Consider the following 115,343-nt stretch of genomic DNA (forward strand, 5'->3'; position numbering starts at 1 on the left):
GGGTCGGCCAGCCGCAGATCCTCGGCCAACGTGCCGGCGAAGACGTGGACCTCCTGAGTCACGAGGGCCACCGCGCTCCGAGATGTCGACGGTGGCAGTTCGTTCCGGGGCACCGTCCCGATCTTCACGACGCCTTCGGTCGGTTCGTAGGTTCCCGCGATCAGCTTTGCGACTGTAGATTTTCCGGCTCCGGTAGCGCCCACCAGTGCGGTGACGGTTCCTGCCGGAATGGTGATGTCGATGTCTCGCAGAACAGGAGCGTCGCCGCTTCGGTACGAGAATGTGACGCGTTCCAAAGAAGCTGAGCTGTCGACAGGTTCCTGCGGATCGGTCGGTGCAGATGGCACGGGCGCAAGCGTGACTCCGACCAGGCGAGCCAACGCGATTGTGCCTTCCTGCAATTCGTCGAACACGCTGAGAACCGCGCCCACCGGATCGAAGAGGCGGTGGAAGAACAGGGCTGCGGCGGTGGCGGCACCGATGCTGATCTGACCGTCCTTCACCAGCCAGAAGCCGGTGATCAGCACAGCGGACAGGCCGATGAACTCCGCGATGTTGAGCCGGCCGAAGAACCTGGTGCGTAGACGCGTGGTCAACAAGCTCAGCCGGACGGCCGTCATCGATCGAGATTCGATCTGTTCGAGATGCGGCTGGGCCAGGCGAAGCGATCCGACGGTGTCGGAGTTGCTCAGCGAGTCCAGGAGCTGTTGCGCACGTGCACCTTCTGCCTCCCGCTCCTCGCGGTAGACCGGTGCCGACCTCGAGAGGTACCAGCGCAGCGCCTGGATCTGGATGGGTGCCGCGATCACCGCGGCGACGGCGAATCTCCAATCGAGGCTACCCAATCCGATCAGGGTCAACACGATGGTCAGTGCCGCGGTGGCAAAAACCGGAAGTGCTTCGGATACGGCCCGGGTCACCAACCGCACGTCGCCGGTGATGCGGGAGACGAGATCTCCGCGCCCGGCCCGTTCGACGTCGCTCTGCGGAAGGTCGAGAACCCGGACGACGACTTCTTCGCGAAGGTCGGCGACAACGCGCTCGCCGACGCCGGCGAGCAGGTAGTTGCTCACTCCGACGAGAAGGGATGAGGCAACCGCGATACCGACCAACGCGAGAGTCAGTGTGCCGATGCGAGAGACAGCGTCGCCGTCTGCGTCGGTCACGGCGTCGACCATGGCGCCGAGGACCAGCGGTGTGAGCAGACCGATCGCGGTCGCGGCGGTCAGGGTGACGACTGCTGCGATCGCGGAAATTCGGTGGGGTCCCATCAACCGAAGTGCCGCGCGCCGCGCCTGTTTCGGTGTTGCGGTGGGGAGTAGTTCGTTCACAGCTCGATCACCCGATCGCAGATATCGAGCAGCACGGGGCTGCTGGTCAGAAGTATTGTGGCGTGTGCCCCGCGTACCTCGGCGATCCCGCGAGCAATGCGCGCTTCGGTGACGGAGTCGACGGCAGTGGTGGGATCGTGCAGCACCAGGACGGGAGCTTCGCTCGCCAGTGCCCTCGCCAACGCGATGCGCTGACGCTGACCGCCGGACAAAGAATTCCCTTGCTCGGTGACTCGGGTTGCGAGGCCGAGCGGCAGTGCCGAGATCACTTGATCTGCCGCAGCAGCGGCGATGGCCTCGTCGTTGCGGCTGCCGATCGGTGCGAGGGCGTCGATGTTGTCGCCGACTGTGCCGATGAACAGTGCCGCGTCGTGCGGTGCTGCCAGAACGTGAGTGCGAAGTTCGTCGATGTGCAGCTCGTGAATGGCGTTGTCGCCGAGATGAATTGTTCCGCTCGAAGGCTCGATTCGACGCGCCAGTGCGTCGACCAACGCATCCGCCCAGGCGGCATTCTCGGTGACGATGCCGATGATCTCGCCGCGTTTGACGTCGAGATCGACTGGTGACGCTCCGGCCAACACGACGTCGCGCAGCGTCAGGAACTCGGAGTGATTCAGGGACACAGGTTCACCCGCGGGAGTCACAGCCTCGGTGGTCCCGAGAAGTGCTGCGACGCGGTTGGCGGAAGCACGCGCCCGTGCCAGACCGGCGCCGAAGTAGATGATGTCGATCAACGGACCCCGAAGGAACTGTGCCAGACCAACCACGGCAACGAATTCACCGACCGAGATGCTCCCGGACGCTGCCATCCGTCCGCCCACGTACGCGATGACGGCGAGGAAAGCGCCGGCGATCGCAACGTTGGCGGCGGAGTACATCGCTTGGTATCTCTGTGCGCGAAGGGTTGCTCCCAACGAAGTCCGGCTGGCTCCCCGATACCGCTGCGCTGCAGCATCTCCGGCGCCGATTCCGGAGAGGATTCGGAGTCCGGAGAGTAGATCCGCGGCTAGCGCGCCGGCCTTGGCGCCCTGCCACTGATCGGTTTCGGCTCGGCGTTCGAGCGGCCGACTGACCACCTGCATGAGAGCCAGCACCGGGGGAGTGCCGAGGATGACGAGCAGGCCGAGTGGCACCGAGATCACCAGTAGCGAAATCGCGGCGGTCAGCACTCCGCAGGCGGCCGCAAGTTTGGTGCTCAGCGTGTGCGTGAATCCGGCCACCGAACCCGCGTCGGATGTTGCAATCGAGTAGACCTCGCCCGGCATACGCCGCGGCGACATGCCGTGCGGATCGAGGCCTCGGCGCGCGATGTCCATCCGCAAGCGATGTGCTCCGTGCTCGGTGACGGAATCGGAGATGCGCGCCGCGAAGCGCCAACTGAGCAACAAGCCGGTGAAGAGAATTCCGAGAACGAGGATCCACTTTCCGAGTGCGGCGGCATCGCTGGTCGCCACAGCACGGTCGATGACCGCACCGATCACCACCGGCACCAACGCTTCCGCGACCTGGTGGCCGGTGAAGCCGACGGACGCGGCCGCCAGCTTGGCTCCGCGACCTTCGGAAGCGATCGCGCGTGTGATTACCTGACGCGGCGTGATCGCCGGGCTGGTTGGGGGACCGTTTGTCTCGGCCGAAAGAAGTGGTGTCGAAGGCACTGGGTCCACGCTAGGGATCGTGGGCGGTAGTCAGAAGTCACACCGGTGCCAATACTTGTCGTGAACAGGCCATACGTATTGCGTTGGCCGAATTGCGATAGTAGTTGGCCCCGTTGCAGCGGAGAAGGCATCGACTCATCGACGACACTGCAATAAATTAAGGTCTACCTTACTTAGCGCGGGTTAACTATGTCCGGAAGTCGGATAGATCCTCGTGTTCGGGTCCGGTTCATGTTCCATCGATGTTGGAGATTGTTGTGAGTCTTGTGTTCGGCGAGGTACTTCACAAGGAGTACGTGACCCCGGGAATGGTTCGTATCGTGTTCGGTGGGGAGGAGCTGACCGCCTTCGAAACCACCGGTACCGGTGACGAATACCTGCGCCTCCACTTCCCGGTCCCGGCTACAGGCAAGTTCGTTCTACCGGCGGAAGATCCGGATGCACCGCGCGGTTGGCGATACCCGGAGGGAGAGGAACCGTCCCCGTGCCAGCCGTACACCGTGCGACGGTTCGATTCCGAAACCAGCTGCATGACGATCGACTTCGTCGTTCACGAGGGTGGTATCGCCAGCGACTGGGCACAGAAGCCGAGATCGGTGACAAGTTGGCGATCGGCGAGTCTCGTGGCCTCTACGAGCCCCCGGCCGACGCACGCTGGCAGGTGTTCGTCGCCGACGCGACTGGACTCCCCGCACTCGGGCGCTTGATCGAACAGTTGCCCGCCGGGATGTCGGCCAAGGCGATCGTCGAGGTGGTGGACGAGTCTCACAAGCAGCAGATCACCTCGGACGCCGACGTCGAGTTCATCTGGCTGGTCGGCAGTGGCAACGGTGTTGCACCGTCGAAGTTGCCGGACGCGGTTCGCGCGATGAACCTGCCCACCGAACTCGGATACGTGTGGGTTGCAGGCGAGAGCACGATGCTCCGTGACATCCGCAAGTACCTTCGCCACGAACTGAAGTTGCCGGGTGAGCAGTACAAGGTCATCGGCTACTGGACGTACAAAGCCGAGGTGTGGAACGCGAAGTACGAGGCCCTCGACGAAAGTGTCCGCGCGGCACTCGATGCGGCCTGGGAATCGGACCGCGACGAGGAAGAGATCCGCGACGAGGTCGAGAAGACTCTAGAGAGCGCCGGCTTGTGACCGTTGGATTCGACAAGAGTGCTGTCGACAGCGGTGCGGCGGACAAGAGCGCAGTCGACAAACACACCGAAGAACTGATCGACGAGTCGCTGCACGAGAAGCAGAAGCAACCGGACGGGCTGGTATCGACCAACTCTCGTCGTATGGCGGGTCTTCTGGTGTGCCTGGTGGTGCTCGCCGCCGTGCTCCTTCTGAGTATCGCGGTGGGATCGAAGACCATTCCGTTCGGCACCGTGATCGACGCGCTGGTGAACTACGACGATTCCAATGATCACGTGATCATCCGTGACCTGCGACTACCGCGTACTCTGCTCGGTCTGATAGTCGGTATGGCACTGGGTGTGGCCGGTGGCCTCATCCAGGCGATGACACGAAATCCCTTGGCTGATCCCGGAATTCTCGGTGTCAATGCCGGAGCAGGCTTCGCGATGGTCGTTGCCGTCGCGGTCTTCGGCCTGACCAGCATCTGGTCGTACATCTGGTTCGCGTTCCTCGGAGCGGTGATAGCCACGGCGATCGTCTACACGCTGGGCTCGATCGGTCGAGGTGGTGCGACGCCCATTCGGCTGACGCTTGCCGGTGTTGCCATCGGCTCCGTGCTCGGCGGCATCTCGTCCGGGATCACCTTGCTCAACCCGACCGCCTTCGACCAGATGCGCCAGTGGAATGCCGGCTCACTCAGCGGGCGTTCGTTGGAAATCGTTCTGGCCGTTGCCCCATTCATTCTCATCGGGCTCTTCCTGGCGCTCGCGTTGGCGCGCCAACTCAACGCGGTGGCCCTGGGTGACGATCTGGCACGTTCGCTCGGTGCCAACATCACTCGTACTCGCATCCTCGGTGTCATCGCGGTGACATTGCTGTGCGGCGCGGCGACAGCTGCGGCCGGGCCGATCGGATTCGTCGGTTTGATGGTTCCGCACGTCGCGAGATGGTTCGTCGGACCGGATCAGCGATGGATTCTCCCGTACACGTTGGTGTGCTCGCCGATTCTTCTTCTCTTCTCCGACGTCGTCGGCCGAATCGTGCTGCGCCCGGGTGAACTTCAGGTCGGTATCGTCACGGCCTTCATCGGCGCTCCGGTGCTGATCATGCTGGTGCGTCGAAGCAAGGTGAGCGGTCTGTGAGCATCGATTTCGGGCGCGCCACCACGGTGGTGCGCTCACCCAAAGAAGGCTGGTCCGCGCGGATCGACGTCCGCACGGTCACAGTCTGCCTCGTCCTCGTTGCGCTTGCATTGGCCATCGGTGTCATCGCGCTCGGTAGTGGTGACTACCAAGTGCCGATCGGGGACGTCCTCGGTGCACTGTTCGGCGAAGCCCCCGCGCGTATCCACATGGTCGTCGTGGAATGGCGTCTGCCCCGAGTTCTGTTGGCGCTGATGCTCGGTGCGGCGCTCGGTATGAGCGGTGCGATCTTCCAATCGCTGACCAGGAACCCGTTGGGTAGCCCGGACATCATCGGCTTCAACTCCGGTGCGTACACGGGCGCTCTGGTGGTCATCCTCCTCATCGGTGGTACTTACTACGAGATCGCAGTCGGTGCTCTGGTGGGCGGAATCGCCACCGCAGCAGTTGTTTATCTCCTTGCGTACAAGCGAGGTGTGCAGGGATTCCGGTTGATCATCGTCGGTATCGCCATCAGCGCGATGTTGGGCTCGGTCAACACCTGGATGATCCTCAAGGCGAAACTTGACGACGCCATGGCTGCCGCAGTGTGGGGTGCCGGTTCGTTGAACGGCCTCGGCTGGACTCAGGTGTGGCCGGTGGTCGTCGTGCTGGCCATCCTCGTTCCGCTGATCCTGGTGTTGGGCAGGCGGATGCAGATGCTCGAGATGGGCGACGACGCCGCCAAGGCGCTCGGCGTCCGGGCCGAACCCACGCGGCTATCCCTGGTTGTTCTCGGCGTCGCCCTGACGGCCATGGTGACAGCAGCGGCCGGTCCCATCGGGTTCGTCTCGCTGGCGGCTCCGCAGTTGGTGAGGCGATTGACCGGTAGTGCCGGAGTGACCCTGCTGCCGTCGGCAGCAATGGGTGGCGCGTTGCTGATGGTCAGCGACTGGGTGGCGCAGCGAGCTTTCGCGCCGACACAGTTGCCGGTCGGCGTCGTCACCGTCTCCATCGGTGGCATCTATTTCGTATGGCTTCTCGCGCGAGAGGCACGTAAGCAGTGATCGGTGAAGGAACGAGGAACAGCGTGAACGAGACAAGTACGGCCGCCGTCGTGGTCGAAAGGACGAATCGGCTTCGCGCCGAGGACGTCACGATCGGTTACGACAAGCGCGTCATCTCGGAACACCTCGACGTCGAAATCCCCGACGGTGGCTTCACCGTCATCGTCGGTCCCAATGCCTGCGGCAAGTCGACGCTTCTGCGTGCGCTGTCCCGGTTGCTCAAGCCGACCACCGGCAAGGTCCTTCTCGACGGTAAGGCGATCACGTCGTACCCGGCAAAGGAAGTTGCGAGGCGACTCGGGCTTCTGCCGCAGACGTCGATCGCGCCGGACGGAATCAAAGTCGCCGATCTGGTTGCGCGAGGGCGTTATCCGCACCAGAAGCTGATCCGCCAGTGGTCCCGAGAGGACGAGGCCGCCGTCATCAAGGCGATGGAGGCAACCAAGGTCACGGATCTGTCGGCCAGGCCGGTCGACGAACTGTCCGGTGGTCAGCGCCAACGTGTCTGGGTAGCTATGGTTCTCGCGCAGCAGACTCCGTTGGTGCTACTGGACGAGCCGACGACGTTCCTCGACATCGCGCACCAGATCGAGCTGCTGGAACTCTGCCGCGATCTGAACGAGAACGACGGACACACGCTGGTGGCGGTGCTTCACGATCTCAATCACGCGTGCCGCTACGGAACTCACATCATCGCGATGAAGGACGGCGCGGTGGTCGCCGAGGGCCCGCCCGCGGAGATCATCACCGAAGAACTGGTGCAGGAGGTGTTCGGCATGGCGTGCCGCATCATCGACGATCCGGTTTCCCACACACCGCTGGTCATTCCGCTGGGACGCGAGCGTCAGCGAAACATCGAAGGAGCAAAGGTATGACACTCGTCCTGGATGCGCAGGTTACCGACACGGAGTGGGCTCAGATCGTCGACCGCATTTCGCGACGCCGATTCTTCGGTGGCGCAGCTGGTGTGGCTGCAGCATTGGCGCTGAGCGCCTGCGGAAGCTCCGATGGCGAATCCGACTCTGCCAGTGACACTCTCCCGTACACGTGGGCCGAGTTCAGCGGCGACGTTCCGCGCGACCCGAAGCGTGTGGTGGTGCTCGACGGCCGCGTCGACCTCGAATTCGCGATGATGATGGACTACCCGATCGTCGGATCGGGCAACTTCTGGTTCCCCGACGCCAAGGCAGGATTCCAGTTTCCCGGCCGCACCATCGAGGACGCGAGCTTCGTCAACGTCGCCGGCGACTTCTCCACCAACTTCGAGGCTCTGCTCGCTCTCGAGCCCGATCTGATCGTCATCACTGCGATCGGATACACCAGTGACTGGTACGGCACCGAGCGATTGTCTTCCATCGCGCCGCTGTTGGTCGTCGGCGACGACGTCGAACCGATTGCCGGGCACCCGGTCGACTGGCGAGGTGCTCTGATGGCGCAGGCGAGCCAGCTCGACCGGGTGACGATCGCCGAGGCTTCCATTGCGGAGTACGACGACAAGCTCGCGAGACTGCGACCGATGTTGCAGGAGAAGCTGGGCGGAAAGAAGATCGTGTTCGGCGTTCAGACGCCGACGGGCTTCCTTGTGCATCAGCGGAATCTGCGAATCAGTGTTGCACTCGATGCCGGCCTGGACGTGCTTTTCCGTGACGACGACAATGCAGAGAACTCGTTCGAGTTGTCGTTCGAGCAACTCGACACCTTGGCTCCGGCGGATGTGATCATCGCTCAAGCACGCGATCAGGAAGCGCTCGACGCGATCAAGACGCAGCCGACGTGGCAGCGGTTGCCTGCAGTTCAAGCGGGCAACGTGTTGACCAGCGACGCGCGATACAACCAAGGATTTGCGCTCACCGCGGCCATCTTCCTCGACGTTCTCGAGGAAGCGGCCGGGCGAATCACTGCTGGGCAGTAATTCAGGCGACGTTGCGGGCCTGGTCGAGTAGTTGTGCAACCTGCTCGAACCAGGCGCCGTAATTGGCGTAGGTGTTGGGACGCTTGTCGTCGAAGTCGATCACCTGGTTCGCGGTCACCGCGGGCAGCTTGACGAACACAGGTGATGCCGCGAATGCCTCTGCCGACTTCGCGAACTGGAACACGATGTCCGCCGGATAGTCCGGTACCTGTTCCCAGCTGAGATCGGCCCAGCCCTTGTCGACTCCCGGACCGGTGAACTTCACGCCCAGTTCCTTCAGGTAACCGAACTGAGCGAGCGCAGTTGTGCCTGCGTACAACTCGGAGCTGTCACCGTTCAGGGCGAGGACTTCGATGTCGTCGACCTTGGCCGCAGCAGTTCGGATGCGCTCTGCACCGGATTCGAATGCTTCCTTGCCCTCGCGTGCTGCGGCTGTGTCGGTGTTCCCGCCGAGTGCTTCGGCGAGTGAGGCGTACTCGTTCAACACGTCCGGTGTCGAGGCTCCGGAGAACTTGACGCCGACAAACGGTGCAACATTGTTGACGGTCTTGCCCATCGGCTCGTCCCACCAAGTCCATCGTGTCGGGTCGTCGCTGTTGCCGTACCCGATGACCAGGTCTGGGTCCAGCGCCGCAAGAGCTTCCGCGCTGAGTTCACCTTCACGGCCGACGACGGTCATCGTCGACTCGTCAGCGCGATCGGTGACGTCTGGATTGCCGACGCCGTAACCGAAGATGCCGACCGGCCGAATGCCGTAGTCCCACAGAGCCGCAGCGGAGTACGCGTCGACGACGATCCGCTCCGGGGCGTGGTCGAGGGTGATCGTGTTTCCGTATCCCGTTGTGTAACTCCAGGACTGGTCGGCAGACCTGGTCTCGGTAGAGGGCGCTGCGTCGCTACTTCCGCAACCGGCGAGTAGGAGCGTGGCGACGGCGGGTAGTGTGGCGAAGCCGGCGAGCCGGCGATTGATTTTCATGAGAACCTTCCGAACATGGCGAAATAAGCTAGGTAAGCCTAACCTGACATGTCATTCGGGTGTTCTCGGGGTCAGTTGCCCTGCCACATCTGAAGCCATTCGCTCCAGGACGGGGGAGTGATCGTTGGTCGAGGTGTTCCGCCACGAAGTCCGTCGAGCATGAAGTCGAGATAGCGCGTGTGTATTTCGGTGGCTCGATCACCCTCGATCGGCAGAGTCGGCCGCAGATGCACTGTCATGAGCATGACGTCAGCAGCAGTGAAGTCGGGCGGGACTTCGCGAGCGTCGATGCAGACGTCGACCATCGATTGCAGTGCGGCCTCCAATTCTTCGGCGGCACGAGTGACTTCGGCGTGTTCAGGTAACTTGCCGCCGAGGACCGGAATGAGCGGTCCCACTGATTCGGTGAGATATCGCGAGAAGAACGTCTTCAATACGGCTTCATCGGTTTTCGCGGTGCTCATGCACTCTCGGGCGAGGGTGGCGAGGTGGTCGATCGCCCAGACGCGCAGGGATTGCGCCAGTTCCTCCTTGCCTCGGTATCGGCGATAGATGCTGCCTACTCCCACTCCGGCCCGGGTGGCAATTGCCGATACCGGTGCATTCCAACCCTGTTCGGCAAAAATCTCGCGCGCTGCTCGCAGTACGGTGACGTCGTTGTCTGCGGCTTCTCGGGCGCGTCCGGGGAGGCTCGCATTCTCTTTCGCCATTCCCACAGGCTAGCAATGCATGGTTTACTCAATCGGAACGGAGTGTTCCGTTCCGATTCGATTCATGATTGGAGGAAGGTGTCGATGACAACCTTGGCGGAGGCGCCCACGCGATCCGGGAGCCGGGTGATCGCCGCGCTTGCGGGGGCGGTACTCGTCTACTCGCTCATGCAGACCATGCTGGTACCGGCGTTGCCGGTGTTGGGTGAGCATTTCGACACGTCCGTGGCGGTGACCGGCTGGATCCTGACGGCGTACCTGTTGGCGGCCGCGGTGATGGCTCCGATAGTCGGCGCGATGGGTGACCGATTCGGCGACAAGCGAGTCCTGGTGATCGTCCTGATCATCTTCGCTCTCGCGACATTTGCCGCGGCAGCCGCCCCGAATATCGGGGTGCTGCTTGTCGTTCGAGCTGTCCAGGGAGTGAGCATGGCGAGCTTCCCGCTTGCGATGGCAGTACTGCGGAGAACGGTAGTAGGTCCCGAGTTGTCTTCAGGGATAGGTTGGCTCGCTGGGACTTTGGGAATCGGTGCCGGAAGTGCACTGGTGATCGGCGGTGTCATCCTCGAGTATCTCAGTTGGCAGTGGTTGTTCGTGATCACCGGGATCTTGATCGTGCTCGCATTGGTCGCAGTGGTGGCCGTGGTTCCGGGCTCGCATCGCCGCCCGGGTATGCCGACGGACTGGGCCGGTGCCGGCGCTCTGGCGTTCGGATTGGTGAGCCTGCTATTGGCGATCACGAAAGCCTCCGACTGGGGAGTTTTGTCGCTCGGATTCTGGGGTCTGGTGGTAGTCGCGTTCGTTTCGTTCGCGACACTGATTGCCGTCGATTCCCGCCACGACGCGCCGATCGTCGACATGCGAGTTTTTCGGGACAAGCCGATGATGATCACCAGCGCACTCACCCTGGTGTTCGGGTTCGTGCCGTACATTTTCTATCTCTGTCTGCCGCGGATCCTCCAGGCGCCGGAAACGTCCACGTATGGAAGCGGATTCACCGTTGTGCAGACCGGCTTGGCGCTCTTGCCCGCCGCTGTCCTCGTCTTTCTCGGTGGCCGCTTGACGCCGGCTCTCGCGCGGCGATTCGGGCCGCGGGTGCCCGCTGTCATAGCGCTGGCCCTCATGGCGGCGGGCGCAGTCGGACTCGCGATCTGGCCGAGTTCGGTGGTTGCGATCGTGGCGTTCTTTTCCCTCGTCGGATCGGGGAACGGCGTGGGGTTCGCGGTCTGCGCTCTGTTGGTTGCCTCGATCGTCCCGCCATCGGAAATGGCAGCAGCCAGTGGAGTCAACAGTGTGATCAGAACCGTCGGTTCGGCGGTGGGCGCCCCGGTGACCACAGCGGTCCTGGCGATCGGCATTTCCGGCGACTCGTTCGCGCTGGCGTTCGTGATGGGTGCCGTCATCAGTGTTGTCGCCTGTCTGCCGGCGATTGCACTTCCAGCGACGAGGACTGCACAAAAGGCGTGACTTATTGTAGGCTCCCCTAATCGAGACAGCGTGTAACTAAAGCGGGGAGAGAAGGATGCGGCAGCAGTGGGGCCTGCGAGCAACGGCACTCGCAGCGACAGCAACGGCGCTTGTCGGTTGCTCCGTGGGCGGCGATGACGCAGACGCATCGGAAACAGGCGAGTCGTCGGCCGTACCTGCACCTCAGAAACTGCTCGCACTGGACGAGTTCGCAGCGCTCAACGCACTCACGCTCGGGGTCAAGCCCGATACGGTCTTCGCCACGCTGCAGTCGCAGGCGGCGAAGGAGATATTGCAGAGTGAGGGGATCGAGGTCGTCGACAAACCGACGTTCTTCCAATCACCAGATGTGGAGCAGATCGCGGCCGTTCATCCTGACCGAATCCTGCTCAGTGATGTCGGCTCGTTGACGTCGATCACCGTGCAGGCCAACGAGATTGCCCCGACGACGGTGCTCGCCTATGCGGCGCCGTGGCGCGAAGTTCTGAATACCGCGGCGACTGCACTGGGTCGAGAGTCCGAAGCTCGCGAAATCGTGTCGAGGCTCGAGGCCAAATTTGCCGAAGTATCCGGAACGGTCGAGGCGCAACCGCAGACACTGTCAGTGCTGGTGGGATTCTCCGGCGGCATCTACACCGTCATCCCACAGTCGCCGATGTCCTCGATCATCGAGGAAGCCGGTTTCGGGCGCCCGCAAGCCGAACTCGACGCGAAGATCGGCCCCAACACAGGTGTTGCCACGTCTTCGGTGTCCGGCGAGGAGGTCGGACAGCATGCGGCGGACGCGATGGTCGTGACCTCGGGCAACATCTACGACGGCGCTCTAGTTCACGCAAATCCACTGTTCAACGAGATCTCCGCAGTAAAGGCCGGACGCACGGCAGACGTGAGCGGTGAACTTTGGTTCGGCAGTTATCCTTTCGCGGTCTACTGGATCCTCGAAGACCTCGAGGCTCTTGCCGATCGCACTCTCACCGGCGCGGAACTCCAAGGCCGCATCGCATCCGACGCCGACGCAGTTACCCGATGGAAGGCGTTCTCGAAATGACGACGACACAGGCCACGAAAGCAGACATTTCATCTGAAGAGGCCGACGCATCACAAGGAGCGACGGCCGAAGCCTCGCAAGCCAAAGCTGAAGCGGCGGCGCACAAGAGCGCGCTTCGCGAACTCCTTGCGCCAGTTCGTACACGGACCACCATCGCGATGGTGATGCAGGTGATCGCCGCGGTCGCGGCCATCGTGCCGTACGTGGCCATCGCCGAGTTGGGTAAGACGCTGATCGTGGGCGGCGACATCGACTCGTCTCGCGTCTGGACGATCGTGTGGGTGGTCGTCTTGGGTCTGGGTATGCGTGCGTTCTTCGGAGGCGGTGCATTGATCGTGACGCACTTCGCCGATGTCAATCTTCAAGCTGTGCTTCGGCGTCGAATCGCAGCGACACTGGGTCGACTTCCACTGGGCTGGTTCACCTCCCACTCGTCCGGAACCGTGCGAAAAGCCGCGCAGAACGACATCTCCGATCTCCACTACCTGGTTGCGCACAGCGCCGTCGAGACCACCGGCGCCATCGCGGTGCCGCTCGTCGGGCTCGGCTACGTGATCTCGATCGACTGGCGTCTGGGACTGGTCGCGATTGCCACCCTCCCGATCTACATGATCGCCTACGCGATGATGACCAAGGACATGGCCGTCAAGATGAGCCGGATGAATGAGGGCATCGCGGCCATCAGCAACACCATCGTCGAGTTCGTCACCGGCATCGCAGTGGTCAAGACCTTCGGTCAGGACAAGCAGTCACATTCTCGATACCGCGACGCTGCCAAGGCGTTTGCCGTCTCGTACGAGGGCTGGGTTCGCCCGATGCTCCGGACCGAGGCGCTGGCCTCGATTGCGTTGAGCGCACCGGTTGTGCTGGTGGTCAACCTTGGCCTCGGCTCGTGGTTCGTTCACTCCGGATGGGTGTCACCCATCGATGTGCTGACCAGTTCTCTTGTCGCGATGGTGATTCCGGTGTCGGTGACGACCATCGGTTTCGGTATGCAGGCTCGCCGTGAGGCAGCCGCCGCTGCGGCGCGACTGATCGCGCTGTTCGCAACCGACGCTCTGCCGGAAACCGATCATCCGAAAAAGCCTGTGGGGAACGAAGTTCGATTCTCCGGAGTTTCCTTTGCATACGACGACGGCGCCGACGTTCTGACCGACATTGATCTGACGCTGCCGGAGGGTACGGTGACGGCGCTGGTCGGACCTTCGGGTTCGGGTAAGTCGACGCTGGCAACGCTGGTTCCGAGGTTCCACGACGTGCGTGCCGGATCCGTGGCCATCGGTGGTGTCGACGTCAGGGAAGTCGCTACCGACGAGCTGTACCGCCACGTCGGATTCGTTCTGCAGGACGTGCAGCTGGTCGAAGCGACCGTGCTCGACAACATTCGGCTTGCCCAACCGCAGGCGACTTCGGCCGAGGTGAAGGCCGCTGCCGCAGCCGCGCAGATCGACACCCGAATCGAAGCGCTCCCGAGGGGGTACGACTCGGTGGTCGGGGTCGACGCCAGATTCTCGGGTGGTGAAGCCCAAAGAGTCTCCATCGCGCGTGCGATTCTCGCGGACACTCCTGTTCTCGTGCTCGACGAGGCAACCGCGTTCGCCGACCCGGAGTCCGAAGCCGATATCCAAGAAGCGCTGTCGCGTTTGACGGTGGGGCGCACCGTGCTGGTGATCGCGCACCGGTTGGCTTCGATCGTGAGTGCCGATCAGATCGTGGTCCTCGACGCCGGACGGATCGTGGAGAAGGGCACGCACGATCAGCTTGTGGCGAGTGGTTCAACCTATGCGCGGATGTGGGCGAGTCACAGTCGGGCCGACTCGATTGAACACAGTCGGGCCGACTCGATTGAGCACAGTCGGGCCGACTCGATTGAACGCAACACCGCAGGTAAGTCTGACGCAGCAGGAAAGGCCAACTCATGATTCGCGACCTCTTCCGGATACTCGGCCCGCAGAATCAGGGCCGTTATCGCGAGTTCCTGGTGTGGGCAGTGTTGTACGGCGTGATGCAGGGTTTGGCAGTGGCGCTTCTGGTCCCTGCGGTGCAGGCACTGTTCGATCAGAGCTGGGGCAGTTTCGTTCGGTGGCTCGCCGCCATGGCCGTATGCGCTGTGATCAGTTCGATTGCGCACTACCTGCAGGCGATGAAGGGTTTCGAGTCGGCCCTCACTCTGCTGCGGACGATGCATCTGCGCCTGGGAGATCATCTCGTCACTCTGCCGCTCGGCTGGTTCGGCGCCGGCCGACTCGGGCAGGTATCGCAGGTTGCCAGCAAGGGCACCATCTCGGTGATGGGGGCCGCTGCGCACCTGATGACACCGATCATCTCCGGAATTGCCAGCCCGGCAACCATTGTCGTGTGCATGTTGTTCTTCGACTGGCGGCTCGGGCTCGCGCTGGTAATCAGCGTTCCGATTCTCTTCGCGGCAGCACGATTTGCCTCGACGATGACTGCCAAGGCCGACGATCGGGCTCATGCAGCGGCCGTCGAATCGAACAATCGAGTGCTCGAATACGCGCGTTGCCAACCGGTCCTGCGTGCTTTCGGACGCACCCACGGGGTGTACGAACCGCTCGACGACGCGATCGAAGCGCAACACACTGCCGGTCGTTCACAACTGTGGTTCGTGGTGATCGGGTCCGTGGTCAACGGGATCGCCCTGCAATTCGTGTTCTCTGCCGTGATCATCTTGGGCGCGTTCCTCGCGCTCGGCGGCGACATCGATCCGGTCACGTTGATCGCGCTACTCGGACTGACCGCACGGTTCATCCAGCCGCTGGGTGAGATCGGCGAGTTCGGCGGTGCAATCAGAATGGCACGCAATGAAATCCGGCGAATGTCCGAGATCCTCGAAGTTGAACCAATGGTCGAACCCGATACCAGCGGGACGGCGACGGGGGAGACGGCAGTGCAGTTCGACGCCGTCGACTTCGGATACGCGGACGGTGGGCAGGTTCTGCGAAACATCTCCTTCGACGTGCCACGGAAGTCGTTGACGGCGTTGGTCGGTCCGTCAGGGTCCGGCAAAACCACCGTCACCCGGTTGATCTCGCGCTTCTACGACGTCGACTCCGGTGTGGTGCGTGTCGGCGGCGTCGACGTGCGGGACCTCACGAGTGCCGACCTGATGTCGCAGCTGTCTCTGGTCTTCCAGGACGTGTACCTCTTCGACGACACGTTGATCGCGAACATCCGCCTCGGCCGCCCCGAAGCCACGGACGAAGAAGTCTTCGACGTGGCTCGGATCGCGGGCGTCGCGGAAATCGTCGAGCGGCTTCCTCGGGGTTGGGACACCCGTGTCGGTGAGGGCGGGACGGCACTGTCCGGTGGAGAGCGGCAGCGGGTCTCCATTGCACGCGCACTCCTCAAACGCGCACCTGTCGTTCTGCTCGACGAGGCGACTGCCGCGCTCGATCCCGAGAACGAGGCACACGTTCAACGTGCGATGCAAGAACTCGCCAGGGAAAGCACACTGCTCGTGATCGCTCACAAACTGTCGACCGTCGTGGCCGCAGATCAGATCATCGTGCTCGGTGACGACGGTTCGATCGTCGAAGTGGGCACCCACGAAGTCCTGCTCGCAGCCGGTGGGAACTACGCCGCGTTCTGGAATCAGCGCCACCGTGCGTCGGGATGGCGGTTGGTGGCAAGCTGAGCAGAATGCAGACCGGAAAGAAGACGGGGCGGCCGCCGACGTTGTCGACAGTGGACATCGTCGAGGCCGCCCTCGCCGGTGATCTGAGTGAACTGACCATGCCGAGCGTGGCAAAGCGGCTGGGCGTCAGTCATTCTGCACTTTATCGCTACTTCGCAGACCGCGAAGCGCTGCTGCGTGCCTGCTCGGATCATGTTGTGCGTCAGACTGTATGGCCCGATACGAATCGTCCGTGGCGCGAATTCCTGAAGGATTTCTGCGACGTTCTGTGGTCCTCGTTCGAGCGCTATCCAGGTCTGGCCCAGGTCGGTCTCGCAGTTCCGGGCACGCCGCCGGCGATAATCGAGATCGTGGAGAAACTGGTCGGTTCGTTGACTGCGCAAGGCTTCACACCCCACGATGCGATATTGGCGGTGGACTTCATCTCCGAGGTGACGATGACGCAGTTCGCAATGATGGCGGCGATGGACAAGACCGTCAGCTCCGCCGATTCACGTTCCGCGCGACAGGCGTATCAGGAAAGTTGGAATGCATCGGAGTCGTTGATCGAGGGAATCGGCGACGAATCGACGTGGCACGGGCGAGGTTGGTTGGACGAGAAGATCACGATCATGCTCGACGGCCTGGAAAAGCGTGTTATCGGCTGACATTTCTACTAGCTTTGAGAGTAATGCCCGTTTCGGCGTGATACAGGCTAATGTGCACACATAGGACGGGTGGTTGCTGCACCGGGAGGCGGGGATCATGGATCTCGAAGCGATTGTTCTCATCCAAAGACTCAAGTACCGATACGCACGCGCCTTGGACACCAAATCGTGGGTCGAATTCGCCGACACTCTGACCGTCGACGCCACCGCGATCTACGGAGAACAACTCAGTTTCGATTCCCGAGATTCGTTCGTCTCCTTCCTCGAGAACACTCTCGGATCACACATCATCACCGAACATCAGTGCGGGCAACCCGAGATCGACGTCGACGGAGACACCGCAACCGGGATCTGGTGCCTCGCGGACACAGTGGTAATCCCCGAAGACGGCATGCTGCTTCGCGGATCGGCCTTCTATCACGACAGATACACCCGCTGCAGCGACGGTGAATGGCGAATCTCCCACACGAGCTACGAGCGGACCTGGGAATCGGTGGTGGCGCTCGCCGACATGCCGAGTTTCCGATTGACGTCCAACAAGTGGGCGCTGCTGCAGCAACCGTCGTTCGGCGACTCGGTAGTTCGCAACGTCTCCTGAGGTCGCCCGCGATTAGAGTCGGCTCATGGTTGATGCAGATTTTTCGCTGCCTGACGTACGGACGTGGATTCGCGGTATCCCCGCGCTGACCGGAACTCCGCCGCCCGCGCCCGAGTGTTTTCCGGAAAAGCCGGGGGAGTTGTTCCTCGACTGGCTCCGTGCGGCCGTGGCCTTCGGCGTCGTCGAGCCACACGTGTGTGCGCTCTCGACCGTGGACGGCGACGGTATGCCTGATTCTCGCTTCCTCATCCTCAAGGACGTGACCGAGGGTGGGTTCTGGTTCTCTGGTTCAGCTGCTTCGCCGAAAGGTGTTGAGCTGAAAGAAAATCCGCGAGCATCGCTCGCCTTCTACTGGCGCGAGACGGGTCAACAGATCCGGATTCGCGGAACGGTTCGCGAGGGCGACGACGCACTTCGACGCCGAGACTTCGTCGAACGCTCCGTCACGGCGAGAGCGGTGGCGACGGCAAGTGAGCAGAGCGAGGTGCTCGAAGACTTAGGGGCGTACGACACGTCGGTGGCCGCTGCGGAAGCAAGAATCAGCGACGACCCAGGGTTCGTGTCGGAGGACTGGCGTGCGTGGTGCCTCCAGCCGGAGTCTGTCGAGTTCTGGCAGGCAGACTCCGGGCGTCGGCATCAGCGGTGGTTGTACCGGCGCGGCTCGGACCGAGCATGGACACGAGCAGTGCTGTGGCCCTAAGGGGCAGCTGGGCCCAGATCAGCTCGCGCTGATCTCCGGCGATACGAGGTTGACGACGATCGACTGTCCGCCCAGCTTGGCGTGGATTTCGGGATGTTCGAACCCCGAGGACAACAGGTAGCTGCCGAGCATCGTGAGCAACTCGTCCAGATCCGTCGTGGGATCGGAGGAATGTGCGCTCGAGGGTGAGGCCTGATTTGCGATGAGTTCGGTGTGGGTGAGTCGACCGGCCACTCGAACGGCGGCTACGCCCATCGCGTCGCGACGTACGACGGTACGACTCCGAGTTTCGAGCGTCCTCGATGATTCGCGTGTTGAAGCTGGCACTGAAAGGTCCTCTCCGCTGCTGTGTGCGGCCGTGGTTCGGGCAGGAAGCGGAAACGTGAATGCATCGGATTGCTTGGGTGCGGTCGACAGAAAATCCGCTGTGGCGGTGGCACTGCTGGAACCGTTACCCGTGGAAAGGTTGCTCCCAGAACCATTGCTTGCAGAACCATTACTTGCGGAACTATTGGCTCTCGATCCGTTGCCGGAACCGTTGGGGCCCGCTATTCCGTGAGAATTCTTGTCTTCCATTGTTTCGCTCCTGATGCCCGTAAACAGACCGCCGGTTTGCTTAATCGACGCAAACATACCAGGAGTTGGTTTACGGTCACACCCCTTGTGGAGTTCGGCGTTGAATGCGCAGCCACATTGCGAAGCCCCACAGGACGAAGAATGCATAGACCAGATAGAGGATCGCCGAAGGGTAATAGCCGGCTCGGAAAAGAAGGGGAACACCAACGGCGTCGACGCCGATCCAGATGAGCCAGAATTCGGTCCAGCCGCGCGCCATGCCGTATGTCGCGAGGATGGAGCCGGTGAAGATCCAGGCCTCTGCCCACGCTCCGTACGAGCCGAGGAGGTCGAAGATCCAGGCGAAAGCGATTGTGCCGCTGGTCATGACGGCGATCATGGCGACGCGCTCGCGAGTTGTCGCCCAATGGGGCAGGACTGCGCGACCGGAGTCGCGTGCCCCGCGTCGCCACTGAGTCCACCCGTAGACGCTGACGGTGATGAACAACAACTGACGGCCGGCCTGGCCGTAGAGATTGAGCTCTTGCGGCGTGTGGAAAAGTGCGCCCATGAACACCGTGAACAACAAGGCATTTCCGGCTATGCCGACGGGCCACGCCCATACCGAGCGTCGCGCGCCCGCGATCGCGGAGCCGATTCCGAACGCGTTTCCGATGATCTCTCGCCAGAGAATCGTGGCGCTGCCGATGTGCAGTTCGGCGTCGAACAGCGCCTCGATCAGGCTCATCAGTCCGCAGCAGCGACGAGGGGTTCGAGCGTCAGATCCGGGAGTTCCTTCTGGATGTACTGCAGGCGCCACTTGTCACTGACCAGGGCGAGCAGAACACCGTCGGAACGGGTGAAGACCTCCACACCTCGTTGACGGTTCAGTTCGACCTCGGACGCGGCGTCGGTACGGCGAGCCAATGCGTAGCCGAGCGGTTCCATCTTGGCCTCGACGTTGAACTCGGCCTTCATGCGTGCTGCGACGACCTCGAACTGCATCGGGCCGACGGCCGCCATGACGGGGGAGGCGTCGCCGCGGATGTCGTTGCGGAGAATCTGGACGACGCCCTCGGAATCGAGTTGGTCGACAGCACGGCGGAACTGCTTGTACTTGCCGGCGCTTTCGGCGCGCAGGATCGAGAAGTGTTCCGGCGCGAACGACGGGATCGGCGGGAACTCCACCTTCTTCTCGGTGTACAGCGTGTGGCCGGGTGCGAGTGCGGTGGCGTTGACGAGGCCGACGACGTCGCCGGGGAACGCGGATTCGACGGTGGAACGTTCACGTCCGAATACCGTCTGGGCGTACTTGGTCGTGAAGGGCTTGCCGGTTTGGGCGTGTGTGACAACCATGCCGCGCTCGAACACGCCGGAGACGATGCGCATGAACGCCAGACGGTCGCGGTGCGCGGTGTCCATACCGGCCTGCACCTTGAAGACGACCGCACTGAACGGATCGGTGACCTCGCGCGGCTTGCCGCTGAGGTCTTCGCGCCCACGCGGCGGCGGCGCCAATTCGACGAGGGTGTCGAGGATCTGGCGGACGCCGAAGTTGAGCATCGCGGACGCGAAGATCACCGGGGAAGTCTGACCGGCGAGGAACATCTCCTGATCGTGGTCCTGGCCGGTAGCGGAGAGCAGTTCACTCTCCTCGGCCGCGGTCTCCCACTCGGAGCCTTCCTTGGCGAGCGCCGCGTCGGCGTCCATGACCTCTTCGGGGGCGATCTTCGCGCCGCCTGCGGTACGGGTGAAGCGGACGTACTCGCGAGCCTCACCGTCTTCACCGCGCCGCAGCAGTCCGCGGAAGTCGCCGGCGATGCCGACCGGCCAGTACAGGGGGGTGGGTGTGAGGCCGATCCGTTCGCTGATCTCGTCGAGCAGTTCGAGAGGAGTCTGACCGGGACGGTCCCACTTGTTGATGACGGTGATGACCGGAATGCCGCGGTGACGACACACCTGAAACAGCTTGAGCGTCTGCGGTTCGAGGCCCTTGGCAGCGTCGATGAGCATGACCGCCGCGTCGACGGCGGTCAGGACGCGGTACGTGTCCTCGGAGAAGTCGGAGTGACCGGGGGTGTCGACGAGGTTGATGACGTTGATCTGCTCGTCCGGGGTCTCGGACGAGTGGTAGTTGAACTGCAGTGCGGTGGAACTGACGGAAATGCCGCGGGCCTTCTCCATCTCCATCCAGTCCGAGACCGTCGACTTGCGGCCTGCCTTGCCGTGGACGGCTCCTGCCTCCGAGATCTTCTTCGCGTGCAGTGCCAGCGCTTCGGTCAGCGTCGACTTTCCGGCGTCGGGATGCGAGATGACGGCGAAGGTTCGGCGACGCTCTGCCTCTGCGGACAGGCCCTTGGTCGTCGTCGTGACCGCGACCGACCCGCTCTCGGTTGAATCGGGGCCTTCGGTGTCGGACTGGACAGTCGAGTCGGAAGGGACGGTCGAGTCGGACGGGGTAGTCAACGAAGAACCTCTCGAAGTGGGCGTCGGTGCCGGCGACGTGCCGGTGCGCGGACAGGTGGAGAGTGCGGCAGCACAACAGAGAAAGGATACTCGCAGACCACGATGCGATAGCCACTGCGGCGTAACACTCGGCGAACGATCGCTGATTATCCATGTATGTGTGTGTTCGAACACACAGCCATTTGTGTCCTGCGAAGAGTTGCACTGATCGAAGAGTGACACTGACCGAGGAGTTGCGTTGAGCAAGTTCACCGAAGAGATGTATGCGACCGCCGCAGTCACCGACCGCGGCCTGGTGACGGGAGAGCCGGACAACGCTTTCCGTCAGACCTGGGGCGACATCCACCAGGAGGCTCGGCGCATGGCCGGCGGCCTGGCCGAGGTCGGTATCGATCGCGGCGTCGCGATCGGCATTCTCGCCGGACAGCCCGTCGACATCGCACCTGCCTGCCAGGCGACGTGGATGCGCGGTGCGTCGGTGACGATGCTGCATCAGCCGACCCCCCGAACGGATCTGGGCGTCTGGGCTCAGGACACCGAGACTGTGATCGACATGATCTCCGCGAAAGCCGTCATTCTGGGTGCGCCCTTCGACGCGGCCAAGCCGCTCCTCGAAGAGCGTGGCATCACCGTCGTGACGGTGGACGAGCTTCGCAGCGGAACGTCGATCGATCCCGTGGAGACGGCCGAATCGGATATCGCACTCCAGCAGTTGACGTCCGGTTCCACCGGTTCGCCCAAGGCTGTGCAGATCACGCACGAGAACTTCTACACAAATGCCTACGCCATGATCAACCGCATCAAGTTCTCCATCGAAGACGACGTGATGGTGAGCTGGCTTCCGCTCTTCCACGACATGGGCATGGTCGGTTTTCTCACGGTTCCGATGCAGGTGGGCGCAGAGGTCATCAGCATCACGCCGATGGATTTCCTGCGCACCCCGGTGCTGTGGGCCGAGCTGATGGGCAAGTACGGCGGAACTGTCACCGCCGCACCGAACTTCGCGTACTCGCTCTTGGCTCGTCGACTCGCACAGGCGGAAGACGGGGCAGTCGACCTGTCCAGCGTCCGATACATGTGGAACGGCGCCGAGCCGGTGGATCCCGACACGATGGATGCACTCGCCGAGGCCGGTGCGCGTTTCGGTTTGAACCCGACTGCGCTGGCGCCCGTGTACGGAATGGCGGAAACCACGCTCGCCGTGTCGATTCCGGATCCCGATCAAGGTCAGGTCCTCGACTACGTCGATCCAGACTTTCTCGAATCGATGTCTCGAGCGGTGCCGTCCAATCGCCCCAACGCTCGTGCCCTCGCCACACTCGGCAAGATGGTGCCTGACCTCGAGGGACGCATCGTCGACCGTGACGGTCAGGTGCTTCCGGCCCGCGGTGTCGGAATCATCGAGGTTCGCGGCAAGGCAGTCACTCCCGGGTACGTCACGGTCGACGGACACAAGCCGGCCCAGGACGACGACGGTTGGCTCGACACCGGTGACGTCGGGTACTTCACCGAGGAAGGACTGGTCGTGGTGTGCGGGCGTGTCAAGGACGTCATCATCATGGGCGGCCGGAACGTGTACCCCACAGACATCGAACGGGCGGCCGGAACCGTTGCCGGTGTGCGTCCCGGAAACGCCGTCGCGATTCGTCTCGACGCCGGCCAGAAGCGTGAGAGCTTTGCAGTCGCCGTCGAGACCAACGCTTTCGAAGATCCGGAAGAGGTCAAGCGTATCGAACGCGAAGTGGTCCACGCCGTGGTTGCCGACGTCGGTGTCCGACCTCGCGCCGTTGCGGTCCTGGGTCCCGGCAGTATCCCGAAGACGTCGTCGGGGAAGCTCCGCCGCGCGAATTCGGCTGCACTGCTGGGTAACTGACCGTCAGTGCAGGCGGTTCTGTGCGGCTTCCAACCCGAGTTCGAGCAGTAGCTCCACTGCATCCGCAGCCTCTTCGCATACGAGATCGAGTTCTTTTCGCTCCGTGGACGAGAACGGCTTGAGAACGTAGTCCGCCGGGTCCATGCGGCCCGGCGGACGACCGATCCCGACGCGCGTGCGCAGGTAGTCCTTGGTGGTCAACGAACTCGAAATGGACCGCAGGCCGTTGTGGCCGCCTTCGCCGCCGCCGAGTTTGAGTCTGATCGTCCCGAAATCGAGATCCAGTTCGTCGTGGACGACGATGATGTTCGCGGCGTCGACCGAGAAGAACCGTGCGAGACCGGCGACAGCGCCACCCGAGAGATTCATGTACGAGCGTGGTTTTCCGAGAATCACGCGCCGGCCGGCGAGGCGACCTTCGACGATTTCGGCACCACTCTTCTTGTGTACGTTGAACTTTCCGCCCATGCGCCCGGCAAGGGTGCCGGCGACCATGAAGCCGACGTTGTGCCGGGTCTTCTCGTACTGGGGGCCGGGATTACCCAGGCCGATGACGAGGGCGGTATCTGTGCTCAACGGACGCTACTTTCTGGCTTGATTTTTCCTGCTACGCACGAACGGCGCGTCACTCCGAATCGGAATGACGCGCCGCGCGCAGTGAGTTCTGTTGGAACCGAGAGGATCAGGCCTCTTCTGCAGCCTCGTCGGCGGCGGGAGCTTCTGCGCCCTCTTCGAGGTCTGCCTCGGTGGGTGCAGCAACGACGTTGACGATCAGGGTGTCGGCGTCAGCCTGCAGGGTCGAGCCCTTGGGCAGTTCGAGCTGGCTGGCCAGGATCTGGGTTCCGATCTCGAGACCCTCGACCGAAACCTCGATCTGCTCGGGGATGTGAAGCGCGTCGGCCTCGATGGAGATCGTGGATGCGTCCTGCGCGACCATCGTGCCTGCAGCAGCATCGCCGACGACGATGACGTTCACGTCGATCGTGACCTTCTCGCCCTTCTTGATGACGAGGAGGTCGGCGTGCTCGATGTAGTTGCGGATGGGGTGCACGACGACCGACTTGGTCAGTGCAACCTGCTCCGTGCCCTCGATGTCGAGGGTGAGGATGGCGTTGGTGCCGTGTGCACGGAGGATGGCGGCGAAGTCGCGAGCCGGCACATTGAGGTGGCGGGGATCTTCACCGTGGCCGTACAGAACCGTGGGGACCTGGCCGTCACGACGTGCGCGGCGAGCTGCGCCCTTGCCGAATTCGGTGCGGACGACGGCGACGAGGTTGTTTTCTTCAGACATGATGAAACGGCTCCTACAACTCACGGGGTTCGTGCTCGGTTTACTGACGTGTGGTTTTGCCTGCGGCAAGGCGGACAGGCGCGCACACGGCCAGGAGCGAAACGCTCGAGCTGAGCCGTAGCCGCGTCGATCACGGTAAACCTGCAACGTGTGGAACTGCTGCGATTCACCCTCGCCGAGACAACTTTGGATACGTTACCGGAGTTTGCTCCCGGCCGCTAATCGCAGGTGGTGGGGACCTGGCCGTGTGGACGTGGTTCGCGTCACATCGAAAGCGGTAGCCTGACGGAGTGACCATCGTGGGGAACGCTCCCGAAGGCAGTCGGCTCGGTGCCGTCGTGCCGGGTACCGACCTGTCGCAGCATGCTCGCCTACTCAGTCGGGTGCACGACGCAGTTCTCTCCGGCCAGGAACCACCGGCGCAGCCGCGGACCGTCGTGGCGCGGTCGTGGTCGAGGGTGGCCGCCGGCGGGCTCACGCCGGATCACTGCGGTGCGTCTACTGTCGCCGATTTCTCCGAGTTGGAGGCGAGGCGTTCGCGTACCGCGCTGCGAAGCGTTCTGCCCGAACTGCGAACCACGCTCACCGAGGTCGCCGAGGACGCGGGCTTCATCGTGGTCGTTGCCGACGCCGACGGTGTCCTGCTCTGGCGCGAAGGGGCGAAGACCGTCAAACGTGCGGCGGACGCTCTCGGGTTCGCGGAAGGCGCACGCTGGTCGGAGCAGTCGGTGGGGACCAACGCGATAGGTACCGCGCTGATCGAAGACTCTGCGGTGCAACTCTTCTCGGCCGAGCACTATGCGCCCACGCATCACAATTGGTCGTGTACCGGCTCGCCCGTGCACGACCCACGGACGGGCGAGATCCTGGGCGTGGTGGACATCAGTGGATCCGCAGCTTCGGTGCATCCCACCACCGTCGCGCTGGTGCGCACCGCGGTTCGCCTCGCGGAGGCGACGCTGTGGCGCGAGCACGCGGCTTCGCTCGAGCGCCTGCGCTCGCGGGCGGCACCGCTGTTCGCGGCAGGAACAGGTCCGGCATTGGTGGTCGACGAGTACGGCTGGGTGGCCGGCGCCAGCGGGATTGCCGCGCCCGACCGCGTGGCAGCACCCAGTGCGGGAAAGCCCGTCATCGTGCCAGGTCTGGGGATGTGTCTGCCTGAGCCGCTCGGAGACGGCTGGCTGTTGCGCACCGGCGTCGGCGGGCCGTTGATCGAGCTGGAGCTGGCCCTCGGCGCATCGCCGCAGGTGACGGTGCGTGGTGACGCCAACTGGACGCGCGCGCTTTCGCCGCGTCACGCCCAGATCTTGCGGGCACTGGCAGCCGTCGGTTCGGCAGGTGTGGATGCCGCAGGCCTGAGCGAAGTGCTCTTCGGTGATCGCGAGCATGTCGTGGCAGTGCGCGCCGAGGTGTCCAGACTGAGGAAACACCTCGGCGCGGTCCTGCAGACTCAGCCGTACCGCTTTGCCGAGGGCGTGCGAGTTGTGGTGATCTAGCGCGCCGCGCTGATTCCGGCACGACGTCCGAAGAAGCTGCCGTCGCCGAGACTTGTCCCGCTGGCGTAACCGCCCGCACAGACACCGGACGTGCAGCGACCCGCTGCGAAAAGTCCGGGGATCGGCGCACCCGAGACGTGCAGAACCTCGGAATCGACGGTGGTCTTCAATCCTCCCAGCGTGAATCCGCCTGTGCGGCCACGGAGATCGATTGCCGCGAACGGGCCGACGATCGGCTTCACCCACTCGGACTTCTTGCCGAGCACCGGATCCGAACCTTCAGCCGCGTGCCGGTTGTAGAGGTCGACGGTGGATTGCAGCGATCCGGCGGGCAATCCCATCTCGCCTTCGAGTTCCTCGACGGTCTCCGCCACCCAGCTCGGCTGCGCCCGCAACTGTGCACTGGACGATTCGGCATTCATGCCTTCCTCGTACGCAGCTTCGTCGATCACGAGGAATGCCTGGTTGTCCTGCTGGAACAGCGTTGCCTGGCCGACGCGGCCGGGGTAGGTGTCCTCGGGGATGTATCGCTGACCGCGGCCGTTGACAAGAATGCCGCGCACCATCAACTGCGGGTCGCAGAAGAACGCGACCTCGGTGGCGTCCATGTGTGCGGTGTCGGCGCCGAGTGCCTGACCGATCTGGATTGCGCGGCCGTCGTGCGCCTCGATGGAGGCCGCCGGGTGGCCGAAGATACGCGGTGCGTTCGAGCGCACCATCTCGTTGTTGTACGCGAAGCTGCCCATCGCCAGCACTACGCCTTTGCGGGCACGAATCGCGACATCCTTGCCGTAGCGCTTGGCGACGACGCCGACAACCCGATCGCCGTCTACCACCACAGTTTGGACGCGCAGATCGTATTCTGCTCGGACGCCGAGCTTTTCGGCCGTCTCGACGAGTGGCTTCATCAGCATGTAGCCGCCGCCCTTCTCGCCGGTGTTCTTCTCGGACATCTGCGGAACGTGTCCGCGGGGCGCGGGGTCGACGAGGGTGTTGAACGGCGCGGCGTTCTCGCCTCCCGAGTACATCAGGCCGTCGTCGTACGGCGGTTCCCAGCCGGGCTGACCCCAGAACGATTCCTTGAACGGGACCCCGGCGTCGACGAGCCAGTTGTAGTGATCGACGCTGCCCTCGCAGTACGCGTCGATCTTCGTATCGTCGGTTCCGGGGCCGAGCGCTGCCTTCATGAACGTCTTCATGTTCTCGACCGAGTCCTCGAACCCGCACGCCTTCTGCAACGGCGTTCCACCGCCCAGGTAGATGAATCCACCAGCCAGTGACGCGGCTCCGCCCCAACCGCCCGTCCGCTCCAGGACGAGCACCTCGGCGCCGGCACGAGCTGCTTCGATCGCAGCGGTGACGCCGGCGATGCCGTATCCCGCGACGACGACGTCGGCCTCGTAGTCCCAGGTGGTGATGTCGGCAGCGGAGATCGGTCTGACGGTGGGGTCGGCCATGCGAATAGTCCTCTCGGAAGGCGAAACTGCTGATCACCCCACAGTTGCAGTTTCGACTTCCGCAGATCAGGCATGGTCCCGGTCAACGGGAGGTTTGCAAACTCCTCACCGCGCCCAGAAATGTGTCCAGGTCGGCTTCGTCGACGAAGTAGTGCGGCGATGCGCGAACCACGGCGTCGAGTCCGCGGGCATCCATGTCGAGGAGGGTGGACCCGCGACCGCTGACGGTGACGGTGATGTTCTGTGCTGCAAGCTGATCCCGAACCAGGTGCTCGGAAATACCGTCGACGGTGAAGGAAACGATGCCGCTCAGATGGGTTCCTCGATCGCGGACTTCGACTCCGGAAATCGCTGCCAGACCTTCCCTCAGCGTGACTGCTCGGGATTCGATCTGCTCCCACGCCGTGTCGGTGCCGATCGAGAGCAGATAGTCGGCGGCGACGCCGAGACCCAGGCGCGCCGCGACACTCGTTTCCCAGAGTTCGAATCGTGTTGCATCCGGCGCAGGGACGAAGCTGTTCTCGCCGGTCCATTCCGCTCCGTGCAGGTCCATCGCAGCGGGTTCGAGTGCGTCGACGAGTCCGGGGCGGACGTACAGGAATCCGGTTCCGCGTGGCCCGCGGAGCCACTTGCGGCCGGTTGCGCTGAGGGCGTCGACGCCGAGTTCGGTGACGTCGATGGGCAATTGGCCGACGGACTGGCATGCGTCGAGCAGAACGAGCGAGCCGTGGGCCCTCGCGAGTTCGACGACCTCGCGAACGGGGTTGATCAGGCCGCCGTTGGTGGGGACGTGGACGACGGAGACGACGCGAACCCGATCGTCGAGCATGTTCTCGAGTGCGTCGAGGTCGATGCGTCCGTACTGATCGCTCGGGATGATCTCGACGTGGGCACCGGTCGAACGCGCCCGCCCCAGTGCAGCGATGGCGTTGCTCGCGTATTCGACTCCGCTGATGAGAATTCGATCACCGGGTCCGAGCGGAACGGCAGCGAGGAAGTCGTTCCACGCGCGGGTCGCGCTGTCCGTCAAAGCGATATCGGTTGCCTGAGCACCGATGACCCGGGCCAGCGAATGGGGAACAGCAGCGAGGGCGCCGCTCTGACGAGCAGCTGCGACGTATCCGCCGACGTCGGCTTCACGTCGCAGGTGCTCGATCATCGTGGCCGGCACCGGCTCGGGCGGGAGCGAGGATCCCGCGCTGTCGAGGAACACCTTGTCAAGGCATCCGGGAGTGTCGCGGCGGATCGTGTCGAGATCGAACATGGCACCTTCCGTTCATGTCGGTGTGGTTCAAACTACCTGTGAACGAAGCTGTCCCGATGGAGCGAAGACTGGGCACGGCCGATGCCGTGGTGATCGGCCTCGGCGCGATGATCGGCGCCGGAGTCTTCGTGGTGTTCGCGCCCGCTGCCGCAGTAGCCGGTACCGGGTTGCTTGTGGGCCTGGCGATTGCAGCGTTCATCGCATTCTGCAACGCGACGTCGTCGGCGCAGCTTGCGGCCAGATACCCCACTTCAGGTGGGACCTACGTCTACGGACGTGAGCAGCTCGGACCCTGGTGGGGGTTTGCCGCCGGCTGGTCGTTCGTGATCGGGAAGACCGCGAGCTGCGCGGCAATGGCTCTGACTTTCGCGACGTATGTTGCGCCTACGGCGTGGCGTGTCCCCGTCGCGGTATTGGTGGTGGCAGCGCTGGTTGCAGTCAACTACCGCGGAGTCACGCGGACGGCGCACATGGCCAGGGTGATCGTCGCCGTGTCGACGACGGCGCTGTGTGTAGCGCTGGTGGTTGCCGTCGTCGGTCCTGGTGCGGTGCGCGAGTTCCCGGATCTCGCATTCGGGTCGTGGTACGGCATTCTGCAATCGGCGGGACTGCTGTTCTTTGCCTTCGCCGGGTACGCCAGGATCGCGACGCTGGGGGAGGAAGTGCGTGATCCGCGTCGAACGATTCCGCGGGCGATCCTGATCGCACTCACCGTCGCCGTCATCCTCTATGCGCTGGTAGCGGTGGTGCTGTTGGTGACGCTGGGACCTGATCGGCTGGCGAATTCGGCGCGACCACTGGCAGATGCGGTGGGCGCAGTCGGGTGGAGTTGGGCCGTTCCCGTAGTGGTGATCGGTGCCGCGGCGGCGTCGGCGGGGGCGCTGCTGGCTCTGATCGCCGGCGTGAGTCGTACGGCGATGGCGATGGCCCGCGAGCGCGATCTGCCAGTGGCCCTCGCTGCAGTCCATCCACGGTTCGGGGTCCCTCACCATGCGGAACTTGTGGTCGGTGCCGTTGTGATCGCCTTGGTCTCGACAACCGATCTTCGTGGGGTGATCGGCTTTTCGTCGTTCGGAGTGCTGCTCTACTACTTCGTCGCGAACGTGAGTGCGTACAGCCAACGCGGTGTGGACCGGATGTATCCGAAGTGGCTGCAAGCGGTCGGCGCGGCTGGTTGTGTCGTTCTGGTGGTCACACTTCCGTGGATCGCGGTTGTTTCCGGCGCAGGTGTGGTTCTGGCCGGTTGTGGGTACCGGTGGATACGACTGAAGAAATTCAACGACACGTAACACCACAAAGGGTGCATCTCGGACGTTGGCGTTCTATCGTCGGTAGCGACCGCGAAGACCGCCCGAAGGGGAAGTCGAATGGTGACAGCAGCGTTGACAGCAGCACAGACCACGCAGGTGGATTCACGTCCTGCGGCCGAGGCCTACGTCGGTGGTGTGTGCTTCAAACAGGGGCCACCCCGTTTGGTCGGAGCTGAGCTCGAGTGGCTGACCAGCCAGGTTCCCGGTGGGGAGCGGCCGTCAGCAGCGACTCTGGCAAAGGCACTCGGGCGACACGCACCCACCAGTATCGACCCGGATTCACCAGCGGTTCCGCTTCCTCGTGGCAGCCTCGTCACCGTAGAACCTGGCGGACAGATCGAACTCTCGTCAGCGCCGCGGACGTCCGCCCGAGAACTGTGTGACTGTCTCGACGAAGACCGTCGTACTCTTGAAACACTCCTCGCGTCGTACTCCATCGAAATCAGTTCTGCCGCGGCCGACGTCGCCCGCCCACCTTCCCGGATTCTCCGGTTGCCACGTTATTGCGCAATGGAATCCCGCTTCGCCGGGATAGGACCGTACGGCACCTTGATGATGTGCAATACAGCAGCAGTGCAGGTCAGTGTCGATGCCGGCGGCAGCCCGGAGTCCATTGCCCAGCGTTGGCGGCTCCTCGGGGACATGGGGCCGGCGCTCATCGCTGCGTTTGCGTGTTCTCCACGCTTGCAAGGGGTTCCGAGAGGGGATTGGGCGTCCCAACGCATGCGGACGTGGCTCGAACTCGATTCCTGGCGAACGGTCGCAGTCCCGGAAGTGCAGGACTACGCCGGCTGGGCGCTCGATGTTCCGCTGATGTGTGTGCGAAACGAGGGCGACGATTGGACGGCTCCGCGGGGTGCCACTTTCGGGGACTGGATAGACGGCGCTTTGGATGCCGAGATCGGACGCCGACCCGTCTGGGCGGACTTGGACTATCACCTGTCCACGCTGTTCCCGCCGGTTCGCGCTGTCGGCCATCTGGAGGTTCGCTACATCGATGCGCAGCCGGGAGATCTGTGGCGAGTACCGGTAGCAGCGATCGACGCGTTGCTGTCCGGGCCTGCCGTGATGCGTGAGGCGAGTGATGCCGCAGCGTCGACGGCCGGGAGATGGCGGGATGCGGCAGAGTACGGTTTGGACGACGTCGAACTGCGTTCGGCGGCAACCTCTCTGATGTCGCTTGCCGCGTCGTACGCGCCGGAGCCGCAGTTTGTCCGTCTTCTCGATGCCGCAGCCGAACGGTGTTGTCGCGCAATTGTGCCCGGTGAGAGCGACACATGACGGGGGAGATCACCAAGGAAGCGGTCGAGGCCGTACTTCTGCGAGCGCGTGAACGGTCGACGCTGCTCACCGACTGCGTCGACGATACCGAATTGGTCGCTCAGCATTCTCCGTTGATGAGTCCACTCGTGTGGGACCTGGCGCATATCGGCAATCAAGAGGAACTCTGGCTGGTGCGAGATGTCGGTGGCCGCGATCCGGTGCGTAGCGACATAGACGAGCTGTACGACGCGTTCAAGCATTCGAGATCGTCGAGACCCACACTTCCCCTGCTCAACCCGGCCGAGGCGCGCGAATACGTACGTACGGTTCGCGGGAAGGTCTGGGATGTGCTCGAAGCCAGCACCTTCGGACGCACAGAACTCGACATGGACGGTTTTGCCTTCGGGATGATCGCGCAGCACGAGCAGCAACACGCCGAAACCATGCTCGCAACACACCAATTGCGTTCGGGACCCACGGCACTCGTTGCCACACCCGCTCCGCAAGCGGCCCGCATGCCGGAACTCGACGAGGTCACGATCCCCGCCGGCCCCTTCGTCATGGGGACCGACGACGAACCGTGGGCACTCGACAACGAGCGCACTGCGCATCAGGTCTATCTCACCGACTTCGCGATCGACAGATTCCCGGTCACCAATGGGCAGTTCGTCGAATTCATCGAGGACGGCGGCTATTCCCGACCGGAACTGTGGTCTCGAGACGGTTGGCGGCATCGCGTCGACGCGAAGCTCCGTGCACCACTGTTCTGGGAACGCGACAGTTCGGGTTGGTGGCACGAGACTTTCGGCGTCGAGGCTCCGGTCCCACCGGACAAGCCCGTCGTGCATGTGAGCTTCTACGAAGCCGAGGCCTACGCGTGCTGGGCAGGCAAACGGCTTCCCACCGAGGCGGAATGGGAAAAGGCCGCGCGGTGGGATCCGGAATCCGGAAGATCGCGACGATTCCCGTGGGGGGACGTGTCCGCAGACGAGAAACTTGCCAATCTCGGTCAGCGCCATCTCGGTCCCGCCGGCGTCGGCTCGTACCCGGCGGGTGCATCGGCAGCAGGTGTCGAGCAGTTGATCGGTGACGTGTGGGAGTGGACGTCTTCGGGTTTCCATCCGTATCCGGGTTTCCGGGCCTTCCCCTACCGGGAGTACTCGGAGGTGTTCTTCGGCGGCGACTACAAAGTGTTGCGAGGGGGATCGTTCGGGACCGACAGCGTTGCCTGCCGGGGGACGTTCCGCAACTGGGACCACCCGATCAGGCGCCAGATCTTCTCGGGTTTTCGCTGCGCCAGAACGATTTCGGGTAGATCCTGACATGTGTCGGCACCTCGGGTATCTCGGGCCGCCGCGTTCGGTTCGTGAACTCCTCCACGACGGCGAGAACTCACTGATGCGACAGTCGTGGGCACCTCGCGAGATGCGTGGCGGCGGGACCATCAATGCCGACGGATTCGGCGCGGTGTGGTGGAACGGTGGAAGGCAGGGACGGTACCGCAGTATCTCGCCGATCTGGTCGGACCCGACAGTCGACGAGACGTTGTCCCACATCATTTCCGGATCCGTTCTCGCCGCCGTACGTTCCGCGACGGAGGGGATGGCCGTCGAGATCGGCGCCTGCGCACCGTTCGTCGACGGAACCTACGCTTTCAGCCACAACGGAGCGGTATCCGGTTGGCCTGGCTCACTCGCCGACTTGGCAGCAGAAGTTCCGGCCGTCGAATTGCTGAAGATGCCCGCGCCGACGGATGCTGCCTTGTTGTGGACAGTGCTTCGGCATCGGTTGAAGTCGAAGCCCGCGGAAGCCGCCGTGACGAGCCTGGTTCACGATGTGGCTGCGGCGGAACCGGATTCACGATTGAACCTCCTGTTCGGCGACGGGCAGGAACTGTGGGCCACGGCGTGGGGCCACACGTTGTACACGCGGGTCGACGAGTCGCGGGCACTGATCGTTTCCGAACCGTCCGATGGTTCGCCGGACTGGGAGCAGGTGCCGGACCGGCACATCGTCTGCGCGCGTCCCGGCCATTTGATCATCACCCCGATACCGATGGGAGAACAATGAAAACCCCTACGCTCGAGGTTTATCTGACACCGGCCGAATCGGTCGACGCATTGCGAGCCGAGGCCAGGGAGGGCTTGACCGCTACGCCGAAGTGGCTCTCGCCCAAATGGTTCTACGACGCGCGTGGAAGTGAACTGTTCGAGGAGATCACGGCCTTACCCGAGTATTACCCCACCCGTACCGAACGCGGCCTGCTCGCTCGGTACGCCGACGAGATCGCGGCGTTGACCGAACCCGAGATCCTGATCGAACTGGGTTCAGGTTCCTCTGAGAAGACGCGGTTGCTCCTCGACGCGATGACGGCTCGCGGAACTCTGCGAACGTATGTACCGCAGGATGTTTCGGTGACGGCCCTCGAAGGTGCGGCGCAGCAAGTCGGTGCCGAGTTTCCCGGAATCGAGGTGGTAGGGGTGGTCAGTGACTTCACCGGTTCGCTGCATCATCTCCCAGGTGGTGGACGGCGGGCGGTCGCGTTTCTCGGTGGAACTCTCGGCAATCTCGTTCCGGCAGAACGCGCCGAGTTCCTCTCGGGCATTGCAGCGGTGCTCGATCCCGGTGAGAACCTGATCCTGGGCGTGGGATTGGTGATCGATCCCGCAGTCCTCGTGCCCGCCTACGACGACGCTGCCGGTGTGACTGCGCAGTTCAATCTCAATGTTCTCTCGGTCCTGAACAAGCAACTGGGAGCGAACTTTCCCTTGGAGGACTTCCGTCACGTCGCGCTCTGGGATGCCGAGAACGAGTGGATCGAGATGCGCCTGGAAGCACTTCGTGAAGTCTCGGTGCACATCGACGACCTGGATCTGGAGATCACCTTCGCAGCGGGCGAGCAGCTGCGCACCGAGATCTCGGCGAAGTTCACCGAGGAGGGGATTGCCGCGGAACTCGCGTCCGCGGGCTTCGGGGTACGGAAGGTGTGGACGGATCAGGATCAGCGCTTCGCGTTGTTGTGCGCGCAGCGTGCGTGAGCGTTCTCTAATCGACTCGAAACGCGGGTTTCCGCGTCTGGGAACGACTTCTGTGCGCTCGGTTCCGGCAGCGCAGACCGATTTGTCTGTTTATAGTGAGGCGCAGAACGGTTTCCGACCCGAGGAGAACGCGTGCGTCATCCGAAGCTCGCCGCATTGACCGTGGCCCTGACTGCAGTACTGGTGATGCCGGTAACGCAGAGCGTGGCTCAACCATTCCCCTTCGACCCCGGCAGTTTCGGCAACGGAAGCACCGGATCGTTGGGGAGCGACGACCCGGACATACCCATCGAGGACACCCTCCCGCAGTTGTCGGTCACCACACTGGTCGACGGACTCGACCACCCCTGGGACGTGGTGGCGGCCCCGGACGGTGCAATCCTGACCGGACAACGATCCGGCGGATTCTTCGTTCGCCGAGGCGACAACACGACAGGTCCAGTCGCTGCTGACCTTTCGGATCTCTACGCGCAGTCCGAAACCGGGCTCATGGGCATCGCGCTTGCTCGCGACTTCGCTCAGTCGCGCACCTTGTACACCTGCCAAGGATTCAGCGCTGGGGGAGTCACGGACGTTCGAGTGATCGCGTGGACCGTCGACGCCGGATGGACCGCACTCACGCGAACCGGAACTGTATTGCCAGGAATCCCGGTCTCGTCCGGGCGTCACGGGGGTTGCCGAATTCTTGCGGCGCAGGACGGAACGCTGTTCGTCGGGACGGGTGACACCGCGACGCCGAGCGTCCCCCAGGATCCGAATTCGCTGGGCGGCAAGGTCTTGCACATCAACGCCGACGGAACTCCGGCGGCGGGGAATCCGAATGCTTCCAGCCCGGTCTACACGCTCGGGCACCGCAACGTCCAAGGCTTGGCCGTGCAACCCGGAACCGGCCGGGTGTACTCGGTTGAACAGGGCACAAGTGTCGACGACGAAGTCAACCTGCTTACCCCCGGCGGAAATTACGGCTACCGCCCGGATCGGCTTCCCGGAACGTACGACGAATCCGTGCCGATGACCGACCCGGTGCGAGTGCCGGGAGCAATTGCGGCGGTGTGGCGTTCGGGTAGCTCGACGTTGGCTACCGCCAGCGCTGCCTTCACCGGTGGAGCTGCATGGGGTGCCTGGGACGGTGCGCTCGTAATGGGTGGCCTCAAGAGCAAGGAACTGATCTTCCTCCGCCTGAATGCCGACGGACGCTCGGTCGACGCGCAGACCTTCGGGTTGGAGAACCAGTTCGGTCGCTTGCGGTCGGTGACCCCGACGCCCGACGGCTCGCTCCTGGTGACCACCGACAACGGCGCCGGCGACAAGGTGCTGCGGGTGACGCCCACGCCCTGATCTTCAGTACCAGGCGATGACCCGGCACGGACCACCCGAACCACCCGCATGCGTCGGCGCTCCCACCATCACCGTGGCGCCGACGGCCGGAAGTGCGGACAGATTTGCGATGGCTTCGACTGCGTACTTTCCTGAGCCCAAAGCGCTTCGGTGAGCCCCGTGGGTGGTGCTTCGGCCCGCGTCGATGCTGAGGGTGTCCGAGCCCACGGCGACGATGTTGCGCTCGCGGACGAGAAAGTCGATCGCCTCGGGGTTGAATCCCGGTGTGTGTTGCACGCCGAGTGCATCTCGATTCGTGAAGGCGCCACCGGCACCGGCCCGGGTATCCCAACCCGAGTTCATCGCAACCAGGCTGCGGGGAGCGATGGTCCCGTGAAGGGACTCCCAATCGAGGATATCCTGGCGGGTGAGCAGTGTGTCGGGGTCGACGGAGGCTCGGGCACTGATGTCGACGACCGCAATCGGCACGACGAGGTCGGCGACGGGAATCTTCTCGACGGTGATTCCGTCCGCACTGGCGTGTGCGGGAGCGTCGATGTGAGTACCAGTGTGTTCTTCTAGGCGGAGTTCGTTGAGGTAGAAGTTTCCACCTGACTCGGCGGAGCCGAGCGAGCCCAGAGATCCGGCGGCGTCGGCGATCTTCGCCAGGTTCCTCATCTCGAACGAGCGCGCGCCCGGCCACACCGGGAACTCCGGCGTCAGTACGTGGGTCAGATCGACAATGGTCCGACCCGATGGCGTTGCCGACGCAGTGGGCTGTACAGCGCCGGCCATGACGGTCGCGCCGAGGGCACCGGTGCCCAGCGCCGCGAACATCGATCGACGGCTGATCTTCCTGCCTTCGCGTCCGATCGATTCGTAGACCTCCGACAAGACCTTCGGTGAGCACATCAGAAACTCCAGATCACTGGGATCAACACCGTTGCAACTATCAGGAACCACAACAACATCGGGAGTCCGAGCTTCCAGTAGTCGCCGAACTTGTAACCACCAGGGCCCATCACCATCATGTTCGCGGGAGTGGCTACGGGCGTCAGGAAGGAGGCCGCGGCAGCGACGGTGACCGTCATCAGAAGGGGCAGCACCGAGATGTCGAGTTCGATGGCGACCGAGATCGCGATCGGCGTGATGATCAACGCGGTTGCAGTGTTGCTGATCAGCTGGCCCAGAGTCGCCGTCACGACGAAGAGTCCAGCGACGACGACATACGGGCTTGCCCCACCGACGACGTCGACAAACGCATGCGCGAGCTTTTCGGCCGCGCCGGTCTGCTGGATTGCGGTCGACAGCGGGATCATTCCGCCGACGAGAATCAACGTGGTCCACGAGATGGACCGATGCGCCTGCTCGACGCTGATGACTCGTAGCAGCACCATCGCACATGCCGCGAGGAGTCCGGCTATCGCGGACGGCACCAATCCGAACGTCAGCATCACTACCATCGCCGCAACGACGACGAGAGCGATGACCGCGCGGGTTCCCAACGGGGCTGCCTGCTTACGGATCTGGGCAGGTGCGTCGACCACGAGGACGTTCGGATCGACGGCGGTGTGGGTGTCGAGATCGTCCCAGCTTCCTTGCAGGAGAAGCGTGTCACCGGCCGCCAACTTGACGCCCTTGGGGCCGCAGTCCTCACCGGCGCGCTGGACTGCGAGTATCACCAGATCTCCACTGTCGGTCACCATGCCCGGAAAAGCCCTGTCGCCGATCATTTCCGAGCGCGGCGGGATGATCACTTCGACCACGCCGTCGTGCTTGGTGATCAAGGGCTCTGCGGACGGCGCATCCTTTCCCATGAGCTGATACTGCTTCGCGAGGGTCTTGGCATGCCGGCTCAGGTCAGGCGACATCGACGTCCCCGCACGATGGGGGAGGACGTGAGGACCGAGAAGTACGGCGATCGCAATCGTTCCCAATACGAGCGGCGCACCGACCAAGGTGAAACTGAAGAACCCGAAAGCACCGGCCCCGGATTCCTCGGCGGCTTCGGAAACGATGATGTTGACCGGTGTTCCGGTCAAGGTGAGCATCGATCCGGCATGGGCGGCAAATGCCAACGGCAGAAGCAGTTGTGACGTCGATTTACCGAGACGTACCGCCAAGACGACCACCATCGGTACCAACGCGGCTACGGCCCCGTTGACGCTGATCAATGCGGTCAACGCGGCAACCAGCAACATGATCGCACTCACGAGACGGACTCGGGATTCGCCGACTTTAGCCAGCAGTTTCTCGCCCGCCCACGTGGTGACACCGGTGGCGTCGAGGGCTTCGCTGACGACAAAAAGCGCGGCGATGAACACCACCGTGGGATCGCCGAATCCGGCGAGCGCCTGCTCCATCGTGATCACACCGGTGGCGTACAGCGCCAGGGCAGTGCCGATCGCGATGATGCCGACCGGGATTCGGCCGATCACGAACAGCGCCACGACCAGTGCAAGCACGACGAAAGTGATGGTGATGTCATTCACGATTCGTAAAGGTACCTGCTCATACAGAACGGCCCCGTCTCGCAAGTGAGACGGGGCCGTGGGACGGACGCGAGGAGAATTAGTTGGAGGCGGCGATGCGGGCCTTCTCGAGAGCGGCCAGCGTGCGAAGAACCGTGGCCTTCTGCTTGTTCAGATCGCTCAGTCGTGCGCGAGCCGGCAACCCTTGTGCGAGTTCGGCGACCTTGATCTGCTCGTCGATCGAACCGAGCTGATCGAGAAGCCCTAGGACGCGCGTCTGGAGCGTGTCGATGTCCACGGTGTCGGTCTTGACCGGAGCGGCAACACGCGTCGCTGTGCCCGTGCTGGCGGGGCGGGAAGCGCGTGCGGGTGACGTGTCGGCGACAACCGTTGCGGCGCGGGGCCGAATTGCCTTGCGAACAGCGGCCGCATCAGGAAGGACGTCCATACGGATCTCGTTCAGGACTCGGCGGGCCTCGCGTGCGTTGACGCGGTACTCGCGCTCTTCGTCGTCGTCGGACTGCAGCGTGCCGCCGAGCGGGCGCAGACCGTACATGCCGAGGAAGCGCTTGGCGTCGTCGATGATGCCTTCGTTTTCACGGCATTTTCCGCAGCGGGGTTCGTTGCGGAACATGTCCACGGAGTTGTCGTCTCCGCACCAGACACAAGATCCTGGGCGCCACCGCCGGATCGTCGGAACTGATGAATTCAGGGAATGAGATTCGGGCCGGGATTCCAGGGTTTGCGCGTCGATCACGACGAGCCACACTAGGCGAAGATTGCGGCGCGGTGAACACCGCCCCAACATCGACCTGGGTTTCTCGACGGTAGCGTGATCAAGATCATGCCAATCGTCGCATTCGGCGGTATTCGTGTGTCCCACAGGTGGTTTCATGATGACCGGGTGGTCTGTTTCTGAGAGGTTCACGAAGACGACGACGGGCGCGTACCGGTGACCGTGAAGTCACAGGTACGCGCCCGTAGTGCGGCGCGAGACTAGGCGCTGCCGTTGAACAGCGAAGTCACAGAACCGTTCTCGAAAACTTCCTTGATGGTGCGAGCGAGCAGCGGTGCGATGGACAGCACCGTCAGCGTCGGGAACTTCTTCGACTCGTCGATCGGAAGTGTGTTGGTGACAACAACTTCCTTCGCGCCACACGTCGACAGACGCTCGGCCGCAGGGTCGGAGAGGACGCCGTGGGTTGCAGCGATGACGACGTCACCTGCACCGGCCTCCTTGAGCACCTTGACCGCGCCGGCGATGGTTCCGCCGGTGTCGATCATGTCGTCGATCAGGATACAGGTGCGACCTTCGACCTCACCGACGACGCGGTTGGACTTGACCTGGTTGGGTACCAACGGGTCGCGCGTCTTGTGAATGAATGCCAGCGGTGCTCCGCCGAGCGAGTCGGCCCACTTCTCGGCGACACGAACGCGGCCCGAGTCGGGGGACACCACCGTGATGTTCTCGAGGTTGTAGCCCGCGCGAATGTGGTTGGCCAACTGGCTGTGTGCGTGCATGTGATCGACGGGGCCGTCGAAAAAGCCCTGGATCTGATCGGTATGCAGGTCGACCGTGATGATGCGATCGGCGCCGGCGGTCTTGAGCAGGTCGGCAATCAGGCGAGCGGAGATCGGCTCGCGTCCGCGATGCTTCTTGTCCTGGCGGGCGTACGGGTAGAACGGAAGAACGGCGGTGATGCGCTTTGCCGATCCACGCTTGAGAGCGTCGATCATGATGAGCTGCTCCATCACCCACGTGTTCAGCGGTGCCGGATGACTCTGCAGGACGAACGCATCGGAGCCGCGAACCGACTCTTCGAATCGAACGAAGATCTCACCGTTCGCGAAGTCGCGCGCGGTCTGCGGGGTGACGCGGATGTCGAGTTCCTTCGCCACCTGCTCCGCCAACTCGGGATGTGCGCGACCCGAGAACAACATCAGGTTCTTCTGGTTGTCGATCCAATTCGCAGTCACTGGTTCATGCCGTCCTTTTGTACTTGCCGGTCGATCTGGTGGTGATCTGTGCTGTCTGTTGTGCAGGGCTGTCAGGTTGTTGCAGGGCCGTCAGGTTGTGCAGCTGCTGCAGCGGCATCGGCCGCGGGTGTGCCGGGACGATTCTTCTGGACCCAGCCCTCGATGTTGCGCTGCACCCCACCCGAGACGGCGAGCGCCCCAGGCGGTACGTCGTTCTTCAAGACCGTGCCCGCACCCGTGTATGCGCCGTCTCCCACGACGAGAGGGGCGACGAACATGGTGTCGGAGCCTGTTCGGACATGCGACCCCACCACAGTACGGCTCTTGTTCACCCCGTCGTAATTGACGAAGACGCTCGAAGCTCCGATATTGCTGTGATGGCCGATGGTGGCGTCGCCGACGTAGGTAAGATGCGGAATCTTCGAATGCTCGCCGATATCCGCGTTCTTGGTCTCCACGTAGGCGCCGATCTTGCCGTGTGCCCCGAGGCGGGTACCAGGCCGGAGATAGGCGAAGGGGCCCACAGCCGCGTCCGCGCCGACAACGGAGTCGGTCCCGTGCGAGCGGACGACTACTGCGCGCTCACCGACGGTCACGTTGTCCAAGGTGGTATCCGGGCCGATCACGGCGTCTTCGCCCACCGAGGTTGTGCCGGTCAACTGAACTCCGGGCAGGAGCGTCACGTCCTGTGCGACGTGCACGTCGCAATCTATCCATGTGCTCGCAGGATCGACGACGGTGACGCCGGCACGCATCCACTTCTCGAGGATCCGACGGTTCATCTCGCGGGCGAGCGTCGAGAGCTGCACGCGATCGTTGGCGCCCGCGACGAGAACCGAATCCGCGATGTGCTGAGCACGAACACGCTTGCCCGCGCGACGGGCGATCATGATCACATCGGTGAGATAGAACTCGTGTTGTGCGTTGTTGGAGTCGAGGGACGCCAGCGCGTCGCGCAGAGTTTCGAAGTCGAAGGCGTAGACCCCTGAATTGACCTCGGTGATCGAGCGCTGCGAATCGGTGGCTTCCTTCTCCTCGACTATGGCGTTCACCTCGCCGTCCGTCGTACGAAGGATTCGCCCGTAGCCGGTGGGGTCGACGGCCGTCGACGTCAACACCGTCACCGCGGCCGCGGGAGCAGCCGTGTGCTGGGCGAGGAGGTCTGCGATGGTCTTTCCGTCGAGCAGAGGCACGTCGGCGGCTGTGACGAGTACGGTCCCGGAGAAGTCGGCCGGCAACCCCTCGAGCCCACAACTGACAGCGTGCCCGGTGCCCTTCTGCTCGTCCTGAACAGCGACGGTGACGGAACGGTCCAGTTCCCCGGCGACTGCGTTCACGGCTTCGGTGACACGCTCACGATCGTGACCGACGACGGTCACCAGGTGCGTGGGATTCAGTGAGGTTGCCGCGTGAAGCGAATGTGCCAGCATGCTGCGTCCGGCGAGAGTGTGGAGGACCTTGGGAGTCTTCGACTTCATTCGTGTACCGGCACCCGCTGCGAGAACGATCACGGCGGTCTGCACTGGTTTGAGCTCCCTCTGTCGATCAAACTGTCGATCAAGACATACATTCCGCTCGGGAAAGCATGTTGTTCACCAGCTCCGCCGCCAGGACTCGAACCTGAACTATCTGAACCAAAATCAGAGGTGCTGCCATTACACCACGGCGGATTGCCACGCATTGCCGAGCCTTGCGGCCGAACGCGCGAAAGAATAATCGCATGCCGACCCGCCGTAGGTCGAACCGCTCCTCCGATCGGGCCCCTGAAGTCCCGATAGGCTGAGCGTCCACAGCAGTAATTTGTGTGTCGGCGAGAGGAAGACAATGGCGACGGTGTCCGGTTCGGGTGGCGGGGATCCAGTTCCCGAACGAGTGACACGGATCCGGATGACCGGTACCCAACGTCGGCAACAGCTGATCGAGATCGGGCGGGCATTGTTCGCCGAACGGGGATACGAAGCGACCTCGATCGAGGAGATCGCCCAGCGCGCGAACGTGTCCAAGCCTGTCGTGTACGAGCACTTCGGCGGCAAGGAGGGGCTGTACGCCGTCGTAGTGGACCGGGAGATGTCGCGACTCCTCGAGATGATCACGTCTTCGCTCTCACAAAATCGCTCGAGAGTTCGAGTCGAGCGGGTTGCGTTGGCTTTGCTCACCTACGTGGAAGAGCACACCGACGGATTTCGGATACTCGTGCGCGATTCGTCCGTTGTCGCGCCCAGTGGGACATATTCGAGCCTCCTCAACGACGCGATCAGTCAGGTGGGCTACCTGTTGGCGGGGGACTTCTCCAGACGCGGTTTCGACCCCGGACTAGCAACGATGTACGCACAGGCGCTTGTCGGCATGGTGTCCACTACGGCTACTTGGTGGCTCGACGAACGGACTCCGTCGAAGGAAGTTGTCGCCGCTCACCTCGTGAATTTGTGTTGGAATGGGCTGACGAATCTGGAAGCCGATCCACAATTGGAGGGTTAACCAGGCGCGCCTGCCGCGCAGAGATGGATCGCGGTCTAAGCTGTGTTCGCTGTATCACGATCGTTTGATGGGCAAATGTCTCATTTGTTTGCAGGGTGGGTTGAATGCCGAACCGTGCCATCCATTTTGACGCTGTGAACGGGTAAGACCAAGAATTCGTTCGATGTGTGGTGATTGGAGGCCGGATCGATGGTGAGGCAAGAGCGGGCAGAAGCCACCCGTGATTCGGTGCTGCGCGGAGCAGCGGGTGTGTTCTTGCGCCTGGGCTATGCCAATGCCAGCTTGAGCGAGATCATCGCCGAGTCGCAGGTGACGAAAGGCGCCCTGTACTTCCATTTCGGGTCCAAGGAAGAACTCGCGCTGGCGGTGATAGACGAGGGTTCGGCACGTTTCGACGCAAAATGTGAGCTCTGGTTGGACCGTCGAACTCCCGCACTCGAGTCACTGATCGGTATTTCGTCGGTCATCGTCGACATCGGTGCGCATGACGCCATGGTTAGAGCGACGTTCCGCTTGTTGGTCGAGATCGGGGACTACCGGGGCTCCGGGCCGGCGACTCTGGACGTGTGGCTCGACATTTACCGTGAACTTGCCAGCCGTGCCGCCGACGAGGGTGATCTGCGTTCGGACGCGGATTCTGCTGACATTGCTCGTTTCCTGTTGGAAGTTGCGTCGGGAGTTCGGCTGATGGCAGCCGCGACCGGGACCGTTCGTGAGCTTTCGGACTCCATGAAGGCATCGTGGAATCTGATACTTCCGATCGTGGTCCCGGAATCGAAAGTGGAGTACTTCAGGCAATTCGCGGCCCGTCGCCTTGCCAGTGATCACTGAAATCACTGGCTCTCCGCACTGCTCCTTTGGTCAATTTGCTGCAAATGTCCTGGTAGGGACATTGTTCTCTTTGTTCTGCATTCGAAACAAACTGAGAGTATGTTTATAGTGTTGATGGGAATCTGGAAGTCCGATCTTGCCGTCAATCTTCGGATTGCGGTATGTTCTATCGGTAGCTGAAGAATTGCTGAGAATGAAGGTTTGTCAGGGCAGGGTGACGGCGTCGGCGCACCGGGCAGCATAGGGGGCTGCCCGGCGTGTACGACCCCAGATGGGGAGTCGACAGATGGGTGACACTGCGCCGACGCCGATGCTCGACATCGGCCCGCGGATCGGCTGTGACGTAGTGAACGTCGTGGATGTCACTCGAAGTATTGAACTCTTCGGGCGGAGGTATCTCGATCGGACCTTCACCCCGCACGAATTGCAGACGTGCGCCGGGCCGGCGCGGGATCAACGATTGGCTGCACGTTTCGCCGCCAAAGAGGCTGTGGTGAAGGTAGTGCGGCCTGGTGACGTTCCCGTTCCGTGGAGTTCCATCGAAATCACTCGGGCCGAGTGGGGTGGCTGTGGGGTGACACTGTCCGGTAATGCCGCGGAACTCGCGCGGGCCCAGGATCTGCACGATTTTCAAGTATCTATCTCGCACGAAGCGGACGTGGCCATCGCAATGGTGATCGCAACACGCTCGGGCGCTCGCATCGAAAAGAAGGACGACATCGCTGATGATTGATCAGGCAATTCGGAAAGTGCTCGTCGAGCACGGTCGGCTGGCAGTCGACGTGAGCACGATCGACGGAGAGGCCGATCTTTACGAGTTGGGTTTGACGTCGCACGCGAGCGTGAATGTCATGTTGGCGCTGGAGGATTCGTTCGACATCGAGTTCCCTGACGAGTTGTTGCGGAAGAGTACTTTCGCAAGCGTCAAGGCGATCGAGGGTGCGTTGACGGAGTTGGGTGCTGCATGAACGCTCCGCAATCGCAGTGCTCCACCGGAACGGCCCTCGAGCGGGCCGCACGGTTGGCCGACGAAGTTGCAGCGGTGTGGGCCGACGAAGTCGATGCAGAAGCAAGGTTTCCGCGTGAAGCTGTCGACGCCATGCGAAGCGAACGGCTGCTGTCCGTAGCTGTGCCGAGGGAACTAGGCGGCGAAGGGCTCTCGCTGCAGGAAGTGTCGCAGATCGCCCGTGTGATCGGAACACGCTGTGCAGCAAGCGGAATGATTTTCGCGATGCATCAGACGCAGATATACTCGTTGGTCAAGCACGGCAACACCGAAGCACTACGCGAGTTTGTCGAAGAAACGGTCGACAAGCAATTGCTGTTGGCATCGGCAACCACTGAGCTGGGAATCGGTGGTGACGTCAGCCGGAGTTACTGCGCGGTGGAAGACTTGGGCGGTCACCTGCTGTTGATCAAGAACGCGCCTGTCATTTCGTACGGTGAACACTCCGACGCGATAGTCGTGACGGCTCGGCGAACACCGGAGAGTCAGCCGAACGATCAGGTTCTCGTGGTGTGTCGTACCCCAGACCTGACGCTCGAACGCACCACCGAGTGGAACACGCTGGGGCTGAGGGGAACTTGCAGTCTCGGTTACATCCTTCGGGCCACCTCGACGCCGGAGATGGTCGCCGACGTACCGTATTCCGATATCTCCACCCACACGATGCTTCCGGTCTCGCACGTCGTCTGGAGTTCGGTGTGGTTGGGAATTGCCGACGCTGCAGTCGAGAAGGCGCGCAAGTACGTGCGTGCCGCCGCCCGCAAGCAGCCCGGGGTCACTTCCCCCGGAGCGCTGCGGCTCGCCGAAGTTGCCGCTTCGGCACAACAATTCGCCGATCTCGTCGGCGCCTCTGCACGCAGGTACGACCGCGCAGTCCACGCGGAGGAAGGCGTTGCCGATTTCGAGGCGACGGGAGCGGTGGGATTTTCGCTCGCAATGAACAACCTGAAAGTCACAGCGTCGACAGCGGTGGTGGAAATCGTGGGGCAGACAATGTTGATCTGTGGAATCTCGGGATATCGCGAGGACACCGAATTCTCGCTCGGTCGGCACCTTCGTGACGCGCACGGCGCAGCGGTGATGGTGAACAACGATCGAATCATGGCAGGTTCAGCGCACATGGCTATCGGATACCGGGGAACGCTATGACGAACGAGACTGTGACGACCGAGACTGTGACAGGCGAGACCGATCTGGATCGGGCCCGGGCTGCATTTCAACGTGAACTGCTCGTCGAAGGACTTCTCGTCGAGACGGAGGTGCCGGGACTCTACGGGCGTTCCGGAGTGTTCGAGGACATCGTCGACGGTATCGACCGAGTGGTGATTGCAGCGGGGCCAGGCGACGCCGCGACTCGGCTGCGGTTCCCGCCGGTGTTCCCGCGGAGCAGTTTCGAGCGCACCGACTACATCGCTTCGTTTCCCAACCTCACCGGCGCCATCAACACCTTCGCCGGTTCCAATCGCGATCACGCGCGACTGCTGGCCGATCGCGCCGACGGACAATCGTGGGACCGCCACCTCGAGCCGACCGAGACCATGCTCGTGTCCGCAGCGTGCCATCCTGCCTATGCGCGGTACACCGGAGTTCTGCCCGAAGGCGGCGTGCTGCTGGACATCTACGGTTTTTGCTTCCGGCACGAACCGGCCATCGATCCGGCTCGCATGCAAGCGTTTCGGATGCACGAGTTCGTGACGATCGGTGACGCCGCGGCAGCGCGAGCGCATCGCGAGCACTGGATCGAGCGGGGGCTCGAGGTGCTCGGCCGGCTCGAACTCGACGCTACCCCGGTGATCGCCAATGATCCTTTCTTCGGGCGCGCCGGAAAGATGCTTGCAGCCAACCAGCGTGAAGAGAATCTCAAGACGGAACTGACAGTTCGGCTCTACGGAGATCTCGACGAGGGCACGGCGATCGTGTCCTCGAACAAACATCTCGACCATTTCGGTGTCAACTTCGACATCCGAACGGCGGAGGGGGAGGTGGCACACAGCTCGTGCGTCGGCTTCGGGATGGAGCGAATCGCGTTGTCCTTGTTGCGGACTCATGGTCTTGACGTGGCTGCATGGCCAACCTCCGTTCGTGAACGAATGGGCATCTGATGTCACGGCTCATCGACATTTCACCTGATCGCTACCGGCCCCATTCGTTGCACCAGGACGACCGCGTGTGGGCGCAGACCAACTGCTACACGGATCTGTGGATCGAAGTGTTGCATTCGCTGGGGTTGGACCCCGTCCCGGCATTGGCATGTGCCTTCTCATCGCGGTTCGACGGGACTCAGTGGACGTTCCTCAAGCTCAAGGCCGAGGACATCTACGCGCTGTACGGAATCGAAGTCGCCGAGATGAACGTCTGGCGGGCACCGCTGATCCATGTCGAGGACAACCTCGCGGTTGGGATGCTGTCGACGGTTGAAGTGGACGGATACTGGCTTCCCGACACTCTTGGAACGAGCTATCACGAGGGGCACACCAAGACCACGATCGTGCCCAATCGGATCGATCGCGTTGCCGGCGAGCTCGAGTACTTTCACAACAGCGGGTACTACTTGCTGCGAGGCGACGATTTCTCCGGCGTCTTCGATCTCGATCGTTCCTCACTTCCTTCGTTCGTGCCCTATGTCGAACAGATCAGGTTGAATCCGGTTCACGCGACCAACGCCGGAAACATCGCCGAAGTGGCTCGGCGGAATGTAGCGGTTCGAGCGGTGGGTAATCCCGTGCGAGAGCTGGGACGCAAGGTGATCGAAGACCTCGAATGGGTGCAGGGGGCGGGTATGGATGCCTTTCACCTCTGGTCCTTCGGGCTACTTCGTCAGTGCGGGGCCAGCGCGGAGCTGGCTGCCGACGCCAGCGAGTTCTTGGACACTGCAGGTTTCTCCGGGACAGGCGAAGCTGCGCCAGATTTCCGCAAAGTGGCATCCGGTGCCAAGAGCGTGCAGTTTCAGATGGCGCGTGCCTCCAGGGGTCGCGCGGTGGACCCGCGTGAGCAACTCGACGAGATGGCCGTGTCGTGGAAGAGGGCGATGGAAATCGTTGCCGACACAGTCGGCGTCGACTCGCATCGACACCTGAGGTTGGTCTGACAGTGCCTCGTTCGTCAGCAGACCTGCTGGCCGGCGCGATATGGCGATGCGCTGCAACCGAACCCGGATCCATATCTGACCCGGATGCCCTCGAAGCCGTGACCGAGTGGGTCGCAGCGTCCGTGCCTGGAACAGTCGTCGGTGCGTTACGTGCGGAGCAGACGGACGCCGGACGCACGAAGTCCGTTTCGTCGTCGTCTGTTTCAGAATCATCCGTTTCATCGTCGGACTGGTGGTTCGTGACTACCGTGGCCACGACTGGTGAGGGGTCGTGGCTGCTCCAGTTCGACGGTATGACGGCGTTTGCGGATGTCTGGATCGGCGGTGTCCGTGTCGCGTCCACTGAATCCATGTTCGCACCTGGGGAAGTGAGCATTCCGGCCGGAGTCGGCGCTGGTAAACGTGTCCAGGTGGCTGTTCATTTTCATTCTCTCTCCGCGATTTTGAGATCGAGGCGTCCTCGAGGACGTTGGCGATCGTCGATGGTCCGTGAACAGGGTCTTCGGTGGATACGAACCACGATGCTCGGTATGGCTCCCGTGTTCAGTGGTGTACCGGTACCGGTGGGTCCGTGGCGGGGTATCCGCTTGTTGGACAAGGGGATTGCCGCCTTAGTCTCTGCTGTCAAGCATGCGAGTGTTGACGGCACAACCGGTCGTGTTGCCGTCAGTGCTCGGCTCACCGGATTGCCGGCCTCGCTGGAGTACGTGACCGTGCGCGTCGGCGATCACTCGCGGCAATTGGCTGTATCCGCCGGACCGGATGGATTTCTCGAGGTGTCCGGCGTCGTCGAAGTGCCGGACGCGCAGTTGTGGTGGCCGCACACTCATGGCACCCCGCGCACTTATCGGGTGACGATGGAAGCGGTCGGAGTCTCCGAGCATCTCGGTTCAGTTGGCTTCCGGACGGTGGAGTTCGACAGATCCGATGGTGGATTCCGTTTGTATGTCAACGGCATCCGGGTGTACTGCCGTGGTTCGGTGTGGGTGCCGACCGACCCGATCTCGCTTCAAGGCGACGCCGGCACCACTCGCGTCTTGGAACGCCTGGCAGAGGCCGGCCTGAACATGATTCGAATCCCGGGGACGATGGTCTACGAGAGCGACCACTTCTGGGAGGAATGCGCGCGACTGGGCATTCTCGTGTGGCAGGACATGATGTTGGCGACGCTCGATCCGCCCGACACCGACGAATTCTTCGAACTCGTTGCCTCCGAGGTCACCGAGTTCTTGCACAGAGTGCGCGGAAATCCCGCTTTGGCAGTCTTCTGCGGCGGCAGCGAGACCGAACAGCAGCCGACCATGCTGGGCTTGGTCGATCAACACATCCCGCTCATTCATTCGAGACTGCCGGAGTTGATCTCGACGGTGGCACCCGAACTCGAGTACGTGACTTCGTCCCCCTCGGCGCCTCGCGGGGGCGAGCAATTGGCAACGCATGTCGGAAGCGGGGTCGCTCACTACTTCGGGGTGGGTGCCTATCGTCGTCCACTGGCCGACGTGCTCAGCGCGCGAGTACGTTTTGCGACCGAATCATTGGCATTTTCGATTCCACCGTCGAATGCGGTGATCGAGAACGAATTCGGTTCACTCGCCGTCGCGGGGCACCACCCGGCATGGAAAGCCGCGGTGCCTCGGGACAACGGATCGTCGTGGGATTTCGAGGATGTTCGGGACCACTACGTCCACGCGCTTTTCGGCGAAGACGCTCGTGAAGTCCGGTGGTCCGACCCGGAACGCTATCTCGACCTGGGGCGAGCAGCTGTATGTGAGGCGTTCGCATCGACGCTCGGATACTGGCGTCGCCCGGACTCTCGGTGCGACGGCGCCTTGACACTCGCACTGCGAGACCTGGAGCCCGGACCGGGATGGGGGGTCCTCGATTGGAGCGGCAGCCCCAAAGCTCCGTGGTTCGTGCTCCGTAGGAGCGCCAAACCGATTGCGCTCCTCGTCACGGACGACGGTATGGACGGATTGAGGCTCGACGCGATCAACGAGACCGCCGAACCTGTCGTCGGCGAGATCAGGTTTCGAGCGCACAGTCGGTCAGGTGTCGTCCCGGTCGACGTCGCGCTACCGGTCAAGGTGGAAGCGCATTCAAGTCTGACCTGGTCCGTGGACAGCCTTGTCGGCCGTTTCACCGACCTCACTCACGTCTTTCGGTTCGGGGCGCGGACATACGACGCCGTCACCGTCACACTCGAAGACGAAGACGGCGAGATGGTGGACGAAGTGGTCCACCTCCTGGGGGGTCCGGCGCGGCCTCGCGAGCGATCGGTCGGACTTGTTGCCACAGCGCGCAACGTCGGTGACTCGGAGTGGGTAGTCGACGTCTCGACGGATGCTTCAGCCCAATACGTTGCCCTCGAACTGCAGTGCTTCGAGCCCGAAGACTCCTGGTTCCACCTCGCGCCGAACGGTCGCAGGACTGTACGCCTACGGAGAACCGGTCAGGCGACGAAAGTGATCGGTCGCGTTCGGGCGCTCAACTCGCACGTGAGTGTGGCCGTGGCGCCGCCGATCACTCCGGTCACACAATCCTCGCCGTCCAAGCGGACGTCGAAGAAGACGAGTGCTACGGGAAACTGAACGGATCGGACTGCGCTGCGAGATCGCACACCGATAGAATCGAACCGGCGCACAACTCTGCCTCGGTGGGGATATTGCGCTCGGGCTGTGCGTCCGCAACCCGTCATCACTGTTCAGGAGCGCGTTCGTTGACTTCCTTGTCCTCTGCCCAGACTGCGCTCGCTGGACTCGCCGAGGTCGCCCTCGCAGATGCCGCGTTCACTCCGGTGATCGAATCCATCGGATCGGCCGCCTTGGACATCGTGGCTCCGAAGCCGGCTCGACCGTTCATCGCCGCTGCACTCGCCGCTCGCACGCCGGTGCTGCTGGTGACAGCCACCGGTCGTGAAGCCGACGATCTGACTTCGGAACTCACCGAGATGCTCGGTGGAGGAGTGGCGCAGTTTCCGTCGTGGGAAACATTGCCGCACGAGCGACTGTCGCCGAGCGCGGATACCGTTGGGCGACGGGTGGAGGTACTGCGCAGACTCGCCAGACCAGACGACGCCTCGTACGGATCGCCACTTCGGGTGATCGTCACCACGGTGCGCTCTCTCGTTCAGCCGATGGCGCCAGGCCTGGGCGAGATAGAACCGATCACGTTGCGCGTCGGCACCGAGATCGATTTCGATTCCGTTCTGGTTCGTCTGGTGGAGATGGCGTACAGCCGCGTCGACATGGTGGGAAAGCGTGGTGAGTTCGCGGTCCGTGGTGGCATTCTCGACCTGTTCTCGCCGACGGCGGATCATCCGGTCCGTATCGAATTCTGGGGTGACGAGGTATCGGAGCTTCGCTACTTCTCAGTTGCCGATCAGCGTTCGCTAGCGGACGTCGACGTCGATTCCGTGATCGCGCCGCCGTGTCGTGAACTGATTCTGACAGCTGATGTTCGTGATCGAGCTACCGCACTCGCTGCTGAGAACCAGGCTGACGCGTCGTTGGTCGAGATGCTGGACAAGATCTCGGCAGGTATCCCCGTCGAGGGGATGGAAGCTCTGCTCCCGGTTCTCAAACCCGGTGAACTGCAACTACTTTCCGATGTACTTCCCGAAGGGGCGCACATTCTTCTGTGTGATCCGGAAAAGGTGCGCACCCGCGCCACCGACCTGGTGCGCACCGGCCAGGAATTCTTGGAAGCATCGTGGACGGCGGCGTCGATCGGCGGCGCTGCACCGCTCGACACGTCGATCCTCAACGGCGGAGGAGTCGATCTCGGTGCCTCCGCGTACCGGTCGCTTCGTCATGTTCGCGAATCTGCCGAAGCTGCCGGCCGACCCTGGTGGACAGTCAGCCCGCTGGCGTCGGGAAACGGTGAAGAACTCGAACTCCCGGTGCATGCGGCACCGCAGGTGCGCGGTTCCGACGACCTGTTGGCCGAGCTGTTCGTCAGCCTTCGGGCGCACGTGAGCACGGGCGGTCGCGCGGCGATCGTGGTGGCAGGTGCCGGAACCGCAAGCCGCGTCGTGGAGCGACTCGGTGAAGCCGAAGTGCCCGCCAAGATGCTCGATGCCGGCGCTACCCCCGCCCGTGGACAGGTCGCGGTGCTCCGCGGATCACTGCATGACGGACTGGTACTCGCCGGCGACGACTCGACGCCTGGGATGGTGATCGTCACCGAGTCCGATCTGACCGGCAACCGCGTTGCTGCGGTCGGCGACGGAAAGCGCTTGCCGGCCAAGCGCCGCAATCAGGTTGATCCCCTCGCGCTGTCGGCAGGGGACATGGTCGTGCATGATCAGCACGGTATCGGCCGGTTCGTCGAAATGGTCGAACGCACCATCGGTGGGGCGCGTCGTGAATACCTGGTCATCGAATACGCGCCGAGCAAGCGCGGTCACCCGGGCGATCGTCTGTTCGTCCCGATGGAATCGCTCGATCAACTCTCCCGATACGTCGGTGGGGAGTTGCCGGCGCTGAGCAAGCTCGGTGGATCCGACTGGGCAAACACCAAGCGTAAGGCCCGCAAGGCAGTTCGTGAGATCGCGGGCGAGCTGGTTCAGCTCTACGCAGCGCGTCAGGCTGCTCCCGGGCATGCGTTCGGCCCGGACACACCGTGGCAGAAGGAACTCGAAGACGCATTCGCGTTCACCGAGACGATCGACCAGTTGACCGTTATCAGTGAGGTCAAGGCCGACATGGAGAAGCCGGTTCCGATGGACCGGGTGGTCATCGGTGACGTCGGGTACGGCAAGACGGAGATCGCCGTCCGCGCCGCGTTCAAGGCAGTGCAGGACGGCAAGCAAGTGGCGGTGCTGGTGCCGACGACTCTGCTTGCACAGCAACATCTTCAGACCTTCACCGAACGAATGGCGTCGTTCCCGGTGAAGGTGCGAGGGCTGTCCCGGTTCACCGACGCCAAGGACTCGAAGGAAATCATCGCCGGCATGGCGGAAGGTGAGATCGACATCGTCGTCGGTACTCACAGGTTGCTGCAGACCGGTATTCGCTGGAAGGACCTCGGGCTTGTGATCGTCGACGAGGAACAGCGATTCGGAGTCGAGCACAAGGAACACATCAAGGCGCTACGCACCCACGTCGACGTCCTGACGATGTCGGCTACCCCGATTCCTCGTACTCTCGAGATGAGCATGGCCGGGATCCGTGAAATGTCCACGATCCTCACACCGCCGGAAGAACGTCATCCTATCCTCACGTACGTCGGCGCGTATGCGGACAAGCAGGTTGCCGCGGCCATCCGGCGTGAACTTCTGCGCGACGGTCAGGTCTTCTACGTTCACAACCGTGTCAGCTCGATCGACAAGGCAGCCAAGAAGATCCGCGAACTCGTCCCGGAGGCTCGCGTCGTCGTCGCGCACGGTCAGATGAACGAGGACACTCTCGAAAAGACTGTGCAAGGATTCTGGGAACGCGACTTCGACGTGTTGGTCTGTACCACGATCATCGAAACCGGTCTGGACATCTCGAACGCGAACACACTGATCGTCGAACGCGCGGATTCGCTGGGCCTCTCGCAGTTGCATCAGCTTCGCGGACGCGTCGGGCGTAGTCGTGAACGTGGATACGCCTATTTCCTGTACCCGGCCGAAAAGCCTTTGACGGAAACGGCATACGACCGACTGGCAACGATTTCGCAGAATTCGGACCTCGGCGCGGGTATGGCCGTCGCGATGAAGGACCTCGAAATCCGTGGAGCCGGAAACGTTCTGGGCGCAGAGCAGTCCGGCCACGTCGCGGGGGTCGGGTTCGATCTGTACGTCAGGCTGGTCGGTGAGGCGGTCGAAGCCTTCCGGGCTGCAGCCGACGGCAAACCGATCACCATGGACGAGGGCACGAAGGAAGTCCGGATCGACCTACCGGTGGACGCACACATCCCGCCCGACTACGTCACCAGTGACAGGCTCAGGTTGGAGGGGTACCGCAAGCTCGCTGCGGCAACTGATTCCGACGGCATCGCTGCCGTAGTCGAAGAACTGGTCGATCGCTACGGCCCACTGCCCGAAGAGGTTCGACGGCTGATCTCGGTGGCCAAGCTTCGACTGCTCTGCCGCGAGTATCAACTGGAGGAAGTCGCCGTCACCGGAACTCAGCTCAAGATCTCGCCTATGTCACTGCCCGATTCCAAACAGATCAGGCTCAAGAGGATCTATCCGAGCGCGCAGTACCGGGCAACGACCGGGCTCGTGCAACTCCCGCTGCCTCGCACCGGCGGAGTCGGCTCGGATCGCCTGCGGGACGTCGAACTACTTCAATACATCGCGGACTTCGTCCTGGCGATTGACGGGCGCGCCGCCGGTGCCGTCCTGGTCGAGGCGTGAGCACACGGTGAACGAGATATCAGATGGCGACCACCAGCCGACTGTGGTCGTGCTCGACCCGTTTCGCCCCATGTCCGTTCCAATTGATGCCTTGACTGCCCTCGCCGGTCCTGTCGAGATTGCCGAAGATGTGCCATCGCAGGTTCGGGACCGATTTGCCGAGTCTGTACCCGGCGCCCGGGTATTGGTGACGACCGACCGCGAGTGTGAGGCGGCGCGCAGCAGGCTCGAGGATGGTGCACGTTTGATTGCCGCTGAACGCGTGAAGGGCGACGGACTTGTCGCAGCGAGTGCGTTGATGGACCGGATGTGGAGTTTTGGCGGCTGGGAGGTTGCTCAGACTCACGAGAGCTTGTCGAACTACCTCCTGGAAGAGACGTATGAGGTGCTCGATGCGATTCTGGCCGGCGACCGCGAGGCGCTGAACGAGGAACTCGGTGACCTTTTGTTGCAGGTGTTGTTTCATGCACGGATAGCGGAGTGCGAGCCAACTGCACCGCCAGTCGACATAGACACGATTGCCGGCGCATTGGTGGCGAAACTCTGCCACCGGAGCCCACACCTGGCCGGCGAACCGTCGGAGTCGGTCGACATTGCGGCGCAGGAGCGAGCATGGGATCAGCGAAAGGCGGAGGAGAAGTCGCGTGCCTCAGAGCTCGACGGCATTGCACAAAGCCAACCCGCAGCGATGCTGGCTGAGCAGTATGTGAAGAGGGCTGTCCGTGGAGGGTTCCCCGAGGACCTGGTACCGGTTGAGTTGCGGGACGCGGTTGCGCGGTCCCTTGACGCCGACGAGGCTCTTCGCCTCGAGGCTCAGCGCTTTGCTGAACACTTTCGTGATGCGGAGTCGATGATTCAGTCGTCGGCGAGAAATTCGGTGAATGTGCAGGGCGAGGAGCCTTCTGCTCGTTCGACCGCACGGTGGGCTGATGCTTGGCGAATTCGGCGGCTCCCGTGATTTGATTGCCGTTCTGTAGCTGAGTGGAAGGTCACCTGAGTTCGAGGCTGCGAAATAAACAAACTCAAGGTATGTTTATCTCCAGACAAGCAAACCGTGCCGCTCTACGTGCAGGGTTGGGGGTACCAACCGTTGGTTCGGTACAGGTCAAGCGAGAGGCGAGCCAGTCTTCGTCGGACGGTGGGGCGTTCGGCGGTTGGCCAACTATTTGCTTGAAGCCAAAGGTTCACCGTTTTGATATCTGGCGGGGGACGCAACCGGGGAGACAGAGGACCAATGAGCGTGGACACAACTGACCGCATCCAGATATCCGAGCAGGAGCATGCACCGGCTTCACAGCGTCCCTCTGTGACGGTGGTGGTGCCGGCGATGAATGAGGCGAAAAATCTGCCTTACGTTGCAGAGCGGATGCCTGACGGAATCGATGAGATCGTTTTCGTCGATGGCCATTCGATCGATGATTCGGTGGATGTTGCCAAGCGGTTGTGGCCGAAGGCGACGATCGTAACGCAGACGAGACGAGGGAAAGGCAACGCACTCGCATGTGGATTTCGGGCGGCAACGAGTGACATTGTCGTCATGATCGACGCTGACGGTTCGACGGACCCTGCGGAGATTCCTTTGTTCGTCGATGCGCTTGTGCAGGGGGCCGACTTTGCCAAGGGGACACGGTTTGCGCAAGGAGGGGGGAGCGATGACATCACTTTTTCTCGTAAACTTGGAAACAAAGCACTGAATGGAATCGTAAACATCAAGTTCCGTGCGTCTTTCAGCGACCTATGCTACGGCTACAACGCGTTCTGGCGTCGCCACATACCTGTCATGAACCTGCCGGAGACTGGTACCGCGGAGGCGCAATGGGGCGACGGTTTCGAGATCGAAACCTTGATCAATGTTCGGGTAGCCAATGCAGGACTGAAGATATCCGAAGTGCCGAGCTACGAGCGCGACCGTATCTATGGCGAGAGCAATCTCAACGCAGTACGTGACGGATTTCGAGTACTGCGAACCATCCGGAGTGAGCGTCGGGTTCCGCTACGGGAAGCGGCTCGCGCAAAGTAGTCGGTGACTGGCGAAGGCCCTCCCACCTGTCCGGCGGGAGGGCCTTCCTACGTTCAATCCCCGCACGAGACGATCTCGATGTGTCAACATTGTTGGATGTCGACATTTCGCCTCACCGGTTCGAATCTGCAGTGTCGCTGCGGACATGCAAATGACGCCCACCGGCACTTGCGGTCGGGGAGTGATTGTGGCTTATGTGAATGCACTCGATTTCGCCGCAGCAGTGGTCTCCTGAGCCGAATCACTCAAAGCCTCCGGCGGCACTGAGAGTAGTCGTGAACTCGGGATTCCAAACGTCGTCAAGATTGAATTCTTCATTTCCTTGTGAACCGAGGCGCGAATCCTTGGTCCGATCAACGCGTGATCACCCTGCGAAAGCTGTCGAATCTCGATGGTGCCGAACGCTTTCCGTAGGCGTTGGACTCCGCTGCGACCGCGATTCTCGTTAAACCATTCCTCGTCGGTTGGTGATACAAGCACTGTCGTTGCGACGCCTGCTTGGACCAACGGCGCGAGAAGCACCTCTGGGACCTGCACGAGACCAATCCGACCCAATGCGAGCCAGACGCGATACGGCAATCGGTCACGAAGCTTGTCCTTGAACCTGACGGCCCAGTTGTGTGCTCGAAGCGCGAAGGTTCCTCGCGAGCATTCTGCAGGCGCGAGAGACTGGCTTCGCGTGAACTCTAATTGTCGCGTAGTCCACCGAAGGGGGTTGACTAGTATTGCGCGATTTGCTCCGAGTTCTGCGGCAGCGATTGCGGCACTCCACGATCCGGAGCACAAGCCGGCAACTACCAGGTTTTCTGGGCACACGCCAGCGTTTCTGGCTGCCTCTACGCCATCAGCGCGTTGCTCGGGTGTGTAGATGGTGCTGATTTCTCGATCCTGCGCAGCGGTCGTTTCGCCGGTTGAAGTGCGGTCGAAGCGGATAGTCGTGATTCCGTAGCCTGCCAACTCTCTTGCCAACTCAACCCAAAGGCGACTGGGACCGATCCGGTGTTCGGACGCGGTGCCATATAGAACTAGAGTCGGGCCGCCGGGGATGCTCGAGGCCGGCGCTGTGCGGATAGTCAGCATACGGTTCGTGCCGGCGTAGGAGATGTATTCGGTGATCGGGATTTCGAACTGAGAGTTCAACAAGGTCGTGGAATGACGAAGATGTGCGGTGACACTTGTGCGTGGCGAGCGCGTCGAATCGCCAATCCATTGCGCCAGAGAAGACACTGTATGCCAGGGTATTTGGACCGCGAAGTCGGCTGGCTCGATGAAGGGGGCCTGGCCGTCGATGTTCATGTGGTCAGCTGACAGTGATTCTACGAGTTGTCTTACTCGTGCAGTGTCGGCGTGCTCTGGCCGCGACGCAACTAGGACCTTAATTGAAGGGTCGATGGGGAGCGCAGTGAGATTCATACCCGAAAGACGTTGTGCAGCAAGTGGGTGCACCGACATCCCGACGAGCGGGATGAGTGGATCGTCGGCATCGGGGGCCGCTGTGAGCCGATTCAATGCCTTCTGCTGCTGAACGAACGTGCGCCCACGGATGACGGGGTCCCAAAGTACCAGCGTCGTCATATCTCGTATCCTCGACGCCGCGGAAGTTGCGACCAACGCGCCTACTCGCAGCCCGACCAGTGTGATCTCGCGAACTCCGCAGGACTGGAGAAACTCAGCAGCCTCCACGACGCTCGACTCCCATATCTGGACAGCGTCTTCTCGGGTCTGTTCACCGGACGAGTCACCTGTGCCTAGATAGTCGAACCGAAGGACTAACATGCCCTGCGCGCAAAGTTTTTGAGCCAGGAGCATCAGGCCGCGATAAGAATCGACATGCTCCTTTCCGATCGGAGGGCACAGCACGACCCCTCCGCGTGCTGTGCCCCCAGCCGGAACGTGCAGTGTGCCGAACAGTGGCGAAGCCTCGTTGCCGAACCAAGTCGTGAACTTTCCGCCATCGGTGGCCACATGCGTTGAGGATGCGCTCTTGTTTATCTCGATGGTGTTCCCAGCAGTGCTCGGTGACGCTCCGAAATGACATGTCGAGCTTGCCGGTTCGACGTGACCGCGCGCTAACCGCATCTGAATCCTTCGACATCCGATTGGACTGAGAGGATGTCCTCAGTCGAGAACGTACTCATCGACAGCTGATCTGCCACAAAACAATCTACAGGTTTGTTTTGGAAATTGCCAGACAGTTGCGGAAAGTTGACTTTCGTCAGCGCTGAACGAGTGTGCTCACGATTGCGAGGTGGTCGGAGCCAGCGATCTCGACGGTATCGAACGTTGTCGCCGTCAGTTCGGGCGGGACGAGAATATGGTCGAGAGCGGCGAATGGCGGCCACGACCAGTTCGCGGGAAAGGTGTTCACGTAGAACCGACCAGCCTGCCTCGCGGCATCCTGCGTTCCACCATGCAGTAAACCTCGAAACTGTCTGTGATCGACGGTTGCGTTGAAGTCGCCGGCGATAACGAGTGGGTTGAGATTCGTGTCCAATAGTGCGCGGATTTGTGCGAGTTCATTGATCCAGTTCGTGGAATCCTGATCTTGTATCGGGGCTGTGATGTGTGTCGCCACCAGGTCGTATTTTCCGCCTTTGAATTCGATTGTTCCTGCGACGCAGGCAAACCCGAACCCTTCCATTTGACGGGGTTCGCTGATCGGGAATCGGCTCCACAGTCCGGTTCCTCGTGCGTCATTGTCTGGCCGGATGACGCTGAACGGGAAGATCCCGGGCATTCCTGCAACTTCCAGTGCGGCCGCAAAGGCCGGGGTCAATTCCTGTACCGCGACAGCGTCGACGTTGTGAAGTCTCGCTGCATCGACGACTGCGTCCACGTCGGCCGCACCCTTTGCGACATTGATCGACATGATTCGCATGGCCTCGCCTGTCCGAGGCGGGGTGACGGGCACCGCGACCTGTGTGCCGATTGCAAACATGATCATCGCCAGCCCGATGATCGAGCCGACCCACTCGCGAGTGGCGAGCAATGTCAGCGTTGCAGGCACCATTGCGAGCGGTAGGTATGGCACTGCGATCACCAGTGAAAGCAGTGCGGGGTTGCGTAGCGGCAAGTATCGAAGGACGAGCAGTCCTGCGCCCACGACGAGGGTGGTCCAGCATGCCCATTTCAGAAACGTCACAACCTCGGTTGTACCGCATCGGTGAAATGATCGCTGGGACGTTACTGGGGTACATTGGTCCACGACAGTCGGCGGGGGAACCGTCAAGTAAATAGCCAAAGAACAGACCGATAGTCTGTCAATCTGGGCTTTTGTGGCGACTGAGATGTTTTGGTCTGTGTGTCCAGGCGGTGGTCCGGACGCGAGCGGGACGGGAAATCGGCCGGCACGATGATTGGAGACGTGACCATGGTCACACGACATGGCCTCAATTCGAATAGCGGTGCGGTAAGCGTCGTCATGGCTTGTTATTCGATGGAGCGGTTGCGGGGGATAGTTGCTGCTGTTCATTCGATTGCAGCGCAGACCTTGCAGCCTGCCGAGATCATCGTTGCGGTCGACCACAATCGCTCGCTCGCGCACACCTTGCGCCGCGAAATGCCGGGCATCTGTGTGATCTCCTACGAGGACGGGCCTCGAGGTGCGTCTGGCGCTCGCAACGCTGGAGTTGCTGTCGTGTCGACGCCCTACACTGCCTTCATCGATGACGACGAGATTGCTGACAGCAGCTGGTTGTCGGAGCTGATCAAACCGTTCGCGGACGAGCGGGTCGTCGGGACGGGCGGACGGTACAGGGCAGTATGGCGATCACCCAAGCCTGATTGGTTTCCGGACGAATTCGGGTGGGTCGTCGGAGAATCGTTTCACGGAATGCCGATCGAGACCTCCCGTGTTCGCAACGTCTGGAGTGGCAGCATGGCCGTTCGTACAGCGGCTTTCCGCGCGGTCGGAGGATTTCGAGTCGGGTTCGGCAAGAGCGGCGAGCGATCGCAACCCGAGGATACCGACCTGTGTATCCGAATGGCGGAACTTGGCAACGACTTTCATTGGATGTACGTGCCGACATCGGTGATCGATCACGATATTCCTTTGGAACGCAGCACGTTTCGCTTCTTCCTGGCCCGCTGCTATTCCGAGGGGAAGGGAAAGATCGAACTGCGAGACGACCGGAACGGCTCGGAGGAACTCGACGATGAGCGTGACTACGTGCGCAGTGTTCTCACCAGCGGGCTTCGGCGATACGTCTTGGGGGGTCGGGTGTCCCTGTCGAGGGCAGGGGCCGTAGTTGCCGGAATCGTTTCGGCGGGTATGGGCGCCCTGTCCGCTATCGTGTGCAGGCGTCGGCACTTTGTAGGCCCGTGATGACGAACAAGGGACCGCGAATCTACGCGGATGCAGCGTCGATGGCGTCGTCCCAGGTCATCAATGCCGCACTAGGCATGGGATTTTGGGCAGTCGCGGCTGTAGTTTTACCGCCGGCACAGCTGGGCGTCATGACAGCGCTGCTTGCGCTCGTTACCGCTCCGGCAATGGTAATCGGTACCGGAGTCGGCGATGTCTTCAATTCGATGATGCCCGCAGCAGGTGCAAGCCTCGGCGCCGTGCACCGGCGAGGTCTGCGGGTGTTCTACATGTTGTCGGTTCCTGTGGGCGTCATTGCAGCAGTCGCGGCGGTTTGGTTCATTCCGGAAGTGAGGGGCTCGATTCCGGTTGCCTGCCTAGTGTTTGTGGGTGTTGTCGTCTGGGGCATGTTCATTCTGCAGAACAGCACTTTGACCAGTTTGGACGAGTCCCGGAAGCTGCCCTTGATCAACGGGATCGTCAGCGCTGGTCGCATTGGTGTTCTTCTCGCGTTGGTGTGGTTAGCGAATTGGCAACCGGTGGTCATGTCGACGGTCGTGGTAGGCGGAGCGTCGGTTGTGTTCATGCGGTTGATGATCGGCCGTATCGTCGAACGGCGATCGGCTACCTCGCCCCCTGGCCTGTGGACTGAAGGCAACGCGTCGGCTGAGGTCGTGAGAATGTGCAGGCAAGCTGTCCCGACCCAAGCCATGGGTGTCGGGGTGATCCTTCTGATGCCATTTCTCGTCACCGCCTATTCCGGTCCAGTTCAGGGCGCAGTTTTCTCTCTTTCGATGAGCATCGCACAGACTCTCGAATTCGTCGGCTCTGCCATGGGGACTTCCCTCGTGGTTCACGCCTCGAAGAACCCGAAAGATGGTTCCAAGATGGCGTTGGTTTTGTTTGTGAGGGTTTCTGTTCTGGTCGCGGTGGGCGGGGTATTGGTCTCGCTGGGTGCACCGATTATCTTCGGAATACTCGATCCCGAGTATCTGGATTTGGATGCCGAACTTGTCGTGATCATCCTTGCGATCGGGTCGTTGATGAGAACGATGTTCGTGGTGTGGTCTGCGTTGCAGCGAGCGAGGCGCGAGATCGGACCATTGGTGGTCATCAACGGTCTGTTCGCCGGACTTCTCATGGTGGTCTTGCCTTTCGCGTGCTTTCTCTGGGGAGCTGTGGGTGCTGCGGTTGCTGTCGGTGTGGCCCAGACGGCGGCTAGCATCGCCGCAGTCTTCGGGATAGCTCGGCGTCGAGATGCAATAAGAAGGCGGGTGTTTCAGTATGAGGTTTGAAGAAGATGTCAGAAATCAGGACGCCGGTGAGCCAGCCGCACAGGGCCTTCGGCGTGATGGACTCACGAATCTCGATCCGGTGATGACGCCGACGGCCGGAATCGAATTGTGGGCAGGGGTCATTTGGATAGGTCAGGTGGACGAGTGGGAGCTACTTGCATCGAGTGTCATCGAATTGACCGGGGGAACAGCGTACGGACGTGCTCGCCTGCTGGTCGCCCGACTCAACGGATCATTTGCCTTTGTCGAGGTTCAAGTCGCGAACGGAATGATCAGATCGAAGGAAGTACTGGCCTACTTGCCGGATTCCGAGCCTGTAACCACTTCACCGGCTCCCGAAGTGCCTGTCACATTGATCATTTGCACGATGAATCGACCGGACATGCTCCGTGAAGTTTTGACTTCACTCGCCGATCTCGACTACCGAAACTACGACGTGCTTGTCGTGGACAACGATCCTTCGTCCGGGTTGACACCGCCGATAGTGGACGCTTTTGCCGGAGTTCGGATCGTTGATGCGCCGGAACGTGGCCTGTCCAAGGCACGAAACATAGGCCTAGTTGCGGCCACTGAAGAGTTCGTGGCATTTACGGATGACGATGTCGTGATTGACAAGAACTGGCTCCGTGAGTTGGTCGGCGGATTCGCAGTCGCGGAGGACGTCCACATCGTCACAGGTCTCGTGCCGACAGGTGAGGTATCGACTCCTGCTCAAGCCTTTTTCGATCGTCGCGTGAGTTGGTCGAAGAATCTTGTGCGAACGACGTACCGCTTGTCAGCTCCGCCTGAGAACGACGCTCTGTTCCCTTTCCGTGTGGGCGATTTCGGGACGGGTGCCAATTTCGCGGTAAGACGATCCGTGATGCTCGAACTCGGCGGATTCGACGAGGGGCTAGGGGTGGGATCGCCGTCAGGCGGCGGTGAAGATATCGACATGTTCGTCAGGGTCATTCTCGACGGGGGTGCGCTGGTCTACGCGCCTGCTGCGCGAGTCTGGCACCGCCATCGCATCGATTCAGCGGGATTGAGTAAACAGATGGCCGACTACGGCCTCGGCTTGGGAGCCTGGTTGACGAAACTCGCTATGGATCCGCGAATAGCGATGATGTTGGCGACGCGTATGGTCAAGGGACTTTCGCACTTCGGGAGCGTCTCCCAACCTGAAGAAGGTCAGATTCGACTTACACCCGATCTTGACAAATTGCCTTGGATCGAGCGGCGCGCATTGTTGCGAGGCCCCGCAGCGTTGGTGCGCTCGCGTTTGGGGGGATTGCGGGGGCGACCACTTCTCCCGAAGGGAACGCGCCCGGTGCGCAGTTCGATAGCCGTCGAATTTCCCGGCGCTAGGTCGATTCGTCGGGCGACTGCGATGGTTGACGCGCGGTGGCCGACCGACGAGCACAGACTGGCAATTCTGGGATTGGTCGGTGGAGTTTGTGGTCTGGTCGGCGCCGGCCTGGGCGCGATCGGCGCTCTCACCGGTGTAGCCGTGATCGTTTTTGTCGCGGTCGGCCCGGGTGCGGCAATTATGTCGTACATGCCTGATCAACCTGGCTACGTACGGGTCGCAGCTGTTCCGGCCCTGGGGATCTCGATCGTCGTGCTGATGACATTCCTGATGACCACAATCGAGGAGTACTATCCCTTTTCGCAGCTCGTGATTCCCAGTCTCGCTACCATCGGAGCATCTCTAGTTCGACTTCTCACCCTCGATAATCGCCCGGAAGTTTCCGGTCGCGAAAACCTCAAGCGACGTATCGGGGCTGTCCTGTCGGGGTTCCGGCGGTCATGACGAGATTGAAGGAGCGTAACGAGCTGTCGTCGACGAAGTCATATGATGCTCCGACTGACCGGCTGACGATTGCTGTCGTATCCGACAGAAAGAGGCGCGATTGGATTTCGTGGGGGATTCTCGTTGCAGCACTGGTGAGTTGGTGGATCGCTGCCCCTTCGCTGTCGACTGCACAGGCGTCGGATTTCGGCCTGCTGTTCGCGGCGTCACCGTTCTTCGCCGGTGCAATCACTTTGTCGGTGATCGGCTTCGCAGTCGCAATGTCACGAAGGAACGACCGTGCAGCGTTCGGCGCGGTGGTGACTGTTGCGCTCGTGCAGAGGACCGCGACACTCATGGCGTCCGATGTGCCGCTGTATACCTGGACGTACAAGCATCTTGGGGTCACGGATCTGATCCAGCGAAGCCATTTCCTGGCACGAGGTGTCGATGTGTACAACGGGTGGCCTGGCCTCTTCACGGCAACGGCTTGGTTCTCTCGCGTTACCGGCGTGCCGGACATAACCGTTGCGAACTGGTTCGCGATCGCTGCGCATCTCCTCATGGTGATTCTGTTCTACTGCATGGCGAGGGCGTGGAGGCTGGATGTCCCGACCGCTATTTCCGCCACGTTTCTCTTCGAGGTGCTCAATTGGGTGGCGCAGGATTACTTCGCCCCTCAATCGCTGGCTCTGATCCTAGTTCTTGCGTTCTTAACCCTGGTTGGATCCTCGCGAGACCGACCTAACCTTGTCGTCGTCATGATCGTGGTCTTCTGCGCGATAGTAGTCACTCACCAACTCACTCCGTATTGGATGGGATTGATCCTGTTGGCGCTCATGATCTTTCGAATGCTTCGGCCGTGGTGGTTGACATTCGTGTTCGCTGCAATAGCCATTGGTTTCCTCATCTACAACTGGGACAGTGCAGGTGACTTTGCGAAATTCTCTTTCGACGTGACGTCGAACGCGAAGTCCAACCTCGCCGGAGCGAATCTCACGCCGACTGCAGGACAGGCATTTGCAAGTAAGACGATGCGTTTCTTGACTGTCGGACTGTTGGTTTCCTCCGCGGTCACGGCAATTATCATGTGGCGCAAGAAGATGCCGGTACTTGCTCTCGCGATTGTCGCGTTTTCTCCCCTCGCCATTCTGGCCGGGCAAGGCTATGGTGGTGAAGCGATCTTTCGTGTCTATCTTTACTGTTTGGTGGGTTGTTCCCTGCTGCTTGCATTTCCGGTCACTGCGATGCTCCGCGCGTGCCGAGCCTCGAGGATGAAGCTAATAGCGGCGGGCATCCTGCTCATCGGTGTCACGCTGTCTTCATCAGAAGCGTATTTTGGTGCGTGGTTCGCCTACTTGACGAAACCTGCAGTAGTCAAGGGCGCTTCCGAGGTGTTGGAGTCGGCGGATCCCTATGGTGTACTGAGGGTTCCGTCCCCGGCGTGGCCTGATCGGCCAACTCAGGCTTATCTGCGGTTGGCCGGCCTCGATCCGAAGTTCGATGTGCAACCGGAGGCCGCGACTCTTTTCTACGGTGCAGACTTTGCGACTGACGAAGAGTACGCGAAGTTCAATGAATACTTCGTCGCTGACCACCGGACAACGTACTTCGCGATTTCCGATCAAATGGTTTTCTACAATTGGTACTTCGGGCTCTCCCCACGGGACGCATTGCCGAATCTGGAGGCACGAATGCGGTTGGACCCGATGTGGAAAGTCTTCCTCGAAGGTAGTGGATTCGTAGTCTTCGAGCGAGTGGCCGTTAAGGATGAAAGTGGTAACGATGGCTGATCGCAGGCTGCGAATTCTTGCGTCGACGCTGACTCGCGATGTCACGGGTATCGAGCACAGTGTTATTCGGTTGCTCCCACGTCTCGGTGAGCAAGGTGTGAACGTTGTCATGGCCGCGCCCTCTGGTGGTGAGCTCGAACAGACGTGGAACGAGATGGGACTCGAATTCATACCGATGCCAGACGGGGCGCGTGTCGGTCTGCGTGATTCCTCTGGCGCTTCTCAGACTCCGGCGAAGTTGTTGTCGCAGATCCCGCGGTCTGCGACGTGGGTTTCAAAGCTTTTGGTACATGCTCGGCGTGCTGATGTCGTCCACTCGAATTCGCTCTTGTCACATCTGGATTGCGTTGCGGCTGGCAGGTTGGCGCGAACACCTGTTGTGCTCGAGATTCACGACATACTCGACCCGGGGCGAGGTCGGAGTCTGCTGAGTTCGGCCGTTCGTGGGGCCTCAGCCGCGATCGCAGTGAGTAATGCTGCACGGCAGCAGCTTTCGAAGGCGGCTCAGGGAAAGACGACAGTAGTTCCTCAGGGCGTCGATTCGGCGGTCTTTGCGCCAGGACCAGCTACGGTGCGAGCTGAGCTCACCGATGCCCCCGATTCTGCATTGGTCGCAGTCATTGGACGGGTCGACCCTGTCAAAGGAATCGACACCTTGATCGAGGCAGTATCCCAGATCCGTTCCCGCGGCAAGGACTTACATCTGGTCATCGTTGGCAGGTCGAGCCCGGGGAACGAGCGCTATGGCGAGAATCTTCGCCGAAAAGCTGCGGAATTGGCTCCTGGTGCTGTCAGATTTGTCGGACAACGGAACGATGTTGCGGCCATTTTGCGGTCGGTTGACATCCTGTGTGTTCCCTCCGTGCGAGAACCCTTCGGGCTCATAGCGATCGAAGCGATGTCAGTTGGTACTCCGGTGGTGGCCAGTCGGACCGACGGTTTCCTCGATTACGTCGTCGATGGTGAAAACGGACTGCTGTCCGTACCGGGTGATTCCGCAGACGTGGCCGGGAGAATTCTGTCCCTTCTGGATGACAGGCAGCTTCGCGCTCGGTTGGTGACCGGTGCACGCAGGTCGGTATTGGAGGACCACGCGGTCTCAGCGCGAGCTGATCGACTGATTGACGTCTATCGAAGGGTTGCGAAATGAGTGGGAGTACGCGTGTCGTGGTGCGGGCTGGGATGATTCTCTCGGTGGCCTCACTACTATTGGCTACTTCGTGCACCACCGGTGAACCCCCGAGTCCAATGATGCGAATGGTCTCAAGCGATTTCGGCACAGACGAATTCGATGGTGCTGCAGGGGATTCTCCTGACGCGGCGATGTGGGGATTCGATGTCGGGGGCGGAGGTTGGGGAAATCAGGAGAAGCAGATCTATACCGACAACGCCGAAAACGCGCGTTTGGATGGAAACGGTAATCTCGTGCTCGAAGCTCGTCGGGTCCTGGGGGGATTCACTTCGGCGAGGATCGTGACAAGGGACAAGTTTTCGTTCACCGAGGGCACGATTTCTGCCCGCATAAAGTTCCCGATGGCGCAGGGAATCCATCCGGCATTCTGGTTACTCGGCGAGAATTTGGCGACGGTGGGCTATCCGGAGAGCGGCGAGATCGATGTAATGGAGTTGGTGCACAATGCCACTGAGTATCACAACGCAATCCACGGTCCGTGGTCCGATCCTTCTGCACACACAGAAGGCAAGTGGAAGATGTCGTCGGATGGTTATCTCGGCGGTGATGCCTCGGACACCTTCCATGTCTACGAGGTGACGAGAAGATCTGACTCCATCTCGATCTTCATCGACGGTGTAATGGTGGGCGAGTATTTGCGCAGCGAGTCGCCGGACGGCTCCAAATGGGTATTCGACAAGCCGTTCTATGTCGTAATGAACATAGCGGTGGGCGGAGAATGGCCCGGGCCGACGGATGCAACCACCCCGGAGGTGTCGACCTTGACCGTCGACTGGATTCGATTCACGCCTTGAAAGTGAATAATGTCTAGGTACAAAATTTCTGCAGTTGATCAGATGCGGGTTCGTGATCGTGCGCTCGTCATCGGCGGACCAGTTGGTGTCATCTCGTCGAGTGATCTGCGGAGCGCGCTGATCGAGATTGCTCGGATCGGTCCGCAGACGAGGTTCGGATTGCGCGCGGATTCCTCTCGCCGTCGTTGGCTGTTCGATCCGGATGCTGTTGGCGCGGCAGTCGAAGAAGTTCCGCCCACCGACGCGGCGGACATTTCGAGATTTGCGACCGCCGTATTCAATTCGGATTTGACGCACTCGTCGATCCGAATCGTTGCGTCGGGGGAGTATGTTGCATGTTTGGGTTCGCACGGCATCTCCGACGGGATCGGTGGTTCGCGATTGTGGGCTGCCCTTGTCAGCACCGCTCAATCAGGGCAACTACCCTCATCTCTGCATACAGCGGAGTCGAGACTTCCTTTGTCGCGCACAATTATTCGGTCTTTTGCAGCTGATCCTCGGCGGCTCGGAGCGGCCGTTCGATGGCATTCGCACGTGCGTGGAACACGGATTGAGGCGGTTTCGGCGACTCGCCGAACGCCCTGGCGGCCCAACCCGGTCAGTCTTTCGCTCCCGATGGATCCGCAAGTTGCACGTCGACTAGTGTGCTGGCGCGACGAGCACGCACCGTCGGCGTCTCTGCGCGCGATAACACTGTTTGTTTTTCTTGCTGCCTTGCGAGGTCATGGAGTGGAAACCGCGTCCAATGCGCTCGTGTTGATGGACGCGCGCAGATATGCGCATCCGTCGACCGTGGTCAATGGTAATTTTGCTGTGGGGCAATATGTTCCGGTGGGTGAATCCGTGACTTTGTCGGAGGTCAGTCGGGGTATCGCGGGGGCACTCGTTTCGGGTCACCCGTTGCTGACCCTTTCAGCGATCAGTGCGAAGGCGACTGTAGCTTCGGTCCTCGGGAGGTCCCACGCCACGGTCGCCGAGGCGAGCGTGAGCATCAAGCCTCACGCCTTGGTTTCATACTCGGACATAGGTCGTCTTCCCAATTCGGATGAAATCAGATGGACAGGCGATCCGCTGTGTGTGGCGGCCACCGATCCATATGGAGCGGAAGGAATCGCGTTCCTCGGTGCAGAGATCGATGGGCGACGTCACTTTTCAGTTACCTTCCACAGCAACGTATTCGATACCGAAATGATCAGGAGGGTGCTTCGAGCGGTCGCTTGCGATCCCACCGCACTGCTGGATGAATGTCGGTAACTCCGCGTATCAGTTCTCGTGGAACCAACGTACGTAGTCGACAGTCATCGTGGATGGCCAAGGTGTGGTGGAATCGGTTAAACCTGGCCAGGTTCCACCAACGGCAATATTCAGTAAGGTGTATGCGGGAGCGTCGAACACCCATGCCTCCGCTCCGGATACCTGTGACCGATCGAGGTACAGCATTCGAACGCCGTCGATGTAGGTCTCGATTCGTCCGGGCCGCTTGAGTATCCCGTAGGTGTGGAATGCGGTGAAGTCGGTGCCGGGTCGTGCGCCGCCGACACTGCGGTCCCAAACTCCGGTCACTCGTGTTCCTGATTTGGTAGGGCCGTGCACGGCGCTCGTGTATGTCTTCGCATCGTTGATGGTTTCGATTGCGTCGATTTCGCCACAGCCGGGCCAACCGGCTGTATATAGATTCGTGCCGAGCGTCCAGAATGCCGGATGCATGCCCTTTCCTGCTGGCAGTTTTATTCGCGCCTCGACTAGTCCGTAAGTGAAGTCGACCTTGCCGAAAGTTCCAAGTCGTGCGGAAGTGATTGTGTTGCCTACTTTTTGGGCCTGAATGAGGAGATTTCCTTGCCCATCCAGTCTCGAGTTGGACCGCGAGTCGGTGTACACCTGCTTTTCGTTGTTCCCCCAACCTCCGCCGGTTTCGTAGCGCCAGATGGCTGGGTTGGGGGCTGAATTTGCAGGGCCATTGAACTCGTCGTATGCATAGACCGTAAAACGATCTGCTGCGCGTGCTGGCGACATAAGAGGAGGCAAGCTAATCGTTGCCGTCGCCAGAGTCGTTGAAAGAAGGGCAATTCGAAGAAGTGCTGAAATTCTCATGCGCAGATCGTATGGGCGAGATATCACCTTCGGGACCATTGATCCCAAGATTGTTATCGGTTCGATATATAAAATTACTCGAAGTTTGTTAGCAAGTGTGGTATCCAACCAATTGATCGACTATTTGGGGTTGAACAGTGTTTCGCCCCAGTAGCTCCCGTCGGCGAGACCGCCGGGGCAAGCGAAGACCGCAGAACCGACGTGCTGGATGTATTCGTTCAGCGCATCGTGTCGTGAAAGGTTTTGCTGCATCGGAACAAACTGCTCGACCGGATTCCGGCAGTACGCAACGAAAAACAGTCCCGCGTCCAGGTGGCCGAAGCCATCGGAGCCGTCCGTGAAGTTGTATCCGCGGCGCAAGATCTGAATCCCACCGAGTTCCTCGGCAGAGGCCAGGCGCACGTGTGAATCCTCCGGGATGACGAAGTCGTGTCCCATTTTGGAATCGAGATCGAGCTCGTCGAACTCGTCCTTGCCACCGAGCGGCGCTCCGCTCCGTTTGGAGCGGCCGATGACAGCTTCCTGTTCCTTGAGTACTGCGCGATCCCACTGCTCGATCAGCATGCGGATTCGTCTGGCGACGAGGAATGATCCGCCTGCCATCCAGGCCTGATCGTCAGTGGGATCAACCCAGACGTGCTGGGCGAGTGCGTTTGGATCTTCCGCCTTGATGTTGGCTGTTCCGTCCTTGAACCCGAACAGATTTCGTGGTGTCGCCTGCGTCGTCGAGGTCGAGGATGTTCGTCCGAACCCGAGTTGCGACCATTTGACCGACGCGGTCCCGAACGCGACTCGCGCGAGGTTGCGGATCGCATGGACGGCAACCTGGGGATCGTTGGCGCACGCTTGGATGGCGATGTCGCCCCCGCTCCGATTCGGGTCGAGGTTGTCCGCACGGAAGTGGGGGAGATCGAGCAGGGCAGCAGGTTTCTTGTCTGCGAGACCGAACCGGTCGTCGAAAAGTGACGGTCCGAATCCGATGGTCAGGGTGAGTTGCGACGGCGCGAGATCGAGTGCCTCACCCGTATCGCTCGGTGGTGCATACGGACCGTCGCCGGTCGCTCCGTCCTCGGTTGCTTCCTGACCCGCCGTCATTCGTTCGGCCATCGCCGTCCACGTCTGCAGCAGCGTGATCAGTTCGTCGCGCGACTTCGTCGTCACATCGAAAGCGACGAAGTGCATACGATCCTGGGCCGGCGTCGTGATGCCTGCCTGATGCTCGCCGCGAAAGGCCACCACGTCTGCGTGATCGGCGCCGGAACTCTCGTCGGCGGTCACCCGCCCGATGACGGCACCGGCACCGGCCAGGACGGCGCCGGCCCCCACCGCGCCGAACAGTCGGCGCCGTGAGACTGCGTGCGGTGCTGCGTTTTCCGCAGCGGGTGTGCCTTCTGGTGAATCAGTCATCTACTGTCCCGCGACTACTTCCTGGACCTGGCTGACCTCGGCGGACAGTGCATCGATTTTACGCGAGAGTTCCTGACGCTGCGCCTCGGTGACGGTGTCGTAGTACACGAATCCGTCGCCGACCCGGAACTGCGCCAGCGCAGCGTCGAGGTCGGCGAATCGGTCAGCGATGCGCTGGGCGAGCTCGGGATTACGTTCCTGCAGAATCGGGTTCAGTGCCGCGATCGCCGCTTGCGAGCCGTCGACGTTGGCCTGGAAATCCCACAGGTCGGTGTGCGAGAAGATGTCTTCCTCGCCGGTGATCTTGGAAGTCGAGATCTCGTCGAGCAGTCCTTGGGCGTCGCCGGCGATCTTGGTTGGATCGATCGTGTAATCCTCGGCATTCAGCTGGTCGGCAAGATACTGAATGTCTTCGAGCAGTTGATCGGCGACCGCGTTGGTATCCGGCTGAAGCCCGGTCACCCACAAATCTTTCTCGAGGCGGTGGAATCCCGTCCAGACCTGACCGGGCTCCAGATCCGCTTCGCGCAGGTCCAGCTTGGGATCGAGTTCGCCGAAGCTCTCGGCTTCGGGTTCGATGCGCTCGTAGTAGGTACGTGCGATCGGGAAGAGTGCCTTCGCCTGGTCGACGTTGCCGGACTGGACGGCGGCGACGAACTGAGCTGCGGTGTCCTGCAGCGCGACGATCTGGCTGCGGATGTACCTCCGGTAGCCGTCGGCAGCTTCGGCGAGTTGGCCGCTCTCGTCGGTGGCCGCCTGCGAATCGCCCGTGACGACGAAGTCCTGACGGATGCCGGTTCCGACCATGCCCGGCTTGCACGCGAGTTGATAGGTCGCAGCCTCGGGGAGGGAGACGATCAGCTGCCGGGTAAGGCCGGGGCCGATGTTCTCGACTTCGCCCATCGCTCGATCGCCCTCGGCGAAGACGTAGAACTCGGTGACCTTCGAGCCGTTGTTCGTCACCTGGAACGTCGAACTGCCAGTGGTTCCAGTGGTGGCACTGACGTCACACGAATCGTCGGTGGCCGTGACGACGATGTCGCCGTCGCTCGCGGTCGTCTTCTCGGTGCATGCGGCGAGGGAGAAGGGAAGTACCGCGGCCGTGGCCAGTACGAGGGTGGATTTACGCATGTCGGCAATGCCTCTCAGGATTTTTCGGGAACGTGTGTGTCGTGCGCAGGCGGGGTTGTCGGTTCCGATGGGCTCGACGGAAGGGGACGTAGGAAGAGCGCGAGGACGACTACGAGGTAGACGACCCATGCGACGGCTTGCAGGACGGTCGGGTCCGGGCGGAAGTTGAAGATTCCGGCGAGGACGGTGCCGTACCAGGTCGACGGGTCGTAGCCGGGTGTCAGGTTGAACGCGAGATTCGAACCGCCCGGCAGGACGTTTCCGGTCTGCAGAGCGCGAACACCGTACGAGAGGATTCCGGCGGCTACGACGATGAGGAAGATCGCCGTGTACCGGAAGAACGTCGTCAGGTTGAGACGGAGGGCGCCGAAGTACATGGCGACGGTCAAGACGGCGGCCAGGAGAATTCCGAGGAGCAGTCCGACCAACGGCCAGGAGCTGCCTGCGGTGTTCTCGGCGTAACCGACCATGAGCAACGCAGTCTCGACGCCTTCACGACCGACCGCGAAGAACGACAGCGACAAGATGGCGACGGGTCCGGCGATCAACGCCTTCTCCATCCCCGCTTTCAGATCTCCGGAAATGTTTTTGGCGGCCGTGCGCATCCACAAGACCATGATCGTGACGATGACGACGGCGATCAGGGAGGCAACGCCCGCGATGATCTCTGCGGTCAGGCCGTCGACCGTCGACGTTCCGTAGTGGATCGCGAAGAAGATGATCGCCACCATCGCGACGGCGATCGCGACGCCGAGCCACACCCATTTCAGTGCGTCCTTGCGCTGGGCCTTCACGAGGTAGGCGGCGAGAATCATCACCACGATGCCCGCTTCGAGGCCTTCGCGCAGACCGATCAGGCCACTGCCGAATAGCTGGGTGGCAACTGATGGTGTGCTCGCGGCAGCGAGTACCGACACGGGCACGGGCGACTCCTGACTGAGTGAGTGCAACAGCTTCTGACGAAACGCATGAGGCTAGGCCAGCCTTAACTCAGAAGAAGATACTCCATCATCGACGGCGAACCATGCTCTCACCTGTACTTTTGCTGTTCTTTACCAATGGATTCGGGAGTAGTTCACTCGCATGTGGATGATGGAGGGGTGTACCGAACTCCCGCAGCCCGCAGAAGTCCCCGGCGTCTCTCGCGAGCCGTAGCAGCAGTAGCTGCCGGAACAGCTTTGCTGGGCGCAGGCGTCGTGGCTTGCGGATCGAACGAACCGAAGGTTGCTATTCCCGAGGGCATACCCCCAGGTACCGGCTCTCCGACGCCGCCGATCGACATCAATGCTCCCGGCCGCAGTGCTGATCAACTCGCCGACTGGGCAGCGGGATTGTCGGACGACATCGGGATCGGGACGACGGCACTCGAGGCCTACGGGTACGCCGCCGCGGTGATGGCCGAGACGCTTCCCGGCTGCGGAATCGGGTGGACAACTTTGGCCGGTATCGGCAGCGTCGAGAGCCGCCACGGGACCTACGACGGCTCGTCGGTCGACGCGTTCGGCCAGGTTGCTCCGATCATTCGGGGAATCCCTCTCGACGGTGGCCCGGGAGTTGCCGAGATCCCCGACACCGACGGCGGGGCGATGGACGGCGATCCAGTGCACGACCGTGCGATGGGGCCCATGCAGTTCATCCCCGAGACGTGGCTCAAATGGGGAGTCGACGCCAACGGCGACGGCCGGGTGGACCCCGACAACATCGACGACGCTGCCCTCACGGCCGCCCGCTACCTGTGTGCACGCGGGGGAGACCTCACTTCCGCTGCCGGATGGCAGCAGGCACTGATGGCGTACAACCTCTCGGGCGACTATCTCGCGCTCGTTCGTGATCGTGCGTCGGCGTATTCAGTCGGGGTACGGCCGGACTGACGGTGATCGATCCGCAGGTCGGACCCGTGACCGCGCGTCGATAAAGAAGCCTTCGGCCCGTGCGGTTAGGCTGTGTGCTGGCACTACAGAGGTGCTGGCACTGCAGAGGCCCAGCCGCGATCGTGGTCCTCTTTCGACCGGAGGGGTCGGAGCCCAAGTGTCAAGCACGCAGAGCGTGCCCCAATGCGAAGCCCATTCGAAGGAGAACCACACAGTGGCCAGTATTGAGCAGGTCGGAGCTCGCGAGATCCTTGATTCCCGTGGTAACCCCACGGTTGAGGTCGAGGTTCTGCTCGAAGACGGAAGTTTCGCCAGGGCTGCGGTGCCGTCCGGCGCTTCGACGGGTGAGCACGAAGCCGTCGAACTGCGCGACGGTGGCGCACGCTACGGCGGAAAGGGCGTCGAGAAGGCCGTGGAGGCTGTGCTCGGCGAGATCGCTCCTGCCATCATCGGCATCGACGCAACCGAGCAGCGCACGGTCGACCAGGCGCTGCTCGACGCGGACGGCACCCCGGACAAGTCGCGTCTCGGCGCAAACGCTCTGCTCGGTGCCTCGCTTGCCGTGGCTCGCGCCGCCGCCGAGTCCTCGGGCCTCGAGCTGTTCCGCTACGTCGGTGGCCCCAACGCTCACGTTCTCCCTGTCCCGATGATGAACATCCTCAACGGTGGCGCACACGCAGACACCGGTGTCGACGTCCAGGAGTTCATGGTTGCTCCCATCGGCGCACCGAGCTTCAAGGAATCGCTGCGCTGGGGCGCCGAGGTCTACCACTCCCTGAAGTCGGTTCTCAAGGAGAAGGGCCTCTCCACCGGTCTCGGCGACGAAGGCGGATTCGCGCCCGACGTCGCAGGCACCAAGGAAGCACTCGACCTCATCACGATCGCCGTGAACAAGACCGGCCTCAAGCTGGGTACCGACGTCGCGCTCGCTCTCGACGTCGCTGCCACCGAGTTCTACACCGACGGCACCGGCTACAAGTTCGAGGGCAAGAACCGCACCGCGGCCGAGATGGCGGCGTTCTACGCCGAGCTCATCGACGCCTACCCGCTCGTTTCCATCGAGGATCCGCTCGACGAAGACGACTGGGACGGCTGGGTCGCACTCACCGATCAGATCGGCAACAAAATCCAGCTCGTCGGCGACGACCTCTTCGTCACCAACCCCGAGCGCCTCGAAGAAGGCATCGTCAAGGGTGCGGCCAACGCACTCCTGGTGAAGGTCAACCAGATCGGCACCCTGACCGAGACCCTCGACGCCGTCGATCTCGCTCACCGCAACGGCTACAAGACGATGATGAGCCACCGTTCCGGCGAGACCGAGGACACCACCATCGCCGACCTCGCGGTTGCCGTCGGCAGCGGCCAGATCAAGACCGGTGCTCCGGCACGCAGCGAGCGCGTTGCCAAGTACAACCAGCTGCTGCGCATCGAGGAAAACCTCGGCGACGCAGCACGTTACGCCGGCGAGGTTGCGTTCCCGCGCTTCGCTTTCGAGGCCTGACGGAAATCTAAGATTCAGTAGTGTCTGCACAGCGCGGTAAGCCACGATCCCCCGGCGGAAGTCCGGGGGGTCGTGGTTCCCGTCGTGGGGACACACCGTCGCGTGCGCGTCGGGACAGCGCCCGACGCCCGCGCGTGTCGGAACCTTCGGTAGATCCGGAAGCAGTCGATTCCGCTGTGACAGACCCCGCGCAACCGGGGGTCTCCGCCGAGAAAGCGTCGGCGCGAGGGTCGAAGTCGGCCCGGGGGAAGAGCGGAACCAACAAGTTCTGGTCTCGGCTTCCGAAGTCGGACAACACCATTTTCGGCTTGTCCACCAGTCGGGCAGTTGTGCTCGCGATGGTTGTGCTCATGCTGGCGCTGACACTGGCAGTGCCGCTCCGTACTTACATCAGCCAGCGTTCGGATGCCGCGCAGGTGGCGGCCGAACGTCAGGTACTCGAGGAAGAACTGCGAAAGCTGCAAGGGCAGAACGCGCGCTTCGACGACCCTGCGTACATCGAAGCTCTTGCACGAGAACGCCTTCGGTACGTCAAACCGGGCGAGACCCCGTTCCAGGTTCAGCTTCCCGGTGACTACAAGGAACCCGAGAAGAAGCAGGAAAAGGAAACACCGCTCACAGGTCCGTGGTATCGCGATCTGTGGCAAACGATTTCGGAACCGCCAGTGGTTCCCGAGACGACGACACCGGCCCCGATGCCGTTGGCGCCGATAGAGCCAGAAGAACAAGGAGTACCCACCGGGTGAGCAACACGTCCGAAAATTCCCCACAGGTTTCACAAGCGGATCTCGACGCCGTTGCCGCTCAATTGGGCCGTGAGCCACGCGGAGTGATCGAGATCGCGTACCGCAGCCCGGACGGTCAGCCGGGCGTGGTCAAGACCGCCCCCAAACTTCCGGACGGAACACCGTTCCCGACGTTGTACTACCTCACGGACCCGCGACTGACTGCCGAAGCGAGCCGTCAGGAATCCGCCGGCGTCATGCGTGAAATGACCGAACGCCTGACCCAGGATCCGGAACTTGCCGCGGCCTATCGACGGGCATACGAGTCGTACCTTGCCGAGCGTGACGCGATCGAATCTCTGGGAACCGACTTTGCCGGCGGTGGGATGCCGGATCGTGTCAAGTGCCTGCACGTGCTGATGGCACATTCGCTTGCCAAGGGACCCGGCGTCAATCCGCTCGGTGACGAGTCCGTCGCGTTGGCCGGTCACGGAAAGCTGCGCGGCACTGCAATTCCCGCGGACTGGCCTGGCATCGACGATGCCGACAACACCGACCGGTGACTCGCCGTGTCGCCGCAGTCGATTGCGGTACCAACTCCATTCGACTGCTGATCGCCGACGTCGGCGCCGACGGTCGTCTGGTGGATGTCCGGCGCGAGATGCGCGTCGTGCGACTCGGTCAAGGTGTTGATGCGACAGGGACATTCGCGCCCGAGGCCATCGAACGCACCCGGATCGCGCTGGTCGAGTACGCGTCGATGATCGCCGATGCCGGAGCAACCGCCGTTCGCATGGTCGCCACCTCGGCTACTCGCGACGCTGCGAATCGGGAAGAATTCTTCACGATGACGCGGGACGTGCTCGGCGCGGTGATTCCCGGATCCGGAGCAGAGGTCATCACCGGCGACGAAGAGGCGCGCCTCTCGTTCAGCGGTGCTGTGGGAGAACTCGATCCGTCGGAGGGCCCCTTCGTGGTGGTCGATCTCGGCGGCGGATCCACCGAAGTTGTCCTCGGCGACACGTCGGGCGTCCAGGCTGCGTACTCCACCGACATCGGCTGTGTGCGCGTCACGGAGCGTTGCTTACCGTCGGATCCGCCTACAGCAGAGCAGGTTTCCGAGGCGACGGCTTTCGCGACCGCGAAACTTGCCGAGGCGTTCGAGGCCGTACCCGTCGAGAAGGCGCACACGTGGGTGGGTGTCGCTGGAACCATGACGACGCTGGCCGCGATCGCGCAGGATCTTCCGGAGTACGACGCCGAGAAGGTGCACCTGTCGAGGATTTCGTTCAATCAACTGTTCGACGTGTGCGAGCGTCTCATTGCTATGCCTCGGGTTGATCGTGCTGCCTTCGGCCCGATGCATCCGGGGCGGGTGGACGTCATCGGCGGCGGAGCGATCATCACCACGGTGCTGGCTCAAGCGTTCGAAGCCGAAGCCGGGATCACCGAACTGGTTGTCAGCGAACACGACATACTCGACGGCATCGCGATGTCGGTAGCTCAGACCGACCCGATAGTCTGATCCCTGCCGCACCCGACCCGTCGGGTGCGGCAAGGCCCCCATAGCCCAATTGGCAGAGGCAACGGACTTAAAATCCGTCAAGTGTCGGTTCGAGTCCGACTGGGGGCACCACGTAGATCCTCCTGCACATTGAATCGAAAAACCCCGCTCGTCCTCTTCGGGCGGGCGGGGCTTTCCGTGGAGCAGCAACTGACCACCAAGTGGCTACTGAGCCCAGACGGTCGTCCCGGCAGGAGCATTCAGCGTGTTGACGAGATCGATGCCGGCTACGACAGCCGCGCCGCCGCCGCCGAGGATCGTTCCGGCGACACCGCCGATTCCGGCGCCTGTTGCGAGGCCACCCAGACACAGTGCCGCGGCGACGGGGAGTCCGACGATGGTCAAGCCCAGCGGAGCGCCGACAGCGCAACCGATTCCGGCGCCGACGATGGTGCCGAGCAGGCTGCCGACCTGAGTGCCGAGTCCGAGTTGGCTCTGGAAGTGCGCAATCGCCCGATCATTCTCCTCGGGCGAGGCGACGGGCGTCCATTCTTTTGCCGCAGGCGCACTCTCGGGTCGAGGTGTTGCCTTCGCCGAATCGGTGATCGGTGTCAGCGTGAGGGTCTTACCGTCTTCACTGATCGTGCGATCGAAGGGGAACTGTAGATCCCCGAGGTTGTATGCGAGAGGCAGGGAAACAAGGTCGGCTCCCTTGCTGTCCTGCAAGACGACGGACTTGCCGTCGCCGGACACCTTGAACAACCCGGCGTCGATGGTGGTGACGATCGACTTGTCGACGACCTTCGCTTCGTAATTCACGTCGGTCGACGGATCAGCTGATGCGATCCCTGTTGATGCTCCGACTGCAGTGACCGCTAGAGCAGTCACAGCCGCCTTCTTGAAGAAACCCATAGTTCAACCCCGTGTTCGCCTGCGTGTGCTCGCAGAAACTCGACAACTTCGGACATTGGTAAACCCCCGACAAAGCCTTCGTATTAAAGCAGACCGAAGTGACGGAAGGGATAGTTGCGCTCGGGCCGACCGGAAGCGGCCGGTGCAATCGAATGTGCAGCGTGCAGTACCAAGTTGTCGAACATGTGTGCGAAAATGTGGAGATGCGGTTGACCGAGCAATCCCCGGACTGCTGCCCCAACGGACACCGGCTCACGGCGAACACATGCCTTGTCGGTTGGGAGGTCTGCGGGTGTGCCTCGGCGGAGAATGGCGGACACAGGACCCATTACTGCAGGCGATGTGGTGAAACTGTCCGGACGCCGGAGTGCGTAGGCGTGAATCCGCAGAAAAGTCGGTGGAGTTGAAGTGCTGTTACGTTGTGTTTCAAAGAGATTGGCGAGAGCCTCACCCGGCGGATCGGTGCCGGGTGAGGCTTGTGGATCAGGTAGGCGGCGCGACGGGTGCGTCGCTGCTTCCTCCCGAGCTCCCGCTCGACGAGCCGGTGCCGAACAGTAGGCCGAAGAAGCCGGAGATTGCGCCGAAGAAATCGAACATGGGCGAGCCTTTCGCGAGGACGAATGCGGTCACGACAAGTGGCCGACTTGTGGTGGTGTTCAGAGAAGTTCCGTCGACATTGACGGCAAAGGCGTCGGACGAAGGCCGACTGCCGGATGAAATGTACGATTCGCCCCGGTTTGATACAAGTCTTTCCCGAGTAACAGTTACTTGAGGCTTAAATTATCGGGGGTGCCTGCCTGATCTGGGGTGCCTGCCTGATCTGGGGTGCCCTGCCTGCTTGGGTGGGGCAACCAGGCAGGGCAGTGGTTGGCCGTCCCTCTCAATACCGACCTACGGCGAACCATCGGCGTTGAAACTACCCACAGTTCGTGACGTGCGCCACTTACGTACCGGTACCTTCGTTAGCCGAGGTCGGACGTTGCGGCGAAGGCGGTCGTCGACGTCCCCGCGGGGACGTGGTTCATCGAGAAATCGCGGTCCCGATCAGGGTTGACGACGCTTGCCAACAGGAGCATGGCGGCGACAAAGAGAACTCCTGCGGCGAGGTAGGCGATTCTCACGGGCAGGCGCGGGCGTCGATCTGAATTCGTGGACATTCACGTTCTCCATCGGTGCATGTTGGACGAACGCCTAGTTTAACGATCAACTAATGAAAGGGTGCGAACAGTGACGCAAGATACGAAAAGGCCCTCGATCTCGGGGGAAATCGAGGGCCTTTCCGGTCGAACGTCGGCGCCGCCAAGCACATAGCGTCACCGACCCACTATCGGTGTCGAGCGTGACCCCTCATGTCCGACCCCACTTCTCGACACTATCCAGTAACTTGCGACATTGTGGATGATTCGGACATTGTCGTTCGGATGGGGGAGATCCCGTCCGCAGCCCCTACTTTCGTCCGGCAGCCCATTTCATTCCCCAGTTGTAGGCCCGATCGAGATCTGACTGACTGCCGTTGATGTACTGAACTTCGCGCGTCACCGTCACGCCTTGACCTGAACTCTGGATGAGAGCGATCGCGCACAGTCGCTCCTGGTTGCTGGCGGAGTCGAGTCGCACTTCCACCTCCGGCCCGTTGGTGGGATACAAGGTGACGACGCCGTCCACCGCCGCCCAGTTGGGAGCGCCGTCGTAGATCATCGCGAAGATCAGGATTCGCCGGAAAGCGCTTGGGTCACCAAGATTGACGTGCATGTTCTCGCCGCCGGTGTTCGCACCACTGCGGTCGTCGCCGTCGAGGGAGATGTAGGGCGGAGAAGTCAGTGAACCGAAACTGTTACCCAAGGCCTGAACTACTCCCTTGGACCCGTCGGCAAGTTCGTAGAGGCATCCGAGGTCCAGGTCGACCGCACCAGAGCCTGCGCCGGCGAGCTTGGCGAGAAAACCGGTCTTCTTCGGTGGTGCCCCCTGTGACCAGTTGAGGTTCACGCGCATATTGCCTTGTCGTTCACCCGCCTTCGCGAGGTTGACCGTCGGCGCCGATTTTGTGAGCGTGATCTTGCTCAAGCTGACCGGCGCTTGCGACGGAGTGGACTCGCCGGAACGTCGGGTGTAGTCGATTGCCATCGTGATAGTCCTTGTCTGAACTCGAATGAGTCCGATCGTGTTACCCGTCGAGGAATCTCCACCGACGTGATCGGCGATCTCCGGCCATTGTCCCTCATGTCTGATTTCAACCCATGGGCATCAAACTTGCGGCGCCAACTTGCGGCAGACCAGCAGTTTGCTGATTACTGTGTCTGTGGGCAGACGCGACTCCGAAATAGGGTGGACGCACTGGTTGACACGGCAACGTCCAATTACGGAAGAATTGCTGAGTCGGACGTCCGATTCAATTGCGTCGTGGGAGCGGGAGGTAAGTGATGCCAGTCCTGTCGCTTCTGCAACCCCGCCAGAGAGAAAGACTGACGCCCGCCCAACGTGATGACGTAACTCGTGAGCAGATAGCCGTTACCTTCGGCGTGCTGCCATGGGCCGCTGCCGTCCACCTCGTCGTCACACTCGGGCTGACGTTGTATGTAATTCCCCCGGACGGCGGACCGCTGCCGCGTGTGTGGCCATTGCTGTCCGGCGTGATCGGGTTGGTGGGGATGTGCGTGGGTCTCGCCATTCATTTCAACCTGATCACACCCACGTACCGGATGTCCTACGCGTTTCTCATCGTCGAATTTGCTGTAGTCGGGATCCTGTATTCCTCGCTCGCCCTGGTCCTGTACCCGATCCTGGACGATTCCGGCGATCTGATCCTGATAGCGGTCACCACATCGATCACCGGTGCCGGAGCCGTGGCCACCGCGATGTTGCGAGTGGTGGGGGTCACCTGGGTCCTGTCCAATCTGATAATCCTCGGGGTGGCATTCTGGCTTCAGCCGGGACCCGAGTTCGAACGAATTCTCATTGGAATGATCGCCTATGGCGCGGCTCTGATCGGCGGCACGATAGTGGTCTCGGGCAACCTGGAATCTCGCTATCGAGCTGAATTGAGCGCCGCGTCGGAACGATCGGTCGTGCAGATGCTTCTCGAAGACTTCGAAGGCAACGCCGGGGACTTCGTGTGGGAGACGGACCAGAAAGGCAAGTTCAACCGAATCCCGACGCGGCTCGCGGTCGAAGCGGGGCTGGACTCCACCGAGTTGCAGGGAACGGCGTGGCAGGACCTGTTCATGGAGTTGGGCACCCTACGGATCCCCGGCGGGATCGATGCGCTCATGGAGTTGCAGCAGGCCCGCCACACGAAGACCGCATTCGTCGACGTGCTCGTTCCGGTCCGAGTTCACGGTGAAATTCGGTGGTGGCAGATCTCCGGACGCCCGCGCCCCGGCCGTACACCCGACGAGTTCGTCTGGCGAGGAGTCGGTTCCGACGTCACGGAAGTAAAACTGCAGAGTGACGAGATCGTGCGGATGGGTCGTGTGGACGCACTCACCGGTATGCCGAACCGGCACAGCTTCTGGACCGAGCTCGAGCGACTGCTGCGCGAGCCGTACACAAGCGAAAGTGGTCTCGCGTTGGCCATGCTCGACCTCGACAACTTCAAGTCGGTCAACGACACACTGGGACACACCGTTGGCGACGCGGTTCTGCGAGAGGTCGCGGATCGCCTGTCCGAAGCCGGCGGGGTGTCACAGTTGTTCGCACGTCTGGGGGGAGACGAGTTCGCGGTTCTTTTCACCGATGTGGGCGACAGCTCACAAGTTCGTACTCTGCTCGGCCGCTACATCGAAACTCTGCACGAGCCGATCACAGTGGCCGGTACGCGGTTGGAGATCGGATGCAGCATCGGGTACTACCTCCCCGACGAGCTGCCGTCCTCCGCCGACGAGATGATGGGCGCTGCGGACCTGGCTTTGTTCGCGGCAAAGGAATCCGGGCGCGGGGCCGTACGTGAATATCGAGACTCGATGAAGTCCGTGGCCGATCGGCGGGCCCGCCTGCTCGAAGATCTGGGAAACACTGTCGCGGAGAAGGACCTCGAACTCGAGCTGTTGCCCAGGATCGACGTGGTTTCCCGCGAGATCGTGGCCGTGGAAGTCCGCGTGATCTGGCACAACGCCCGCCTCGGTGCCGTTACGTCCGCCGAATTCATGAGCGTCGCAGACGACACCGGTTTGGCGTACTCACTGGGGACTACCGTCTTCGAGTTGGCCTGCGAGGCGGCGTCCCGCCTTCCTGATCACCTGCGGGTAGCCGTCGCGGTATCGACGCGTCAGCTCGAATCGGATTCCTTTGTCGTCGCGATAGGGGACTCGCTTCGACGATCAGGTGTCAGTGCACATCAGCTCGAGCTCCAACTCAACGAATCATCGGCGATCACCGACGAGTCCAAGTTTGCGTTGCACGCCATCGCGGACATGGGAATCGCGCTGACCGTGGACGAGTTCGGCGCCGGATTCTCCTCGCTCGCATCACTGTCCGGCCTTCCGTTCACCCGAGTCCGGATAGAACGCTCCATTTCGGGTGCAGTGCCTGGTGGACGGTCGATCCTCGAAGCTGTCGTGGATCTGGTCGACGCGTTGGGAATGGAGGTCGTCGTCTCGGGAGTCGACGGTGAGGAAGACTTGAAGTCCGTGGCCGCTGCAAGGGTGAGGACTGTTCAGGGATACATCGCCGGCGGAGCCATGTCGGTCGACGCGGTCGCAGCGGCGGTAGCAGGCCGACGTGGATGACCCGGCAGTACTCCGTAGGCGTCGCGTCGGGACGTCGGTGCGCAAACTCGGTCGCAGCGGCACGGAACAACACCTCTCGGATTACGATCGCCGTCGCCTACTCGATCAACGACTGCGGTTCACCGCGCGCGTACTGCCGTGGTCGTTTCTGACCGCGGCGGTTGCCTTGTCAGCGATCGTGGTGCTTCTGCCGGTGGATGCCGGATGGTTCACCTTCGCCTGGTCGAGCGTCATGCTGTTGTCGAGCGCTGGATTCAGTGTGTATTGGCTCCGGCGCTCGCGTCTCGGCGTCTCCGAGTCCCAGACCACCGAACTGGTGGTACTCACAGTCGAAATCATTGTCTGGGGAGTGCTCCTGGCGTGCTTGGCTCTCGTTCTCTTCCCGATGCTCGATCCTCGTGACGAGTTGGTACTGAGCTCGACCTTGATCGGTGGGATCGCGGTCGGCGTGTTTCCCACCATGATGTTTCGCGGAATCACTGTGGTCTGGATCAGCCTGGTGGGAGTCGGGTTGGCCGGGGCGTTCTGGACGGAACCGGGCACATCGCGTTTCGTGCTGATCGGGGTGCTGGTCGTCTTTGTAGGTTCGCTCTACAGCGGAACTTTGCTGTTGGCCAAACTTTTCGAGAGACGGCTACGCGCCGAACTCATAGCCGAGGACGAACGAGATCTCGTCGAGTTGTTGCTCAACGATCTCGAAGACGGAGCACAGGATTGGCTCTGGGAGACCGATTCGCGCGGTATCGCCAGTACCGTGTCGTATCGATTCGCCGAGCAGGTCGGTTTGCCGGCAGCACAGATTCGGGGCCGCACAATGCACGAGATCCTGATCGGGATCGGCGCGTCCCGAACAGATGTGGGCAGGAAGTCCCTTGATCTCCTCGCCGCGAATTTTCAAGCCGGGACGGCGTTTCGGGACCTCACCATGCAGGTCGTCGTTCGGGGCGATACTCGCTGGTGGTCGATGTCAGGTCACCCGGGCAGTGGCGATGGGGCGACCTACGGGTGGCGCGGTGTCGGATCCGATATCACGCACTCGTATCACCAGCGCCAGAACATCTTGCGATTGGCAGAGATCGATTCGTTGACCGGTCTCAGAAATCGGTACAGCTTCAACGCTCAACTGTCTTCGCGGATTCGGGACGGACACAGGGTGTGGCTGGCAATTCTGGATCTGGACAACTTCAAGTCGATCAACGACCGGTTGGGACACCACATCGGAGACGACGTGCTTCGCGATGTTGCCGGCAGACTGCACAGCGTTCTGCGATCGAACGAGATCTGTGGCCGACTGGGGGGTGACGAGTTCGCCATCGCCTTCGACGACGTAGCCTTCGACGACATCGGGAGTGCAGATGAGGTGGAGAAGAGATTCCAAACGATTCTCGACTCATTCGAACGACCATTTTCACTGGTCGGCAACCAGATTCGCATTCGTGCCAGTCTGGGGTACGGCTCGATGCCCGACGACGCCGACAGCCTCGAAGACCTGGTGATTGTCGCGGACCTCGCGCTTTACCACGCAAAGGAGAGCGGTCGGAACCAGATTCGCGCCTTCGATGCGACTTTGCGGGATCGTGCGACGGGTAGGGCCAGGGCATTGTTGGATCTTCGTCGTGCGTTGATCGACGAAGAGTTCGAGTTGGTTTATCAGCCACAGGTCTCGGCCGCGACGGGAGTTGTCGTCGGGTTCGAGGCTCTGCTGCGGTGGAACCATCCGACTTCAGGTCTCGTCTCGCCGGGAGACTTCATTTCGGTCGCCGAGGAAACCGGCTTGATCGTGCCGATCGGTGCAGGTGTTCTGAGGGCTGCCTGCACGGCGGCGACAACGTGGCCGGAGGACATTCGGGTTGCCGTCAACGTTTCTCAGGTGCAACTGCGTTCGAGTCGATACGTCGACTCGGTACGCCGGACACTGATCGAGGTGAACCTCCACCCCAGCCGACTCGAGATCGAGGTGACCGAATCGTTGGTCATCGACGACGCCGACCGAGATGTGTTGGTACAGCTCTCGGCGCTCGGCATCGCCATTGCGATGGACGACTTCGGCACAGGGTTCTCCTCGGTTGCCAGCTTGGCCCGGCTGCCGCTCGATCGGTTGAAGATCGATCGGGCGTTCGTCGCACCGCTGGACGCGGATCCCTCGAATTCGAGGTTCGCTGTCTTGCGAGCCGTCATCGCGATTGCCAAGTCTCTGGGGCTGGACACCGTCGCCGAGGGCGTGGAGACGGAGAGGCAGCGCGCGATAGTGACCGAGTGCGGATGTGACGTGATCCAGGGGTACCTCGAGGGAATGCCGATACGGGCAGCCGAGATTCCGCACTATTTGAATGGGCGACTCGGCGGTTCGAGCAGGTGGGGTGTCGCGGCTACCACTGAGTGAGAACTTTGCGCCCGTTTTGCCGATCGATGTGTGACGGTACGCCGAAGTGCTTCACATCGAACTGCAGAAGGGTGTCTTCGTGGTGGTCGGATCGGCGTACTCCCCAGGGCCGATGTTGGTGGGTAAGAAGGCAGTGGTCACAGGCGGTTCCCAGGGAATCGGCGCAGCGATTGTTCGAGCATTTGCATCGCATGGCGCGTCAGTTCTGGTTGTCGACGTGGCTCCTCTTGGCGACGTCGAATTCGACTCGGCTGCAGGTGGTTCGATCAACTATCTCGAGTACGACGTGCGGACGCGGGAAGTCCCCGTCGCGTTGACCGAGTTCGCCCCGGACGTCCTTGTGAACAACGTGGGTCATTTCCTGAACCCGCCGACAGAGTTCACCGGTACGGATCCCGGTTTCTGGTCCGAGGCCGGCAGCATCAATTTCGATCACGTCGTGCGTCTGACCCATGCACTGCTTCCCGGCTTGATCGACCGCGGTTTGGGTGGATCGATCGTGAACCTGACGACGGTGGAGGCGCATCGAGCGATCCCGGGCCACACGATGTACTCGGCATACAAGGCCGCGCTGACACAGTTCACCAGGAGCCTTGGTGTGGAGATCGGTCGAACCGGAGTGCGCGTCAACGCCATTGCCCCAGATCTGATCGAGTCGGTACAGGTGCCGTATCGCACGATCGTTCCTGCCGACGACTGGGACAAGTGGCCGGGGTGGGCACCGTTGGGCGGACCGGGCCAGCCGGTCGACATTGCCGGCCCCGCACTGTTCCTGGCTTCCGACCTGGCGAGATACATCACCGGAACCGTGATCCACGTCGACGGCGGCTCGCACGCTGCCGGAGGCTGGTTCCCCACAGAAGAGGGTGGCTGGACCAACCGGCCCCGAAAGGCTTGACACATGACAACTTTCAGTCTGAACGTTCCCAACTTCGGCACCACTCTCGCGGAGGACTCCTACGCGAAACTCGTGCAGGTCTGTCAGAGCGCGGAAGCTGCGGGCTTCGACCGGGTCCTCGTCACCGATCACGTGGTGATGGGCTCGGACAACTCGGCGTACACGTGGTCGGCGTTCCCCACCGAGCCCGACGCCAACTGGCTCGAGCCGCTGACCGTCCTGGCTTTTGTTGCCGGACAGACGAAGACAATTCGCTTGGGGACCGGAATCGTCATCGCGGCGCTGCGCGGGGGAGCGGTACTGGCCAAGACGGCCGCGACACTCGATCTGCTCTCCGGGGGCCGACTCGACCTGGGCGTCGGAACCGGTTGGCAGGAACGTGAATACGAGGCGGCAGGTATGGACTTCGGTAAAAGGGGACCACTGCTCGACGACGCTCTCGCAGTGTGCCGGGCCCTGTGGAGTTCGGCGCCGGCGAGCATCGACACCCCTCGTCTGAAGTTCGACGACGTGTACTGCGCGCCCCGTCCGGCCGCTGGAATCCCGATCTGGGTGTCCGGTTCGCTCTCCAAGGCCGTTGTACGACGCGTCGCAACCTGGGGTGACGGGTGGATTCCGATCATGGGTGCCGCGGACGACGACCTACGTGAAGGGATCGACGTCATCGGCAAAGCGATGGCGGATCTCGGACGCGATCCAGCGGAATTGCAGGTCCGTGGGCGACTGACCGTCGTACGCGGGTCCGACGGTTCGATCGACCTCCCGGCGACGATGATCGGCGCCGAGCAGCTGCTCGAATCCGGTGCCACCGATGTGCTGGTTGCGCTGGCGGCAGTAGATCCGGATCCGGATGCGGCGATGGCAGAGTTCGGCGAGCTGGTGGCGGCCTTCGCAAAGGTGACCCGCTGACGATTGCGTCGAGGCGGTAGTTCTATCGTGCGAAGTGTTGTAGTGCAGCCTGATCGAGGAGAGAACACATGACCGAGAGCATCGTCGTGGATACGAGCCTGGAAGCGTTGCTCGACGCCCGGATCAGCTGCCGCGCCTACGAGGACCGTCAGGTGCCACGTGAGGTGATCGAGGAGATCCTTCGGCTGGCGCAGAAGACGCCGTCGTGGTGCAACACGCAACCGTGGCAGGTCGCGATCACCGAAGGGGAGGGCACCGAGCGATTCCGCGCCGGCCTCGGTGAGTACGTGATGGCCAACGCCCAGGAGTCGGACTTCGAGTTCCCGCGCGCGTACCAGGGCATCTACAAGTCGCGTCGGTTCGACTGCGCGATGGCGCTGTATTCGAGCGTCGGAATCGAGCACGGTGACCGCGCCGGATCCGCGGCACAGACGATGAAGAATTTCGAGCTCTTCGGCGCTCCCCACGTCGCGATCATCACCACCGACGAGGCATTGGGCACCTACGGCGCAGTCGACTGCGGGTTGTACGTGAACAGCTTCCTGCTCGCGGCCCAGAGTCTGGGGGTCGCCACCATTCCGCAGGCGGCGCTCGCGGGCAGCTCCAAGTTCATTCACGAGCATTTCGGTATCGACGACACTCGCAAGGTTGTCTGCGCGATCTCGTTCGGATACCCCGACGCCGACCACCCGGTGAACGGATTCCGCACCGAACGCGAAATCGTCGACAACGTCGTGCAGTGGATGTCGAACTGACAGGGATGTCGAACTGACAGGGATGTCGAACTGATCACCTGCTGGTCGGGGGATTGAGTGTTGCGTAGTTCCACCTGAAAGACTGGTGGCATGTCCGACACACCCGAACTGTTCGATCGTCTGCGCCGATTCCCCGATGTCGAGGCACCCAATCTCTTTGCCGTCGATGCGGCTGATCGTCTGATCCTCGACGAGGCCGCCGACGCTCTGGCCGCAGCGCCGGCGGGCACCGTCGTCGTGATCGGCGATCACTACGGTGCGCTGACTGCCGGTGTTGCGCTCGTGCACGGAATCGCCGCCGTGCGCGTTCACCAGGATCCGCTCACCGGAGAGCTGGCCCTCGCGAACAATGCGCGCGAACTCGGATTCAGTGACGCCTTCACCTCGCACGGACTGGACGAGGAGTTGCTCAGCGGCGCCCGCGTCGTGCTCATGCAATTGCCGCGTAGCCTCGCCGAACTTGCCGAGATCGCCCAGCTGATCGCGCTTCACGCCGACCCGGCGGTTCGTGTCTTCGCCGGTGGGCGTGACAAGCACATCACCCCAGCGATGAACAAGGTTCTCGGCGAATCGTTTTCCGACGTCAGCGCCTCGCGTGGGCGTCAGAAGTCCCGCGTACTCAAGGCTTCGGAACCGAAGCCCGATGTTGCTATCACGTTCCCGGTGACCGAACGCCTCGACGAATTCGACCTCGACGTCGTTGCTCACGGCGCAGTGTTTGCCGGTGCGAGCCTGGACATCGGCACCCGGTTGCTCCTGGAGAACCTCGGAAAGATTGCGGTCGATCCGCTGAGCGACGTGATCGATCTGGGTTGTGGCAGCGGCATTCTCGCGGCGGCGATCGCGCGGAAGTTCCCGGACGTGCACGTGATCGCAACGGATCAGTCCTCGGCAGCCGTCGCTTCGGCTCTGGCGACCGCGTCCGCAAATGGCGTCGGCGATCGAGTGAGCGGCCTGCGCGACGACGCCGTGAGTTCGTTGCCCAGTGCGAGCGCGGATCTGGTTCTGTTGAACCCGCCGTTCCACGTCGGCGCGGCGGTCCACACCGGCGGAGCACTCAAGATGTTCGAAGCTGCCGGCCGTGTCCTGCGTCCCGGTGGCGAGTTGTGGACTGTTCACAACGCGCATCTGGGGTATCGCGAACCGTTGAAAGCCGCGGTGGGTCCGAGCGAGGCGATGGCGAAGAACGCGAAGTTCATCGTGATGAAGTCGGTCAAACCGTCCTAGTATCGAAAAGGGACGAGTGTCGAAGAGTGTTGATCTTCCGGAAATGCGCCGGGAACTACAACCGAAGCTTCGACGTTGTAAATTACGAGTGCTTTACTTTTAGTCAGGTACACGGACCGTGTCGGAAACTCGGATCCGTCCGGCGAACCCGCGACGCACCCGTCGTAGGCCACCACGATGAAGGGATGATCACGGTGCGCACCACCAGCAACCCGGTGTTCCGCAATCTGCCCAAGCAAGAGGGCAACGGATACGCCTCGTTCGGATCTGCGACGGCGGGCGCCTCGCAGGCAACCCAGCAGTTCGGTCAGCCGCAGTACGCTCCGGCCGAGCCGTACCAGACCGGTCCCACCTCGCGGGCCATGACGATCGACGACGTCGTCACCAAGACGGGCATCACGCTCGGTGTGCTGACGATCTCGGCACTGGTGTCGTACTTCCTGGTCAACAACAACGCCGACCTCGCAGCCCCGCTGGTCATCGGCGGCGGTCTCGTCGGCCTCGTTCTGGTTCTGGTCGCGACGTTCGGTCGCAAAATGGACAACCCGGCAATCGTGTTGGCGTACGCCGTCGCCGAGGGTCTGTTCCTCGGTGCGCTGTCGTTCATGTTCACTGATATTCAATTCGGTGGCGTCGGCGGATCCGCACTGATCGCGCAAGCAGTCCTCGGAACGTTCGGCGTGTTCTTCGGCATGCTGGTCGTCTACAAGACCGGTGCGATCCGGGTGACACCGCGTCTGACGCGAATGATCATCGGCGCATTGATCGGCGTTGTCGTTCTGGCCCTCGGTAACCTCGTCGCGAGCTTCTTCGTCGAGGGCGGACTGGGACTGCGTGACGGCGGAACGCTCGCCATCATCTTCAGCCTCGTCTGCATCGGCATCGCAGCCTTCAGCTTCCTGCTCGACTTCGACGCCGCTGATCAGCTGATCCGCGCACAGGCGCCCGAGAAGGCAGCCTGGGGCGTCGCATTCGGGCTCACCGTCACCTTGGTCTGGCTGTACGTCGAGATCCTGCGTCTGCTGAGCTACTTCAACAACGACTAGTTCTCGAGTCGATCCGTAACACGAAGAAGGGCCCCGCGCGGGGCCCTTCTTTTGTCGTCTGTGGGCGGTTACGGTGCTTGGATGCCTAGCAACTGCTTGGTTTGGAACGAAGGGGAGCGAATGTCGACAAACACCTCTGAACCCATCCTGGTCGCGGATGCCGGAGCAGTGCGAATGCTGACCTTCAATAATCCGAGTCGCCTGAACGCATTTGATGCAGCCGGTTTTCGAGCGTTCACCAAGGCGCTCGACGACGCGGCGTCGGACGATGCCGTGGCCGTGGTGATCGTCGAGGGCGCAGGCAAGGCATTTTCCAGTGGTGTCGACCTACGGGCACTGGCCGAACCAGACACGGACAATGCCGACTTCGGCCACGCATTCGCGCCGCTCATCGTTGCGCTGGTGGAGTTCCCGAAGCCTTTGATCGCCGCGGTGCACGGCGCCGCCGTCGGCATCGGGCTGACCATGCTGCTCTACTGCGACCTCGTCTACGTTGCCGAGGACGCACGCTTGCGGGCACCGTTCACCTCGCTGGGTACAGCTCCCGAAGCTGCCAGTAGTTGGTTGCTGCCCAAGGTGATCGGAACGCAGCGAGCCGCCGAGCTGATCCTGTCGGCCCGGTGGCTCAGCGGCGTCGAAGCGGCCGACTACGGACTGGCGCACGTGGCCGTACCGGCCGAAGAGGTTCACATCCGTGCTCGGGAGAGCGCCGAGCAGATTGCCGCCAACGTCGGACCGGCAGTCCTTGCCGCCAAACGACTGCTCCGTCACGGATGGGCGGACGAAGCTCGCGCTGCCGTGCAGCGTGAGGACGACGCTGCGCGAGAGTTGATTCGCGAGTTGGGGAGTTTTGCTCGGAAGTTCACGACTACCTGAAACACGACCACACGAAAGCGGCCGCCCGGCAGAAGCCGGGCGGCCGCTTTCGACGTGCTCAGGGGATCAGCTGAGGCGCTCGATCACCATTGCCATGCCCTGTCCGCCGCCGACACACATGGTCTCGACGCCGAAGGTCTTGTCCTGCTCCTGCAGGTTGTTGATCAGGGTGTTGGTGATACGGGCACCCGTCATACCGAAGGGGTGACCCAGCGCGATCGCGCCACCGGAGATGTTGAGCTTGTCCTCTTCGATGCCCAGTTCGCGAGCGGATCCGAGGACCTGCACGGCGAAAGCCTCGTTGATCTCGAACAGGTCGATGTCGGAGATCGACTTGCCGGCGATCTTCAGGGCGTTCTTGACAGCCTGGATCGGGCCGAGACCCATGATCTCGGGGGACAGGCCCGAGACGCCGGTGGAGACGATGCGAGCGAGCGGGGTCAGGCCGAGTGCCTTTGCCTTGGTGTCGGACATGATCACCAGTGCGGCTGCGCCGTCGTTGAGCGGGCAGGCATTGCCGGCGGTGACGGTGCCGTCGGGGCGGAAGACGGGCTTGAGGCCGCTGATGCCCTCGTAGGTGGTGCCGGCGCGGGGGCCGTCGTCCTTGGAGACGACGGTGCCGTCGGCGAGCGTGACGGGCGTGATCTCACGCTCGAAGAAGCCGCGAGCGATGGCTTCCTCGGCGCGGTTCTGGCTGCGAACTGCCCAGCGGTCCTGGTCTTCGCGGGTGATGCCGGTGGCCGAAGCGACGTTCTCGGCGGTCTGGCCCATGCCCAGGTACACGTCGGGGATCAGGCCCTCTTCGCGAGGATCGGTCCAGGCGACTCCACCTTCGGCGAGCTTGGCGCTACGGGCCTGCGCTGCGTCGAAGAGCGGGTTCTTGGTGTTGGGGAGGCCGTCGGCGTTGCCGGTGATGAAGCTGGAGACGGACTCGACGCCGGCGGAGATGAAGACGTCGCCCTCGCCTGCGCGGATGGCGTGCAGAGCCATGCGGGTGGTCTGCAGCGAGGAGGAACAGTAACGGTTGACCGTGACGCCGGGGAGGAAGTCGTAGCCGAGCTGGACGGCGACGACGCGGGCGATGTTGAAGCCCGACTGACCGGCGGGCTGGCCGCAACCGAGCATGAGGTCGTCGATCTCGGTGGGGTCGAGCTCGGGGATCTTTGCCAACGCGGCGGCAACCATCTGAGTTGCGAGGTCATCCGGGCGGATGTCCTTGAGCGAACCCTTCATTGCGCGGCCGATTGGCGACCGTACTGCTGAGACGATTACTGCCTCGGGCATGAAAACTCCTTTTGTGTACTGCTCGCGGGCGGCTTGAAACGCCGTCGAGCAGGGCAAGTTGAATGCAGCTTCGACTTACAATTTACGTTGCCGCTCCCAGATGGTGGTCACGCAGTCTCACTCAGTTGACGTCGGGGCGCTGACCTGCAGGTTTGGTGCGTCTCGCGAAGGCTTTCCACTGGGTTGCCGCCGCCGTCAGTCGGGCCGCGACGGTGCGGGCTTGCGCCGCCTCTGAAACGTGGGGGAGCTCGGGTAGCGGGCCACCCTGCCATTCACCCAGAGCCGACGCGAGAACCGGGACGATCTGCTTCGCCGCGAGTTCGTATCCGGCCGCGGACGGATGGAAACGGTCGGCCGAGAACATCGTGTCGGGCGAGGCCAGGAATTCCTTGGCCAGCAGGTCGGCCAGTGGAACGGGATGACCCCCGGCGTTTCTGGTCGCGGCCGCCTGGGCGAGTGCGAGGCGATGGCCCCATTCACGCACCACGGAGCGCAGAGGTTGCGGGATCGCCGTGACCACCCCCAGATCCGGGCAGGTGCCGACAACAACGACGGCGCCGCTCTCGCGTAAGCGTCGAACCGCGTCGCCGAGGCGTTTAGCCGACGCGTGAATCGCGTTCTTGGCGGTGACGTCGTTGGCGCCGATCAGGATCACCGCAGCGTCCGGGGGAGGACCGGCGACGAACATGGCGTCGACCTGCCCACTCAACCCGCGGGAGGTGGCGCCCCCGATGGCCTTGGTGCTCAAACGGATTCGCTTCCCGGTTTCACTCGCAAGCAGCTTCGCGACCTGAACACCCGGAACTTCCGAGGCCGTCAGCGCGCCCACGCCGGCCGCAGACGAATCGCCGAAGATCATCAAGTGGAGATCGAAGGGCACGGCCCGCCACCAGAGTTCCGGGTTGTCGGCGCCGGGCGCGTACACCCCGTCCGCCTCGGGTGGCTTGGCGATATTGCGACCGATCACCCCGCGGGCCGCCCCCGCCTGCGACATCAGATAGTTGTAGCCCAACCAGGAGAGCGTGCCTGCACTCGATCCGGCCACCACCGTGGCCACCGACGCTTTCAGTCCGGTTCGACTCACACTTGCCAATCTAGCCGGATTGCACCACCTTCGCCCGACGTCCGCGCGCACCGTTTTCTTTCATCTGGGAACATGGACGAATGCGCATCGCGGAACACGTCGTCGACCTCATCGGCAACACCCCACTCGTCAAGCTCACGTCCGTCACGGGCGAAAACTTCGGCACGGTGGCAGCCAAGGTCGAATACCTCAACCCTGGCGGTAGCTCCAAGGACCGCATCGCCGTCAAGATGATCGACGCAGCCGAGGCTTCGGGTGAACTGAAGCCGGGCGGCACCATCGTCGAGCCGACTTCGGGCAACACCGGAATCGGCTTGGCGCTCGTGGCGCAAAAGCGTGGATACAAGTGCGTTTTCGTTTGCCCAGACAAGGTCAGCGAAGACAAGCGCAACGTCCTGCGCGCCTACGGCGCCGAGGTGGTCGTGTGCCCCACGGCCGTCGCGCCGGACAACCCGAACAGCTACTACAGCGTCTCCGACCGTCTCACCCGTGAGATCCCCGGCGCCTGGAAGCCCAACCAGTACTCCAACCCGGGCGGACCGGAGAGCCACTACGAGACCACCGGCCCCGAGATCTGGGCCGACACCGACGGCAAGATCACGCACTTCGTCGCGGGCGTCGGCACCGGCGGCACCATCACCGGCACCGGCCGCTACCTCAAGGAAGTTTCGGGCGGCAAGGTCAAGGTCATCGGCGCAGACCCCGAGGGCTCCGTCTACTCCGGCGGCACCGGTCGTCCGTATCTGGTCGAAGGCGTCGGCGAAGACTTCTGGCCGTCGGCATACGACCCGTCCATCCCGGACGAGATCATCGCCGTCTCGGATGCCGATTCCTTCGAGATGACGCGTCGCCTCGCCCGCGAGGAGGGACTGCTGGTCGGCGGTTCCTGCGGTATGGCCGTCGTCGCTGCCCTCGAAGTAGCCAAGCGTGAGGGCCCCGACGCCCTGATCGTCGTCCTCCTCCCGGACGGTGGCCGCGGCTACCTGTCCAAGATCTTCAACGATCAGTGGATGGCGTCGTACGGATTCCTGCGCACCCCACTCGACGGCAAGACCAACGTCCCCACCGTCGGCGACGTTCTGCGTGGCAAGTCGGGCGAGCTGCCGGACCTCGTTCACACCCACCCGTCGGAGACCCTGCGCGACGCGATCGAGATCCTGCGCGAGTACGGCGTGTCCCAGATGCCCGTCGTCGGTGCGGAACCGCCGGTCATGGCAGGCGAGGTCGCCGGAAGTGTGTCCGAGCGAGATCTGCTGAGCGCGGTCTTCGAAGGCCGTGCGCACCTTGCGGATTCCGTCGAGAAGCACATGAGCAAGCCGTTCCCGCTCATCGGTTCCGGCGAGCCGGTCTCGGCTGCCACGAAGGCGCTCGGGGACACCGACGCACTCATGGTCGTCGACGACGGCAAGCCGGTCGGTGTCATCACGCGCCACGATCTCCTGGGTTTCCTGAGTTCGGATTCCTGAGTTCGGATTCCTGCGCCGGCACCGGCGCCATTAGGCTGGGGACCATGAGTGAGCAACGCAGCAAGGCCGACAACATCAGCTGGCAGGGTTTCTCCACGAAAGCGGTGCATGCGGGTTACGAACCCGATCCGCTGACCGGTGCGGTCAACGTGCCGATCTACGCGAGTTCCACCTTCGCCCAGGACGGCGTCGGTGGAATGCGCAGTGGCTTCGAGTACGCGCGAACGGGTAACCCCACCCGTCGCCCACTCGAGGCGAACCTCGCCGCGCTCGAATCCGGAACCTACGGCCGAGCGTTCAGTTCGGGAATGGCGGCCACCGACTGCCTGCTCCGTTCGGTACTTCGACCCGGCGATCACCTGGTCATCCCCGACGACGCGTACGGCGGAACCTTCCGTCTCATCGACAAGGTGTTCACGCAGTGGGGGATCGAGTACACCCCGGCTCCGGTGTCCGACGTCGATGCGGTGCGCGCGGCGATGAAGTCCAACACCAAGCTGGTCTGGGTCGAGACGCCCACGAACCCGCTGCTCAATATCGGTGACATCGAGCTCCTTGCCGAGGTCGCCCACGAGGGCAACGCAAAGATCGTGGTGGACAACACCTTCGCCTCGCCGTACCTGCAGCAGCCGCTGCAGCTCGGTGCCGACATCGCGCTGCACTCCACGACCAAGTACATCGGCGGACACTCCGACGTGGTCGGTGGCGCTCTCGTCTGCAACGACGAAGAACTGGACACCGCGTTTGCCTTCCTGCAGAACGGATCCGGCGGCGTTCCCGGCCCCTTCGACGCGTTCCTGACGTTGCGCGGAATCAAGACACTGGCGCTGCGCATGGAGCGTCACAGTGACAACGCGGAGAAGGTCGTCGAATTGCTCGACGGCCACCCCGCGGTTGCCAGCGTCATCTACCCCGGACTGGCTTCGCATCCGTCGCACAAGGTCGCGGCCAAGCAGATGCGACGCTTCGGCGGCATGATCTCCGTCCGTCTCAAGGGCGGCAAGGCGGCAGCTCTCGACCTGTGCTCGCGCACCGAGATCTTCACGCTGGCAGAATCTCTCGGCGGAGTCGAATCCCTCATCGAATTCCCCGGTGCGATGACCCACGCCTCGACGGCCGGTTCCGCTCTCGAGGTTCCCGACGATCTGGTTCGCCTGTCGGTCGGCATCGAAGACGCCTCCGATCTGGTCGGCGACATCGAGCAAGCGCTGTCCTGATCTTCGCTCTACAGTAATTCGACTTCGAATCTGCAGTGCGCCTTCACACCTCACGAGGGTGTGGAGGCGCACTTTCTGGAGGCATGCGTGAATCTCGAACAGATAAAGGCTGCACAGCAACTGCTCGCCCCGGTCATGCGACGCACCCCGGTCGTGGCCTCGCGAGTGTTGTCCGAAACCACCGGCTTCGCCGTGAGTTTGAAATGTGAAAATCTGCAGCGCACCGGCTCTTTCAAACCGCGCGGTGCGTACAACCGCATTGCCAATCTTTCCGCAGAGGAACGGGCAGCGGGCGTGGTGGCGGCCAGTGCCGGTAACCATGCGCAGGGAGTTGCCTGGTCTGCAACAGAATTGGGAATCAAGTCGACCGTCTTCATGCCGACGGGTGCGCCGCTGCCGAAGTTGGTGGCCACCAAGGCATATGGAGCTCAGGTCCACCTGCACGGTTCGACTGTCGACGAAGCGCTCGTGGCCGCTCGCGAATTCGCGGACCGAACCGGAGCAGTTCTGGTCCACCCGTTCGACCACGAGGACGTCGTGGCGGGGCAGGGGACTGTGGGGCTCGAAATCCTCGAGCAACTGCCTGAGGTCGGCACGATCCTCGTTCCCACCGGCGGTGGCGGTTTGATCGCGGGAGTGGCTGCAGCCGTCAAAGCTGTGCGCCCGCAGGTCCGCATCGTCGGAGTGCAGGCCGAGACCGCGGCTGCCTGGCCGGCGTCGTTGGCAGCCGGGAAGCCGACCGCCTTGGCGTCGATGTCCACGATGGCAGACGGTATCGCCGTTGGCTGCCCGGGCGAGGTTCCGTTCGCCGAAGTTGCCGCCCATGTCGACGCCGTGGTGACGGTCAGCGAGGAAGCGCTGTCCAAAGCGCTCCTGCTGTGCCTCGAACGCGCCAAGCTCATCGTCGAACCGGCCGGCGTCGCGGCCGTCGCGGCCTTGATGACCTGCACTCCGGAGGAGCTGGGACTGACAGGGCCGGTGTGCGCCGTGCTTTCCGGCGGCAACATCGATCCGCTACTTCTCACGCACGTCATCTCGCACGGTCTGCGAGCGGCCGGACGGTTCCTCGGCGTTCACATCACCATCGACGATCGGCCGGGCGCACTGGTCTCGTTGCTCGAAGTGGTTCGAGCGAACGGCGCCAGCGTGGTCGATGTCATCCATTCCCGTACCGGTGGCGAACTTGCACTCGACGAAGTGGAAGTCTTCCTCACCGTCGAGACGCGTGGTCCGGACAACAAGGCGGAACTTCTGACGGCCTTCGACCGCGCCGGTTACGCAGTACGACTGCAGAACTGAGGCGAGTTACTCGTCAGGCCAGCCGCCCAGAACCGTCACGCGGTACTCCTGGTCGACCAGCCTGGCGGGTACGTCGAGTTGATGTAGCCAGTCGATGGCCGAACCGCCCATGCCGACCGCAACCCGACTGAATGCGGCGGCCTGGGCGCAGGAGGATGCAATCACCGACACCGTGCGCCACATCGGCGTCGCCGTCGATTCGCGGTGCAGTGGCTTGACGGTGCTGGCCGTGGCGATCCCGCAGTCGGACGGAAGTGCTACCTGGCAGGTCGGGTCGCCGGGCAGGTCTTGCACCTGAATCTGCCAGCCGTCTTCCGGCGCCGGGCCGGCAACCGCGATGTCCCCGCCGAGGCCGACCAGCACGCCACACCCGAGAAGAGTCGCAGTGGACGCGGCACAGTGGTCCGCTGAACTGGCGCGGGCCGTCGCGGACAGATCGAGAACGACGTCGTCCGGGCTGTACACGCGGTTGTTCTCGACGCGAATCTTCCACCAGGAGTGAGGGTCTGCCGACCCGGCCGTCGGCGTGAGTTTGCCGTCGGTCAGTCGTGCGACAGCCAACGCGTCTTCGAGGAAGTGCGCGAACATCGGGGTCACGGCGACGCCGTCGACGTTGCTCGCGGCGCTGACATAGGTACGAATCTCGGAGTCGGCACGATCTCGATTGGTGGCGGCGTCGGCAGCGGTGAGGTACCCGCGAACCAGGCTGGCCGCGGAGGGAAGGACTTCAGGGTCGGTGACGACGACCCGGGCCTGAACCCCCCACGTGAGCCACTCGGAGGCCGAGCGCGGAGTACTCACGAACCGTTGGAGACGGCGTCCGGGGTTCCGAATCCGGCGACCACGACGGGCCGCTTCGCTACGGGATTCTTGGTGTGAGAAGCCGACGTGTCCGGTGCGAGTGCCGTGGCAGTGGGAGAAGAAACGAGTGAAAGTCCGCCGCTTGCGAGTGCTCCCGCCACAGCCGTGGCTGCGAGGGCGAGGCGAACGGGTCGATACACCGTAGTGCGTCCCCGGGCGGGTCGTGGCCGATCGTCGCTCATGGACTCAGCTTGCACGCCGAACCTGAGAAAAGCCTTGGCGTCTGTAGTCATTTGCGTAACGCCCGCCGAGATAAATGAGACATTGGTTACAGGAGTCGCGAGACTGAGCCGTGTCGAATGCATGTTCGAAAGAGTAGATGTTCGCACCGACAAGTTTCGGGTACGACCACGTACGTGGATTTTCAGAGGTTTATCGGAGGTTCGGATGGCAGTCGGTGTCCTGGCGATCGCTGTGTCGATCGGCACCGCACTGGGCGTGATGAGTGGAACTCTCGGAGCGCCCGCACAAGTCGAGAAGAACGAGTCTTCGAATGCTGCAGTCTCACTTGCAGCCTGGAACGGACCGGCACGAACTCAGGACACACCTGAGGGAATCGTGCCTTCCGTACCCTCCAACTTTCCGGGAGCGACATTGGCGCCCGTGGGAGCGGTGGCAGTGTTCGCGCCGTGGATCAAAAAGGCCGGTGCTCTGTGCTCGGAGATCACGCCCGCGGTGATCGCCTCGCTGTACTCGGTCGAGAACGGATTCAAGTACGGACCCGATACCGACATCTCACCGGAAGGTGGGCGCGGGCCTGGCCGCTTCACCACCGCAGCGTGGACGGCATACGGCAAGGACGGTGACGGCGACGGAAAGATGGACATCCTGGGCGTTGCCGATCCGGTGATGACAACCGGATACCGGTTGTGCGATCTCGTGAAGCAAGCGCAGTCCTGGCAGAAGTCCGGTGAGGTCGAGGGCGATACCGTCGACCTCGCGCTCGCTGCCTACGACGTCGGGCCGGACGCAGTTCGCGAAGCGGGCGGCGTTCCGGCAGACAAGTCGGGCGAGGTTCCTGCGGAGCAGGCGGTCGCCGCTCCGTTCGTCGCCCAGATCAAATCGTTGCAGGACTCGTTCGCCCTGATGCTTGCGCCCTTCGACTACAACAACCTCGCCGCAGCGGTGGGCGGCGTCGTCGAGGCCGGTCTGAAGTTTCTCGGATTGCCGTACGTGTGGGGTGGCGGAAACATCAACGGGCCGTCGATGGGCGGGTTCGACTGCTCGGGGCTGACGTCGTACGCGATCCACGCGGCCACCGGGGTGACTCTGCCCCGGACCTCGGAGACGCAGTGGGGTGTCGGCGTCGAGATCCCGCTGGATCAGGCGCAGCCCGGTGACCTGTTGTTCGGCAACTGGCAGGCAGGCGGCCCCGGCCACGTGGCGATCTACGTCGGCAACGGTCAGATGCTTCACGCACCCACGTTCGGCGACGTGGTGAAGGTCGGCCCGATCTTCGCCGGCATGAAGGCTCGCCGCGTGGTGTGAGTGGGCAGGAAACGGCGAGCGTCGACAGAGCAAGAAGCGCCACCCGACCGAGTCGGGTGGCGCTTCTTTTCAGAGCTGGTACAGCCGATCAGCTGTGGTAAGGCTCCGCGCTCAGCAGCGTGACCTTCATGGTGCTGCCGTTGGGCAGGTTGTACTCACGCGTGTCGCCGACCTTGGCTTCGAGCAGCGCGCCGCCCAGCGGTGAGTTCGGCGAGTAGACCTCGAGCTTGGCGTCACGTGCGCCTTCTTCGCGGGTAGCGATCAGGAACGTCTCGGTGTCACTCTCGTCGCCGTCGTAGTAGACCTTGACTACGGATCCGGGCAGTGCGACACCGGACTGAGTGGGGGCCTCGCCGACCTTTGCGCTGTTCAGCAGCTCCTGGAGCTGGCGAATGCGGGCTTCCTGCTGACCCTGCTCTTCGCGGGCAGCGTGGTAGCCGCCGTTCTCCTTCAGGTCGCCCTCTTCGCGACGCTCGTTGATCTCGGCGGCGATGACCGGGCGATTGGCGATGAGCTGGTCGAGTTCGTTCTTGAGCCTGTCATGTGATTCCTGGGTAAGCCAGGTCACCTGGGTCTCGGTCATCTCGATCACTCCCTAGTAGTCGGAGCCGGGGGCTCCCTCGACGATCGCTGCAACAGCAGCGAACAACGACACAGAAGCACCACCAGGGATGCAACCTTGCCGTCAAACCTTGCGTCAATGCAGCAATACACGGTTCCACCCGGAACCGTGTATCGGGCAATTCTATCACGCATGACTACCCGCCCTGTCCGGCGTCAAACGTCCGGCAGGGTGGGTGCGTTCCGAGGTCAGCTCTTGGTCAGGTACTCCGGAACGTCGAAGCTGCAGCCGTAGACGTCGGCCATGCCTGGCGGCTGGGACGTCTTGACCTCGGTGTTGAACTCGAGGGTCTGATGTTCCGACGACGGGACGTAGACCTCACGTCGACCGGTTTCGGAGCCGTCCTTCGAGCGTGCGCGCACGATGCACATCGCTTCACGCGACGAGTCGTCGCGTGTGACGGTGAAACGGATCTTCACCGTGGAGTCGTTGGCGATGTCGAACGAGATGGTCTCGGTCTCGATTTCCTTGACCGCAAATTTTCCGTACGCGTAGTACGCGATTCCGCCGCCTACGACGATGACGAGAGCGGTCAGAGCCCACACCATCCACTTGCGGGGACTGCCCGTGCGAGTTGTGCTCGGGTACCGATCTTGGGGAAGCGGTTTGCTCATCACTCTGCTCTCGAAGACTCGAGTTCGCGTGTCGTGCAGCAACTGACTGTGTCCCGCCGGATTACCGAAGGGGTCACGGCTGCGCCAGGAACTCTCGGGTGGAACTATAGAGGACGTATCCCGTCGCGCCGTCGGTAGGTTTGTCGGCAGTCGGTACGTTTGACGGCAACGGCCCGGAGTAATCCGAGCGGTGCACAGCGTGTGATTCGAAGACTGCCGGTGACGGCTACAGGTGAACTGCCGGTGACGGCTACAGGTGAACTGCCGGCAACGGCTACAGGTGAAGTTGAGGTGAACGAACACGTGAGCGGATTCCGGCTCATGGCCGTCCATGCCCATCCCGACGACGAGTCGAGCAAGGGTGCGGCCACCACCGCCCGTTATGCAGCCGAAGGCCACGAAGTGATGGTCCTGACGCTCACCGGGGGTGAGCGTGGCGACATTCTCAACCCGGCCATGGACGTTCCCGGTGTCCGCGATCGAATCAGCGAAGTTCGCCAGGAGGAGATGGCCGAGGCCGCTCGCATCCTGGGCGTGAAGCAGCGCTGGCTCGGTTTCGTCGATTCCGGGCTTCCCGAGGGCGACCCTCTTCCGCCGCTGCCCGAAGGGTGCTTCGCCCTCGTTCCGCTCGAAGAGTCGACGCGCGCTCTGGTCAAGGTGATTCGCGAGTTCCGTCCCCACGTCGTCACGACGTACGACGAGAACGGCGGATACCCGCACCCGGATCACATCCGGTGCCACGAGGTGACGATGGCAGCCTACGAAGCCGCCGCCGATCCCGAGTACTTCCCCGAGGACGGTCAGCCGTGGGAAATCAAGAAGGTCTACTACTCGCACGGATTCATCCGTAAGCGCCTCGAACTCTTCCAGGAGGAGTACGAGCGTCGCGGAGAGCCGTTCCCGATGGCGGACTGGCTCAAGAAGTGGAAGACCGAACGCGGCGACATGATGGTCCGGGTGACCACTCAGGTCACGTGCGGCGACTACTTTCCCCAGCGTGACGATGCTCTGCGCGCACACGCGACGCAGATCGATCCCAACGGTTCGTTCTTCGCTGTGCCGCTCGACATTCAGCAGAAGATCTGGCCCACCGAGGAATTCGAGCTCGCCAAGACGCGGGTCACCACGTCCATTCCGGAAACCGACCTGTTCGCAGGTCTCGAAGAGGACGCTCAGAAGTGAATGCTCTGTCCGCCGAGGTAGTTCTCGGCACCACACAATTTCTTGCTCAGACCCCGAGTAACCCATCCGGCCCGGAGTTCGGAAAGTCGTCTCCGGTCGGCCTGCTGGTGATTCTTGCGCTGCTCATCGGTGTGATCCTCCTGGTTCGGTCGATGAACCGCCAGCTCAAGAAGCTGCCGGAGACGTTCGAACCGGATCATCCCGAACTCGATCAGCAGGCAGACGAAGGCACCGACCGGGGAGCTATCACTGCTCCGAGCCCGGCGGAACCCAACGTCTCTACCGAGAAGAAGCCCAAGCAAGAATCCTGAGACGAACGAGGTAGCGGCGATGGACCCACGGATGCGGAACAACCTGGGTGGGTCCTCGAGCCCTTACCTGCGTCAGCACGCCGACAATCCGGTCCACTGGCAACAGTGGGGCGAAGAAGCGATGGAGTGGGCGCGCGAGCGCAACGTGCCGATTCTCCTCTCGATCGGATACTCGGCGTGCCACTGGTGCCACGTCATGGCGCACGAGTCGTTCGAGAACGACGAGATCGCGGCCGTCATGAACGCGAACTTCGTCTGTGTGAAGGTGGACCGAGAAGAACGTCCCGACATCGACGCCGTCTACATGAATGCGACGGTTGCGATGACCGGCCAGGGCGGCTGGCCCATGACCTGTTTCCTGACTCCCGACGGTTCACCGTTCTACTGCGGCACGTACTACCCGCCGACGCCTCGCGGCGGAATGCCTTCGTTCACACAGCTTCTCGAAGCGATAGTCGACACCTTCACGAATCGGCGCGACGAGGTCGACAACGCGGCGCAGTCGATCGTCACGGAACTTCAGCGCGCGTCGGGCGGGATTCCGTACGGCGGAGCACCCATCGACGCCGAGCTGCTGAACGCGGCGGGTCGGTCGATCCTCGGCGACGAGGACGTCCCGCGCGGAGGATTCGGTGGGGCACCGAAGTTTCCACCGTCGGCACTACTGGAGGGGCTGCTCCGACAGTACGAGCGAACGGGTTCGGGCGAGATCCTCGGCGGCATCGAGCGCACCGCCGAAGCAATGGCACGTGGCGGGATCTACGACCAGTTGGGTGGCGGTTTCTCGCGGTACTCGGTCGATGCCGAGTGGGTGGTTCCGCACTTCGAGAAGATGCTCTACGACAATGCGCTGCTCCTGCGGTTCTACGCGCACTGGGCGCGGCGCACCGGATCGGACCTCGCCACTCGCGTCACCGAGGAGACCGCAAGGTTCCTGCTCTCCGATCTGCTGACCGAGAACGGTTGCTTCGCTTCGGCTCTCGATGCCGACACCGACGGCGTCGAAGGCCTCACGTACGTATGGACGCCGACGCAGCTGGTCGAGATTCTCGGCGCGGAGGACGGGCAGTGGGCGTCGGAGTTGTTCCGGGTCACCGATACCGGAACCTTCGAAGAGGGTGCGTCGGTACTGCAGTTGCTCCGTGACCCCGACGACTGGTCGCGCTGGCAGACGGTCTCCGACGCTCTCCGTGCCGCCCGGGCTCAGCGTCCACAGCCTGGCCGCGACGACAAGGTGGTGACGGCCTGGAACGGGCTGACCGTCACGGCCTTGACGGAAGCCGGACTTGCCCTGGACCGACCCGACTGGATCACCGCGGCGGCCGAGTGCGCAGGCGCTCTTCTCGACCTTCACCTGGTGGACGGTCACTTGCGTCGCGCTTCCCTCGGCGGGGCTGTCGGCGTCCCGACGGGCGTGCTCGAGGATTACGCAATGTTGGCCACCGGACTCCTGGCTCTATACCAGGCAACGGGATTGGCGCGGTGGCTCGATGCGGCGCAGCAGTTGCTCGACGTCACTGTCGACCACTTCGCTGATCCGGCCGAGCCGGGAAGCTGGTTCGACACGGCCGATTTCGCGGAGTCGCTCGTGACTCGGCCCCGAGACCCGTTGGACGGCGCGACGCCGTCCGGTGCGTCGAGCGTCGCGGAGGCTCTGTTGACCGCAGCGGCGTTGACCGATGCCGAGCGCTCTTCTCGTTACGCCCAGGCCGCGGCGGACGCGCTGGCGAGGGCCACGCTGCCGCTCGAGCGTGCGCCTCGGTCGGCGGGGCACTGGCTCGCGGTGGCGGAAGCGTCGTTGCGTGGTCCGATACAGGTGGCCGTCGTCGGGGAAGGTTCGCTGTTGGCCGATGCCCGCCGGCTTGCGCCGGGTGGTGCAGTGGTTGTCGGGGGTGCCCCGGATTCTTCACCGCTGCTTGCAGATCGACCCCTCGTCGACGGTGGTGAAGCCGCGTACATCTGTCGGGGATTCGTGTGTGATCGGCCGGTGACGACGGTGGTGGAACTGGCGAGTCAGTTGAACACGACGAGCCATACCGCGATGTAGTGGCAGATCGCTGCGACGACCGTCGCGGCGTGGAAGAACTCGTGATGCCCGAACGTCGTGGGCCACGGGTTTGGCCATTTCGTCGCGTACAGAATTGCGCCGACGCTGTAGAAGATTCCGCCGACGAGCAGCAGCACCATAGGCGCCACACCGACCTGGTGCGTCAGTTCACCGACCACGGGAACGATCGCCCAACCGAGGAGCAGGTAGAGCGGGACTCCCACCCATTTCGGGGCGGTGGGCCAGAGCATCTTGAGTGCGACGCCGGCGAGCGCGCCTGCCCACACGATCGCGAGGATGATCTTGCCGGTGTGAGTCGGGAGGCCGAGCATGGCGAACGGTGTGTAGCTGCCGGCGATGAAGAGAAAGATCATCGAATGGTCCGCACGCTTCATCCACGTACGGCCCTTGACCGTCTGCCACTGGATGCGGTGATACGTCGCACTGATGCCGAAGAGGCCGCAGATCGTGACGCTGTAGATCGCGGTTGCCCAAGCCGCTTTTGCGCCGACCTGAGCGCCGGCTACGGAGACGAGAACGATGCCTGCGACGACGGAGACACCGAGCGCCCACAGATGGATCCAACCGCGCATGCGTGGTTTGACCGGAAGCTCGTCGAGCCCGAATGCCGTCATGTGCAACCCCTCTCGTTCCGTACTGTTGCGAACTGCGTAACCTACGGTACCGTAGGTTACGCATCAGTAGCATAACCTACCTGCGGGTTTTCGACGCGTACAAAAACCGTGACGGCGCTCGCATGTGCCTGTCACTGCCGGGCGTAGTCTTTGACACCATGGTGATGTCACGGTGAATCTGCGCGGACTGCTGTACAGCATCTACGAGCGACGACTCCTCAGTCATCTCGACGGTCTCGCGCACCCACGGCACGTAGCCGTGATGTGTGACGGAAATCGGCGATGGGCTCGCGAGAACGGCTTCACCGATGTCAGTCACGGGCACCGCATGGGCGCGCTCAAAATTGCCGAATTGCTCGAGTGGTGCGACGCCGCCGGAATCGAGATGGCAACCATCTACCTGCTCTCGACCGAGAACCTGCGCCGCGAGCCGGAAGAGCTCGACACCCTCCTCGAAATCATCACCGACGTCGTCGAAGAGATCTCCGGGCCCGGCAAGAACTGGAGTGTGCAGATCGTCGGGGCTCTCGATCTTCTGCCTCCCGAGCAGTCCAGGCGCTTGCGGGAAGCGGCGGCGGGGACGAGCGGCCGAACCGGGACACATGTCAACGTCGCGATCGGATACGGCGGGCGTCAGGAGATCGCCGACGCCGTCCAATCGCTCCTGCGCGACAAGATCGGTGCGGGCCTGAGCGGAGACGAACTGATCCAGGCCGTCACGGTCGACGGCATCGACGGGCATCTGTACACGTCGGGACAGCCCGATCCGGATCTGGTGATCCGCACCTCCGGCGAGCAGCGGCTCTCCGGATTCCTGTTGTGGCAGAGCGCCTATTCGGAGATCTGGTTCACCGAGGCGTACTGGCCCGAGTTCCGTCGAGTCGACTTTCTTCGAGCCTTGCGCGATTACGCGGCGCGCCACCGCCGGTTCGGCGCCTGAGCCGTCTCAGAGCTTGCGCAGCCGCAGCCGGTTGATCGTGTGATCGGCGTCCTTGCGCAGCACCAGGGTTGCGCGGGGACGGGTGGGGAGAATGTTCTCCACCAGGTTCGGGTGATTGATCGAGTTCCAGATCTCCTTCGCCGCGATGGTCGCGTCACGGTCGGAGAGGCCGGAGTAGTGGTGAAAGTGGGCGTTCGGATCGGCGAACGACGTGTTGCGTAGCGCAAGGAACCGCTGGATGTACCAGGCTTCGATGTCCTCGATGCGGGCGTCGACGTAGATCGAGAAGTCGAACAGATCGGAGACCATCAGACGCGGGCCGGTCTGCAGGACGTTGAGGCCCTCGATGATGAGGATGTCGGGCTGGCGGATCAGGTGGTACTGGCCCGGGATGATGTCGTACGACGTGTGCGAATAGACCGGTGCCGCTACCTCTTCCGCCCCGGACTTGACTTCGGTGACGAAGCGCAACAGCTTGCGGCGATCGTAGCTTTCGGGAAAACCCTTGCGGTGCATGATGCCCCGACGCTGGAGTTCCCTGGTCGGATAGAGGAATCCGTCCGTGGTGACGAGGTCGACGCGCGGATGGTGATCCCAGCGGGCCAGGAGAGCTTGCAGCACACGAGCAGTCGTGGATTTTCCGACCGCGACCGAACCGGCGACACCGATGACGAAGGGCACCTGACGGTCGGGATGCTTCTCACCGAGGAAGGTCGCGGTGGCCGCGAACAGCCGTTGGCGCGCCGCCACCTGCAGGTGGATCAGACGTGCGAGGGGGAGATAAACCTCGGCAACTTCTTCGAGATCGATCTGCTCGCCGAGACCACGCAGGCCGTACAACTCGTCCTCGGTCAACACCAGTGGCGTCGACTTACGCAGTGTCCGCCACTGCTTGCGGTCGAACTCGACGTAGGGACTCGATTCGTTGGTGCGCGCCATCAGCCCAGCTCACCGGCACGTAGTGAACCCGGGGCCCGGCGGACGAAACAGCTATGCGAGCAAGCCAGGCGCGTGTGCGCACGATCCGAGTGCATAGTCGGATTGTGCTCGGTGCCACGTCCGGGACTTTCGCCGGGTGGCATTCCGGAGCGAGCGACTAGGCTCGGTCGTTATGGATCCAGACACACTTGTTCGCCAATACCTGCTGCTCGGACTGGGTTTCGACCGTCTCGAAGACGGGTTCGTCGACGCGTTCACCGGTGACCCGGCGCTGCGTAAGCAGATCGAGAGCGCCCCGAAGCCCGATCCGCGTGAACTTGCCCGCACGGCACGTGAATTGCGGGGCGAGTTGGCCGGAAGTGGTCTGAATGCCGAACGCGCCCACTTCGTCGACGTACACCTTCGCGCCCTGGAATGCTCCGGGCGCAAGTTCGCGGGTGAGGACATCGGCTTCGTGGACGAGGTCGAGGCGTACTTCGACGTCCGAATCGAGAAGGGAAACGAGGACGCCTACAGCGACGCTCACCGGTTGATGGGTGAAGTTCTGCCCGGTCCGGGACCGCTGGCGCAGCGGGTGCAGGCGCATCGCAAGGCCGACGAGATCCCCGCGGCGAAACTGAACGAATGCGTCGAGGCAATGTCGAGTGCGCTGCGCGATCTGGTCCGCGGCACGTTCGGGCTTCCCGCGTCGGAAACCGTCGAATACGAAGTGGTGGGGGACAAGCCGTGGTCCGGCTTCAACTACTACCTCGGTGACTACCGCTCCAAGGTTGCGATCAATTCGGATCTGCCGCAGTTCATGGCCAACCTGCCGCGGCTGATCGCGCACGAGTCCTACCCCGGCCATCACACCGAGCATTGCCGTAAGGAAGCCGGTCTGGTCGGTTCGGGCCAGCTCGAGCAGACACTGTTCCTGGTCAACACGCCGCAGTGCATCATGGCCGAAGGCCTCGCGGATTTGGCGCTGGAAGCGATTGTCGGCCCGGACTGGGGTTTGTGGGCGCAGGACATCTACGCCGACCTCGGCTTGTCTTTCGACGGGGAAAAGGCGCAACGGCTCTCCGCCGCGTCGGGGCAACTGCTGAGTGTCCGGCAGGATGCGGCGCTGATGTTGCACGACGAGGGGCGCAGCCTCGACGACGTGGCGCTGTTCCTCGAACGGTGGTCGCTGTCGACGCCGGAACGCGCTCGCCAATCGCTCAAGTTCCTGTCTTCGCCGCTGTGGCGGGCATACACCAGCACGTATGTCGAGGGATACCGGCTGCTCGGGGGCTGGCTGGACGAGGTGCCGGTGGGCGCGGAGCGCACCGAACGCTTCCGCAGGCTGCTCGACGAGCCGCTGGTCCCCAGCTCTCTGCGTGCTGCCTAGTGCCGGGTGGAGACGGCGGGAGCGAACTTCGTAGACTGGACGCATTCGTTTCCGCATCCAGCTTGGAGATTCCTCGATGACCGCTGTGCCCGGCTCCGACGTCAACTCTGCATCACTCGCCGAACTCGACCCCGAAGTCGCCGAGGCGATGGCTGGTGAATTGGCTCGTCAGCGCGACACGCTCGAGATGATCGCGTCGGAGAACTTCGTTCCCCGCTCGGTTCTGCAGGCTCAGGGCAGCGTCCTGACGAACAAGTACGCCGAGGGCTACCCGGGACGTCGTTACTACGGCGGTTGCGAGCACGTCGACGTCATCGAGGATCTGGCGCGCAACCGTGCGAAGGAACTCTTCGGTGCAGAGTTCGCGAACGTTCAGCCGCACTCGGGCGCACAGGCCAACGCTGCTGTTCTGATGGCACTGATGAACCCGGGTGAGAAGCTGCTCGGCCTCGACCTTGCACACGGTGGTCACCTCACGCACGGCATGAAGCTGAACTTCTCCGGCAAGTTGTACGACGTCGCGTCCTACGGCGTCAGCAAGGAAGATCACCGCATCGACATGGACGAGGTGCGCTCGATCGCCCTCGCCGAGAAGCCGAAGGTCATCGTTGCCGGTTGGTCCGCGTACCCGCGTCAGCAGGACTTCGCGGCGTTCCGTGCGATCGCCGACGAGGTCGGGGCGTACCTGTGGGTGGACATGGCTCACTTCGCCGGACTGGTTGCGGCAGGCCTGCACCCGTCGCCCGTCCCGTACGCAGACGTCGTCTCCTCGACCGTCCACAAGACCCTCGGTGGTCCGCGTTCGGGCCTGATCCTGGCGAAGAAAGAGTGGGCCAAGAAGCTCAACTCCGCTGTCTTCCCCGGTCAGCAGGGTGGACCGCTCATGCACGCCATCGCGGCCAAGGCAGTCACCTTCAAGATCGCTGCCGGTGAAGAGTTCAAGGATCGTCAGGCACGCACCCTTTCCGGTGCGCGCATCCTTGCCGAGCGTCTGGGCAACAAGGACGTCGCAGACCAGGGCATCAGCGTCCTGACCGGCGGCACTGACGTCCACCTCGTGCTCGTGGACCTGCGTAACTCGCAGCTCGACGGCCAGCAGGGTGAGGACCTTCTGCACGAAATCGGCATCACGGTCAACCGCAACGCTGTTCCGTTCGATCCCCGCCCGCCGATGACCACCTCCGGTCTGCGTATCGGTACCGCAGCGTTGGCCACTCGCGGATTCGGTGATGCCGAGTTCACCGAGGTCGCCGACATCATCGGTACCGCTCTGGCCGGCAACGCGGATCTGCCGGCGCTGCGTGCGCGCGTCGCCAAGCTCGCTCTCGACCTTCCGCTGTACGACGGTCTCGAGAACTGGGGCCTGCTCAGCAAGAACGTCTAGGAATTCCTTCACCGACGGCCCGGTCCCTTTCGAGGGGCCGGGCCGCTGGTTTTGCCAGTCGCGGATTGTGGCATCGGTCACATGACCGATGGTGGCCGAGTTCGGTGCTTCCTAGCCTGAGAGCATCACCCCTCCGGCGAAGGAAACCCCATGACCGAACAGAATCTGCATTGGCTCTCCGCTACCGAGATGGCGGCGTCGGTCGCGTCGAACAATCTCTCGCCCAACGAGATTGCCGAAGCGATGATCCAGCGCGTCGACGCCGTCAATCCGTCGATCAACGCGATAGTGCAGTTCGATCGCGAGCAGGTGACGCGCGATGCGGCCGAACTCTCACGGCAACAGGAAGCGGGCGAGAAGCTCGGCCCGCTGCACGGCGTTCCGTTCACGATCAAAGATCTGACGGCAGTCGACGGGCTGCCGACCACGTTCGGGATGAAGCCGATGGCCGACAACATCGCGACGGGAAATGCCGTCGTCGTGGACAGGCTGCGTGGCGCCGGCGGACTGTTCCTGGGAAAGACGAATACTCCCGAAAGTGGTTACTACGGTGGCACGGACAACCACCTGTACGGGCCGACGCACAACCCGTGGAAGCTCGGCAACAGCGCGGGCGGGTCCAGTGGCGGTGCGTCGGCTGCCGTGGCTGCAGGCCTCGGGCCACTCGCCGAGGGCAGTGACGGCGCGGGATCGGTGCGTATCCCGTCGGCGCTCTGCGGGGTCGTCGGGTTGAAGCCGACCACCGGCGTCATCCCGCAGACCATCCTGGCCGGGCGCTTCTACAACTGGGCGTATCACGGTCCGATCACCCGGACTGTTGCCGACAACGCGCTGATGCTCGACATCATGGCCGGGCCGGACAATGCGGACCCGCTCTCGATCGAGCGTGCCGAGACCTCGTACGTCGAAGCCTCGAAGGGCGACGTGAAGGGCCTTCGCGTGGCGTGGTCGACGAATCTCGGTCTCGGCCATGTTGATCCGGAGGTGCTGGCGGTGTGTCTCGACGCGTTGTCGGCATTCGAGGAATTGGGTGCCCGGATCACCGAGGCGACCCCGCAGTGGGGAAATCCGTCGGAGTCGATGTGGAACGGCATCTGGGTTCCCGGTTTCGCTTCCGAATACGACTTGCTCGACTGGGAGAACCAGCGCGGCGAGGTCGACGACAACCTGATCGAGATCATGCACGAGGCCGAGCGGCTCACCGGTGTCGACGTCGGGCGGGCCGACGCATTCCGCGGCGTCATGTGGGACACGTGGACGACGTTCATGAACGACTACGACGTGTTGGTCTCGCCGACCCTGGCTTCGGCCACGTTCCCGCTCAGTCAGTTCGCGCCGTCGTGGCTCGAAGGTGCGTCGCTGCGTGAGCAGTTGCTCGATTGGCTCTTCACCTACCCGTACAACATGCTCAACAATCCGGCGATCACCGTGCCCGCTGGATTCACCGCCGACGGTCGACCGGTGGGGCTGCAGATCGCCGCACGTCACCGCCGGGACGCAGTGGTCCTGCGGGCTGCAGCGAACTTCGAAGCGGCACGTCCGTGGGCGGACAAGAAGCCGGCCGATTCACTGGTCGTGGCCTAGCTCACACGATTGGCTAGATTGGTGTGATGACGTCTGTACTGCCTGATCGCGGCGCTGGACCTGACATGTTCGCGCCGCGATCGCCGGCGGCCGGGGCGTACGGCATTCTCGGCCTGTGCGCCGAAGAACTCCGCGCACGTGGACTCGCGTACTCGGCTGCGGCGGTCACGTACCGGGACCCGTCGAGCGGAAGGCATCGGGCTCTGGCGAGTTCCGGATACGACGCCAGGGTGCTCGAGTTCCTGCTCGAGGACTTCGTCGCCGATCGCAATCTCTTCGGCATCATTCGCGAGGCTTCGGGCGTGCCCGTGTTCTGGCAGGACGTGCCACGATTCGAGCAGGTCGAGATGGTCACCGATGTTCTGCGGCCGTCCGGGTACGCCGAGGGTGCCTCGGTCGCATTGGGGTTCTCCGGCCGTGAGGTGACCGGATTGCTGCACATGAGCTTCGCGGATTCCGGCGTCGTCGATCGCGTACGGGAGGTGGTGGCGGCGTCCAGCGCAGCCTGCTCGCGCGTCGTGGGGGACCAGGTGGCGCTCGATCGTGTCCATCTGAGCCCACGGGAGATTCAAGTACTGCAATTGGTGGCCAGGGGCGCGGGCAATGTCGAGATCGCCGAGGAGTTGTTCGTCAGCCGTCGCACCGCCACCCATCTCGAGAACATCTTCGTCAAGACCGGAACCAATTCGCGGGTTCAGGCAGCGGTGCGCGCCGCGAAGTGGGGTCTGATCGAGTCCTGAGTGACGCCGAATCACACGAGTGGCATTTTGTTACCTGGCGTTCACCAGATGTGCGGCTCGTTCCGTGGCGCGAGTGTCCGATCCGCAGTACCGTCGGCAGTAACGAGTAACCAGAAGTTACTTGTGCGGGAGGTTCTGATCGTGACTGAAACACTCAGTACGAGAGGGCCGGCGCCCGGCCCTTGTTTCAGCTGACACAGCGTCACCTGACACCAGAGCCGTCCGGCCCAGCGAGCTGAGTTTGCGCGGGTGCCGCGCAGACCTAGGAGCCCAACGTGACTGCATCACGCTCCGTCTCTGCCCACTCGGCCCGGGCTGATCTATCAGCCGGGAATCATTCGGGAGATGCACTTCGCACGTACGTCTTGGATACCTCGGTACTACTGTCCGATCCATGGGCTGTCACTCGATTCGCCGAACACCACGTGGTACTCCCACTGGTCGTGATCAGTGAACTCGAAGGCAAACGGCACCACCACGAACTGGGATGGTTCGCCCGAGAATCGCTCCGCATGCTCGACGATCTACGGATCGAATACAGCCGCCTCGACCGTCCGGTGCCGATCGGCACCGAGAACGGGACGCTGCAGGTCGAACTCAATCACACCGACCCTGCGGTCTTGCCAGTCGGATTCCGCACGGACAGTAACGATTCGAGGATTCTGGCGTGTGCGCTGAACCTTGCGGCGGAGGGCAAGGACGTAGTCCTCGTCAGCAAGGACATTCCGCTTCGTGTGAAGGCGGGCGCGGTGGGACTACCTGCCGACGAGTACCACGCTCACGACGTCGTGCCCTCCGGATGGACGGGTATGACCGAGCTGGACGTCGCCTCGACGGACATCGACGAGCTGTTCAACGAGGGTTTCCTGGACCTCGACGAAGCGCGAGATCTGCCGTGTCACACGGGTCTTCGCCTGCTCGGTGGTTCGTCGAGCGCCCTCGGTCGGGTGACTCCCGACAAGCGCATCCAGTTGGTGCGCGGTGAGCGCGAGGCGTTCGGGTTGCACGGCCGCTCCGCCGAGCAGCGCATTGCGCTCGATCTCCTCATGGACGAGAGCATCGGCATCATCTCTCTCGGTGGTAAGGCGGGCACCGGTAAATCGGCCTTGGCTCTGACGGCAGGTTTGGAAGCCGTTCTCGAGCGGCGCACTCAGCGCAAGGTTGTCGTCTTCCGTCCGTTGTATGCCGTTGGCGGACAAGAACTCGGCTACCTTCCCGGTAGTGAGAGCGAGAAGATGGGCCCGTGGGCTCAGGCCGTTTTCGACACTCTCGACGGGTTGGCCTCGCCAGAGGTTCTCGAGGAGGTTCTCGCCCGCGGAATGCTGGAAGTGTTGCCGCTGACGCACATTCGCGGTCGGTCGCTGCACGATTCGTTCGTGATCGTCGACGAAGCGCAGTCGCTCGAACGAAATGTTCTGCTGACAGTGCTTTCTCGTCTGGGAACCGGCTCGCGAGTGGTCCTCACGCACGACGTCGCGCAGCGTGACAACCTGCGAGTGGGCAGGCACGACGGAGTTGCGGCCGTCATCGAAAAGCTCAAGGGGCACCCGCTTTTTGCGCACATCACACTCACGCGCAGTGAGCGTTCGCCGATCGCCGAGTTGGTGACCGACATGCTCGAGGAGTTCGGCCCCACTTCCTGAGAAGTGATCTCCCCGTGCGGACTTCCGTCTGCACGGGGAGATGCCTGGGTTTGAAGTTGTTCAGTTTTGCAGCGGTCCCAGTTCGTTGTCGAGAACTTCCTGCACGACACGCATCGCCGCCAGTCCGGCCGGAGCGCCGCAATACGCGCTCGCGTGGATCACGGTTTCGACGATCTCGGTGCGCGTCAAGCCGTTTCGCAATGCCCCACGTACGTGGCCTTTGAGTTCGTTCTCGGCGCGCAGCGCGATCAGCATCCCCAGATTGATCAGACTACGACTGCGGCGATCGAGTCCGGGACGCGTCCATACCGAACCCCAGACGTTGGCCGTCACGAAGTTCTGCAGTTCTTCGCTGTCCGTTCCGCGGGTGCGCTCGAAGGCGGCGTCGACGAAATCGGCCCCCATGACTTCGGTGCGCACAGCCAATCCGGCGTCGAAGGAGTCAGGCGTGGTGTTTTCGGACATGGCAGGTTCGCTCGCTTTCGGCAGGTGATTTCAGGCCGGAGCAAGCCTACTTCGTGTCCCGGTCCCGACGACTGCGCGGCCGACCGCGCTCACCACGCCCCACGCGACGTCTCGCAGACTGAAGTAGTCCCGCCAGACGCAGACCTTGCCGTCGCGCAGTTCGAAAGTTCCGCATACCCAGAACTCGATGCGCAGCGGTCCGACGGTGAGGATGTCGGTGCGTTCGGTGAGCACCGTGGACTCGTCGCCGACGATGTGGTGCATCTCCGCCTCGAATTTCAGTGAAGGCTTGGTGACCAGACGAAGCGCTCGTACGACGGTCTTCTTGCCTCGCAGGGTGGGGAGTGAGACGTTCTGCCAGACGATGTCGTCTGTCATCAATTCGGCTGCGGCGTCCACGTCGAAATCGGTGAGGGCCGCGAACATTGCGTTCACCGTGGCTGTCGAACTACTCATGGGGTGTCCTTGGCTGATTATTCGGCCGGTGTTGCCCGGATGAAGGTACCGAGATGATCGTGATCGAAGTACTCCAAGGTTAGCGAGTTTCCGTCGAAGGTGGCCTTCGAGACCGTCCCGGCCGGTGCGTTCTCGCCGCTGAGCGGGAACGTGAAGGTGTTTCCGTCCCAGTGGGTCAGAGGGTACGTCGCGGCCGCGGGACCCATGGTCAAGGTCAGCGCACCGTTCTGCTGCGTCACGAGCGCGGGACCCCAGTACGGATTGCCGTAGTCGCCGGTCAATTGGTCTGTCGGTGGCGCGGGAGCGGGGGAGGCCGGCGGCGTCCTCCCGGCAAGTTCGCCCTCAGGGTCGGCTTGTGAGGCAAAGGACGCTTCGTACAGCGGGCGCCACTCGCGGGTGATCTTCCCGAACTGCACCAGATCGGCGAATTCGGCGGTCAAGGTCTCTGCGACGCCGGTAGGCGTGCCGTTGGTCAGAACGACTATGCCGACGTCAGCGGAGGGAATCGTCACGAAATTGGTCCCGGCACCGAGCAGGAAGGCACCGGAGTGGCTGGCGGTCACACGGCCTGCCGCGCTGTCGGAAACATTGAACCCGTAGCCGTAGAAGCCGGAGCGTTCCCCGATTTCCTGCGCATGGCGCGAGACGATTTCCGGGTTGACTGCGGGCACGAGCGCATCCGTCTGAACGACCTGCTGCCCCTGATACCGACCGCCCGACAGCACCATGTCCAACCACTTGGCCATGTCGTTCACCGAGGAGCTGACTCCACCGGCGGGGGATTGGGCGTCGGCGTCCCGAACCGGCCCTACCTTGTACTTTCCGTCTTCGAGGATGTGGCCGACTGTTCGATTTTCTCGGGCTTGGTAATCGGCGAACCGCGAAGACGTCGATGTCATACCAAGCGGACCGTAGATCGTGTTCTGCGACAGCGTTTCCCAATCGGTGCCCGCCGCGGCTGCAACGGCCTCCGCACCGGCAGTGACGCCGAAGTTCGTGTACTCGTATGTGATTCGGAAGGGATTGAGCGGTAGTTGGCGAAGTTTTT

General features: G+C 62.5%; 100 protein-coding genes and 2 tRNA genes (2 of these 102 only partly in view). 66 read left to right on the top strand and 36 right to left on the bottom strand.

Annotated features, from left to right (window positions below):
• Window positions 1-1,331 carry the 5' portion of an ABC transporter ATP-binding protein gene (locus V3587_RS05375; RefSeq protein WP_007729003.1) on the bottom strand. 427 nt of this gene lie to the left of the window's left edge, so only the first 1,331 of its 1,758 coding nucleotides appear in the window; the start codon lies at window positions 1,329-1,331; its stop codon lies off the left edge, out of view.
• The gene (locus V3587_RS05380; protein WP_228232783.1) at window positions 1,328-2,986 is read right to left on the bottom strand and encodes an ABC transporter ATP-binding protein; all 1,659 of its coding nucleotides are present in this window, start codon (window positions 2,984-2,986) and stop codon (window positions 1,328-1,330) included. Before V3587_RS05380 ends, V3587_RS05375 begins: the two co-directional genes overlap by 4 nt.
• Before the next feature lie 308 nt (window positions 2,987-3,294).
• Here V3587_RS05380 and V3587_RS05385 point away from each other — a divergent pair, with 308 nt between their 5' ends.
• From V3587_RS05385 to V3587_RS05410, 6 genes are read left to right on the top strand one after another with little or no spacing between them, the layout of a single operon-like run.
• The gene (locus V3587_RS05385) at window positions 3,295-3,693 is read left to right on the top strand and encodes a siderophore-interacting protein (protein ID WP_283376241.1); all 399 of its coding nucleotides are present in this window, start codon (window positions 3,295-3,297) and stop codon (window positions 3,691-3,693) included.
• Complete coding sequence (locus tag V3587_RS05390; RefSeq protein WP_283376187.1) at window positions 3,648-4,130, top strand: siderophore-interacting protein; 483 nt, start codon at window positions 3,648-3,650, stop codon at window positions 4,128-4,130. Before V3587_RS05385 ends, V3587_RS05390 begins: the two co-directional genes overlap by 46 nt.
• Entirely contained in the window at window positions 4,127-5,254 is a 1,128-nt protein-coding gene (locus V3587_RS05395; RefSeq protein WP_003946222.1) for a Fe(3+)-siderophore ABC transporter permease, read from the top strand. The genes V3587_RS05390 and V3587_RS05395 overlap by 4 nt, the downstream gene beginning before the upstream one ends.
• Window positions 5,251-6,300 (top strand): iron-enterobactin ABC transporter permease, encoded by a 1,050-nt coding sequence (gene fepG, locus V3587_RS05400; RefSeq protein ID WP_003946259.1) that lies wholly within the window; start codon window positions 5,251-5,253, stop codon window positions 6,298-6,300. The genes V3587_RS05395 and fepG overlap by 4 nt, the downstream gene beginning before the upstream one ends.
• Window positions 6,301-6,323: 23 nt before the next feature.
• Window positions 6,324-7,175 carry an ABC transporter ATP-binding protein gene (locus tag V3587_RS05405; protein WP_050794099.1) on the top strand — a complete coding sequence of 284 codons (852 nt, stop codon included), beginning with the start codon at window positions 6,324-6,326 and terminating at the stop codon, window positions 7,173-7,175.
• Window positions 7,172-8,212 (top strand): ABC transporter substrate-binding protein, encoded by a 1,041-nt coding sequence (locus V3587_RS05410; RefSeq protein ID WP_007728999.1) that lies wholly within the window; start codon window positions 7,172-7,174, stop codon window positions 8,210-8,212. The genes V3587_RS05405 and V3587_RS05410 overlap by 4 nt, the downstream gene beginning before the upstream one ends.
• 1 nt (window position 8,213) lies before the next feature.
• Here V3587_RS05410 and V3587_RS05415 read toward each other — a convergent pair whose 3' ends face one another.
• Entirely contained in the window at window positions 8,214-9,188 is a 975-nt protein-coding gene (locus V3587_RS05415) for an ABC transporter substrate-binding protein (protein WP_283376188.1), read from the bottom strand.
• 71 nt (window positions 9,189-9,259) lie between these two features.
• Complete coding sequence (locus V3587_RS05420) at window positions 9,260-9,898, bottom strand: TetR/AcrR family transcriptional regulator (RefSeq protein WP_030536301.1); 639 nt, start codon at window positions 9,896-9,898, stop codon at window positions 9,260-9,262.
• An 84-nt stretch (window positions 9,899-9,982) separates the two neighbouring features.
• Between V3587_RS05420 and V3587_RS05425 the strand changes: the two genes are divergently transcribed.
• The 7 genes from V3587_RS05425 (at window position 9,983) to V3587_RS05455 (ending at window position 18,013) form a co-directional block, all read left to right on the top strand.
• Window positions 9,983-11,365, top strand: a complete 1,383-nt coding sequence (locus tag V3587_RS05425; protein WP_030536300.1) for an MFS transporter — start codon at window positions 9,983-9,985, stop codon at window positions 11,363-11,365.
• 55 nt (window positions 11,366-11,420) lie between these two features.
• On the top strand, window positions 11,421-12,413 hold the full coding sequence (locus tag V3587_RS05430; RefSeq protein WP_058037023.1) for an ABC transporter substrate-binding protein: 993 nt from the start codon (window positions 11,421-11,423) through the stop codon (window positions 12,411-12,413).
• Window positions 12,410-14,335 carry an ABC transporter ATP-binding protein gene (locus V3587_RS05435; protein ID WP_230587544.1) on the top strand — a complete coding sequence of 642 codons (1,926 nt, stop codon included), beginning with the start codon at window positions 12,410-12,412 and terminating at the stop codon, window positions 14,333-14,335. The genes V3587_RS05430 and V3587_RS05435 overlap by 4 nt, the downstream gene beginning before the upstream one ends.
• The gene (locus V3587_RS05440; RefSeq protein ID WP_030536297.1) at window positions 14,332-16,068 is read left to right on the top strand and encodes an ABC transporter ATP-binding protein; all 1,737 of its coding nucleotides are present in this window, start codon (window positions 14,332-14,334) and stop codon (window positions 16,066-16,068) included. The genes V3587_RS05435 and V3587_RS05440 overlap by 4 nt, the downstream gene beginning before the upstream one ends.
• Before the next feature lie 5 nt (window positions 16,069-16,073).
• The gene (locus V3587_RS05445) at window positions 16,074-16,715 is read left to right on the top strand and encodes a TetR/AcrR family transcriptional regulator (RefSeq protein ID WP_054780876.1); all 642 of its coding nucleotides are present in this window, start codon (window positions 16,074-16,076) and stop codon (window positions 16,713-16,715) included.
• A 97-nt stretch (window positions 16,716-16,812) separates the two neighbouring features.
• Entirely contained in the window at window positions 16,813-17,313 is a 501-nt protein-coding gene (locus tag V3587_RS05450; protein WP_003946235.1) for a nuclear transport factor 2 family protein, read from the top strand.
• A gap of 25 nt (window positions 17,314-17,338) precedes the next feature.
• Entirely contained in the window at window positions 17,339-18,013 is a 675-nt protein-coding gene (locus V3587_RS05455) for a pyridoxine/pyridoxamine 5'-phosphate oxidase (protein ID WP_050654515.1), read from the top strand.
• A gap of 18 nt (window positions 18,014-18,031) precedes the next feature.
• Here V3587_RS05455 and V3587_RS05460 read toward each other — a convergent pair whose 3' ends face one another.
• From V3587_RS05460 to V3587_RS05470, 3 genes are all read right to left on the bottom strand, one after another.
• Window positions 18,032-18,340: a hypothetical protein gene (locus V3587_RS05460; protein ID WP_306669658.1), complete on the bottom strand. Its 309-nt coding sequence runs from the start codon at window positions 18,338-18,340 to the stop codon at window positions 18,032-18,034.
• Window positions 18,341-18,665: 325 nt separating this feature from the next.
• Window positions 18,666-19,316: a nicotinamide riboside transporter PnuC gene (gene pnuC / locus V3587_RS05465; protein WP_050654516.1), complete on the bottom strand. Its 651-nt coding sequence runs from the start codon at window positions 19,314-19,316 to the stop codon at window positions 18,666-18,668.
• Window positions 19,316-20,920, bottom strand: coding sequence for a peptide chain release factor 3 (locus tag V3587_RS05470; RefSeq protein ID WP_135000451.1), 1,605 nt, complete (start codon window positions 20,918-20,920; stop codon window positions 19,316-19,318). Before V3587_RS05470 ends, pnuC begins: the two co-directional genes overlap by 1 nt.
• Window positions 20,921-21,272: 352 nt before the next feature.
• Here V3587_RS05470 and V3587_RS05475 point away from each other — a divergent pair, with 352 nt between their 5' ends.
• Window positions 21,273-22,907 (top strand): fatty acyl-AMP ligase, encoded by a 1,635-nt coding sequence (locus V3587_RS05475; RefSeq protein WP_003946224.1) that lies wholly within the window; start codon window positions 21,273-21,275, stop codon window positions 22,905-22,907.
• A gap of 3 nt (window positions 22,908-22,910) precedes the next feature.
• Here the strand turns inward: V3587_RS05475 and pth are convergent, their stop codons facing one another.
• Together pth and V3587_RS05485 are read right to left on the bottom strand one after the other, a co-directional pair.
• Window positions 22,911-23,483, bottom strand: a complete 573-nt coding sequence (pth, locus tag V3587_RS05480; protein ID WP_003946229.1) for an aminoacyl-tRNA hydrolase — start codon at window positions 23,481-23,483, stop codon at window positions 22,911-22,913.
• 106 nt (window positions 23,484-23,589) lie between these two features.
• Complete coding sequence (locus V3587_RS05485; protein ID WP_003946242.1) at window positions 23,590-24,198, bottom strand: 50S ribosomal protein L25/general stress protein Ctc; 609 nt, start codon at window positions 24,196-24,198, stop codon at window positions 23,590-23,592.
• A gap of 290 nt (window positions 24,199-24,488) precedes the next feature.
• On the opposite strand from V3587_RS05485, the gene V3587_RS05490 reads away from it, so the two are divergent.
• A complete protein-coding gene (locus V3587_RS05490) occupies window positions 24,489-25,694 on the top strand; it encodes a GAF domain-containing protein (RefSeq protein WP_191908640.1) in 1,206 nt (401 codons plus the stop codon).
• On the opposite strand, the gene V3587_RS05495 is transcribed toward V3587_RS05490, so the two are convergent.
• Together V3587_RS05495 and V3587_RS05500 are read right to left on the bottom strand one after the other, a co-directional pair.
• Window positions 25,691-27,151 (bottom strand): FAD-dependent oxidoreductase, encoded by a 1,461-nt coding sequence (locus tag V3587_RS05495; RefSeq protein ID WP_007728916.1) that lies wholly within the window; start codon window positions 27,149-27,151, stop codon window positions 25,691-25,693. The two genes, V3587_RS05490 and V3587_RS05495, sit on opposite strands and share 4 nt — an antisense overlap.
• An 82-nt stretch (window positions 27,152-27,233) precedes the next feature.
• Window positions 27,234-28,415 (bottom strand): aminotransferase class V-fold PLP-dependent enzyme, encoded by a 1,182-nt coding sequence (locus tag V3587_RS05500; RefSeq protein WP_050654520.1) that lies wholly within the window; start codon window positions 28,413-28,415, stop codon window positions 27,234-27,236.
• A 14-nt stretch (window positions 28,416-28,429) separates the two neighbouring features.
• Between V3587_RS05500 and V3587_RS05505 the strand changes: the two genes are divergently transcribed.
• The 6 genes from V3587_RS05505 (at window position 28,430) to V3587_RS05530 (ending at window position 35,364) form a co-directional block, all read left to right on the top strand.
• Complete coding sequence (locus V3587_RS05505; protein WP_042448927.1) at window positions 28,430-29,704, top strand: APC family permease; 1,275 nt, start codon at window positions 28,430-28,432, stop codon at window positions 29,702-29,704.
• Between the two features lie 78 nt (window positions 29,705-29,782).
• On the top strand, window positions 29,783-31,006 hold the full coding sequence (gene egtA, locus V3587_RS05510; RefSeq protein ID WP_003946302.1) for an ergothioneine biosynthesis glutamate--cysteine ligase EgtA: 1,224 nt from the start codon (window positions 29,783-29,785) through the stop codon (window positions 31,004-31,006).
• Complete coding sequence (egtB, locus tag V3587_RS05515) at window positions 31,003-32,310, top strand: ergothioneine biosynthesis protein EgtB (RefSeq protein WP_042920949.1); 1,308 nt, start codon at window positions 31,003-31,005, stop codon at window positions 32,308-32,310. Before egtA ends, egtB begins: the two co-directional genes overlap by 4 nt.
• Before the next feature lies 1 nt (window position 32,311).
• The gene (egtC, locus tag V3587_RS05520) at window positions 32,312-33,058 is read left to right on the top strand and encodes an ergothioneine biosynthesis protein EgtC (protein ID WP_283376189.1); all 747 of its coding nucleotides are present in this window, start codon (window positions 32,312-32,314) and stop codon (window positions 33,056-33,058) included.
• Window positions 33,055-34,026, top strand: a complete 972-nt coding sequence (egtD, locus tag V3587_RS05525) for an L-histidine N(alpha)-methyltransferase (protein ID WP_283376190.1) — start codon at window positions 33,055-33,057, stop codon at window positions 34,024-34,026. The genes egtC and egtD overlap by 4 nt, the downstream gene beginning before the upstream one ends.
• 132 nt (window positions 34,027-34,158) lie before the next feature.
• Window positions 34,159-35,364: a PQQ-dependent sugar dehydrogenase gene (locus tag V3587_RS05530; protein WP_054188780.1), complete on the top strand. Its 1,206-nt coding sequence runs from the start codon at window positions 34,159-34,161 to the stop codon at window positions 35,362-35,364.
• A gap of 3 nt (window positions 35,365-35,367) precedes the next feature.
• On the opposite strand, the gene V3587_RS05535 is transcribed toward V3587_RS05530, so the two are convergent.
• The 6 genes from V3587_RS05535 to V3587_RS05560 form a co-directional block, all read right to left on the bottom strand.
• Window positions 35,368-36,255: a cyclase family protein gene (locus V3587_RS05535; protein ID WP_054827666.1), complete on the bottom strand. Its 888-nt coding sequence runs from the start codon at window positions 36,253-36,255 to the stop codon at window positions 35,368-35,370.
• Window positions 36,255-37,835 (bottom strand): SLC13 family permease, encoded by a 1,581-nt coding sequence (locus V3587_RS05540; RefSeq protein ID WP_007728891.1) that lies wholly within the window; start codon window positions 37,833-37,835, stop codon window positions 36,255-36,257. Before V3587_RS05540 ends, V3587_RS05535 begins: the two co-directional genes overlap by 1 nt.
• Window positions 37,836-37,914: 79 nt before the next feature.
• Entirely contained in the window at window positions 37,915-38,571 is a 657-nt protein-coding gene (locus V3587_RS05545) for a hypothetical protein (protein WP_030536285.1), read from the bottom strand.
• Between the two features lie 239 nt (window positions 38,572-38,810).
• Window positions 38,811-39,791, bottom strand: coding sequence for a ribose-phosphate diphosphokinase (locus tag V3587_RS05550; protein WP_003946284.1), 981 nt, complete (start codon window positions 39,789-39,791; stop codon window positions 38,811-38,813).
• A 71-nt stretch (window positions 39,792-39,862) separates the two neighbouring features.
• Window positions 39,863-41,314, bottom strand: coding sequence for a bifunctional UDP-N-acetylglucosamine diphosphorylase/glucosamine-1-phosphate N-acetyltransferase GlmU (gene glmU, locus V3587_RS05555; protein ID WP_076948394.1), 1,452 nt, complete (start codon window positions 41,312-41,314; stop codon window positions 39,863-39,865).
• A gap of 76 nt (window positions 41,315-41,390) precedes the next feature.
• A tRNA-Gln gene (locus V3587_RS05560) sits at window positions 41,391-41,461 on the bottom strand.
• A 154-nt stretch (window positions 41,462-41,615) separates the two neighbouring features.
• On the opposite strand from V3587_RS05560, the gene V3587_RS05565 reads away from it, so the two are divergent.
• From V3587_RS05565 to V3587_RS05615, 11 genes are all read left to right on the top strand, one after another.
• A complete protein-coding gene (locus tag V3587_RS05565) occupies window positions 41,616-42,269 on the top strand; it encodes a TetR/AcrR family transcriptional regulator (protein WP_003946303.1) in 654 nt (217 codons plus the stop codon).
• 189 nt (window positions 42,270-42,458) lie between these two features.
• Window positions 42,459-43,100 carry a ScbR family autoregulator-binding transcription factor gene (locus V3587_RS05570; RefSeq protein ID WP_283376191.1) on the top strand — a complete coding sequence of 214 codons (642 nt, stop codon included), beginning with the start codon at window positions 42,459-42,461 and terminating at the stop codon, window positions 43,098-43,100.
• Between the two features lie 286 nt (window positions 43,101-43,386).
• Window positions 43,387-43,833, top strand: a complete 447-nt coding sequence (locus V3587_RS05575) for a holo-ACP synthase (protein ID WP_283376192.1) — start codon at window positions 43,387-43,389, stop codon at window positions 43,831-43,833.
• Window positions 43,826-44,068, top strand: coding sequence for an acyl carrier protein (locus V3587_RS05580; RefSeq protein ID WP_003946296.1), 243 nt, complete (start codon window positions 43,826-43,828; stop codon window positions 44,066-44,068). Before V3587_RS05575 ends, V3587_RS05580 begins: the two co-directional genes overlap by 8 nt.
• The gene (locus tag V3587_RS05585; RefSeq protein WP_042448906.1) at window positions 44,065-45,255 is read left to right on the top strand and encodes an acyl-CoA dehydrogenase family protein; all 1,191 of its coding nucleotides are present in this window, start codon (window positions 44,065-44,067) and stop codon (window positions 45,253-45,255) included. Before V3587_RS05580 ends, V3587_RS05585 begins: the two co-directional genes overlap by 4 nt.
• Window positions 45,252-46,208 carry an amino acid--[acyl-carrier-protein] ligase gene (locus tag V3587_RS05590; RefSeq protein ID WP_283376193.1) on the top strand — a complete coding sequence of 319 codons (957 nt, stop codon included), beginning with the start codon at window positions 45,252-45,254 and terminating at the stop codon, window positions 46,206-46,208. Before V3587_RS05585 ends, V3587_RS05590 begins: the two co-directional genes overlap by 4 nt.
• On the top strand, window positions 46,208-47,194 hold the full coding sequence (locus V3587_RS05595) for a DUF1839 family protein (RefSeq protein ID WP_081558197.1): 987 nt from the start codon (window positions 46,208-46,210) through the stop codon (window positions 47,192-47,194). The genes V3587_RS05590 and V3587_RS05595 overlap by 1 nt, the downstream gene beginning before the upstream one ends.
• Before the next feature lie 2 nt (window positions 47,195-47,196).
• Window positions 47,197-49,782, top strand: coding sequence for a glycosyl hydrolase 2 galactose-binding domain-containing protein (locus V3587_RS05600; RefSeq protein ID WP_218747600.1), 2,586 nt, complete (start codon window positions 47,197-47,199; stop codon window positions 49,780-49,782).
• A 128-nt stretch (window positions 49,783-49,910) separates the two neighbouring features.
• Window positions 49,911-53,537 (top strand): transcription-repair coupling factor, encoded by a 3,627-nt coding sequence (mfd, locus tag V3587_RS05605; RefSeq protein WP_283376194.1) that lies wholly within the window; start codon window positions 49,911-49,913, stop codon window positions 53,535-53,537.
• A gap of 70 nt (window positions 53,538-53,607) precedes the next feature.
• The gene (locus V3587_RS05610) at window positions 53,608-54,495 is read left to right on the top strand and encodes a MazG family protein (RefSeq protein WP_080726611.1); all 888 of its coding nucleotides are present in this window, start codon (window positions 53,608-53,610) and stop codon (window positions 54,493-54,495) included.
• Window positions 54,496-54,771: 276 nt separating this feature from the next.
• The gene (locus V3587_RS05615) at window positions 54,772-55,557 is read left to right on the top strand and encodes a glycosyltransferase family 2 protein (protein WP_003946311.1); all 786 of its coding nucleotides are present in this window, start codon (window positions 54,772-54,774) and stop codon (window positions 55,555-55,557) included.
• 2,215 nt (window positions 55,558-57,772) lie between these two features.
• On the opposite strand, the gene V3587_RS05620 is transcribed toward V3587_RS05615, so the two are convergent.
• Window positions 57,773-58,699 carry an endonuclease/exonuclease/phosphatase family protein gene (locus V3587_RS05620; protein ID WP_052416977.1) on the bottom strand — a complete coding sequence of 309 codons (927 nt, stop codon included), beginning with the start codon at window positions 58,697-58,699 and terminating at the stop codon, window positions 57,773-57,775.
• A gap of 228 nt (window positions 58,700-58,927) precedes the next feature.
• Here V3587_RS05620 and V3587_RS05625 point away from each other — a divergent pair, with 228 nt between their 5' ends.
• From V3587_RS05625 to V3587_RS05655, 7 genes are all read left to right on the top strand, one after another.
• Entirely contained in the window at window positions 58,928-59,881 is a 954-nt protein-coding gene (locus V3587_RS05625) for a glycosyltransferase (protein WP_042449210.1), read from the top strand.
• The gene (locus V3587_RS05630) at window positions 59,881-61,155 is read left to right on the top strand and encodes a hypothetical protein (RefSeq protein ID WP_064443930.1); all 1,275 of its coding nucleotides are present in this window, start codon (window positions 59,881-59,883) and stop codon (window positions 61,153-61,155) included. Before V3587_RS05625 ends, V3587_RS05630 begins: the two co-directional genes overlap by 1 nt.
• A complete protein-coding gene (locus V3587_RS05635) occupies window positions 61,145-62,947 on the top strand; it encodes a glycosyltransferase family 2 protein (RefSeq protein ID WP_283376195.1) in 1,803 nt (600 codons plus the stop codon). Before V3587_RS05630 ends, V3587_RS05635 begins: the two co-directional genes overlap by 11 nt.
• Window positions 62,944-64,719: a hypothetical protein gene (locus V3587_RS05640; RefSeq protein WP_052416974.1), complete on the top strand. Its 1,776-nt coding sequence runs from the start codon at window positions 62,944-62,946 to the stop codon at window positions 64,717-64,719. Before V3587_RS05635 ends, V3587_RS05640 begins: the two co-directional genes overlap by 4 nt.
• Window positions 64,712-65,869 carry a glycosyltransferase family 4 protein gene (locus V3587_RS05645; RefSeq protein ID WP_042448895.1) on the top strand — a complete coding sequence of 386 codons (1,158 nt, stop codon included), beginning with the start codon at window positions 64,712-64,714 and terminating at the stop codon, window positions 65,867-65,869. Before V3587_RS05640 ends, V3587_RS05645 begins: the two co-directional genes overlap by 8 nt.
• Window positions 65,870-65,901: 32 nt before the next feature.
• On the top strand, window positions 65,902-66,705 hold the full coding sequence (locus V3587_RS05650) for a glycoside hydrolase family 16 protein (protein WP_037132772.1): 804 nt from the start codon (window positions 65,902-65,904) through the stop codon (window positions 66,703-66,705).
• 729 nt (window positions 66,706-67,434) lie between these two features.
• Window positions 67,435-67,959 (top strand): hypothetical protein, encoded by a 525-nt coding sequence (locus tag V3587_RS05655; protein ID WP_144245859.1) that lies wholly within the window; start codon window positions 67,435-67,437, stop codon window positions 67,957-67,959.
• 9 nt (window positions 67,960-67,968) lie between these two features.
• Here the strand turns inward: V3587_RS05655 and V3587_RS05660 are convergent, their stop codons facing one another.
• From V3587_RS05660 to efeU, 4 genes are all read right to left on the bottom strand, one after another.
• On the bottom strand, window positions 67,969-68,796 hold the full coding sequence (locus V3587_RS05660; RefSeq protein ID WP_052416980.1) for a glycoside hydrolase family 16 protein: 828 nt from the start codon (window positions 68,794-68,796) through the stop codon (window positions 67,969-67,971).
• Window positions 68,797-68,916: 120 nt separating this feature from the next.
• Complete coding sequence (gene efeB / locus V3587_RS05665; protein ID WP_003946328.1) at window positions 68,917-70,203, bottom strand: iron uptake transporter deferrochelatase/peroxidase subunit; 1,287 nt, start codon at window positions 70,201-70,203, stop codon at window positions 68,917-68,919.
• Window positions 70,204-71,334 carry an iron uptake system protein EfeO gene (gene efeO / locus V3587_RS05670; protein WP_003946291.1) on the bottom strand — a complete coding sequence of 377 codons (1,131 nt, stop codon included), beginning with the start codon at window positions 71,332-71,334 and terminating at the stop codon, window positions 70,204-70,206.
• Window positions 71,335-71,348: 14 nt separating this feature from the next.
• A complete protein-coding gene (gene efeU, locus V3587_RS05675) occupies window positions 71,349-72,251 on the bottom strand; it encodes an iron uptake transporter permease EfeU (protein WP_003946279.1) in 903 nt (300 codons plus the stop codon).
• A 141-nt stretch (window positions 72,252-72,392) separates the two neighbouring features.
• On the opposite strand from efeU, the gene V3587_RS05680 reads away from it, so the two are divergent.
• The 6 genes from V3587_RS05680 (at window position 72,393) to V3587_RS05705 (ending at window position 77,067) form a co-directional block, all read left to right on the top strand.
• Window positions 72,393-73,205 carry a lytic transglycosylase domain-containing protein gene (locus tag V3587_RS05680; protein ID WP_116058051.1) on the top strand — a complete coding sequence of 271 codons (813 nt, stop codon included), beginning with the start codon at window positions 72,393-72,395 and terminating at the stop codon, window positions 73,203-73,205.
• A gap of 214 nt (window positions 73,206-73,419) precedes the next feature.
• Entirely contained in the window at window positions 73,420-74,706 is a 1,287-nt protein-coding gene (eno, locus tag V3587_RS05685; RefSeq protein WP_003946309.1) for a phosphopyruvate hydratase, read from the top strand.
• A 176-nt stretch (window positions 74,707-74,882) separates the two neighbouring features.
• Window positions 74,883-75,452, top strand: a complete 570-nt coding sequence (locus V3587_RS05690) for an FtsB family cell division protein (RefSeq protein ID WP_019744627.1) — start codon at window positions 74,883-74,885, stop codon at window positions 75,450-75,452.
• Window positions 75,449-75,994, top strand: a complete 546-nt coding sequence (locus V3587_RS05695) for a DUF501 domain-containing protein (protein ID WP_003946286.1) — start codon at window positions 75,449-75,451, stop codon at window positions 75,992-75,994. The genes V3587_RS05690 and V3587_RS05695 overlap by 4 nt, the downstream gene beginning before the upstream one ends.
• A complete protein-coding gene (locus tag V3587_RS05700; protein WP_054188772.1) occupies window positions 75,991-76,956 on the top strand; it encodes a Ppx/GppA phosphatase family protein in 966 nt (321 codons plus the stop codon). The genes V3587_RS05695 and V3587_RS05700 overlap by 4 nt, the downstream gene beginning before the upstream one ends.
• A 34-nt stretch (window positions 76,957-76,990) precedes the next feature.
• A tRNA-Leu gene (locus tag V3587_RS05705) sits at window positions 76,991-77,067 on the top strand.
• 93 nt (window positions 77,068-77,160) lie between these two features.
• On the opposite strand, the gene V3587_RS05710 is transcribed toward V3587_RS05705, so the two are convergent.
• From V3587_RS05710 to V3587_RS05720, 3 genes are all read right to left on the bottom strand, one after another.
• Entirely contained in the window at window positions 77,161-77,847 is a 687-nt protein-coding gene (locus V3587_RS05710; protein ID WP_042448887.1) for a hypothetical protein, read from the bottom strand.
• Between the two features lie 962 nt (window positions 77,848-78,809).
• Window positions 78,810-79,004, bottom strand: a complete 195-nt coding sequence (locus tag V3587_RS05715) for a hypothetical protein (RefSeq protein WP_007728824.1) — start codon at window positions 79,002-79,004, stop codon at window positions 78,810-78,812.
• Between the two features lie 289 nt (window positions 79,005-79,293).
• Window positions 79,294-79,971 (bottom strand): TerD family protein, encoded by a 678-nt coding sequence (locus tag V3587_RS05720; protein WP_007728823.1) that lies wholly within the window; start codon window positions 79,969-79,971, stop codon window positions 79,294-79,296.
• 296 nt (window positions 79,972-80,267) lie between these two features.
• Between V3587_RS05720 and V3587_RS05725 the strand changes: the two genes are divergently transcribed.
• From V3587_RS05725 to V3587_RS05760, 8 genes are all read left to right on the top strand, one after another.
• Window positions 80,268-82,571 carry a putative bifunctional diguanylate cyclase/phosphodiesterase gene (locus V3587_RS05725; protein WP_225320105.1) on the top strand — a complete coding sequence of 768 codons (2,304 nt, stop codon included), beginning with the start codon at window positions 80,268-80,270 and terminating at the stop codon, window positions 82,569-82,571.
• Window positions 82,564-84,954, top strand: coding sequence for a putative bifunctional diguanylate cyclase/phosphodiesterase (locus V3587_RS05730; RefSeq protein ID WP_283376196.1), 2,391 nt, complete (start codon window positions 82,564-82,566; stop codon window positions 84,952-84,954). The genes V3587_RS05725 and V3587_RS05730 overlap by 8 nt, the downstream gene beginning before the upstream one ends.
• Window positions 84,955-85,000: 46 nt before the next feature.
• A complete protein-coding gene (locus tag V3587_RS05735) occupies window positions 85,001-85,852 on the top strand; it encodes an SDR family NAD(P)-dependent oxidoreductase (RefSeq protein WP_007728815.1) in 852 nt (283 codons plus the stop codon).
• A gap of 3 nt (window positions 85,853-85,855) precedes the next feature.
• Window positions 85,856-86,761 (top strand): TIGR03619 family F420-dependent LLM class oxidoreductase, encoded by a 906-nt coding sequence (locus V3587_RS05740; protein WP_042448880.1) that lies wholly within the window; start codon window positions 85,856-85,858, stop codon window positions 86,759-86,761.
• Between the two features lie 68 nt (window positions 86,762-86,829).
• Window positions 86,830-87,516 (top strand): nitroreductase, encoded by a 687-nt coding sequence (locus V3587_RS05745; RefSeq protein ID WP_042920892.1) that lies wholly within the window; start codon window positions 86,830-86,832, stop codon window positions 87,514-87,516.
• Window positions 87,517-87,606: 90 nt separating this feature from the next.
• Complete coding sequence (locus tag V3587_RS05750; protein WP_007728811.1) at window positions 87,607-88,743, top strand: class I SAM-dependent methyltransferase; 1,137 nt, start codon at window positions 87,607-87,609, stop codon at window positions 88,741-88,743.
• A 194-nt stretch (window positions 88,744-88,937) separates the two neighbouring features.
• Window positions 88,938-89,789 carry a Bax inhibitor-1/YccA family protein gene (locus tag V3587_RS05755; protein ID WP_283376197.1) on the top strand — a complete coding sequence of 284 codons (852 nt, stop codon included), beginning with the start codon at window positions 88,938-88,940 and terminating at the stop codon, window positions 89,787-89,789.
• A gap of 120 nt (window positions 89,790-89,909) precedes the next feature.
• The gene (locus V3587_RS05760; protein WP_283376198.1) at window positions 89,910-90,665 is read left to right on the top strand and encodes an enoyl-CoA hydratase/isomerase family protein; all 756 of its coding nucleotides are present in this window, start codon (window positions 89,910-89,912) and stop codon (window positions 90,663-90,665) included.
• A 66-nt stretch (window positions 90,666-90,731) separates the two neighbouring features.
• Here V3587_RS05760 and V3587_RS05765 read toward each other — a convergent pair whose 3' ends face one another.
• Entirely contained in the window at window positions 90,732-91,949 is a 1,218-nt protein-coding gene (locus V3587_RS05765; protein WP_019744600.1) for an acetyl-CoA C-acetyltransferase, read from the bottom strand.
• A 121-nt stretch (window positions 91,950-92,070) separates the two neighbouring features.
• The gene (locus V3587_RS05770) at window positions 92,071-93,042 is read right to left on the bottom strand and encodes an SGNH/GDSL hydrolase family protein (protein ID WP_042448870.1); all 972 of its coding nucleotides are present in this window, start codon (window positions 93,040-93,042) and stop codon (window positions 92,071-92,073) included.
• 71 nt (window positions 93,043-93,113) lie between these two features.
• Here V3587_RS05770 and V3587_RS05775 point away from each other — a divergent pair, with 71 nt between their 5' ends.
• The 3 genes from V3587_RS05775 to ilvA all read left to right on the top strand — a co-directional run bounded on the left by V3587_RS05775 (window position 93,114) and on the right by ilvA (window position 97,015).
• The gene (locus V3587_RS05775) at window positions 93,114-94,499 is read left to right on the top strand and encodes a cystathionine beta-synthase (RefSeq protein WP_003943292.1); all 1,386 of its coding nucleotides are present in this window, start codon (window positions 93,114-93,116) and stop codon (window positions 94,497-94,499) included.
• 44 nt (window positions 94,500-94,543) lie between these two features.
• Window positions 94,544-95,716 (top strand): cystathionine gamma-synthase, encoded by a 1,173-nt coding sequence (locus tag V3587_RS05780; protein WP_007728802.1) that lies wholly within the window; start codon window positions 94,544-94,546, stop codon window positions 95,714-95,716.
• Window positions 95,717-95,851: 135 nt separating this feature from the next.
• The gene (gene ilvA / locus V3587_RS05785) at window positions 95,852-97,015 is read left to right on the top strand and encodes a threonine ammonia-lyase (protein ID WP_223304414.1); all 1,164 of its coding nucleotides are present in this window, start codon (window positions 95,852-95,854) and stop codon (window positions 97,013-97,015) included.
• Window positions 97,016-97,021: 6 nt separating this feature from the next.
• Here the strand turns inward: ilvA and V3587_RS05790 are convergent, their stop codons facing one another.
• Both V3587_RS05790 and V3587_RS05795 read right to left on the bottom strand, forming a co-directional pair.
• A complete protein-coding gene (locus tag V3587_RS05790) occupies window positions 97,022-97,816 on the bottom strand; it encodes an FAD:protein FMN transferase (protein WP_003943281.1) in 795 nt (264 codons plus the stop codon).
• Window positions 97,813-98,058, bottom strand: coding sequence for a hypothetical protein (locus V3587_RS05795; RefSeq protein WP_153211881.1), 246 nt, complete (start codon window positions 98,056-98,058; stop codon window positions 97,813-97,815). Before V3587_RS05795 ends, V3587_RS05790 begins: the two co-directional genes overlap by 4 nt.
• 205 nt (window positions 98,059-98,263) lie before the next feature.
• Here V3587_RS05795 and V3587_RS05800 point away from each other — a divergent pair, with 205 nt between their 5' ends.
• Window positions 98,264-99,364 carry a C40 family peptidase gene (locus V3587_RS05800; protein WP_003943296.1) on the top strand — a complete coding sequence of 367 codons (1,101 nt, stop codon included), beginning with the start codon at window positions 98,264-98,266 and terminating at the stop codon, window positions 99,362-99,364.
• A gap of 88 nt (window positions 99,365-99,452) precedes the next feature.
• On the opposite strand, the gene greA is transcribed toward V3587_RS05800, so the two are convergent.
• Window positions 99,453-99,947: a transcription elongation factor GreA gene (greA, locus tag V3587_RS05805; RefSeq protein WP_007726385.1), complete on the bottom strand. Its 495-nt coding sequence runs from the start codon at window positions 99,945-99,947 to the stop codon at window positions 99,453-99,455.
• A gap of 227 nt (window positions 99,948-100,174) precedes the next feature.
• Window positions 100,175-100,600 (bottom strand): DUF4307 domain-containing protein, encoded by a 426-nt coding sequence (locus tag V3587_RS05810; RefSeq protein ID WP_007726384.1) that lies wholly within the window; start codon window positions 100,598-100,600, stop codon window positions 100,175-100,177.
• A 303-nt stretch (window positions 100,601-100,903) separates the two neighbouring features.
• Between V3587_RS05810 and mca the strand changes: the two genes are divergently transcribed.
• From mca to V3587_RS05825, 3 genes are read left to right on the top strand one after another with little or no spacing between them, the layout of a single operon-like run.
• The gene (gene mca, locus V3587_RS05815; protein WP_007726383.1) at window positions 100,904-101,782 is read left to right on the top strand and encodes a mycothiol conjugate amidase Mca; all 879 of its coding nucleotides are present in this window, start codon (window positions 100,904-100,906) and stop codon (window positions 101,780-101,782) included.
• Window positions 101,779-102,093, top strand: coding sequence for a hypothetical protein (locus tag V3587_RS05820; RefSeq protein ID WP_007726381.1), 315 nt, complete (start codon window positions 101,779-101,781; stop codon window positions 102,091-102,093). Before mca ends, V3587_RS05820 begins: the two co-directional genes overlap by 4 nt.
• Window positions 102,094-102,112: 19 nt before the next feature.
• A complete protein-coding gene (locus tag V3587_RS05825; protein WP_283376199.1) occupies window positions 102,113-104,140 on the top strand; it encodes a thioredoxin domain-containing protein in 2,028 nt (675 codons plus the stop codon).
• On the opposite strand, the gene trhA is transcribed toward V3587_RS05825, so the two are convergent.
• Entirely contained in the window at window positions 104,107-104,775 is a 669-nt protein-coding gene (gene trhA / locus V3587_RS05830; RefSeq protein ID WP_003945269.1) for a PAQR family membrane homeostasis protein TrhA, read from the bottom strand. The genes V3587_RS05825 and trhA overlap by 34 nt on opposite strands.
• Window positions 104,776-104,947: 172 nt before the next feature.
• On the opposite strand from trhA, the gene V3587_RS05835 reads away from it, so the two are divergent.
• Window positions 104,948-105,715, top strand: coding sequence for an isoprenyl transferase (locus V3587_RS05835; RefSeq protein WP_003945211.1), 768 nt, complete (start codon window positions 104,948-104,950; stop codon window positions 105,713-105,715).
• A 6-nt stretch (window positions 105,716-105,721) separates the two neighbouring features.
• On the opposite strand, the gene coaA is transcribed toward V3587_RS05835, so the two are convergent.
• The gene (gene coaA, locus V3587_RS05840; RefSeq protein WP_003945270.1) at window positions 105,722-106,654 is read right to left on the bottom strand and encodes a type I pantothenate kinase; all 933 of its coding nucleotides are present in this window, start codon (window positions 106,652-106,654) and stop codon (window positions 105,722-105,724) included.
• Between the two features lie 172 nt (window positions 106,655-106,826).
• On the opposite strand from coaA, the gene V3587_RS05845 reads away from it, so the two are divergent.
• The 5 genes from V3587_RS05845 to V3587_RS05865 all read left to right on the top strand — a co-directional run bounded on the left by V3587_RS05845 (window position 106,827) and on the right by V3587_RS05865 (window position 113,374).
• On the top strand, window positions 106,827-108,023 hold the full coding sequence (locus V3587_RS05845; protein ID WP_161120280.1) for a DUF885 domain-containing protein: 1,197 nt from the start codon (window positions 106,827-106,829) through the stop codon (window positions 108,021-108,023).
• 76 nt (window positions 108,024-108,099) lie between these two features.
• Complete coding sequence (gene glyA / locus V3587_RS05850) at window positions 108,100-109,407, top strand: serine hydroxymethyltransferase (RefSeq protein ID WP_003945195.1); 1,308 nt, start codon at window positions 108,100-108,102, stop codon at window positions 109,405-109,407.
• Between the two features lie 150 nt (window positions 109,408-109,557).
• A complete protein-coding gene (locus V3587_RS05855) occupies window positions 109,558-110,991 on the top strand; it encodes an amidase (RefSeq protein ID WP_283376200.1) in 1,434 nt (477 codons plus the stop codon).
• Window positions 110,992-111,017: 26 nt separating this feature from the next.
• Window positions 111,018-111,731 carry a helix-turn-helix transcriptional regulator gene (locus tag V3587_RS05860; RefSeq protein ID WP_283376201.1) on the top strand — a complete coding sequence of 238 codons (714 nt, stop codon included), beginning with the start codon at window positions 111,018-111,020 and terminating at the stop codon, window positions 111,729-111,731.
• A 275-nt stretch (window positions 111,732-112,006) separates the two neighbouring features.
• Window positions 112,007-113,374: a PhoH family protein gene (locus V3587_RS05865; RefSeq protein WP_003945274.1), complete on the top strand. Its 1,368-nt coding sequence runs from the start codon at window positions 112,007-112,009 to the stop codon at window positions 113,372-113,374.
• A gap of 60 nt (window positions 113,375-113,434) precedes the next feature.
• Here V3587_RS05865 and V3587_RS05870 read toward each other — a convergent pair whose 3' ends face one another.
• The 3 genes in view from V3587_RS05870 to V3587_RS05880 are tightly spaced (at most 30 nt apart) and all read right to left on the bottom strand, a layout consistent with a single transcriptional unit that may run on beyond the window.
• A complete protein-coding gene (locus tag V3587_RS05870; protein WP_003945227.1) occupies window positions 113,435-113,839 on the bottom strand; it encodes a carboxymuconolactone decarboxylase family protein in 405 nt (134 codons plus the stop codon).
• Window positions 113,840-113,869: 30 nt separating this feature from the next.
• The gene (locus tag V3587_RS05875; RefSeq protein WP_269612899.1) at window positions 113,870-114,295 is read right to left on the bottom strand and encodes a limonene-1,2-epoxide hydrolase family protein; all 426 of its coding nucleotides are present in this window, start codon (window positions 114,293-114,295) and stop codon (window positions 113,870-113,872) included.
• Window positions 114,296-114,312: 17 nt separating this feature from the next.
• A protein-coding gene (locus V3587_RS05880) for a serine hydrolase (protein ID WP_283376202.1) crosses the window boundary here: on the bottom strand, window positions 114,313-115,343 show its 3' portion. It continues 583 nt past the right edge of the window; only the last 1,031 of its 1,614 coding nucleotides appear in the window; its start codon lies beyond the right edge, outside the window — the gene reads right to left on this strand; it ends in the stop codon at window positions 114,313-114,315.

The organism is Rhodococcus sp. IEGM 1306 (assembly GCF_036541985.1).
In the GTDB taxonomy this organism is placed as follows: domain Bacteria; phylum Actinomycetota; class Actinomycetes; order Mycobacteriales; family Mycobacteriaceae; genus Rhodococcus_F; species Rhodococcus_F qingshengii.

Bases quoted from the DNA above. Each gene is read 5' to 3' on its own strand.
- pnuC (WP_050654516.1), bottom strand. From the start codon at position 19,316: ATGAGCCTGATCGAGGCGCTGTTCGACGCCGAACTGCACATCGGCAGC.
- V3587_RS05710 (WP_042448887.1), bottom strand. From the start codon at position 77,847: ATGGGTTTCTTCAAGAAGGCGGCTGTGACTGCTCTAGCGGTCACTGCA.
- V3587_RS05645 (WP_042448895.1), top strand. From the start codon at position 64,712: ATGGCTGATCGCAGGCTGCGAATTCTTGCGTCGACGCTGACTCGCGAT.
- egtB (WP_042920949.1), top strand. From the start codon at position 31,003: ATGACGGGGGAGATCACCAAGGAAGCGGTCGAGGCCGTACTTCTGCGA.
- ilvA (WP_223304414.1), top strand. From the start codon at position 95,852: ATGCGACGCACCCCGGTCGTGGCCTCGCGAGTGTTGTCCGAAACCACC.
- egtA (WP_003946302.1), top strand. From the start codon at position 29,783: ATGGTGACAGCAGCGTTGACAGCAGCACAGACCACGCAGGTGGATTCA.
- V3587_RS05775 (WP_003943292.1), top strand. From the start codon at position 93,114: ATGCGCATCGCGGAACACGTCGTCGACCTCATCGGCAACACCCCACTC.
- V3587_RS05575 (WP_283376192.1), top strand. From the start codon at position 43,387: ATGGGTGACACTGCGCCGACGCCGATGCTCGACATCGGCCCGCGGATC.
- V3587_RS05625 (WP_042449210.1), top strand. From the start codon at position 58,928: ATGGTCACACGACATGGCCTCAATTCGAATAGCGGTGCGGTAAGCGTC.
- V3587_RS05455 (WP_050654515.1), top strand. From the start codon at position 17,339: ATGGTTGATGCAGATTTTTCGCTGCCTGACGTACGGACGTGGATTCGC.
- V3587_RS05590 (WP_283376193.1), top strand. From the start codon at position 45,252: ATGACGAACGAGACTGTGACGACCGAGACTGTGACAGGCGAGACCGAT.
- V3587_RS05810 (WP_007726384.1), bottom strand. From the start codon at position 100,600: ATGAGCAAACCGCTTCCCCAAGATCGGTACCCGAGCACAACTCGCACG.
- V3587_RS05580 (WP_003946296.1), top strand. From the start codon at position 43,826: ATGATTGATCAGGCAATTCGGAAAGTGCTCGTCGAGCACGGTCGGCTG.
- V3587_RS05500 (WP_050654520.1), bottom strand. From the start codon at position 28,415: ATGTTCGATCTCGACACGATCCGCCGCGACACTCCCGGATGCCTTGAC.
- V3587_RS05660 (WP_052416980.1), bottom strand. From the start codon at position 68,796: ATGAGAATTTCAGCACTTCTTCGAATTGCCCTTCTTTCAACGACTCTG.
- efeB (WP_003946328.1), bottom strand. From the start codon at position 70,203: ATGACTGATTCACCAGAAGGCACACCCGCTGCGGAAAACGCAGCACCG.
- V3587_RS05410 (WP_007728999.1), top strand. From the start codon at position 7,172: ATGACACTCGTCCTGGATGCGCAGGTTACCGACACGGAGTGGGCTCAG.
- V3587_RS05595 (WP_081558197.1), top strand. From the start codon at position 46,208: ATGTCACGGCTCATCGACATTTCACCTGATCGCTACCGGCCCCATTCG.
- V3587_RS05430 (WP_058037023.1), top strand. From the start codon at position 11,421: ATGCGGCAGCAGTGGGGCCTGCGAGCAACGGCACTCGCAGCGACAGCA.
- V3587_RS05740 (WP_042448880.1), top strand. From the start codon at position 85,856: ATGACAACTTTCAGTCTGAACGTTCCCAACTTCGGCACCACTCTCGCG.
- V3587_RS05745 (WP_042920892.1), top strand. From the start codon at position 86,830: ATGACCGAGAGCATCGTCGTGGATACGAGCCTGGAAGCGTTGCTCGAC.
- V3587_RS05875 (WP_269612899.1), bottom strand. From the start codon at position 114,295: ATGAGTAGTTCGACAGCCACGGTGAACGCAATGTTCGCGGCCCTCACC.
- V3587_RS05750 (WP_007728811.1), top strand. From the start codon at position 87,607: ATGTCCGACACACCCGAACTGTTCGATCGTCTGCGCCGATTCCCCGAT.
- V3587_RS05585 (WP_042448906.1), top strand. From the start codon at position 44,065: ATGAACGCTCCGCAATCGCAGTGCTCCACCGGAACGGCCCTCGAGCGG.
- V3587_RS05780 (WP_007728802.1), top strand. From the start codon at position 94,544: ATGAGTGAGCAACGCAGCAAGGCCGACAACATCAGCTGGCAGGGTTTC.
- V3587_RS05565 (WP_003946303.1), top strand. From the start codon at position 41,616: ATGGCGACGGTGTCCGGTTCGGGTGGCGGGGATCCAGTTCCCGAACGA.
- glyA (WP_003945195.1), top strand. From the start codon at position 108,100: ATGACCGCTGTGCCCGGCTCCGACGTCAACTCTGCATCACTCGCCGAA.
- greA (WP_007726385.1), bottom strand. From the start codon at position 99,947: ATGACCGAGACCCAGGTGACCTGGCTTACCCAGGAATCACATGACAGG.
- V3587_RS05650 (WP_037132772.1), top strand. From the start codon at position 65,902: ATGATTCTCTCGGTGGCCTCACTACTATTGGCTACTTCGTGCACCACC.
- coaA (WP_003945270.1), bottom strand. From the start codon at position 106,654: ATGGCGCGCACCAACGAATCGAGTCCCTACGTCGAGTTCGACCGCAAG.
- V3587_RS05615 (WP_003946311.1), top strand. From the start codon at position 54,772: ATGAGCGTGGACACAACTGACCGCATCCAGATATCCGAGCAGGAGCAT.
- V3587_RS05760 (WP_283376198.1), top strand. From the start codon at position 89,910: ATGTCGACAAACACCTCTGAACCCATCCTGGTCGCGGATGCCGGAGCA.
- V3587_RS05860 (WP_283376201.1), top strand. From the start codon at position 111,018: ATGACGTCTGTACTGCCTGATCGCGGCGCTGGACCTGACATGTTCGCG.
- V3587_RS05445 (WP_054780876.1), top strand. From the start codon at position 16,074: ATGCAGACCGGAAAGAAGACGGGGCGGCCGCCGACGTTGTCGACAGTG.
- V3587_RS05870 (WP_003945227.1), bottom strand. From the start codon at position 113,839: ATGTCCGAAAACACCACGCCTGACTCCTTCGACGCCGGATTGGCTGTG.
- V3587_RS05425 (WP_030536300.1), top strand. From the start codon at position 9,983: ATGACAACCTTGGCGGAGGCGCCCACGCGATCCGGGAGCCGGGTGATC.
- V3587_RS05435 (WP_230587544.1), top strand. From the start codon at position 12,410: ATGACGACGACACAGGCCACGAAAGCAGACATTTCATCTGAAGAGGCC.
- V3587_RS05495 (WP_007728916.1), bottom strand. From the start codon at position 27,151: ATGGCCGACCCCACCGTCAGACCGATCTCCGCTGCCGACATCACCACC.
- V3587_RS05680 (WP_116058051.1), top strand. From the start codon at position 72,393: ATGGATTCGGGAGTAGTTCACTCGCATGTGGATGATGGAGGGGTGTAC.
- V3587_RS05415 (WP_283376188.1), bottom strand. From the start codon at position 9,188: ATGAAAATCAATCGCCGGCTCGCCGGCTTCGCCACACTACCCGCCGTC.
- V3587_RS05485 (WP_003946242.1), bottom strand. From the start codon at position 24,198: ATGTCTGAAGAAAACAACCTCGTCGCCGTCGTCCGCACCGAATTCGGC.
- V3587_RS05635 (WP_283376195.1), top strand. From the start codon at position 61,145: ATGAGGTTTGAAGAAGATGTCAGAAATCAGGACGCCGGTGAGCCAGCC.
- V3587_RS05845 (WP_161120280.1), top strand. From the start codon at position 106,827: ATGGATCCAGACACACTTGTTCGCCAATACCTGCTGCTCGGACTGGGT.
- V3587_RS05765 (WP_019744600.1), bottom strand. From the start codon at position 91,949: ATGCCCGAGGCAGTAATCGTCTCAGCAGTACGGTCGCCAATCGGCCGC.
- V3587_RS05450 (WP_003946235.1), top strand. From the start codon at position 16,813: ATGGATCTCGAAGCGATTGTTCTCATCCAAAGACTCAAGTACCGATAC.
- V3587_RS05825 (WP_283376199.1), top strand. From the start codon at position 102,113: ATGGACCCACGGATGCGGAACAACCTGGGTGGGTCCTCGAGCCCTTAC.
- V3587_RS05640 (WP_052416974.1), top strand. From the start codon at position 62,944: ATGACGAGATTGAAGGAGCGTAACGAGCTGTCGTCGACGAAGTCATAT.
- V3587_RS05725 (WP_225320105.1), top strand. From the start codon at position 80,268: ATGCCAGTCCTGTCGCTTCTGCAACCCCGCCAGAGAGAAAGACTGACG.
- V3587_RS05800 (WP_003943296.1), top strand. From the start codon at position 98,264: ATGGCAGTCGGTGTCCTGGCGATCGCTGTGTCGATCGGCACCGCACTG.
- V3587_RS05535 (WP_054827666.1), bottom strand. From the start codon at position 36,255: ATGTGCTCACCGAAGGTCTTGTCGGAGGTCTACGAATCGATCGGACGC.
- V3587_RS05855 (WP_283376200.1), top strand. From the start codon at position 109,558: ATGACCGAACAGAATCTGCATTGGCTCTCCGCTACCGAGATGGCGGCG.
- V3587_RS05420 (WP_030536301.1), bottom strand. From the start codon at position 9,898: ATGGCGAAAGAGAATGCGAGCCTCCCCGGACGCGCCCGAGAAGCCGCA.
- V3587_RS05570 (WP_283376191.1), top strand. From the start codon at position 42,459: ATGGTGAGGCAAGAGCGGGCAGAAGCCACCCGTGATTCGGTGCTGCGC.
- egtD (WP_283376190.1), top strand. From the start codon at position 33,055: ATGAAAACCCCTACGCTCGAGGTTTATCTGACACCGGCCGAATCGGTC.
- V3587_RS05610 (WP_080726611.1), top strand. From the start codon at position 53,608: ATGTCCGTTCCAATTGATGCCTTGACTGCCCTCGCCGGTCCTGTCGAG.
- V3587_RS05715 (WP_007728824.1), bottom strand. From the start codon at position 79,004: ATGTCCACGAATTCAGATCGACGCCCGCGCCTGCCCGTGAGAATCGCC.
- V3587_RS05630 (WP_064443930.1), top strand. From the start codon at position 59,881: ATGACGAACAAGGGACCGCGAATCTACGCGGATGCAGCGTCGATGGCG.
- V3587_RS05795 (WP_153211881.1), bottom strand. From the start codon at position 98,058: ATGAGCGACGATCGGCCACGACCCGCCCGGGGACGCACTACGGTGTAT.
- efeO (WP_003946291.1), bottom strand. From the start codon at position 71,334: ATGCGTAAATCCACCCTCGTACTGGCCACGGCCGCGGTACTTCCCTTC.
- V3587_RS05720 (WP_007728823.1), bottom strand. From the start codon at position 79,971: ATGGCAATCGACTACACCCGACGTTCCGGCGAGTCCACTCCGTCGCAA.
- V3587_RS05385 (WP_283376241.1), top strand. From the start codon at position 3,295: ATGGTTCGTATCGTGTTCGGTGGGGAGGAGCTGACCGCCTTCGAAACC.
- trhA (WP_003945269.1), bottom strand. From the start codon at position 104,775: ATGACGGCATTCGGGCTCGACGAGCTTCCGGTCAAACCACGCATGCGC.
- egtC (WP_283376189.1), top strand. From the start codon at position 32,312: ATGTGTCGGCACCTCGGGTATCTCGGGCCGCCGCGTTCGGTTCGTGAA.
- V3587_RS05440 (WP_030536297.1), top strand. From the start codon at position 14,332: ATGATTCGCGACCTCTTCCGGATACTCGGCCCGCAGAATCAGGGCCGT.
- V3587_RS05505 (WP_042448927.1), top strand. From the start codon at position 28,430: ATGTCGGTGTGGTTCAAACTACCTGTGAACGAAGCTGTCCCGATGGAG.